This is a genomic window from Burkholderia sp. AU45251 (assembly GCF_030482905.1).
Classification (GTDB): Bacteria; Pseudomonadota; Gammaproteobacteria; order Burkholderiales; family Burkholderiaceae; genus Burkholderia; species Burkholderia aenigmatica.
Genome location: NZ_JAUJQH010000013.1, coordinates 114,116 through 202,315, shown reverse-complemented (window position 1 = coordinate 202,315; position 88,200 = coordinate 114,116). Strand labels below are relative to the sequence as shown.

Genomic DNA, 88,200 nt, shown 5'->3' with positions numbered 1-88,200 from the left:
CCGAGGATCAGCTCGCTTCCATCAAGCGCCCACACTTATCGGCTGTTAATTTTTAAAGAGCGTTTCTGCGAGGAACTTCGTGTTTCTCAGCAGCGCTGCGTTTTCAGCAGCAGAGAAGCGAGATTATCAACCGTTTTTTCAAACTCGTCAACAACTTTTTTAACTACTTCGTTGCGACGACTGCGGTTTAATTTCGTGTGCACTGGAGTCGCTAAATCCGACTTCAACAGCACCGCTTCCCTTCTTTCCCCCGCGCTGCGTTTCGGTTAGCGCGAAAGAGGCGTGATTCTAAGCACCAGCTTCCATCTCCGCAACCCCTTTTGTGAAATTATTTTGACATGCAGTCCCGGGGGTCGCTGAACCTCTCCAATGGTCATATATAAGCGACACGGCAGGAACCGTCTCGGTCGCCCGGAAACAGCCCCGCCGCATCGGACGCGCAACCCTCCGTCGCTCACCGCCCCACCATCGCCCTCACCACGCCGTCGCGCCGAATCAGCCCGTGATACAGCGCAGCGGCAAAGTGCGCGAGGAACGTCGCGAAGAACAGATACGCCAGCACCCGATGCGCGACCCGGAGCCAGGCGAACGTCACCGGATCCGCCGCCACGATCGCCGGCAGCTGCACACCACCGCCCAGCGTCACCGGATACCCGCCCGCCGACAGCATCGCCCAACCGATCAGCGGCATCGCGAGCATCAGCGCATACAGCACGAGATGCGACCCGTGCGCGGCAACCTTCTGCCACCACGGCAGATCCTCCGGCAATGCCGGCGGCTTCGACAGAACCCGCACCACGATCCGCACGCACACCAGCACCAGCACGGCCACGCCCAGCGGCTTGTGAATCGCCACCAGGATCTCGTGCCGCCCGGAAACGGACGCCACCATCCCCACCCCGATGAACAGCATCGCGACAATCATCGCGGCCATCACCCAGTGCAGCACCCGCGCCGGCCAACCAAACGTCGTCGAAGCCTTCCTCATCGTCCCTCCCCACTCACTCGCGCCACACCTGCTACCCCGGCCTCTTCACTCGTGCGTCGCAGATACGAATCCGCATAGGCCGCCGACCGCGCCGCCAGCAACGGATCCCCCGACACCTGAATCCCCTGCGGCAGCACCGTCGGGTCGTAATTCACATCGCGGCACGGCCCGCTGTCCTGCGCCTCCACGCGGTCGAGCACGAGCGTGCCCGCATCGATCGTCGTGCGCTGCGCGGGCCAGACCTTCGTCGCGTCGTCCACCGGATCGCCAGGCTCCGCCAGCGAGACCAGCAGCTTCCACTTCTGCGCACCGGCCGCGATGCGCTGCGTCACGTCCTGCTGCAGCACGTTCGGGTCCGCGGCCGTCGCGACGTCGCCGGCGCCGGCCGTCTGCTGCGGCACGACGCGCCACCGCACCGCCTGGCGCTTGCCGGCCGCATCGACGAAGTAGAACGCGTTCAATCCGTAATAGCTTTCGGTGACGTAGCTCGCGCTCGGCTTCGCACCCTTCACCCATTCGCGGAACGCCCCCGTCTCCGGGTGCGCGCCGAAAAACGCCTTCACCTTCGCCGGATCGGGCTTGCCCGTCTTCGGATCGGGCCGGGTCGCCAGCAATTGCGCGTAGAACGCCTGCGGCGTCGCGACCGGAAACACGGGCATCGCGTTCATCCCGGTGCGCCATTGCTCGCCGTCCGGCGCGGTGAGCTTCAGCGCGAGGCTGCGGATCGGCACGCTGCTGTCCGGCGCATACGGATTCCCGCCCGGCAAAGCGAAGCGCCCGACCACCGGCGTGCGCACCGCCTTGAAGAACGGCGCGACCGAATACGCGCTCGCGGCGCCGTTGCCTTCGAAGTAGCCGGTCACGCATACGCCCTTCGCGTGATTGCGCCGGAAACCCGGATGAGCACCGCCGCCGGCCGTCTGCAACGCATCGACGATCCGGTGCGGGGTCAGACGCGCCGGCGCGAACCACCCGCCGACGTACCCGAACGCCACGGCCACGCCGGCCACCGCGCCGCCGATCGCGGCCCAGCGCCACCCGCCGCGCCCGGGCTCGCGCTGCGGCGAAGAAGAGGAAGAAGATCGCTCCATTGAATGTGCTCCCGACCGTCAGGTCATTGTCGAACCCGCGTAGGACGCCGCCCCCACCGCTTTATTCCACGAAAAATTTTTTCCTATGCTGGTGGAATAAGCGGCGCCGACCGGCGTCCTACGCAGCATCTCGACCCATTCGGCAACCGGCCCGGCCATGCCCTCCACCGCCCTCGACGACGACGCGCTGCGCGAACTCATCCCCAGGCTGCGACGCTTCGCGCTCTGGCTCGCGCGCGACGTCCACGCGGCCGACGATCTCGTCCAGTCGACGCTCGAGCGCGCGCTGTCGCGCTGGACAAGCCGCCGCGACGACGCGTCATTGCGCAGTTGGCTCTTCACGATCCTGTATCGGCAGTTTCTCGACGGCAAACGCAGCGCGAAGCGCTACGCGTGGCTGCTCGGTCGCATCCGCGACGACGACGAAGCGCACTGGCCGTCCGCCGAACGAGAATTCGCGGCGCGCGCGACGCTCGAAGCATTCGGCCAGCTCTCGGACGAGCAGCGCAGCCTGCTGCTGCTCGTCGCGGTCGAGGGCTTCACCTATCAGGAAGTCGCCGACCTGCTCGACGTGCCGATCGGCACCGTGATGTCGCGGCTCTCCCGCGCGCGCCAGGCGCTGCGCCAGCTCAGCGACGGCGAGCTTCCCGCTCCTTCTCTCCGGTTGATGAAGAAATGAACACGCCTCCGAACGAACACGACCTTCAGGCCTACGTCGACGACCAGCTCGACGACGATGCACGCGCCGCGGTCGAGCGCTATCTCGCGCTGCATCCGGAGCGCGCGGAACAGGTGAAGCAATGGCAGCAGGATGCGCAGCGGCTGCGGGCCGCGCTCGAGAGCGTGCGGATGCCGGCGGATAACCCTGCACTGGATCCGGCGGCGATTCGTGGTCGGCGCATGGAACGCACGCGGATGCGGTTCGCGATGGCGGCTTCGTTCGTGTTCTGCGTCGGGCTGGGGACGTTGGGCGGGTGGCAAGCGCGCGAGTGGAACGCGCCGCCGCCCATCGCGCCGATGAGCGATGCGGTCGAGGCCTACCGGATGATGGTGGTCGATCAGACGGCGAAGGTCGATTACCGGCCGACAGGTGCGGGAGATTTGCAGGGGTGGCTCACCCGGCGCGTAGGCGCATCGGCGAAGCTGCCGGATTTGAGCGCGGCGGGGTTCAGGCCGGTCGGCGGACGGTTGTTCGCGACGGACAGCGGGGCCACGGCTGCAATGGTGCTCTATGAGGATGCAGCTGGGCGAACGCTGAGTTTTTATCTGCGGCCGGCGGAATCGGTACATCGGCTGCTACCTGCCGGGCAACGCGTGGACGGCACGCTGCTGGCACGGTATGGGTCGGTGAACGGGCTCAACTATGCAGTGGTCGGGCCAGCCGGGAGCCTCGCGGAGAAAGCGGTCGTGCAGGCGCTCGATCAGCAGACTTGAGCGGTACAATGCGCGCCCTGCTGGCGGCCCTCAGTGGCCGCCAATGCGTCAAACGAGGCGGCTTCGCTGGCTTGAGCGTGCTCACGCTCACTGCTCGCCTGCACAGCGTTTCGACTGACTTTCCCGGCCGGTTGTCCACACCGGCACGCCTTCGGTGCCCTCACCCTTTGAGGTCACAGGGTTTCGAGTCGCCGTGGAACGGGATATCCACATCGATCGTGGCGGCACCGCGCGCGGTCATTGGTCAGCTTGCCCACCTTCGGTCTGCACAGCGTTTCGGGTTGCTTTGGCGTGCGATATCCACAACCCGTGAGATAGCGCGAACACCTGCTCCGAATTCGATTACCCTCACTCGCCGAATGCACAGGCCTTCGAGTGCTTTGACTTCTCGATATCCACAAGGCATTCCATCACGACGCATCACGCAAAAGCTCTCCGCATCATCGGTTCCATTCCGGAAAGACCTTGCCAGACAAGGCGTTCGGGCCGATTCATGTCGTCGAATGCACGGGGCTCACCCGTTCGGTGCACAGCGATTCGACTGATTGGGTGTGCGGGTTGTCCACACGTAGCCGCCGGCAGGCGCATGAAACGCGACGCACATTCCGCATGTGCCCACGTCGTAGAACCGGTAGCCCGCCGTCCAGTCGTGCACTTGCGCACTCGGATCGGCGTGTCACGGTCAGAATTCGCCCGGATCCGCGCCCGGCTTGCGATCCGGATGCATGCTCACCGCTTGCTTGCACAGCGTTCCTCGTCGTTTGGTATCGCGGTTATCCACATACGAAGGCGGCCCCCTTCACCGCCTCCGAAGTCACTTGGTCAGATAAACCCTGAGGATCTCGCCGGTTTCCGGAGAAACGACATATTTGATCGACGTCCCGAGCGGACTCGCGTTACCGAGCCCGCGCATGCCGGGCGGCATCTTCGCCGAGAACGTCACGCTGATGATGGCGTCCTCGGGCTTCGGATCGACTCTGGCGGCACTTTCATCCTCGATGCAGATCTCGAAGTTGCGCAGGTCCTGCCCGGTCTTCGCAAAATCCTCATAGGCGGCCTTCAGGCCGAGCAGCGTCGCGGTATTGAGTCGGACGGAACATCGATCGACCGTGCCGAAATTCAGCTTACTCATGGTGTTCTCCGAATATCACGGGCACGCGCTCGTCTGCGGCACCTGTTGCGGCTCCAGGAAATACTGCGATTCGTCGGGGACGACGCCGTCCACGTAGCGCCGGTCTTCCCATAACAATCGCCAGCGCGCCCGGATGAACAATCCCCTGAGATCATCCCTGACGTGCGGCGCTCGAACGCCTCGAATGAAATAATTGAAGCAACCGTCGTTGCGCGCACTGCGCTTGATGATCGGCAGGATACCCGGTCGCTTCGACCACTCGAAGACGACTGGCTCCCAGATGCCATCGCACGGCACTTTCTGGCCGGTCTTGATCACCGGGCCCACGGCTTGCGGAACCTCGGGCAGATCCGCCGGAAACACCGGATACGGAAGCGTGTAGAAGCCGTGCCCATAGGCATCCGGGGACAGCAGGAGATTGGCCGAACGCAGCTTTGCCATATCGCCGAATCGATTGCCCGGGTCGAACGGCGCATGGTCCATCTGGTATTCCGATGCGTGCAGCAGTTGGGCCAGCGCGTCGATCTTCGCCGGGTATGGGGCAATCTGCCCACCGCGATCCCAGTAATCGGGATTAGGGTAGAAATACGCGTTCAGATGGTGATATTTCCAGAACACGTCCTCGAAAGGCCCATTGCTCTTCCAGACACGCCGGTTCCCTCGGGCCAACTCGGTCAGCCCTCGATCGTAAACCGCGAGAATGTCGGCGATGGCCGGAAAGTGGGTGTCCTGAATCGCCTCCGGATCGCCATCGGGCCACGTGTTCACGGCATGCTCGTACGCGTTCGCGAATCGCGCAAACGCGTCGCGCTTGCGCGTCCAGAGCGACAGGCTGCTCACGCGTTGAAGCAGCCAGAAAATCTTGCGCCGCGCCGCGTCGTCCGTCAGGCGGTCAGTCGGGTCGTCCTGCCAGATCGTGTCCGTCATCCTTGATCCTCGCGCAACGGTGCCGGTTGTCTGTCCATCATGATTGCGCCGTTGCGTTCACGTCGGTTTGGTCGTTGCCCAGGCCGCTGCGTTTCAACACATCCCGCAGACACACCGGACACACGTACTCACCGGCGTCCCACAGCGTTGTGAACGTGGCCTGATCGTCGATCCGGAACGTCGATTCAACGATGTCGATATCCGGCCCGAGCACCTTGCGCAAAAACGCTTCGTCAAACCAATACGGGGATTCATGCTTCCCCCTGGCATCGATCACCCGCACGACGTGACAATCGCGGATCACGTCGATCGTCAGAATCGCGGTTTCGATATCCGGTGAGGCCCGCGTCGGACGGATCAAGCCGTGAAGCTCGCATCGCGCGTATTGGCGAGGCCATTTCGCATTCGCCGCGACGATGGATGTATCGAACGCCTGCTCCTTCGTCGTCGGTTTATGCGGTGTCTCGCCGGAGCGCACCAGCAGTTCGTCCAGGCACGCCAGACACACATACGCGCGCAAGCGTTCCAGCGCCGCGATCTTCGGAAATGCCTTCACGTGTGCGACCCGATCGACAAAGGTCGCATCGACCTCGTGCGCGTCGAGCTCGGCGCGCAGCATCCACATCTCCCAGCTGTATCTCGGCCGGTCGAGCGAGACCTTCACGAGTTCGCCGGGCAGACCCTGTCCGCGCACCCTGATGCGTTCGGCAACATCCGTCGACGTTGTCGCCATCGAATCGTAGCCGTGCCGATGGCAGACCCTCGGTCCCATTACCTGCTCCCATTGCGAGCGCCGCTCGCGTCGCCCTGCTCTTTCTTCGGTTTCATCGCGTCGCGGAAAACGTCGATCGATCACACGCCACATTCGTGGCGTTCGATGATGGTCTGCCCCGGCCCGCGCCATGCGATCGAACGGTACGCGCTGCGAACGACGCCGATCTCCCGGTAATACTCGACGAGCGCCTGCGGGCTCCAGTCGCGGCCCGCGGAGAACAGCGCATCGAGCTCGACGAGCGCGGCCACGAGCGCCCGGCGGACGTCATCGTCTGCGATCGCGCGTTCCCAGCGATCGGTTTGCCGGGCGAAGCCCAACCGGACCAGCGCATGGGCGGAAGACTCCACGTCGGTCACGACCACCGCAACGTGGCCGGCAATATCCGTCACCACCATCTCATTGACAGGCGCCTTCATCGATCGCTTCGCCCTTCGTCATTCGTCGCGCTCCCGTCGATCCACTCGACCGCGAGCGCCAGCAACTCGGGTAACTTGCCCGGGCCGCCATAGCCGGCGAATTCGGCATGGGTCGCGCGAATGGATATCCAGTCCGACTCGTCGCGCTCGATCTGGCGATCGAGCGCCTTGCCGGACGACGCGCCGCTAAGCTTCACCATCCAACCCGGATTGTCGAGCGTGGCGATCTCGATGCCGTGCGCGTGTTCCCACACGCCATCGCAGCGCGATGCGTACCAGCGCTGCAGCGCAGTCAGTGAATCAATCATGTGCCTGTGCCCCTCGTCATCCGACTCACATCGTGGTGAGCCATCTGACGATCTCTTCGATGTCCCGGCGAGACAGCCTCCCGACGCGATCGATGGACACCCCGTAGTCGAGATCGAACTTCACGTTGAATCGCTCGCCTTTGTAGCGGCAACACAGGACATCGGCTTCCGGCATCGACACGCGTTGCTCGAACACGATGTCGCCCGGGTGTTGCTGCAACCGGTGTACGACGGCATCGATCTCGAGTGCGTCGAGCCGGGTCAACGAAGAATCGCTCATGTCGTGAGCCTGTGCGCCAGACCCTCGCATCCTGAATGCCGGCGATTCTACAGACACAGCGGCTCGCGCATCGTCCGATGCCCTCACAGCTTGCCGTTTCGTTTATCCGATCGCTGCACGCAGTGCATATCCTGCGCGGATCACAGTCGACGGACTGTGCTTATCCAAAGGTGTTAACAGAGTTCGTATACATACGTAGTGATAGTTAACAAACCCTGTGCCTCACAGTGGATAACGTCCCTAACCCCATGAATTCTCGACAGGAAGCTGGATGCATAACCTTGGGTGTGGCACGTGAACAGCTTCGTGGAGCACAGAACAACTTTTCGTCGATTCACAGCTGCGGCGACATATCCTCAATCGTTCCACTGTGAATCCAGAGGCTTATCGGACGGTTATCCAGAGGCCAATGTGGATAACCCCACAGCGCATCGACGCGTTTTGCTGTGATGCGAACAGCTGAAGCCAGCGATCCCGGCATCGCGAGTCAGCATCGATCGTTGGCCCCCGCGCACCCCGATTCAAAAAATTTTCACGAAAGGGCTTGCGCTCCTTAAAAACGCTCTCTATAATTCGCGGCTTCTTAGGCTCGTAGCTCAGTTGGTTAGAGCACCACCTTGACATGGTGGGGGTCGTTGGTTCGAATCCAATCGAGCCTACCAACGAACAAAATGAAGGGGTCTGGCAGCACAACTTGCCTACAGGCAATGCGGCTCGCCAACATACAAACGCCACGCGGCAACATCGCGTGGCGTTTTTCTTTTTCCGTCCGAAACAACGCCTGTCGCCCCGATGCGTTGCGCGATCCCCGGCATCGCATCCTGCCTCACCGACACCTCGACTTGCCATACGACGGACGCTGCACGGCAGGTAGAATCGTGTGCGACCGAAGCGGCTGCTTCGTACGCCGTTCGATCTTCACCGCTTCCGAACCGCATCAAAACAACGACGCGCGAGCCGCGCGACTGAGAGCACACGACCATGTCCGATGTTACGACTGCCACATCGTCCGCGAGCAACGACGAAATCGCCGCTTACGTCGGCAAGAGAGCTGCCTGGTTCGAGCGGAAATGGGAGATCGCCGCGTCGCGGAAGAACCGGCTGTCGTGGAACTGGGCAGCCTGTTTCCTGGGCCCGGTCTGGATGGCGTATCGATCCATGTACTGGCAGGCGGCAGCCGTCCTTGGCGCGTCGCTCTCGATCACGCTGGTCGAGCTGCTGTTCTTCCCGAAATACTTCGAATCGAGCACGCTCGACCCGGTCACGATCGGGATCGCGGTGTCGCTCGGCTGGTACGGGAACAGCCTCTACAAGACGCACGTCGAACGTCAGATCGAGAAGCTGCGCCCGAACGCGACGTCGCGCGAGTCGTTTCTCGCGCTGCTCGAAGCGCAGGGCGGCACGAACTGGCTCGCGGCGGCCGGTTTCGCGGTGGCAACGCCGTTACTCGGCATCCTGATCTACATGGTGGCCGGGACGTATTGATCGCAGGAACCGGCGGCTGGTCAAGCAGGGCGGCAGGACGGGGAAAGGGTGCATCGCGGCCGCGCGTGCGCACGGCACACCCGACGCACGATCCGCCGCACTCAGTGTAGATGCTTCAACTTGTCAGGATTCCGCACGACATAGATCGCGACGATCTTGCCGTCCTCGATCTCGAGCGCCGTGGTCTGCAGCTCGCCGTCGGACTCCAGCGTGACGATGCCCGGCAGCCCGTTGATGAAGCCCGCGCGCACGAGCTTCGATGCATGCGTGGCGAACAGCTCGGCCAGATGCTCGTGCACCTTCATCACGCGCTCGAAGCCGAACACCGGCTTGCCCGCGGCCGTGCGCTTGCCGCCGCCGTCCGAATGCAGGCTCACGTCCTCGGCGAGCATCGCGCCGAGCGCGCGCATGTCGCCGCTGCGTGACGCCGCGAAAAACGCTTCCGCCAATTCGATCCCGCGCTGCTTCTCGACATGGAAACGTGGCCGCGCCTCGCGCACATGCGTGCGGGCCCGCGCGGCGAGCTGCCGGCATGCGGCCGGGTCGCGCCGGATCGTCGTGGCCACTTCGTCGAACTCGACACCGAACACATCGTGCAGCAGGAACGCCGCGCGTTCGAGCGGCGAGAGCCGTTCGAGCGCGAGCAGCAGCGGCAGCGTGACGTCTTCCTGTTCATCTTCCTCGACGACCGGCTCGGGCAGCCACGGGCCGACATAGGTCTCGCGCTGGTGCCGCGCGGACTTCAGCTGGTCGAGGCACATGCGCATCACCATGCGGCGCAGGAACGCTTCCGGTACGCGCACCTCGGTGCGGTCGACGTCCATCCAGCGGATGAACGCCTCCTGCACCATGTCCTCGGCATCCGCGACGGAACCGAGCATCCGGTACGCGACGCGGATCAGCGTGCGGCGCAGCGGGTCGAAGCTCGCGGCCGCATCGGCCCGTTCTTCGACGCTGCCCTTGGCCGGGTCGAGGTTCGGCATCAGGCCACCATCTTCGCGGCGGCGGCCTTCGCGTCGGCCGGATCGATCCACAGCCCGAAGCCGACCGCGAGACGGTTCCAGCCGTTGATCACGTTGATCATCAGCGTGAGTTTCACCTGTTCCTCCTGGCTGAAGTGGTCGTTCAGCGCCGCGTAGGCTGCTTCGTGCGCTGTGTGGCCCTCCGACAGCCGCGTGAGTGCGTCGGTCCAGTCGAGCGCCGCACGCTCGCGGTCGGTGTAGCAGGGCGCTTCGCGCCACGCGGACAGCAGGTAGATGCGCTGCTCGGTCTCGCCTTGCTCGCGTGCCTCGGCCGTGTGCATGTTAATGCAGTTCGCGCACGCGTTGATCTGCGACGCGCGGATCTTGACCAGCTCGATGAGCGTCGGCTCGAGGCTCTGCGCGGCGGCGACCGAAACGGTCATCCAGTTCTTCATCAGGGCGGGCGCGGCGGCAAACGGATTGAGTTTCGCAGTCATGGTCCTTCTCCTTTCGTGTGGGTTCCGGTGATATGACGAGCGAGCCCCCCGCGGGTGTGACATCGGCGCAAAAAATTTTTCGAAGCCGGCGAGCGGACCGATGCGAAAGGCCGCCGGGCAAGGGCGGGCAGGGTGCGCGTCGAACGCGAAAAACGCGGCGAGCATGCTTCGTGCGCCCGTGCAGGTCAGACGATTCCGCGTTCACGTCATGGTGACGATCGCCGCCGCGTGAACGGCCCGCGGCCCGCGGCGTGCGTCGATCGCAACGGGCGACGCCGCACCTCGATATGCGCTGATGTCAGCAATTGACAGGTGATCGGTTACTTACATTTACATTTCGCAGCCGTTTCGTCCGCATCTCGATCAGCAGCATTCACATTTCTAGCCCATACTGTTCTGCACGGGCAGATGAAGTGACGCCGCATGTGCGGCCCGGCGCGCGCGCCGGCTGCCCGACGACGCAGCAGCAGGTCGCACGTCAGCCGCGCGCATCACGCGCAAGGCTTTCCTTTTTCCGGCAACGCAACGCAGCGAATCGCGACGTGGACGGTAAACCGATGAGCCTCCTTGCATCACAGCTTCAGCGCCGTTACCAGGACGTGCGCGCGCATAGCGTCGCGTTGACCGCGACGCTCTCCGCCGAAGACCAGGCCGTGCAGTCGATGCCCGACGCCAGTCCGACGAAATGGCACCTCGCGCATACGACCTGGTTCTTCGAAACCGTCGTGCTGATGCGTCGCGTGCCCGGCTACGCGCCGTTCGACGCGGCCTTCCAGTTCCTCTTCAATTCCTATTACGAAGCGCTCGGCCCGCGGCATCCGCGGCCGCAACGCGGGCTGCTCACACGTCCGTCGCTCGACGAAGTGCATGCGTACCGGCAGTACGTCGACGATGCGATGCTGCGCGCACTGGCCGGTGCCGATCCGGCGCTGCTCGAGACGATCGCGCCCGAGGTCGTGCTCGGCCTGCATCACGAGCAGCAGCACCAGGAGCTGATCGTCACCGACATGCTGCACGCGTTCTCGTGCAACCCGCTGAAGCCGGCGTTCCGGCCGCGCAACGGGACGGACGCGGGTGCAATGGCCGCGGGCGACGCCGGCGCGCAGCACTGGCTGCACCAGCCGGGCGGGCTCGTCGAGATCGGCCACGACGGCGATGCGTTCTCGTTCGACAACGAACGGCCGCGCCATACGGCGCTCGTGCGGCCGTACGAGATCGCGAACCGCCTGGTGACGAATGCGGAATTCGCGGCGTTCGTCGCCGACGGCGGCTACACGCGCCCCGAGTTCTGGTTGTCGGACGGCTGGGCCACGGTGCAGCGGGAAGGGTGGCAAGGGCCCGCGTACTGGATGCCCGACGACGACGATGCGGCCGCCACGCGCGTGCGGCGCACGTTCGGCCTGCACGGCGTCGAGCCGCTCGCACCCGACGCGCCGGTGTGTCACGTGAGCTTCTACGAAGCGGCCGCGTATGCGGAATGGGCCGGCGCGCGCCTGCCGACCGAATTCGAATGGGAAGCGGCGTTCCCCGCCGAAGGCATCCGGCAGATGCTCGGGCACGTGTGGCAATGGACGCGCTCGTCCTACGAGCCGTATCCGGGCTTTCGGCCGCTCGCGGGTGTCGCGGCCGAATACAACGGCAAGTTCATGGTCGGCCAGCAAGTCCTGCGCGGCAGCAGCATCGCGACGCCGCCCGGGCACGAACGGCCGACGTACCGCAATTTCTTTCCGCCGGCCGCGCGCTGGCAATTCACGGGAGTGCGACTTGCGCGAGACGTCTGACCAGACGGCCACGAGCGGTGGCCAGCAACCCGCCCGCGATTCGCGGCCGAGCGCGTTCGAGCGCGACCTGATCGACGGACTGTCGCGTACGCCGCGCAGCATTCCGCCGAAATACTTCTACGATGCGGCCGGCTCCACGTTGTTCGACCGCATCTGCGAGTTGCCCGAGTATTACCCGACGCGCACCGAGCTCGGCATCCTGCGCGATCGCGCGGCCGAGATCGTGCGGCGTGTCGGCCCGCATGCGGAACTCGTCGAGTTCGGCGCGGGCTCGCTCGAGAAGATCCGCGTGCTGCTCGACGCATTCGCGGGCAACTATGCGAACGCGCCGGCGCGCTACGTGCCGGTCGATATCTCGGCCGACTACCTGCACGATGCCGCCGCGCGGCTGCGTGCCGCGTATCCGTGGCTCGACGTCGCGCCGATCGCGGCCGACTACACGAAGGCCGAGCAACTGGCCGAGCTGACCGCGACACCGGCGCGGCGCATCGGTTTCTTCCCCGGTTCGACGATCGGCAACTTCTCGCCGGAAGAAGCCGATGCGTTCCTGCGCGATGCCGCGCGGTTGCTGCGTGGCGGCGGCTTGCTGGTCGGCGCCGATCTGGTGAAGGATGCGCGCACGCTGCACGACGCGTACAACGATGCGCAGGGCGTGACCGCGCAGTTCAACCTGAACCTGCTGGTGCGCGCGAACGCCGAGCTCGGCGCGGATTTCGACGTCGACGCGTTCTCGCACTGCGCGTTCTACGACAGCACGCGGCAGCGCATCGAGATGCATCTCGTCAGCGACATCGCGCAGACCGTGCACGTGCGCGGCCACGCATTCCGCTTCGACGCAGGCGAACGCATCCACACGGAGAATTCGCACAAGTTCACGATCGACGGCTTCCATGCGATCGCGCGCCGCGCAGGATTCGAGCCCGATACCGTGTGGACCGACGCGGATAACCTGTTCAGCGTGCACTGGCTGCGCAGCGTCGACGATATCCGCGCGTGACGCGTGCGCTTGCGGACCGCTCGCGTACGATGCGGGCGGTTCGCTTTCGGCGCATTCGAGCACACGCCGGCGCGTACAGATCGTGCGGCTTCGTGCCGAAAATCCCCTTTTTACCGGCCCGATGCACCGCTGCAACGGTGCGTAGAATGCCGCCTCTTCCTTGTCGCACAAGGCTTTGCGGGCACCCGTAAACGTCCGTTACCTGTCTCGCATACCCGTTTCACCTGTGTCAGTGTCCGGTGCCTAGACTCCGAACCGTATTCACATGACGCACGACACGTGCAGGGAGTCGCGAGATGAACAAGAAACTCATTCTCGGTGCAGTTCTCGGTGTAGCGGCGCTGGCAGCCTCGGGCGTCGCATCGGCTCACGTCGACCTGTCGGTCGGCATCGGCGTACCGGCCTATGCGGCGCCGGCGCCCGTCTACGTGGCACCGCCGCCGCCGGTCATGTACGCACCGGTCGGCTATCGCGATGACGGCTGGCGCGGCGATGGCTGGCGTCAGCGCGAATGGCGCGAACACGAGTGGCGCCGCCGTGAATGGCGCGAGCACGAATGGCACGATCGCGGCGGTTGGCGCGGCGGCCGCTGGGATTAAGCGGTTCGACTGATCACAACAAGAGGAGAGTGAACACATGATGCCCATTCGACACATCAGGCTGTGCGCCACCGCTGCCATCGTTGCGCTTGCCACCATCGGCAGCGCGCACGCGGCGGGCTGCATGAAGGGCGCGGTGGTCGGCGGTGTGGCCGGCCACTATGCGGGGCACCACGCGGTCGTCGGCGCGGTTGGCGGCTGTATCGTCGGTCACCACATGGCGAAGAAGCACGCGCAAGAAGAGGCCGCGCAGCACAAGGCCGCCGCGCAGGGCATGCAACCGGCGCAGTAAGCGGCAGGGCGGCGGCCGCTGTCCCGAGCGCTTTCGGCCTCAGCATTGGTCTGATTAATGCAAAAACTGCGCATCGTTACGATTATTTACAACGTCGCGCGTCGGCAGGCCGGCACCTTTCTACAATCCGGATCATCCACACGACTCGGAGTTCAAGATGAAACAACGACGTTATCTGTCCGTCCTCGTGACGGCACTCCTCGCGTTCGGCGCGGCTTCGGCCTACGCGGCAGCTGGCGGTAACGGCGGCGGCGGTGGCGGTGGCGGCCACGGTGCGGGCGGCATGTCCGGCGGCATGTCCGGTGGCCACATGAGCGGCGAGGCGATGTCCAGTTCGAACGGCTTCAAGTCGGGCGATCGCGACAAGGGTCTCGCGCGCGCGGCCGACCGCTCCGACACGATCGCCGATCGCGCCGGCGTGCAGCCCGGCCACATGCATGCGCACACCGCGCATCGCAGCACGCACACGCATCACGCGATGCTCACGCGCAAGCAGTAACGCGCGCGTCGCTCGTCGATGAAAAAGGGCTGGGCCCCGTGCGATACGGGAGCCCAGCCCTTCGTCCATCCGACGGCGCGATCGCGCTCAGCAGTTGCCTTTCTTCGCCTGCCCGGGCGGACAGAAACCGTTGCCGGGGCCGCCTTGCGGCGCGACCATGACCGGTTCGCCCGGCAAGTAGACCGCACATCCACCCAGCATCCCCAATACGCTCGCCGCCGTCAGCAGCGTCATCATCCTTTTTTTCACTTCGTTCTCCAGATAAGGGAAAGGGCCGTGCGGCCCTTTCCGGTCAGACCGACAACATGCGCGCGATGCGCGTCAGAAGCTGAAATTGACGTTGGCCGGGTTCGTCGTCGCGTTGACGTTCGTCGACTGCGTCGCGCCCGATGCGGCGTCCGCCTCGATCGCATACTGCCCCGCGGCCGTCGGCACGGCTGCCATCGCGACCGGCAGTGAGCCCGACCAGGTGCCGACGACCGGCGCGGCGGCCGGCAGCGACAACGCATACGCGCCCGTATCGAGGTTCGCGTTGACCGAGGAGATCTCGTACGGGTTCGCGTCGATCATCTGCAGCGCGCGTACCGTTGCGTTCGCGCTTGCCGTGACCGTCCCGCCGACCGTATTCATCGTCGATGCGGGCAGTGCGATCGGCGTACCCGACGTCGACACGGCCGTGTCGCTGTTCACGACCACCGGCACCGAGCGCACGATCCCCGACGCGACGTTGTTCTGCACGATCACGACGTCGTAGTTGCCCTGCGTCGTGCTCTGGATCAGCGGCGACAGCACGAACTTGCCGGAGCCGTCGGCGATCGTGCCGCGCACGACGTGGCCGCCCTGTTCGGCGTAGACGGTTGCGCCGGCCTGCGTCGGCGCGACATAGCCGGAGATCTCGCCGCTGACGACGGTCGGCGTGGCCGTGACGACGGGCTTCAGCGCATAGGTGCCGTTGCCGCGCTGCACGATCGACTTGCACGCGTTGAAGTCGAGCACGAGATCGACGAGCGTGTTCGGCTGGACCGTGAACGGCGTGATGATCTTGTAGCCGCTTTGCGTCGCGCTCGGCGTCGCGAGCGCCTGCTCGGCGCCGCCGGTCGGCACGATCGAGTTCGCGAGCGTGTTGCCCTGGTTCTGCGCGAGCACGAGGCGGACCTGCTGGTACTGGCCGGCCGGCAGCGCGGTCTGGCCGAGATCGGCGAGCGCGCCGTTGGTCAGCGACAGCAGGTCGATCTTCTGCGGCGTCGCGAGCGTGATCGTCGACCAGCCCGCGTCGTTGTCGCCGGCGTTCGAACTGGCGTTCACGCGAACCTGCGACACGGTGACGAAGACATGGTCGAAGCCGCACGACGGCGCGTCGGTCATCGCGACGTGCAGCGTGCCGGTTTGCGGGCTGGAACCACCGTCGCCACCGCCGCAACCGGCGAGGACGAACGAGGCGACGGACACACAGGCGAATGCCTTGAACAGCGTATTCATGGAGACCCCTCCTTCGAATTTCTTATGTGGGTGCCCGGAGCATAGTGTCGGCCGCTCGGCCCAGTATGTGGAATTTGCAACGAACCGTAACGGGCCGCGCCCGGCGCGAGGCGGGCATCGATCCGATGTACGGGAAATTAAAGCAGTGCGCGGCGCACACGAGGGACGTTGTGCGCCGCGAAAATGGCCGGGCGGAACGGCGCATGGCCGTCCGCCGGTCAGCGGATCAGCGAGTCGCGTCCACGCGCTCGAACAGCGCGTCGACCTGGCGCGTACGCATGAACTGCGCACCGTCGCCGTCCACCAGCGCCCGGAAATGCGCCTCGCCGCACGCGAGCTTCGCCCGCTCGTGCTCGCTCGGCACGTTGCCGTCCGCATTCGGCGTATCGACGACGAAGTACAGCCGTTCGCCACCGTCCTGTTCCGCGAGCACGGCCCAATCCGGGTGATAGCTGCCGAGCGGCGTCGACACGCGGAACCACGCGGGCAGCTTCGCGTACAGCCTCACGCCGTCGTGCGCCTCGAGCGCATCGGCGAACGCACGCTCCGCGTCCGTCTCGCACACGACCGCTTCGTAGATCGACTTCTGCGCATCGGGCCGCAGGTTGCGCAGATAGCCGGTCAACGCCTCGCTCTCGAACGATTCGAGCGCATGCACGTGGCGCTCGCCGAGCTTGCGGTACGCGATGCCCGCGACGAGCGCGAGCCGCTTGCAGCGGTTGATCGCATCGGCCGCGACCGCGATGAACTGCTGCGGATTCACGCGGAAATCCTCGAGCCGGCCGCTGTCGGCCAGGATCGTCGCCAGCGAACGGCGCGTGAGCTGCGTGCGGTCCTGCAGCTCGGTGAGCAGGTCGGGCAGCGGCAGTTCGCCTTCGTCGAGCAGCACCGTGCCGGCGCCGGCCACTTCGATCGCCTCGATGCCGGCCTTGCCGATGTCGATCTCGGCCTTGCGCCACTGCAGCCGGGCGCGCGCGATGTCCGGCGCGTCGTGCAGCGCGGCCGCGCAGTCGCGCACGAGCTTCGCGTTGTCGAACTCGACGCGGTACACGGTGCGATGACGGATGCGGTCCCACAGCGCGCGGAACGCCTCGCCGAACACGACGGCCTTGCCCGACGCGTCGCGCCGCAGCGCGATCGCACGGCGCTCGTCCGCATTGCGCACCGCGAAGCGGCCCGACAGCTTGCGCAGCGTCGCGACGATCGGCGCGCGCAGCATTTCGAACGCATCGGGCAGCACCAGCGCGCTCTGGCGCAGCGCGTCCTTCAGCCGGTCGAGCACCTTGCCCTGCGCGTCGACGTAGCCTTGTTCGTGCAGATGATTCCACAGCACGCGCGACAGCTCGACGCCGAGCGCATGCGCGGGCCCATCGCCTTCCTGCACGGGCAGCGCCGCGAACTGGTGTTCCTCGACGATGCCGAAACGGATGCCCGTATCGGCCTCGATTTCCTTCTGCAGGTTCTCCGCGAACGACTCGTAGCGCTCGGTCGCGATCACCGTGAGCGTGTTCACACCCGCATCGCGCACGCGTTCGCCGTCCTGGTCGACGGCGAGACGCAGCCCGCGGCCGAGCGTCTGGCGGCGCTCGCGTTCGGTCTGGATGTCGCGCAGCGTGCAGATCTGGAACACGTTGGGATTGTCCCAGCCTTCCTTCAGCGCCGAGTGCGAGAAGATGAATTTCAGCGGCGTGTCGAACGACAGCAGCGCTTCCTTCTCGCGCATGATGAGGCCGTATGCGCGCTCCGCGTTCTCGCGGGCCGCCGCGCTGCTTTCGCTCGTGTCGGTCCAGCCGCCCTTGCGGTCGATCGAGAAGTAGCCGTTGTGCGCGCGCCCGACTTCGAGCGCGACGTCGACGCCGTCGAACAGCGCACGGTAGGCCGGCACGCGCGCCGCCCGCGCATATTCCTCTTCGAAGATCAGCGCGTAGTCGCCCTTCACGGGCATTCCGTTCTCGTCGTAGCGGCGATAACGCTCGACCGAATCGACGAAGAACAGCGACAGCACCTTCACGCCGCGTTCGGCCAGGCGCAGCTCCTTGTCGAGATGCTCGCGGATCGTGCGGCGGATCATCTCGCGCTGCACGGCGAGCGTGTCGATGTCGCCGAACGCCTCGCCGAGCGACAGGAACGCCTCGCCTTCCGGATGGCGCAGCTCGACGTATTCGGCACCCTTCACCGCATGGACTTCGCCGATCCTCAGCCCCGCGTACAGCGCGCGCTTGGTCAGGCGTTCGAGATCGTCGCCGTCGGTGGCCGTCACGATCTGGCGCTTCACGCCGGCCGTCGTCGCGACGTCGAGCTCGACGCGCGCGCTGATCGCGCCGCGCCGGTTCGACACGCCCACGAGCCGCACGTACGGCTTGTTGTGCGCATCCTCGACGATCGCCGACGCGATCTCGATCTGCTTGACCAGCTTGCGCTCGTACGCGTCGACCGCGTCGAGCCGGTACACCATGTGGTGACGGTCGACGTGCGTGGCCGAATAGCGCAGCGTGCAGAGCGGTGCCATCGCCGCGAGCGCTTCGCGGCCGCGGCCTTCGAGCCCGCCGTCGACGCTTTGCGGCTCGTCGACGATCACGATCGGCCGCGTCGCGCGAATCAGGTCGATCGGCTTCTCGCCGCCGGTCTTCTCGCTGTCCTTGTAGAGGTTGTTGATTTCCTTCTTGTTGATCGCGGCCACCGTCATCACCATGACCTGGATCGCCGCGCTCGCCGCGAAGTGGCGCACCTGGCCGAGCTTCGCGGAGTCGTACAGGAAGTAGTCGTACGGCACGCCCGCGTACAGCGCGCGGAAGTGATCCTCGGTGATCGCGAGCGTCTTGTGCACGCCTTCCTTGATCGCGATCGACGGCACGACGATCACGAACTTCGTGAAGCCGTAGCGGCGGTTCAGCTCGAAGATCGTGCGCAGGTACACGTAGGTCTTGCCGGTGCCGGTCTCCATCTCGACGGTGAAGTCGCGCGAACCGGGCAGGCCGGACGGCGGCAGCCCGCCGCGCAGCTGCACGTCGGCGAGATTGCGCGCGAGCGCGTCGTCGGTCAGCGACAGCCGGTTGCCGACGCCCTGTTCCGACACCGCGAAGCCGAGCGAGCCTTGCGCGGCGGCGGTCGTGCCGGGCGCGGCGTTCGCGAGCACGCTGAAATCGCCGCGATACGATTCCTGGCCGCGAAACAGGTCGCAGACGGCGTCGATCGCCTCGCGCTGGTAGTCGAGATCCGCTTCGAAATGCAGCCGCATCACAGGCTCCGCACGCGCTTCACGCCGTGCTGTTCGAGCAGCGCGGCGAGATTGAGCTTCGCGACGTCGTCGACGAAGCCGCTGTCGCGGAACAGGCACGTGACGTCGTGCGTCGTGCCGGTCGCGTCGAGCAGGTCGACGATGCCGTCGGCCAGCGGGCCCGCGTCGTCGCGCGCGATGCGCGCATCGAAGCACGCGACGATCGAGCGGCCGATCAGGTGCACGGTCTTGCCGGCCACCTGGTGATGCTCGACCGGCGTGCACAGGTCGAGGCCGAGCTTCAGCGTCAGCTCGGCGAGCAGGTCGTCCTCGGTGCGGCCGGTCTTCACGTGCTCGACGGACGCGAAGAGGGCGTGGTCGAAGTCGTCGCGGCGCGGGTCCCACTCGATCACGTTGGTCGTGTCGAGCCGGTACACGCGGAAACCGAGGTCGCCATAGCTTTCCGGATAGTCGCGCGCGACCTGCTGCGCGGCACGGCGCAGGCGCTCCTTCGTGACTTCGGCGAGCGTCAGCGGCTTCTTCAGCTTCGCGCAGAAATCGGCGGCGGCCAGTTGCGTCTTGTCGCGGCGGTCGAGCGCTTCGGGCAATTGCACGAGCACGTAGCGGCGTGCGCCGCCGTCGGTCGCGTTCACCTGCATCACCGCGTGGCCGGTCGAGCCGGAGCCGGCGAAGCAGTCGAGCACGATGTCGTCGCCGCGCGTGCACCAGCCGATCACGGCCGCCGCGAAATCGACCGGCTTCGGCAGGTCGAACGGGATCCCGAGCGTCTTCAGCAGCGCGTCGTCGGAGCCGGCGAACGGCAGCACCGACGGCACGTTTTCGTACATGTTCTCGTCGAGGTAGTAGATCCGCTGCGGCTGCGTTGATTCATCCGCGCCGAATTCGATCTGGCCGCGCTCGATCAGCGCCTGCATCGTCGCGGGCGGGTTGCGCCAGCCGCGCGCCGGCATCGCGCATGGCTTGCCGGTGACCGGGTGGATCAGCGGCGTGAAATACTCTTCCGGCGCCTTCTTCTTGTTCGGCCAGGCCATCGACACGAGGCGGTACACGCGGCCTTCTTCCGACAGCCGGTCGTACATCACCTCGCCGCCGGACAGGTTGGTCTGCGCTTTCATCCACGCGCGGTACGCCTTCTGCGCGTCCTTCGCGTTGCCGCTGCGGTACACGGCGTCGTGCGCGGCGTCGAGCATGCGCTGCGCGTTGCGCTTCGGGCGCTTGAGCGGCGCCTGTTCGAGCAGCGTCTCCGCGTTGCGCGCGAACAGCACCAGCGATTCGTGCTGGTACGCGACGCCGCGCGCGTCGCCCTTCGGGTTGCGCTTGTCCCACACGGCCACGCCGAGCTCGTTCTCCTCGCCGAAGATCTCGCGCAGCATCAGCACCAGCGCGTGCACTTCATGCTCGTCGATGTGCACGGCGATCAGCCCTTCATCGGACAGCAGCGCGTGCGCGAGCTTCAGGCGCGGATACATCATGTTCAGCCAGTCGGTGTGGAACCGGCCGTTCGCCTCGGTGTTGGTGCTGCGCTTCACGCCGCCCTGGGTCTGCCCGGTCATCGCCAGGTAGTGGCGGATGCTGTCGCTGAAGTCGTCCGGATAGACGAAATCGCTGCCGGTGTTGTACGGCGGGTCGATGTAGACGAGCTTCACCTTGCCTGCGTAACTCTTGTGCAGCAGCTTCATCACGTCGAGGTTGTCGCCCTCGATCACGAGATGGCGCGTGTCGTCCCACGCGACGCTGTCGTCGGGGCAGGGCCGCAGCGTGCCCGTCGACGGCGTGAGCGCGGCCTGGCGCGCGCTGCGCTTGCCGTGCCAGTGGAAGCCGTAGCGCTCGTCGGCGTCGCCGACCGTGCGTTCGCCGATCAGCGCCTTCAGCACGTCGACGTCGACCGACGCGCCGCCGGGGCCTTCGGTCACGAGTTCGGGGAACAGCGCCTTCAGGCGCGCGACGTTGTCGGCGGTGAAATCGGTCGACATCGCCTGCGGGCTCGCCGCATCGAGTTTCTGCATCGTCTTTTCCATCGGAGCCCGGCCGCGCGCGCCAGGACGTCGGGCGCGCTCGCGGCACCGGCGGCAACGGCCGCCCGGGCAAACCCGAAACGCTATCGAGTCGATCGTCCGAGGTCAAGCGCCGATGTGGGGCGATCGTGCGGACATCGGCCGCGATCGCCCGCCGGACGGGCCGCAAGCGGCTTCGGGCCGGTTGTCGCATGGGCAGCCGACGGGCGCCTGGCGGGCGTCCCCGGCGTCACGCCGGACAGGACGAAAAAAAGGGCACGGTCGGCGCCAAGCGCCGGCGTGCCCGCATGGAGAATCCCGGACGGAGGGTGCGGCGGGGCCCGGCGGGCCCCGCTTGGGGTCAGAAACGCGTGCGGATGCCCGACGTCAGTTCGAGCTGGTTCTTCGCGCCGAACGTCGACGACACCGTGTAGCCGCCGTGCAGCTTCATGTAGTCGCCGGCGAGGTAGACCTCGGTGCGCTTGCTCAGGTGATAGAACACCGACCCGTAGATCGTTTCCTTGAAGCCGTTGCCGACGCCGTTCGTCAGGCTGAACGCGCCGAGGTTCGCGTTCGGGACGAAACCGTCCGTGTTGTACGCGGCGTTCTTCACGCGCATCTGCTGGTAGCCGAGCTCGTAGTCGAGCGCGCCCTTCGGCGCGATCTTCATCGACACCGTCCAAGAATCGTCGTGGCGCTGGCCGAGCGAGCCCTGGTCGCCGTTGTAGCGGAAGTAGCCGGCGTTCAGGCGCACGATGCTGAACGCGTAGTTGCCGCCGACCGAAAACGTCTGGTTCGTGAAGCCGCCATTGTTCACGTGGTTGTAGAAGCCCGACACGTTGAACGGCCCGCCGTTGTAGCCGAGCGCGACCTGGTACGCGGAGCCGGTCGCGAACGCGGTCGAGTTGCTGAACTGGTAGCCGGCGCTCGCGAAGATACCGTTGCTGAACAGCTTCTTCCACGCGATGCCGTTGTTGTAGCGCGTGCCGGTCGGGCCGGCCGCGTAGAAGATCATCTGCTTGAAGTTGTTCGAATTGGTCCAGCCGCCTTCCTCGGTCGACAGCTTCGCGGAGCCGTACGGGTCGCCGTAGATCGCGGCCGCATCGCGCGCAATCGTGTTCTGGAAGCCGGCCGTCAGCTTGCCGAAGCGCTCGTCCTCGACGCCGACCCACGCATCGCGGTCGAAGATCTGGCCGCTGTCTTCCATCTGGCCGTTCGCGACCACGAATTCGCTTTCGAGGCGGAAGATGATCTTCGTGCCGCCGCCGATGTCTTCGGCGCCGCGCAGACCCCAGCGGCTGCCGCTGAACCACGGCTCGCCTTCGTTGCCCATCCCGATCACGTGATTGCCGTTCGCGTCGGCGTGGGTCCGGTAGGTCGGAAAGCTCAGGTCCATCAGGCCGTAGAGCTGCACGCTCGACTGCGCATGCGCCTGGGTGCCGGCGCACAGGCCAGCCGCCGCGATGGAAAGGGCAAGGGTTTTTCGTTTCAAGATCGTCTCCTCCGAGCTGCCGCATTGAAATCTGGTCGTTGGCAGTACGTAATGTATGCCGACTCTTGCCGGCCACAGCGAGAGGGCCGACGCATAGCATCGTAGAGGGTGCAATCCTTCACGACGCTTTCCCGGACGCAAGAATCGGATCGGTGAAAACACCGAACGCGCAATAATCACGGATCGGGCAGGTGTGCGGAAGCCGGCAAGCCGGGGGCGCCGGCATGCGTCGATGACGTTTCGTGCTACGAATCGATATTCAGGGCTCGCAAGAGAGCTTGTCAGTCCTGCGTGCTCTTCATGCGCAGGATGTAACCGAGCCCGCGCAGCGTGATGATCTCGGCCGTGCTGCCCGCGAGATGCTTGCGCAGCCGGTGGATGTAGATGTCGATCGCGTCGGCGCTCGGTTCGTCGTCGAGCGCGAACACGCTGTCCATCAGCCGCGCCTTCGACACCGTCTTGTTCTGCTGCAGCATCAGCGTTTCGAGGATCGCGTGCTCGCGGCGGCGCAGCGCGAGCACGGTTTCGCCGCTGCGGAATTCGCGCGTGCCGAACGCATAGACGAGATCGCCGCACACGAGCTGCGTCGTGCCGACGCCGGCCTGCCGGCGGATCAGCGCGCGAATCCGGGCGACCAGCTCGCGCGATTCGAACGGCTTCACGACGTAATCGTCGGCGCCCGCGCCGAAGCAGTCGACCTTGTCGTCGACCGAGCCGTGCGCGGTCAGCATCAGCACCGGCACGTTGTCGTTGCGGCGCCGCAGCCGCGCGAGCACCTCCTTGCCGCTGATGCCGGGCAGGCGCATGTCGAGCAGCACCGCGTCGTAGCGTTCGGTCTTCAGCACCGTATCGGCGCGTTCGCCGTCGCCGACGGAATCGACCGCGAAATCCTCGCCGCGCAGCAGGTTCACGATCCAGTGCGCGAGTTCGGCGTTGTCTTCGACCAGCAGGAGTTTCATGGCGACTTCTCTTCAATCGTAGGCGGGCAGCCGCACGGTCACGACGATACCGCGATTGCCGGCCCCCGGCGCGAGCGACACGCTGCCGCCGTGCGCCTGCGCGATCTCGCGGACGATCGCGAGCCCGAGGCCCGAGCCCTCGGTATCGGCCGACACGCGGTAGAACCGCTTGAACACGTGCGGCCGCGCTTCGGCCGGGATACCGGGGCCGTTGTCGACCACGTCGAGGACGATCGCGTCGCCGTCGCGGCGGGCGGCCACCGTCACGCAGCCGCCCGGCTGCGTGTAGCGCACCGCGTTGTCGACGAGGTTCATCACGAGCGCGGTCAGCAGGCTGTCGCTGCCCGCGACGTCGAGCCGCTCGCCGAGATCGGCGCCGAGGTCGATGTCGCGCCGCTGCGCGAGCACGATCGTTTCCTCGAGCACGCTCGACACCACGGCCGCGAGATCGACGCGATGGGTCAGCAGTGTCGACGGCGTCGCCTCCGCATGCGCGAGCAGCAGCAGCTTGTCGGTCACGTCGGCCATCTTGCGGCTGCTGCGCTGCATGCTGTCGAGCACCGATGCGAGCTCGGGATCGTCGTGCCCGCGCCGCTGCGCGTACTGGATCTGCGTGTCGAGCACCGCGATCGGCGTGCGCAGCTGGTGCGCGGCATCCGCGATGAAGCGGCGCTGCGTGGCCGTGTGCGTATTGAGCCTCGCGATGCACTGGTTGATCGCGTCGACGATCGGCCGCAGTTCGTGCTGCAGCCGCTCGGGGCGGATCGGCTCCAGCTCCATCGGCCCGCGGTCGGCCACGTCGTCCTTCAGCTGCATCAGCGGCCGCATCTCGAAGGTGAGGCCGAGGTACACGAGCCCCATCGCGAGCATCAGCATCAGCGACAGGCGCACGAGCTGCGGCCGCCAGATCGTCGCGACCATCGCGCGGTGCGAGCGGGTCGTCTTCGCGACGACCACCGTGACCGTCTCGACGTGCCCCTCGTCGTACAACTGGCGATCGTAGGCCACCGCGCGCAACGGCACGCCGTCGAGCGACGTGTCGTACAGCGTCGGCTCGATGCCGTGCCGCGCGGGCACGTCGAGCGCCGGCGTGCCGGCGAGCAGGCGGTCGTGGCCGTCGATCACCTTGTAGAACACCGAATCGCGCGACGGCGATTCGAAAATCTCCAGCGCGGCCGGCGGCACATCGGCGACCGGCAGCCCGTTGCGCCATTCGATGTCCTCGCCGATCGTGCGCGCGGACGCGACGAGCGCGCTGTCCTGCACGAGCGCGGCCGTGGTCCGCGCGGTGTCGTACGACATCGCGCCCGCGATCAGCATGAACACCGCGAGCGGCAGCAGCAGCCACCACAGCAGCCGTCCGCGCAGGCTGTGCGCCATCCTGTTGCGCTCCTTCTCCGAAATGCCGAACCGCGCCGGGAGCGCCGGCGCGGTCGGGAGTGTCATGTCAGGCGTCCGTCTGCGGCGTTCAGAACGCCGCGGGGCGCCACTTCAGCAGCCGCTTCTCGAGCCAGGTCAGCAGGTAGTCGGCGGCCAGCGCGACCACGGCCAGCACGATCATCGCCGCGAACACGCCGCTCGCGTTGAACGCGCCCTGGGCGGTGGAGATTAGCAAACCGATGCCCTGCTTGGAACCCAGGAATTCGCCGACGACCGCACCGACCAGCGCGAAGCCGAAGCTCACGTGCAGGCTGGCGAGAATCCAGCTCAGCGCGGACGGGATCACGACCGCCGTGGTGATCTGCCGGCGCGACGCACCGAGGATCTGCGCATTCGCGATCAGGTAGCGGTCGGCTTCGCGCACGCCCTGAAACGCGTTGCCGAACACGACGAAGAACACCATCACGACGGCCAGCGCGATCTTCGACGCCATCCCGAGGCCCAGCGCGATCACGAAAATCGAGCCGAGCACGACGCGCGGAATCGAGTTCGCGATCTGGATGTACAGGCCGAACACGTCGGCCATCAGCTTGTTGCGGCCGAGCACGATCCCGCAGATCACGCCGGCAACCGAGCCGATCACGAAGCCGATGCCGGTTTCCTCGAGCGTGACCCACACCTGCGTGAGCAGCGGGCCCTGCGACGTGCCGTTCACGAACCAGTCCTGGATCTGGTCGAAGATCAGCGACGGCATCGAGAAGAAGAACGGATCGATCCACTTGAGGCGTGCGGCGAGTTCCCACCCGCCGAGCACGATCACCAGCACGGCGATCCGCAGCGTGACGATCAGGTTGCGCCGGCGGCGCAGCCGGCGTTGCGCGGCGCGCTCGTCGTCCTCGAGCGTCGTCGCCGGAATGGCGGTGGGGGGAAGCGTCATGTCGGTCATGCTCCTGTCCTTGCTGTTCTTGCCTTGAGCGTATGCGTCAGCCGATCTGCACTTCTTCGCGCAGGTCGTGCCAGATGTCCTTGGAAATTTCGATGAAGCGCGTGTCGTAGCGGATCTCCGACGTGACGCGCGGGCGCGGCAGGTCGATCTCGTACACGCGCTTGAGCGTGGCAGGCCGCGCGGTCAGCACGAACACGCGGTCGGCGAGGGCGATCGCCTCTTCCAGATCGTGCGTGACGAACACGACCGAGCCCTTGTTCGCGGACCAGAGCTGCAGCAGCTCGTCCTGCATCAGCGTGCGCGTCTGCATGTCGAGCGCGGAGAACGGCTCGTCCATCAGCAGGATTTCCGGCTGGTTGATGAAGGTCTGCGCGAGCGCGACGCGCTTTCTCATCCCGCCGGAAAGCTGGTGCGGGTAGTGCTTCGTGAACTTGTCGAGGCCGACCTTGCGGATCCATTCCTCGGCCTGCGCGTACGCGACGTCCTTCGAGCGGCCGCGAAACAGCGGGCCCGCCGCGACGTTGTCGATCACGTTGCGCCACGGGAACACGGCGTCGGCCTGGAACACGAAGCCGATGCGCGGATCGATCCCGTCGACCGGGCGCCCCATCACGCGCACCTCGCCCGACACGGGCTTGAGCAGCCCGGTGATCATATTCAGCGTGGTCGACTTGCCGCAGCCGGTCGGCCCGACGATCGCGATGAACTCGCCGCGCGCGACGCTCATGCTGAAATCGCGCAGCGCGACGGTGGCCTTGCCTTCAGGCGAAATGAAGCGGCACGACACGTTGCGAAACTCGATCGCCGGTGTGCTCGGGGAGACTGCCTGGTTCATCGCATTCGTCCTGCGGGTGAGGAGGGCGTCGCATCGTGACGACGCCGGGCCGGTCAACCGGGCCGGAACGGGGGAACGCTCGGCGGCGGGATCGCCGCCGCCGGCGCCGCGACCGGGATCGCTTACTTCGCGTTCACGAAATCGTTCGTGAAGGTGCGCGCCAGGTCGATATGCTTGCCCTTCACCGACGGGTTGAACGCCGACAGCACCTTCAGCACGGTGGCCGGGCCGTCGGCCGGCATCTTGCCGTCGGCGGTGTACATCGGCAGCGACGCCTTCAGCGCGCTCACGTACAGCGCCTTGTCCTTCTGGTAGTCGGCCGGCATCTTCGCGGCGATTTCGTCGGCGCTGTGCGTGTGGATGAACTGCATCGTCTTCGCGAACGCGTGCGCGAGCTTGGTGGCCTGCGCCTTGTGCGACTCGGCCCAGGCCGACTGCACGTACAGGCTCGCGGCCGGGTAGGTGCCGCCGAGCGCCGCACGCGTGCCGTCGACGGTGCGCATGTCGACCAGCACCTTCGCGTCGCCCATCTTCTCGAGCGCGGACACCGTCGGCTCGGTCGTCATCCCGGCGTCGATACGGCCCTGCTTGATCGCGGCGATGAAGCTCGCGTCGGCGCCGACCGGCAGCATCGTGTACTGCGTCGACGGCACGCCGTGCTGCAGCGCCAGGTATTGGGTGAGGAAGCTGGTCGACGAGCCGAGGCCCGTCACGCCGAGCGTCTTGCCCTTCGAGTCGGCCATCGACTTGAAGGTCGGCGCGGCCTTGGTCGACACCATCTCGACTTCGCCCGGCACCTGGCCGAACACGGCGATCGCCTTCACGTCCTTGCCCTTGCTCTGCAGGTCGATCGTGTGGTCGTAGAAGCCGACCACGCCCTGCACGGCGCCCGCGAGCAGCTCGTTCTCCGCGTCGACGCCGGCCGGCTGCGACAGCAGCTCGACGTCGAGCCCTTCGGCCTTGAAGTAGCCGAGTTCCTGCGTGAGCCGAGCGGGCAGGTAGATCAGCTTCGCGATCCCGCCGACCATGATCGTGATCTTGCCGCCGTCGTCGGCGAAAGCGGGGTGAGCGGCAAGCGCGCAGCTCAGGCTGGCTGCAACGGCGAGGGTGCGCAGGATGGGTCGCATCGGGTCGTCTCCGTTCGTTGTATTCGTATGGCGCGATGCTTGCTGCATCGTCACGACGAGTATAGGGAGGCGAAACCTTCCGCTACCTTTCGCGGGCGGGCGATTCCTTTAGGGGTTTTCCAGCAACGCAGGGCCGGAACAGGCGGGAAACGGGGAACAGGGGGGCGGGAGGCGCTCAGCGCCAGCCGGTCAGCACGCGGCCCATCGCGTCGAGCCCCATGTCGAACAGGTGCGACACGAACGGCACGAGGTTCGGGATCATCAGTTGCACGAGCAACAGCCCGACGAGCATCGTGACGGGAAAGCCGACCTGGAACACGCCGATCTGCGGCGCCGCGCGGTTCAGGATGCCGAGCGCGAGGTTCGCGATCAAGAGCGCCGCGACCACCGGCAGCGCGAGCAGCAGCCCCATCTCGAACACGGTCGTGCCGAACGCGGCGAGCGTTCGCCAGCCGGGCGCGTGCAGCAGATCGGCCGACACCGGCAGCGACTGGAACGACGCGGTGAGCGCGGCGAACACCTGCAGGTGGCCGTCCACCGCGAGGAACGCGAGCATCGCGACCGCGTTCAGGAAGCGGCCCATCACGGGCGTCGCGCCGCTCGTGTGCGGATCGAAGAAGGTGGCGAAGCCGAGCCCCATCGACAGCCCGATGAAGTCGCCGGCCGCCTCGACGGCCGCGAACACGATCTGCATCGTGAAGCCCATCGCGACGCCGATCAGGAACTGCGTGACGACGATCCAGATGCCCTGCGCGGAGAACACGGTGACGTCCGGCATCGCGCCGAGCGTGGGCGCGACGACCAGCGCCATGAACGCGGCGAGGCCGATCTTCACGCGCATGGGCACCGCCGCGTGGCCGACGACCGGCGCGGTCGCGACGAGCGCGAGCATCCGCACGAACGGCCACAGGAACGCCGTGAGCCAGCCGTTGAGCTGCGCGTAGGTAACCGAGAACATCGCCGCCGGGTGGTGCGCGCGGCTCAGCCGACGCCGAGCGTCGCGACGTGCAGCAGCGTCTGCCGCAGGTAGTCGAGCATCGTCGTCAACATCCACGGGCCGGCGATCACGAGCGTCGCGGCGACCGCGAGCAGCTTCGGGATGAACGACAGCGTCGCCTCGTTGATCTGCGTCGCGGCCTGGAACAGGCTCACGACGAGGCCGACCGCGAGCGCGACCAGCAGCAGCGGGGCGGCCAGCAGCAGGCCGACCATCATCGCCTGGTGCGCCAGGGTCATCACTTGTTCGGGCGTCATCGCGCGTTTCCTCCGCCGCTTACGTAAAGCTCTGCGCGAGCGAGCCGATCAGCAGTTGCCAGCCGTCGACCAGCACGAACAGCATCAGCTTGAACGGCAGCGACACGGTGGACGGCGACACCATCATCATCCCCATCGACATCAGCACGCTCGCGACGACCATGTCGATGATCAGGAACGGGATGAACACCGTGAAGCCGATCTGGAAGCCGGTCTTCAGCTCGCTCGTGACGAACGCGGGCACCAGCAGCGACAGCGGCACGTCTTCGGGCCCCTGCATCGGCGCGGCCTTCGAGATCTTCGCGAACAGCGCGAGATCGGTCTCGCGGGTCTGCTTCAGCATGAAGGTCTTGAACGGTGCGACGCCGCGCTGCACCGCCTGCTCCATCGGCATCGAGCCATCGGAGAACGGCTTGTAGCCGTCGTTGTACGCACGGTCGAGCACCGGCGACATCACGAAGAAGGTGAGGAACATCGCGAGGCCGACGAGCACCTGGTTCGGCGGCGTCGTCGCGGTGCCGAGCGCCTGGCGCAGCAGCGACAGCACGATGATGATGCGCGTGAAGCTCGTCATCATCAGCATCATCGCCGGCAGGAACGACAGCATCGTGAGCAGCAGCATCGTCTGCACGCTCAGCGAATACGTGGTGCCGCCGTGCGGGCCCGGGCTCGCGTTGAACGCGGGCAGGCCGTTCGCCTGCGCATACGCGAGCGCGGGGGCGAGGCAGAGGATCAGCACGGGCGCGAAGCGCGCCGCGCGATGCAGGAATGCGTGTTTCATCGGAATGCGGGGTCGGAAAAAGGGCGCGGCGCCATGTCAGCGGTCCTTGCCGCGACCGAGGCGCTTCGCGGCTTCGCCCGCGAGCGCGTCGCGAAACCGCGAGCCGAACGTGCCGGGCAGGCCGCCTTCGGACGGGGCGGCGCCGGCGGGCGCGTCGGCCGAAGCCGTCGTCGCGTGAGCCGCTGCCGAACCGGCCGGCAGCGTGTGCAGCAGTCGCACGTTGCCCGGCGCGACGCCGAGCACGAGCCAGGTGTCGCCGATCTCGACGATCGTCGCGCTTTCCTTCGCCCCGACCGCGACGCTCGACACGACCTTCAGCGGGCCGCCGCGGCGGGCGTGCTGGAAGCCGAAGCGGCGCGCGAGCCATGCGCACGCGAATACGAGACCGATCACGACCGCGAGCCCGACCAGCGTCTGCAGCACCGCGCCGAAGCCGAGCGACGGTGCGGCGGAGCCGACCATCACGCTCGATGCGATCGCCCCGGCGTTGTTTACCGCGTTCATGTCGGCGGCGCCGGCCGGCGCGCAGGCAAGCGACGCCGCAATGGCCGCGGCAGCCGCCGCCACGCTTGCGACGCGCACGCGGCGACCGGGCGCTACTACGTTCATCGATTCAGCTTCCGGATGCGTTCGGCCGGCGTGATGATGTCGGTCAGGCGGATGCCGAACTTGTCGTTGACGACCACGACCTCGCCCTGCGCGATCAGGCAGCCGTTCACGAGCACGTCCATCGGCTCGCCGGCGAGGCCGTCGAGTTCGACGACCGAGCCCTGCGCGAGCTGCAGCAGGTTGCGGATCGCGATCTTCGTGCGGCCGAGCTCCACGGTCATCTTGACCGGGATGTCGAGGATCATCTCGATGTCGTTGTGCGTCGAGGTCGCCGCGGCCTTCGACAGCGGCTGGAACACGCCGGCGCCCGTCGCGCCCGCCTGCACTGGCTGCTGGTTCTGCTCGGCCAGCGCGGCCGCCCAGTCGTCCATGCCCGGATCTTCTTCCGCCGCGGCCGGTGCCGCCTGCGCGGCGGCCGATGCCGCGAGGGCCGCGTCGGCCATCGCTTGTGCGTCGTCCTCGGGCGTCTGGTTCAGCTCACTCATATCCACCTTCCTTCATCGAATCGCCCGCGCTGATCATCTTCTGCACGCGCAACGCATATTGACCATTGAAAATTCCGTAGCCGCATTCCATCACCGGCACGCCGTCGACCTTGGCAATGATCGTGTCCTCGATTTCCAGCGGCAGCACGTCGCCCGCGCGCAGGTTCAGGATCTTCTCGAAGGTCGACGAGATCTCGGCGAGGTTCGCGGTCAGCTCGACTTCGGCGGCCTGCACCTGCTGCGACAGCACGCGCACCCAGCGGCGGTCGACTTCGAGCGCCTCGCCCTGGATCGGCGAGCTGAGCACGTCGCGGATCGGCTCGATCATCGAGTACGGCATGCAGATGTGCAGCGTGCCGCCCGTCGGCCCGAACTCGATCGAGAACTGCGTGACGATGACGATCTCGTTCGGCGTCGCGACGTTCGCGAACTGCGTGTGCATCTCCGAGCGCACGAATTCGAACTGCAGCGGCCGCACGCTCTTCCAGGCGGTCGTGTAGTGCTCGAACACGAGGTTCAGCAGCTTGCCGATGATCCGCTGCTCGGTGGCCGTGAAATCGCGGCCCTCGACGCGCGTGTGAAAGCGCCCGTCGCCGCCGAACAGGTTGTCGACGACGAAGAACACGAGGTTCGGGTCGAACACGAACAGCGACGTGCCGCGCAGCGGCTTCACGTGCACGAGGTTCAGGTTCGTCGGGATCGGCAGGTTGCGGGTGAACTCGCTGTACTTCAGCACCTTCACCTGGCTGACGGAGATTTCCGCCGTGCGCCGCATGAAGTTGAAGATGCCGATCCGCAGCAGGCGCGCAAAGCGGTCGTTGATGATCTCGAGGCCGGGCATCCGGCCGCGGACGATCCGCTCCTGCGTCGCGATGTTGTAGGGACGGACGCCCGATGTGTCGCGCTGTTCGTCGACTGCATCGGTTTCGCCCGTGACGCCCTTGAGGAGGGCATCGACCTCCTCCTGGGACATGAACTCCTGGTGACCCATACGCGCTCCTTTCGCGGCCGCGTTACTGGACGACGAACTCGGTGAACAGCACGTCGTCGACCTTCGCGCGCTGGTTGCCCGGCTGCGTCGGCTGCTCGATCAGGTCCCGCAGTTCCTTCGCAAGCGAACGTTTGCCGTCCGGCGTCGCGAGTTCCTCGGGATGCTTGTTCGACAGCGCGAGCAGGATCCGGCTGCGGATCTCCGGCATCCGCGCGGTCAGTTGCTCCTGCGCCTTCGGGTCGGTGAGCTTCAGCGACAGGCCGACGCGCAGGTAGTGCTGCGCGCCGTCGTCGGACTGCAGGTTCACGGTCAGCGGGTCGAGCGGGAAGAACACCGGCGCGGCCAGCGGTGCCGGCTCGGCGGGCGTGCTCGCATGGCCGACGCCTTCCTTGCTCAGGAACACGTACATGCCGCCGGCTGCGGCGGCCGCCGCGCCCAGCGCGATGACGGCGATGAGCGCGATGCGCTTGAACTTGCCGGATGAAGCCGGCTTGTCGGCGGTCGGGTTTGCGGTCGTGGAGGCCATGTGAATGCGTGCGTGATGTCTCGTAGCATGCATTGTTCGGCATCCGGGCCGAGCCCGATGGGTGGAAAAGAGGGGGGATTTGCGGCTATCTCAGCCGATTGTCGGCCGGGTGTCGGCCCGATGCAGGGTAGGGCGGGCGGGAGAAGGCGGCCATGCCGGGTGCGGAAAGGCCGCCGGGCCGGCGAACGGAGGCGCGGGCAGGGCCGGGAGGTGGCGCCGTTTCCGCCGCATGGGGTCTGCCGCGCCGAAGGCGGCAGGCACGATCGGGCTGGACTGGCGCCTGGCGGGCGTCGGCCGCCGGATCAGATCGGCAGCAGCGTCAGGAGCGGCGCGATCAGCACCATCGCGACGCCCGCGATCATCATCGTCAGGCTCGACACGACACCTTCCTCGCTGCCGATCTCGCGAGCCTTCGCGGTGCCCACGCCGTGGGCGGCCGCGCCGAACAGCGCGCCGCGCGCCAGCCGCGTGCGCATCGGCACCAGCGCGAGCACCAGCTCGCCGAGCAGCATCCCGCAGATGCCGGTCGCGATCACGAACAGCGCAGTGAGATCCTTCGGCGCGTGGATCTTGTCCGACACGGCAAGTGCGAACGGCGTCGACACCGAGCGCGTCATCAGCGAGCGCTGCAGGTCGGGCGACAGGTGCAGCAGCTTCGCGAGCAGCAGCGACCCGCACACGCCCGCGCCGATCCCGACCGCGACGCCGACCGACAGCGACAGCCAGTGGCGGCGGATCAGGTCACGATAGTCGTAGATCGGCACCGCGAACGCGATCGTCGCCGGGCCGAGCAGCCACATCAGCCAGCGCGTGTCGCGGAAGTAGACCGAATACGGGATGCCGGTCAGCAGGACAAGCAGCACCAGCACACCCGGCACGAACACGAGCGGCGAGAACAGCAGCGTCTTCTTGTATGCGTAGAGCCGCTTCGACGCGAAGTACAGCACGACCGTCAGCACGAAGCAGCCGAACGAGATCGCGGTGTTCGCCTGGTCGGCGGACAGATTCGACAATGCGGCGAGCATGGCAGGCTCCGGCTCAGTGGGCGGACACGGCGCTCAGGCGCGCGCGGCGGCGTTCGGCGAACACGCGCTGGGCGGCGAGCCGGCGCTCGAGCTTTGCGGCGAGGTCGACCGCGACGGCCACCGCGACCATCACGAACGCGGTGCCGGCGAGCATCACCAGCGCGATGCGCCAGCCGTCCTCGCGGAACAGCCCGCCGTACTGCACGGCCGCGACGGCGGCCGGTACGAAGAACAGCAGCATGTCGGACAGCAGCCAGTTCGCGCCGTCCTTCACCCACGCGGGCGCGACGCGCCCCGAGAACAGCAGCACCAGGAGCACCGCGAGGCCGATCACGCCGGACGGAATCGGCAGCCCGATCTTGCGCACAGCCCAGTCGACCGCCATCCACAGCACGCCGAGCGCGGCGGCCTGCAGCGCGATCCGGCCCGTGTGCGCCATGCTGCCCGAAGCAGCGGGGCGGGCGGCGAGTGCGGCGGTCGGCTTGGTCATGGCAGGCTCCCTACAGATATTCCGTTGATGGTGGGAGTATAGGGTTTCCCCTAACCATAAATAAAATGACTTGTCTCTATCCTTGTCATTCCAATTCGGAATTCGTTTAGATCGCCGCACCAATTTGGGGAGTCATCGATGGAATTGCGCGCGTTGCGGTACTTCGTCGAGGTGGTTCGCCAGCAGAGTTTCACGGCGGCCGCCGACAAGCTGTTCGTGACCCAGCCGACCATCAGCAAGATGGTGAAGGCGCTCGAGGACGAGATCGGCTCGCCGCTGCTGCTGCGCGACGGCCGGCAGATGGTGCTGACCGACGCGGGGCGGATCGTGTTCCAGCGCGGCCAGGACGTGCTCGCCGCGCAGGCGCAGCTGCAGTCGGAGCTGAACGATCTCGGCACGCTCGGGCGCGGCGAGCTGACGATCGGGATTCCGCCGCTCGGCGGCTCGCTGTTCACGCCGATCATCGCCGCGTACAAGCAGCGCTATCCGAACATCGAGCTGAAGCTGTTCGAGCAGGGCGCGCGGATGATCGAGGCCGCGCTGACGTCGGGCGAGCTGGAGCTGGGCGGGCTGCTGGAGCCGGTCGATCCCGGCACCTTCGAGCGGCTGCCGATGGTGCGCGCGCCGCTGTGGCTCGTCGCGCCACGCGAGTCGCGCTGGGAGGATCACGCAGCCGTGCCGCTCGGGGATCTCGCGCGCGAGTCGTTCGTGTTCTACGCGGAAAGCCTCGCGCTGCACGACGCGGTGCTGGACGCGTGCCGGCAGGTCGGTTTCACGCCGTCGATCGTGAGCCGCAGCGGCCACTGGGATTTCATGGCCGCGCTCGTGCATGCGGGGGTCGGCATCGCGCTGCTGCCCGAGCCGTATTGCCGGCGGCTCGACGCGGGCCAGTTCACGTGCCGGCCGATCGTCGAGCCGGAGATCACGTGGGCGATCGCGCTCGGCTGGCTGAAGAAGGGGTATCTGTCGCACGCGGCGCGCGCGTGGCTTGAAGTGGCGCGGGCGACGCTGCCGATCGCGCCCGGTGACGATCTGGCGTTTGGCGGGTTGCGGGCGAGGGAGTGAGGCCCGCCGAGGCGGGCGGTAAAACGAACGAGGCGGGCGCAACGGCTGCCCGCCGCGCGGTCAATGCCCCATCGCCGGCCCCGCACCCTTCCTCGGCTTCGTGACCCACACGAGCAACGCGAGTGCGCCGAACATGAACGCCGACAGCAGGAAGAAGTCGTTGGTCGCCATCATGAAGCCCTGCTGCGTGACGAGCTGGTTGAGCTGCGCATTGGCCGTCTGGCCGACGATGCCGAGCTGCGACAGCGCGCCCTGGTAGTCGGTCGTGCTCTGCGCATACACGCTCACCGATTCCGACAGCCGCGCGTGGTGGTAGATCGCGTCGTTCTCCCAGAACGTCGAGCTGGCCGCGGTGCCGATCGCACCGGACAGCGTGCGCAGGAAGTTCGACAGCCCCGATGCACTTGCGAGCCGCTCGTCGGGGATGCTCGACAGCGTGATCGTCGTCATCGGCACGAAGAAGCACGCGACGCCGATCCCCTGCACGAGACGCGGCAGGATCACATGGTTGAACGGCACGTCGAGCGTAAACGTCGAGTTCCAGATCGACACGCCGGCGAACACGATGAACGCGAAGCTCGCGACCATCCGCAGGTCGAGCCGGTGCATGTTGCGGCCGATCAGCGGCGACAGCACGAGCGCGAGCAGCCCGACCGGCGCGGTCGCGAGGCCGGCCTTGCCGGCCGTGTAGCCCATCACCGTCTGCAGCCACAGCGGGAAGATCACGACCGAGCCGAAGAACGCCATGAAGCCGAACGAGATGATCATCGCGCCGAGCGCGAAGTTGCGGTCCTTGAAGAGCGACAGGTCGACCACCGGCTCCTTCTCGGTCGCCTCCCACACGAGCATGAACGCGAGCGACACGACCGCGATCAGCGCCAGCGCGACGATGAACGTCGAGTTGAACCAGTCGCGGTCCTTGCCGAGGTCGAGCATCATCTGCAGGCACGACACGCCGATCACGAGCAGCGCGAGGCCGATCGCGTCGATCCGCTGCTTCGACGTCTTCGTCTCGCGGCCGCGCAGCAGGAAATACGCGCAGGTCGCCGAGAAGAGGCCGATCGGCAGGTTGATGTAGAAGATCCACGGCCACGTGTAGTTGTCGCTGATCCAGCCGCCCAGCAGCGGGCCGAAGATCGGCGCGACGATCACCGTCATCGCCCATAGCCCGAGCGCGAGCCCGCGCTTCGCGGGCGGGTAGCTGCGCATCAGGATGGTCTGCGACAGCGGCACCATCGGCCCCGACACGAGGCCCTGCAGCAGCCGAAACGCGATCAGCGTCTCGAAGTTGGTCGCGAGGCCGCACAGCGCCGATGCGACCGTGAACGCGAGCACCGACAGCGTGAACAGGCGCACCTCGCCGACCCGCCGCGCGAGCCAGCCGGTGAGCGGCACCGCGATCGCGGAAGCCACCGAGTACGACGAGATCACCCACGTGCCTTCGCTCGTCGCGACGCCGAGGCTGCCCGAAATGGTCGGCACCGCGACGTTCGCGATCGACGTGTCGAGCACTTCCATGAAGGTGCCGAGCGCGAGCCCGACGGTGAGCAGCGCGAGTGCACCGCCTGACAGCGGTGCGGGCGAAGCGGCCGGCGAGGCGGCAGATGCCGTGGTGGCGGACATCGAAATCTCCTAGACGCGGCGCGCGCGATGCGCCGGCACAACGCACGGGTGTGCGCCGCAGCGCAGCCCGGCCGGGTGGAACGGATCAACGGAAAAGGGGAGCGCGTGCCCTGTCATCTTCTGCCCAGACAGATAAATAAGCGAACGCTTAACCTAGACATGGGGCCTCCGCGCACATCAGCCGTCCGCCTCTTCGTCGGGTTTCGGGCAACCGGTCGAGCCGGGCCCGTTGGCGATGAAGCGTTGCAGCAGGCCGGTGAGCGTCGCGAGCTCGTCGGCCGAGAAACCGTCGAGCTGCGCGTTGAGCGCGGTCGCGATCAGCGACGGCAGCGCCCGGGCGGCGTCGGCGCCGCGTTCGGTCAGCGTCAGCTCGATCATCCGGCGATCCTGCTCGCTGCGCGAGCGTGCGACCAGCCCCTTGCGTTCGAGCCGGTCGAGCATCCGCGTCATCGACCCGCTGTCGTACGACATCTTGCGGGACAGCTCGAACGGCGTGCGCGCATAGCCGCGCGACAACAGCAGGATCACGCCGATCTGCTGCGCGGTGAGGTCGAGCGGTTCGAGCGCACGGTCCATCCGCTCGACGAGCGCCTGCTTCGCCTTCGACAGGTAATAGCCGAGGCTGGTTTCCAGCGCGATGTTCTCGGGATCGTAGAGGCCGCCGGTCATGCGATTGCGCGCGCAGCAATAGTGCGTTTCAGATTTAAACGCGCCCAGTATCTTGAAAATTGATTGCTTAGTCAATATTATTTGAGGCAACCAGTTACGACGTGCATGTTGCACTGCCGGAGACTATGTTCTGACCGATGCGCCCGCGCTGCGGGCACCCCGAGGATGTTCGCGATGCTGTTCCTGAAAAATGCCGCCGGCGCGCTGCGCCGCAACCTGACCGATACCGCTCATCATGCGTTTTCCGGGCCGCACCGCGGCTGGAAGATCGCGCTGTACGTGACGATGCTGGTGGTCCCGGGCGGCTCGCTCGCGGCGCTCGGGTTCGCATGGTTCGATCATCGCCGGCAGCGCAACGCGAAAGACGGCGCTCGCCGCACGGGCCAGCCGGCCGCGACGGAGCCGTCGACATGGCGGTCCGCCGCCGAACCGCTCCCGCTGCCCGCGCGCTGCCACTGACATCGCGCGTCTCCCGCCTTCCTGACTGCTCCGACTGAGCGCCGGCCGCACCCCGCACGGCCGGCGTCGCACACCCGTCTTCCCGCCCGCTGGCCGTAATGGCCGGTAAACCGGCCGCTCGTGCCGGTAACACATTCCTGTCGCCGCGCACCGTACCCTTGGGGCTGCGCAGCTTTCCCGCCGTCAGTTACCATTTGTCCGCCAGCGGCACGACGACCGCATCGCGCGACGCCGCTCGCCGGACGTCGCGCCCAGACAGGAAAATCACCATGCCGTACGCCACCCTCCCGCGCGCCCTTCGCCCGCTGAGCGCCGCTGTCGCCGTTGCGACGGCCGTGCTGCTCGCCGGCTGCGCCGTCGGGCCCGACTATCACCGGCCCGACACGTCGATCCCCGCCGCGTACAAGGAGGCGCCGGCCGGCTGGAAGGTCGCGCAGCCCGCCGACCGCACCGACCGCGGCGCGTGGTGGTCGGTCTACAACGATCCGCAGCTCGATGCGCTGATCGACAAGCTCAACGCATCGAACCAGACCATCGCGCAATCGGCCGCCGCGTACCGGCAGGCGCGCGCGCTCGTCACCGAGGCGCGGGCCGCGTATTTCCCGACCGTCGGGCTGACCGCATCGGGCTCGCGCGCCCGCACGCCGCGCGCGTCGGTGTCGTCGGGTTCATCGTCGAGTTTCGGCAGCGGTTCGACCGGCTCGATCAACAACAGCTACAGCATCGGCCTCGACGCGAGCTGGGAGCCCGACCTGTGGGGCAAGGTGAGCCGTACGGTCAGCGCACAGCGCGCCGGCGAAGCGGCCGCCGCGGCCGATCTCGCGAATGCGCGGCTGTCGCAGCAGGCGCTGCTCGCGCAGACCTATTTCCAGCTGCGCACGTCCGACGCGCTGCAGAAGCTGCTCGACGACACCGTGAAGTCGTACGAACAGTCGCTGAAACTCACGCAGAACCAGTACGCGCAGGGCGTCGCCGCACGCGCGGACGTGATCCAGGCGCAGACGCAACTGCAGAGCGCGCAGGCCGCGTCGATCGACAACGGCGTCGCGCGCGCGCAGTTCGAGCATGCGATCGCGACGCTGATCGGCGAGCCGGCATCGACCTTCTCGCTGCCACCGAATCCGCTCACGGCCGAGCCGCCGATCACGCCGGTCGACGTGCCGTCCGCGATCCTCGAACGCCGGCCCGACATCGCCGCGGCCGAGCGCCGTGCAGCGGCCGCGAACGAGCAGATCGGCGTCGCGATCGCCGCGTTCTTCCCGACGCTCACGCTGTCGGCCACCGGCGGCTTCCAGAGCTCGGTGTGGTCGCAGCTGTTCACGCTGCCGGCGCGCTTCTGGACGGTCGGCCCGCAGCTCGCGGCCACGCTGTTCGACGCCGGGCTGCGCGCCGCGCAGACCGACGCCGCGCGTGCGACCTACGACCAGGACGTCGCCGCGTACCGCCTCGCGGTGCTCACCGCGTTCCAGGACGTCGAGGACAACCTCGCGTCGCAGCGCATCCTTGCGCAGGAAATCGACGTGCAGCGGCAGGCGGTCGACAGCGCCGAGCATTCGCTCGCGATCGTCACGAACCAGTACAAGGCCGGCACGGTCGCCTACCTGAACGTGCTGACCGCGCAAACCACCGCGTTCACCGCGCAGCAGAAGCTCGCGACGATCTCCGGGCAGCGGATGACGTCGTCGGTCGGGCTCGTGAAGGCGCTCGGCGGCGGCTGGAACGTAGCGGAGATGGCGCGCGAGAACGGCGACATGGCGGCACCGGCACCCGTGCCGGCGTCCGGTGCGGCCGCGCCCGCGGCCACCGCACCGTCGGTCGCCGCGCCGCTCGCGCAGAAGTAGGAAGGGAAGGGCGACGCGCGCGTCAGCGCTGCGCGTCGCCGAAGATCAGCGACACCTCGTTGTTCCCGATCGGGTGGCCGAGCAGGTTCAGCAGCCCCGCGAGGTTCGCCTGCTGCTCGGGCGCCGAATGCGCGGTGCCGCGGAACGATCCCTGGCCCGGGCCGAAGTTGCCGTGACCGTCGAGGAACAGCGGGCCGTGCGTCGTCGACAGGTCGAGGTCGGCGCCGGCCCCCTTCGCCTGCAGCACCGCGCGGTACGAACCGAGCGGCTTCACGCGCGATACGCGCGAACTCATCGAGTCGATCGTCACCGTCAGCTGGCCGAACGCGTTGTTGCCGATCAGGCGCCAGTCGCTCCAGCCGAGCCGCACGTCGCCCTGCAGGTCGAGCGTGTTGAACGGCGTGCCGAGCCCCGCGAGCAGCGACGCGGGCACGGCCATCGTGCCCGCCGACAGCACCGCGCCGCGCCACGTCGCATCGAGCGTGACCGCATCGGGCATCGCCTCGGTCTGCCGCATGCGCATCTGCACGCGCCCGGTCAGCAGCGGCCAGAAACCCGTGGTCCATTCGACCCGGCCCGGCAGCAGCGTCGCCGCGCTCTGATCGGCCCCCGGCGCGAGCATCAGCGTGCCCGAGCCGTGCCACAGCGACCCGTCGGGATCGACGAGATTCACGTGCCCGCCGGTCGCGCGCGCGAACTGCGGTGCGATCCACGCGGCCGGCGCGAGCGCGACGAGCGTCACCGCCGTCGCCAAGCCTCCTGCCAGTACCCACGGCAATGCGGTGGCGAGCCGCTTGATCCCCGGCCTCATCGGCCGACCGCCACTTGCGTCATCCACTGCGTCATTTCTGCGTAGACGGTTGCATCACGGCCGTCAGGTCGACCTGGCCGTCGTCCTTCAGCGCGGTCGCATGTGCCTCGCCAACCTGCACCTTGAACTGCCGGCGCGCATCGTCGAGCCACTGCGTCCACGCCGGGAACGACACGTTCTTCATCTGGACCTGCACGCCGTTGCCGACGATCTGCACCTGCGCGCCCTGCAGCCCGTGATCGGACAGCGATGCGGTCAGTGCATCCTTCAGCGCGAGACCGGTCGGTGCCACACCCTGCGCGGCGGCCGTCAGCGACTTCGCCTCGTTCGCCTGCGCGGTCATCTGCGCGAGCTCGCGGCGCATCGTCGGCAGCTCACGCTGGATCCGCGCGCGGCCTTCTTGCGCGGGCGACCACAGCACCGAATACGCGATCGCGACCGCCAGCACGGCGCCGCCCCAGCCGAGCAGCATCTTTTCGCGCTGGGAGCGCTCGCCCCAGAACTGGGCCAGCGTCTGGTTCAGTTGTTCCGTTTTCATGAGCGGCTCCGGATCGTCCATTTGCCCGTGTTGCTGTCGACTTCGCCGGACAGTCCGTTACGCGCGAGGCGCTGCGTGAAATCGGGATCGACCTTGACCTCCGGCTTGAAGCCGACGTCGAGCTTCCGGTCGTGGTAGTCGAGCGACGCGATGCCGTTCAGCGGCAGCGCGCCCATCGAACGCGACAGCCCGCTCGACAGCGCGAGGAAATCGTTCGGCGACAGCTCGCCGGCCGCGAGGCGCAACTGGTCGAGCTGGCGCTGCATCTGCGCGGGCGGATCGAGCACCGTCGTCGTCTTCGGGAACGCGGACAGCAGCGTCTCGGTGATCTGCGCGGACAGCGCATCGCGTTCGCGCGACAGCTTCCACCAGTGCAGGTTCATCCCGATCACCGCCACGCCGAGGGTCGCCGCGACGAGCGCGAGCGGCACGCGCAGGCGCTTCACCGTCGCGCGGTCGAAGCGCCACGGCTGCGATTCGAATTCGAACTGGCACAGGTCGAACTTCTCGGTCAGCGCGCGCCGCGCGAACGCATCGAACGACAGCGGCGCGGCGCCCGGCAGCAGCGGGCCGTCGGCGCGGCCGACCGACGCGAGCCGCGGCTCCGCGCCCGGTTCGCCGAGTTCGTACAGTTCGACGTCGCCGCCGCCCGCCAGTGCGGCCAGCGTGCCGGCCGCGCGCGACGCGGGCGCCGCGAAGCCTTCGCCGAGCGCCCCGCGCGCGACCGCGAGTTCGAGGCGCGGCGCACCGGCCGCAGCCGGCTGCGCGCCAGCCTCGACCAGCACCGGTTCGACCGATGCCGCGAGGCCGAGCACCGCGGCCACCGTCGCCGGGCGGGCCGGCGGCGCGTCGACGGCGTCGGCGGCAACCGCGGCGGCATCGACTTCGCTGTCGGCTGGTGCGGCGGACGCGTGCGGTGCCGGCAGGCAGCGGGTCGCGGGCACGGCGCTCAGGTGCCGGTGGCCGGCCGCCGTGAACGCTTCGCAGATCGTGCGGAACCACGCGCGATCGACGACGGCCAGCACGCGGCGCCCGTCGGGCAGCGCGTCCGGATCGAGCGCGATATGGCAGCCGAGCGGATCCTGGATCAGCTGATCCTCGACGATGTTGGGCAGCGCCTGGCGCAGCTTCGGTCCCTTCAGCGGCGGCACGGTCGCGGCCAGCAGCAGCACGTCGCGCGCGGCGACGATCAGCACCGTCGCATTCGCTCGCGGCAGCAGCGCGAGCGCGGCACGGCCGGCGCGCTGCACATGGCCGGCCTTGTCGACGAGCGTGAACGGCAGCTCGGGCCACTGCCATTCCTGCAACGGCACGGCAGGCTCGCGCGGCGGCAAAGAAACAATCAACGTGCTCACAAGAGCTCCTCTCCCGATTGGCGTCGTTATAGCTGGTCGCGGATGCGCACGACCCGTGTCGAATGCGTGGTCGGATCACGATACACGAGCGAGGTGCGATCGACCTCCGCGCGATCGTGCTGGATCCGGCCATGCACGATGAAATAGCTCGAATTGACGTCGACGACGCTCGCGTCGAGCGTCACGTTCGGTGCACCGGCGCCGCGCAGCGCGAGCTGCACGTCGGCGACGTTGCGGAAAAACACGGTCTCGCGGCGCGACACGAGCGCCTGCGCGGACGACACGCTCATCCCCGGCATCAGCGCCGCGATCACCTCGGCCGGCGCGGTATTCATGTTCACGGGCGTCGTGGTCGGCAGCACGGTGACGAACGGGCGCAGCCGCGCGACCATCTCGGGCGTCACACCGTCGACGTCGAGCAGGCTGTCGACGCCCGTCATCATCAGCGGCGCGGGCCCGCGATCGCCACCCGTCATGCCCGGATCGTCGGAGAAGCCGCCGCCGCCTTGCTGATCGGTCGTCACCGGTGCGGTGATCGGCGGCGCCGTGCCGCCCCCCGGCAGTGTCGGCATCTGGAAACGCGTCGCCGAATTCAGCAGGCTCGCGCGCACCTGCAGCGCGATGCGCTTCGCGAACGCGCCGTCGTAGCCGAGCGTCGTCAGCAGGCGCTGGAACGCCTGGACTTGTGTGACGTTCAACTGCAGCACGCCGGGCGCCGGCGACGCCACCAGGTTGCGCAGGTTGAACTTCGCCTGCGCGTCCTCGATCGAGCCGGAGATATAGGTGTCTTCGCCGCCGGTGTCGTTGGGCGCGCCGATCCGGCCGAGGAAATCCGACAGCTTGGTCTTCGCGATCGGTACGCCCCAGATACCGCCGAGATACGTGATGCCGGGCGCCGTGTCGCCTTCGGAGCGCAGGATCATCCGCGTCCAGTCGAGCGCGCCGCGTGCGACCCACTGCGCCTGCGCGAGCATGCGCTGATTTTCGATGCGGCGGATCTGCACCTGCTGGCGCCACAGCATCCCCGAGACCAGGATCGCCGACAGCGCGACGACGAGCAGCGCGGTAATGATCGCCGCGCCGCGCTGGCGGCCGCGTGCCGGTGCGCGACCGGCCGCGCGGGCGGCACGCAATGAGCGGTGAGGACGCGTGCGCATCGTCATTCCCCGACGAGGAAGATGCGCGTGACCGGCACGCGCAGCGACGTCGCGCCGATGCTGACCTGCAGCCCCGTCACCGCGCGCGTCGGCGGCGCGTTGCCGATCTGCGGCACCTTGAGCGCATCGTTGTTCTGCGCGAGCGCATCGTTGGCCGTCTGCAGGTTGGTGGTCCAGCCCACGCGCGGCACGTACAGCTTCGCGTCGATCGCGCCGACGCCGCCCATCAGCGCGACCCAGCTCCAGCCTTCGACGCTGCTGTCCTTCAGCACGCTGCGCAGCCGGTTCGCGTCGTCGATCGGCGGCGACGCATAGCGCACGACGCGCCCGCCGGCGATCCGGTAGCGGATCACCTGCAGCCGTGGTGCGGCGCCCGGCACGTCGAGTTCGCGGACGATCTGCAGCGTATTGCCGGCGACGCCGATCGCCGGCTGGCCGGCCTCGTCGTCGGTCGCGGCGAGCCGCGCGTCGATGCGCATCTGGTCGAACATCTGCGCGAACACGCGCTCGTCTTCCATCGCGGCCGCGACCTTGTCGCGCCCGCGCATGATCTGGTCGAGCCCGCGCCACGCGAGGATCGCGACCACCGCGAGGATCGCGATCGCGATCATCAGCTCGATCAGCGTGAAGCCGCGGGCAGGGCGGGCGAGCGGGCGGCGCATCGGCGCGTCAGAGCGGACGGCTGGTTTCATTCGCGACCACCGTCACCATCTGCGCGAGCACGCCGGTGCGCCCCGGCATGCTCACCGAAATCCGGACGCGCCGGAACACCGGATTGGGCGTAGTGCTCACGCGCTGCGTGCAGACGAGCTGCACGTTGCCTTGCGAGCAGTCGAAACTCTGTTCGCCGATCTCCGGCCACGCATGCGTGAGGCGCATCTGCGCGAGCGCGTTGTCGGCGCTCCAGCCCGCAAGCAGCCGGCGATGCAGATCGGAGGCATTGGTCGCCATCGTGCCGACCGCGCGGATCGACGCGGCGAGCGCGACGGCGATGATCGCGAGCGCGACCAGCACTTCGATCATCGTGAAACCGCGGCTCGAAGGAATCCCCCTTGAGGCATGCCGGCGTGATGAAGCAACGGGGAAGGGCAGGCGACGACGCATCGTCATTGCACCTCGTAGCGGCCGTTGCCGGTGCCGACGATCGTCGCGCTGCCGGCGGCCGAATGCAGCGTCACGCGCACCGGCGTGTCGATGCTCTCGGTGCCGAACACGACACGATTCGCATGCGTGTCGGACCCCGGATAGTCGATGTCGGCGCCCGTGACGCCACCGTCCCAGTCACGCGGGCGCAGCAGGTCGTCACGCAGCGTGCGCCAGCCGTCGGGCGAGCTCACGTCGAACCGGAAGCCGTGCGCGGTCGGCTGCCACGCGATCGGCCGGGCACGCACCTGCGCTTCGTCGCCGGCGGTCTCGAACAGCAGCGCGATGCGCTGCGCTTCCTCGCGCAGATCGGTGCGCGGATTGCGCGTGAGCGACAGCGACGCGAGCGACACGAGCAGCCCCGCGATCACGAGCACGACCAGCATTTCGAGCAGCGTGAAGCCGCGTGCGCGATGACGCCGCGCACCGTGCCACGCCTGCCCGCCGTCGGCATGCGCCGGTACGGACGCAGCCGCGCCGTGACGCACACGGCAATCGCGGCCGCAGCGGGAGGTCGTGCGAATGGCGAGCATGAAGAACGGGAACGAAGCGTCGGGCTGGTCAGTGAAGGCTTATTGCCACGAACCGATGTCGGAATCGTTGCCTTCGCCGCCTTCCTTGCCGTCGGCGCCGTAGCTGAACACGTCGATCTCGCCGTGCACGCCCGGGTTCAGGTACTTGTAGCCGTTGCCCCACGGATCGTTCGGCAGGCGCTCGAGATAGCCGCCGTCCTTCCAGTTGTTCGGGATCGGATCGGTGGACGGCTTCTGGATCAGCGCGTTCAGGCCCTGCTCCTGGGTCGGGTAGCGGCCGTTGTCGAGACGGTACAGCTTGAGCCCCTGCATGATCGTGCCGATGTCCTGCTTAGCGGCGATGCGGCGCGCTTCGTCCGGGCGGCTCATGATCTTCGGCACGATCAGTGCCGCCAGGATCCCGAGGATCGCGACCACCACCATGATCTCGATCAGCGTGAAACCGCGCTGACGACGCACGGCCGCGTTGCGGCGAGTGATCCACGTTTGCATGACTGACTACCTCTTTCCAAAAAATGTCGTTGGTTGAGTGACGCACCCGGCGCACCGGACGATTGCCTGACGGCAAGCTTCCGAACCCGCGGGCGCGGAGCACGCATTGTAAGGCGCGCATTGCCGAGGGCTTTCACCCAACGCAAATTTCATATACATCCGTACAATAGCGCGCATGAACGCGCTCTCGATCCGGATCCTTTCCCTCGCCCTCTTCGCGGGTTTGTGCGCGACGGCCACCTACTGGGTCGTCACGCTGTCGGCTCGCGAAGCGCCGCTGCCCGCCGCCGCCGCGCGGCTGCCGATCCGCACCGAGGACGCCGCGGCGCTCTTCGGCGGTCAGCTCGACAAGAATCCCGTGCAGGACATCCACCTGTTCGGCATCCTCGCGCTCGACCACGGTGGCGCCGCGATCGTCGGTGTCGGCGGCGAACCGCCGCGTGCGGTGTCGCTCGGCGCGGACGTCACGTCCGGCGCGAAGCTCGCCGAAGTCCGCCCCCGCTCGATCATCGTCGAGCGCAACGGCGCCCGCACCGAAGTCCAGCTTCCCGCCAACACGCCGTCCCCGGCGATCTACATGCGCTGAAGCCGAAGGTGACGGCCTGACCCACGGTCAGCCCGTCACTGCACCATGTTGTTCAGCTCGATGATCGGCAGCATCACGGCCAGCACGATCACGAGCACGATGCCGCCCATCGCCAGGATCAGCAGCGGCTCCAGCAGGCTCGTCAGGAACATCGTGCGACGCTCGAGCTCGCGCGCTTCGCCTTCGGCCGCGCGATCCAGCATCGTCGTCACGTCGCCCGTCGCTTCACCGGAACGGATCAGGTGCACGAGCACCGGCGGAAACGTCTTCACGTTGTTCAGCGCGCGCGACAGCGCGGAGCCTTCGCGCACGCGCACGATCGCGTCGTCGATGTTCGCGCGCATCGCGCGGTTCGACAACGTCTCGCCGGCCGCCTGCAGCGCACGCAGGATCGGCACGCCCGCCGCGGTGAGGATGCCGAGCGTGCTCGCGAAGCGCACCGTGTTGTAGCCGCGCACGAGCTTGCCCGCGAGCGGGGCGGTCAGCACCCAGCGGTCGAAGCGCAGCCGGGGCCCGTCGCGCGACAGCGTCGCCTTCACGAACCACGCGACGAGCGCGACCGCGATCAGGATCGCCCACCACCAGTGCCGCACGAAATCCGACAGCGCCATCATCACGATCGTCAGCATGGGCAGCTGCTGTTTCGTGCTCGCGAACACGTTGACGACCTGCGGCACGACGTAGCTCAGCAGGAACGTGACGATGCCGAATGCGATCAGCGTGACGATTCCCGGATACGTGAACGCCAGCAGGATCTTCTGCTTCAGCGCGTTGCTCTGCTCGATGTAGTCGGCGAGGCGCGACAGCACGATGCCGAGCTTGCCGGTGTGTTCGCCCGCCGCGACGAGCGCGCGGTAGATTTCCGGAAAATCACGCGGATGCTGGCCCAGCGCATTCGCAAGCGAATGGCCGCCGAGCACCTCGGCGCGGATCGCGGCCATCAGTTCGCGGATGTAGTCGCGCTCGGCCTGCTCGGTCAGCACGCCGAGCGCCTCGTCGAGCGGCAACCCCGCGATCAAGAGGCTCGCGAGCTGGCGCGTAAGGATCGCCTGTTCGCGCTGCGACAGCTTGCGGCCGAACGCGAGCCGCTGCGACCGCGCCCCGCGCGTCGCGCTGGCGGCCGGTTCGACGACGAGCGGCGTGAGCCCCTGCGTGCGCAGCTGGCCGCGCGCGGCACGCGCGCTGTCGGCATCGATGACGCCTTTCTGCGCGCGTCCCGCCGAATCGATTGCTTCGAAACGGAATGCCGGCATCGCGCTATGCGCCTCCCGTCACGCGCAGCACTTCCTCGAGCGACGTCGCGCCCGACGCGAGCCAGCGCTCGGCGTCGTCGCGCAGCGTGCGCATCCCTTCCGCACGGCCGGCGGCGAGAATCTCGGCATCGGCCGCATTGCGGTGGATCAGCGAGCGGATCGACTCGTCGACCAGCAGCAGTTCGTATACGCCGCGCCGGCCCGAATAACCCGAATGCCCGCACTTGTCGCAGCCGACCGGATGCCACACGGTGCGGCCTTCTTCGTGGCGTTCTTCCTTGCAGACGGGGCAGAGCTGCCGCACGAGCCGCTGCGCGAGCACGCCGAGCAGCGACGAGGCGAGCAGGTAGGGCTCGACGCCCATGTCGGTCAGACGCGTGACGGCCGATGCCGCATCGTTCGTGTGCAGCGTCGCGAGCACGAGGTGGCCCGTCAGCGATGCCTGCACCGCGATCTGCGCGGTTTCGAGGTCGCGGATTTCGCCGATCATGATCACGTCCGGATCCTGGCGCAGGATCGAGCGCAATGCGCGGGCAAAAGTCATCCCGATCCGCTCGTTTACCTGCGTCTGGCCGATGCCGCCGAGGTCGTATTCGATCGGATCCTCGACGGTCATGATGTTGGTCGTCGCCGTTTCGAGCCGCGACATCGACGCATACAGCGTGGTCGTCTTGCCCGAACCCGTCGGGCCCGTGACGAGCACGATGCCGTGCGGGCGCGCGATCAGCTTGTCGAATTGCACGAGCGTGTCGCGGCCCATCCCGAGCGCTTCGAGGTTCAGCCGCTGCGCATCCTTTTCCAGCAGACGCAGCACCGCACGCTCGCCGTGCCCGGTCGGCAGCGTCGACACGCGCACGTCGACCGGCCGGCCGCCGACGCGCAGCGTGATGCGGCCGTCCTGCGGCAAGCGCTTCTCCGCGATGTCGAGCTGCGCCATGATCTTGATCCGCGAGATCAGCGCACCGTGCAGCGCCTTCTTCGGCCGCACGACGTCGCGCAACGTGCCGTCGACGCGAAAGCGCACGACCGATGCGTTCTCGAACGGCTCGATGTGGATGTCCGATGCCTGTTCGCGCGCCGCTTGCGTGAGCAGCGCGTTGATCATCCGGATGATCGGCGCATCGTCTTCCGATTCGAGCAGATCCTCGACTTCGGGGATGTCCTGCATCAGCCGCGACAGGTCGACTTCGCCTTCGACCTCGCCGACCACCTGCGCGGCACTGCCGTCCTGACGTGCGTACGCGTGGTTGATCGCCTGCGCGAGCTCGTCGGCCGGCACGCGATGCACGGAGATCGAGCCGAAGTTGCGCGCGATTTCCGCGAGCGCGGCATCGCTCGTGCGTTCGCTGATCCACACCTCGAGCGTGTCGTCGAGCTGGTGCGCGATCAGCACCTGGCCGTTCTTCGCGAAACCGTACGGCAACAGCCGCGCGGCGAGCGGCGACGGCGGCTGCCGTTCGCCCGGCGTGCCGTCATGGGCGGAGGACGCGAGCACGTCGCTCACTGCGATGCTCCCGGCGTGGCCGTCAGCGGCTGTTGCGGCACCGCCTGCTGCGGCACGCTCTGCGGCTGCGCGGGCGTCGCCTCCGGCAACGGCTGCGCCGGCACCGCCTGGCGCTGCAGCTGCTGGCGACGCATCTTGTCGAGATCGAACAGGTTGCCGGCCGGCGTGCCGCCCTGGCTCGGGCCCAACGGCATCGGCGGGACGACCGGATCGTCCTTGTCGCGGATCACGTTGTTGTCCGACTTGTATGCGCCCGTCACGCCCTGGATGTAGTCATAGCGGTTCGCCGTGACTTCCTGCGCGGTACTGCGGTCGGAGATGATCACCGGGCGCAGGAACACCATCAGGTTGGTCTTCTGGCGGATCTTCGATTCCGAACGGAACAGCTGGCCGATCCACGGAATGTCGCCAAGCAGCGGAACCTTGCTGTTCGATACCTGGTAGTTGTCCTGCATCAAACCGCCCAGCACGATGATCTCGCCGTTGTCAGCCAGGATCGTCGACTGGATCGAGCGCTTCGTGAAGGTCGGGCCGGTCTGCGTGTTGGTGGTACCGTTGACGACCGCCGAATCCTCGGTATAGAGCTGGAGTTTCAGGATCCCGCCGTCGGTGATCTGCGGCTTCACGTGCAGCGTCAGGCCGACGTCGCGGCGATCGTAGGTATTGAACGCACTGTTCGCATTGCCGCTCGTCAGGTTCGAGTACGAACCGGTCGCGATCGGGACGTTCTGGCCGACGACGATCTTCGCTTCCTCGTTGTCGAGCGTGATCAGGTTCGGTGTCGACAGCACGTTCGCGTCGCTCACGCCCGCGAAATATTGCAGCAGCGCACCGAGCCCCTGTACACCGAACATGTTGTGCAGCCAGCCGACGTTCAGCCCCTGGCTCAACTGCCCGAGATTGGCGGCCAGCCCACCTCCGGTGATCCCGCCAGCGGCGTTGGTCAAACCGCCGGCCGTCAGGTTGACAATGCTGTTTCCCAAAGCATTGGCGGCCGTGGGTGCCAGGTTCGTGCCGCCTAGAAACTGGCCGCTCGCCACCTGCCACTGGATGCCGAGGTTGCCCTGCGTGTTCGAGTTCAGCTCGACGATCAGCGCTTCGATATAGACCTGCGCACGCCGCGCGTCGAGCTGGTCGATCACCGAGCGCAGGTTCCGGTAAACCGGATCCGACGCGGTGATGATCAGCGAGTTGGTCGCCGCATCGGCCTGGATCATCCCGCCGGGCTGGTTGTCGTCGCCCTTGTCCTTGTCGCCGCCCAGCAGGCCCGCGGTGCCGAGGCCGCCGCTGCTGCCGGACGAGCCGCCGTACCCCGACGACGACGAAGACGAGCCGCCGAGGCCGCCCGACGGCAGCGGCGGGGTGCCGGACGAGCCGGTCGAGAAGTTGCCGCTCGACGACGAGCCGCCGTTCTGGTTGAAGCTGTTCGCATCGTTGGACGACGCCGACGAGCCGCTGTCGTTGCCGCCGCCCTTGCCGAGCATCCCGCGCAGCGTCTTCGCGAGCTTCACCGCATCGGCGTTGCGCAGCGGCACGACGTGCATGTTGCCCGGCACACCGCTCGGCGCGTCGAGCTGCTGCACGAGCCGCTTGGCAGCCGCGAGGCGCGACGCGCTCGATGCGCGCAGCATCAGCGAGTTGGTGCGCGGGTCGGCCGTGACCGACACCTTCAGCGTGGCGTCGCTGTTGCCGATCGCGCCCGGGTCGAGCATTTTCTGCAGCTGCGCGGCGAGGTCGATCGCGTTCGCGTTGCGCAGCGGAATGACCTGCACCTGCGCGCCCGCGGCGCTATCCACGCCCGCGATGATCTGCGCGATGCGCCGCACATTGTCCGCGTAGTCGGTCACGACGATCGTGTTGTTCGCCGGGTAGGCCGTCACCGTGTTGTTCGGCGAGATCAGCGGCCGCAGCACGGGCAGCAGGTTGTTCGCCGATTCATTGTGCAGCTCGAACACCTGCGTGATCACCTGGTCGCCGCGTGCCTGCGGCGCATTGCCGACGTAGGTCGGCACGCCCTGCAGCTTCGCGTCGGCCTCGGGCACGACCTTCAGCACGCCGTGATCCTGCACGAGCGCGAAGCCCTGCATGCGCAGCGCCGACTGCAGCGTCTTCAGCGCCTGGTCTTCCGGCACCGGACGTTCGGCCACGAGGTTGAGCTGCCCCTTCACACGAGGGTCGACGATGATGGTCTTGCCAGTTGCGGCGCCGATCGCCTTGGCGACCTGGTCGATATCCGCATTCACGAAGTTGAGCGTGACCTGAGCGTAGGCGGCCTGCGAGACGATGATGCCGGCGACGATCAAGGTCGTGGCGACACGCCGCATAACGAAGCGATTTCTTGTCATGGATGAATGGGTCGATGCCGGCTCAGGCCACTTCCGGCGGTAGTGCTGGGATCCAAGTCCGAAAGAGGCGACATTAGCAGTTTTTCATGTCCGAAATATCACATTGATCCGAGGACTGTCTCACATACGACATGTATCCGGCGATCCGTATGCAATATGTAAGATTCGACGCTGTTCTCGGCATGCCGGCCATCGTCCCCGTTTCACGATGAACCGACACGCAAATGCGGTATAACCGGGCTGCCGTATTCCTGTATGTCGCAAGCTGACGGACTGTCGGTATGATACGGGCGGCACGTTTCTCGTCGCACGAATAACAGGCACGGGTTTTCCCGACCCGCACGCAATTTCTTGTCGATTCCGCACCATGAACAGACGGTTCGTTTCGATCGCGTTGATCGCCGCCGGCGCGTGTTTCGCCAGCGCGAACGCTCGCGCGGACTGTTTCGACGAAGCGGCCAGATATCAGCAGGTCAATCCGCTGATCCTGCGCGCGATCGCGTGGCAGGAGTCGCGCAACCGGCCCAATGCGCTAAACAAGAACACGAACGGCTCGGTCGACTACGGCCTGATGCAGATCAATTCGATCCACCTGCCGACGCTGTCGCGCTACGGAATCGGCCGCGACACGCTGATGGAGCCGTGCAAGAACGTCTACATCGCCGCGTGGCATCTCAAGCAGAAGATGAACCGCTACGGCAACACGTGGCAGGCCGTCGGCGCCTATCATTCTGAAACACCGTCGCTGCGCGACAAATATGCGCGGCAGATCGCCGGCATCCTCGCGCAATGGAAGCTGCTGCCGCCCGTGCAGTGACACCGCGCCGCACCGTGGTCCGACGCCGTACCGGCCGGCCGGCGCGCGTTTGATGCACAATGCGGGCTCACGCCGCCATTTCGCCCGTTCGCGGGCCGATCGTGCCCCGGAAGGGCGCCGCGGCCGCTTTTTCAATTTTTCCGTTGGTGCATATCGCTATGAATCCGGCAATGAACCAGCCGTTGCCCGTCACCGTGCTGTCCGGCTTCCTCGGCGCCGGCAAGACCACGCTGCTCAACCACGTCCTGTCGAACCGCGCGGGCCTGAAAGTCGCCGTGATCGTCAACGATCTCGCGGCGGTCAACATCGACGCATCGCTCGTGCGCGACGCGCAGGCGCTGTCGCACGTCGAGGAACGCCTCGTCGAGATGTCGAACGGCTGCATCTGCTGCACGCTGCGCGACGACCTGCTCGTCGAGATCCGCACGCTCGCGTCCGAAGGCCGCTTCGACGCGATCATGATCGAATCGACCGGTATCGCGGAGCCGATGCCGATCGCCGAAACCTTCACGTTCGTCGACGACGACGGCACGTCGCTGTCGGCCGTCGCGCGGCTCGACACGCTCGTCACCGTGGTCGACGCGTACAACTTCCTGCGCGACTACGGCTCGGATGACGCGCTCGCGACGCGCGGCATCGCCGCGTCGGAAGAGGACGATCGCACGCTCGTCGAGCTGCTGATCGAACAGATCGAGTTCTGCGACGTGCTGGTGATCAACAAGGCCGACCTCGTCGACGCCGACGCACTCGCACACCTGCAGCACATCTTCGCGCGACTCAATCCGCGCGCGCACCAGGTCGTGTCGACGTTCGGCAACGTGCCGCTCGACGAAGTGCTGAACACGGGCCGCTTCGATTTCGACGAGGCCGCGAATGCGCCGGGCTGGCTTGCGTCGCTCGATGACGATCGCACGCATTGCGACGACCCGGACTGCCATGACGAACATCATGCGCACGTGCACGGCGAAGCCGACGAATTCGGGATCGGCAATTTTGTTTACCGTGCGCGCCGGCCGTTTCATCCGGCACGACTCTGGGCGCTGCTGCACCAGGAGTGGCCGGGCGTGCTGCGCAGCAAGGGCTTCTTCTGGCTCGCGACGCGCAACGACATCGCGGGTTCGCTGTCGCAGGCGGGCGGCGTATGCCGGCATGGCCCGGCGGGTCTCTGGTGGGCTGCGCAGGATCGCGCGGAATGGCCGGACGACGACGAGCTGCTCGCTGAAATCCGCACCGAATGGCACGGCGATCTCGACGATCGCACGGTGGGTGATCGCCGGCAGGAACTCGTGATGATCGGCATCGCGCTCGACGCGGATGCATGGCGCGCGAAGCTCGACGCGTGCCTGCTCACCGACGCGGAATTCGCGCTCGGCGCGGCGGGATGGCACGCGTTCGACGATCCGTTCCCGGTGTGGGATATCGATTCGCACGACGACGACGATCACGGCAACACGCAGATCGTGCACGCGTAACGCGTCGTAAAAACAACCGTTAAATCTTGCAAGAGGGTCGCGGACTGTGGCAAAAATGCCGCGCGCACCCAACAAAAAACCCGCCGAAAGGCGGGTTTTTCTTGGAACAGGCGCTGGATTAACGCTTGTTGACGGCGTCCTTGAACGCCTTGCCAGCCGTGAACTTGACCGTCTTGGCTGCCGGGATCTTGATGGTTTCGCCGGTCTTCGGGTTGCGGCCCGTACGTGCTGCGCGCTTGCCCGAACCGAAGCTGCCGAAGCCGATCAGCTGAACCGCATCACCCTTCGACACGGCCTTCTTGATAACTTCGAGCAGCGTGTCCAGCGTTTCGCCGGTTTGAGCCTTGCTGGCGCCCGTTTGGGCGGCGACGGCGTCGATCAGTTCCTGTTTGTTCATTAAGGTTCCTTTATCAGGTTAGGTTGACACGAACAGCGCGAACGCGCCGATTATACGTGCGCGAACCGTGCCGTCGAGAGTCAGACTCCGACGACACAGCGCCGAATCCTGGCCCGCGCGACGCGCCCTCCGGTTAGCCGGTGGCCACCCCGCGGTACGGCGTTGCTATGATAGCGCAGCGCAAACCCAATAACGACAAGGGTTTCAAAGATTTTCATCGGTATTTCGCCGAATGAATCATCGACTGCCCGTTTTTTGACCAGCGCCAACCGGACAGGATACGCAGCGCGATCCGCCCGTGCGCCGCCCCGTTGGCATTTTCCAACGACCGGTCGGACGGCTCCGCGCAATCCCTTGCCAGGCTTGGCTGCCACGTTTTTTGTTTCGCATGACCGACCGACTTGTTCCCGCCACGCTCGCGCTTCGCGACGACGGCACGCTCGTCTCGCCCGAGTTCGGCGATCTCCATCGCGGCGCGTCAGCCGCGCTTGCGCATCGCGTGTTCGTCGCGGGCAACGCGCTGCCGGCGCGCTGGCAGGGCCGCCGCACATTCACGATCGTCGCGACGGGATTCGGCGCGGGCGGCAGCTTCCTCGCGGCCTGGGCCGCGTGGCGCGACGATCCCGCGCGCTGCGAGCGGCTGCATTTTGTCGCAGTCGAACCGCATCCGTTCTCGCGCGATGACCTGCGCCGCGCCACTTCGCATATAGTTGCGAACACAACCATCTCGGCAGATGTCGATGCACTCACCGACGCGTGGCCGATGCTCGTACCAGGCCTGCATCGGCTCGAATTCGACGAAGGGCGCGTGGTGCTCACGCTCGCGTTCGGCGACGCGATCGACATGCTGGGAAAGATCGTCGCGCGCGCCGACGCGTTCTGTCTCGACGGCTTCGCGTCGTCGAGCGACGCGGATCTCCACTCGACCGACGTGGTCCGCGCACTCTCGAAAATCGCCGGCGAACACGCCACGTTTGCAACGCATGCGCGTTCCGACGTGTTGAAACACGCACTCGGCAAAGCGGGTTTCACGTATCGCGAGGTCGACGATGTGCTCGTCGGCGAATATGCGCCGCGTTGGCGCGCGCGCCGGCACGAACCGCCGCTCGCACTGCCCGTCGCGACGCGCCGCGCGATCGTGATCGGTGCGGGCCTGGCCGGCTGCGCGGTCGTCGAACGCCTGGCCGCGCGCGGCTGGGATGTCACGCTGATCGAGCGGCACGACCGGATCGCGGGCGAAGCGTCGGGCAATCCGGCCGGCGTTTTCCATCCGCTGATGACACGCGACGACAACGTCGCGAGCCGCCTCACGCGCGGCGGCTTCCTGCATGCGATTGCACGCTGGCGCGCACTCGAACGCTCGGGCCACACGTTTGCGCGCAGCACGCACGGGATGATCCATCTCGCCGAATCGGCCGACGACTTCGAACGGATGCGCGATGCATTCGATGCGTTCGGCGCACCGTCCGACTATGTCTCGCTGCTTGACGTCGATGCCGCGCGCGCGCATCTGAACCTGCCGGTCGCGCAGGGCGGCCTGCTGTTTCCGCACGGCGGCGCCGTCTGGCCGGCCGGCCTTTGCGCGGCTCAATACGCGGCAGCCGGCGAGCGCGTGCGCTTGCTCGCGTCCACCAGCGTTGCAAAACTCGAACGGCGGGGCGACGCATGGCATGCACTGGACGAGGCAGGCGGCACGCTGGCCGAAGCGCCCGTCGTCGTGCTCGCGAACGCCGGCGACGCCGCGCGTCTCGCCGGGCTGCAGCATGTCGCGCTGCAACCGGTGCGTGGCCAGCTCACGTTGCTGCCCCCCGGCAGCACGGCACCGCTGCCGTGCCCGACGATCGGCGACGGTTACGCGGTGCCGCTCGACGACGGCACGCTGCTGATCGGCGCGACGTTCGAACCCGACGACGTCGATCCTGCGATGCGCGCGGCGGGCCACCTCGAAAACCTCGAGCGCGTCCGGCATCTGCTGCCGGGCCTGATCGGCGACCTGCCGGATCCCGCCACGCTGCGCGGCCGCGTGGCGTTCCGCTGGGTCGTCGGCGACCGTCTGCCGCTGCTCGGCCCGCTCGCCGACGAAGCGGGCGCCATCGCCAACGCGCGCGCACTGGGCGGTGCGCAGGCACGCGACCTGCCGCGCCTGCCCGGACTCTACGGCGCATTCGGCTTCGGCTCGCGCGGCCTCGTCTGGGCCGCGCTCGGCGCCGAGCTGATCGCCTCGCAACTCGAAGGCGAACCGTGGCCGCTCGAACGTGAACTCGCCGATGCCGTCGATCCCGCACGCTTCCTGATCCGCGCGTTGCGCGCGCGCCGCGTCGGCCAGGCCGGCTGACTGCTCACCCGAGCCGCTCACAGTTTCCCGACTTTTTCGCGCAAGGTTATCCACTCGACACTGTGGATAACCGCGCGGAATCCGCGCGCACTTCGTGTGCAATCACAGTGGACGTAAACTGGGCAACTCGGCACAGCTGTGAAACGGCCCGAAAGTTGCTCAACTCAAACCTCTGTGCACAAACAGTCTGTGCAACGGGTTATGGGCTCCCCAACGCGTTGATCTGTCGACGTAAACCGAAGTTATCCACAGAACTGTGCGTCCTTTGTTAACTTCTACTACGTATATATACAAGTAAACCTTTGAAACCAAAGACCTGCGGTGCCGCACAGCGCCGCGAGTCGAATCAATGGGTTCCAGACCGAAAAAGCTGTGGCACAATCGGTTTCCTTCGCGTTCATCCGGCCAGGCGCCGGACATGCTTCAATGGAACGGTCGGCACGATTTCGAATCTGAATCTTCGAGACTGCGCAGTCCGTTCACACACCAGGCCGACAATCCAGATCGGCAACCTGAACGACTTTCCGCCCTGTGGCGGAAAAGGCGGATCCCATGTCCCGCCGTCGTCGACACAGCAATCACATTCGGGGCGATACCCAGCCGGCGCGCATCCATTTCTGACGCTTGACCCCGCGTCGCTGGCGGTTGCTTCCAAAGGAGAAGTCACCACGATGAAGTCGGCGTTCTCATTCCTGCCCAACTGGCCGCTCACGCCGGATGCCGTGTTCTGGGCGGGGCTCGCGCTGTTCGCGGCCGGCCTGTGTGGCGAGCTTTGCTATCGCGCATGGCGTCTGCCTCGCATCACCGGTTATGCGGTGATCGGTCTCATCGCCGGTTCGTTCGGATTCGGCGTGATCGATGCAAGCACCGACGAAACCTCGCGGCTCTTGATCGACGTCGCGCTCGGCCTGCTGCTGTTCGAGCTCGGCAGCCGCCTCGACCTGCGCTGGATCCGGCGCAATCCGTGGCTCGTCGCGTCGAGCCTCGCCGAAGCCACGCTGACGTTCGTGCTGGTGCTGTTCGCGATGCTCGCACTCGGGGTATCGGGAATGGTCGCGCTCGTGCTGTCGGCGATCGCGATCGCGACGTCGCCGTCGATGGTGATCCAGCTGAAGACCGAACTGCGCGCGGAAGGGCAGGTGTCGCAACGCCTCATCACGCTCACCGCGCTCAACAGCGTCTATGCGATCGTGCTGACCAAGCTCGTGACGAGCTGGCTCCATCAGGAAGCGTACGGCAACGTTTTCGCGACGATCCTGCAGCCGCTCTACCTGATCGCCGGTTCGTTCATCGTCGCGTATCTCGTCGCGCGTTCGTGCAACTACCTGTTCCGCCACATGACCGCGACGATGCGCGACGAGCATTCGTTCGTCGCCTTGTTCGGGCTCGTGATGCTCGCGATCGCCGTCGCCCAGGCGCTGAAGCTGTCGACGCTGCTCACGCTGCTGCTCGCCGGCATCATCGTGAAGAACCTCGAGGCGCGCCCGCAACTGTGGCCCGAGCATTTCGGCACGGCCGGCTGGCTGCTGACGGTGATCCTGTTCGTGCTCACGCTCACGTCGTTCACGTGGGGCGACATCGCGCTCGGCGGGTTGCTCGCGATCGTGCTGATCGTCACGCGGCTCGTCGCGAAGCTGGCCGGCGTCGTCGCGTTCGCGAAGCCGAGCGGCATCGGGATGAAGCAGGGCATCGCGCTCGGCATCGCGCTCACGCCGATGTCCGCGCTGTCGTACCTGCTCGTCGACGACACCTACCAGCTCTATCCGAATTTCGACCCGCACCTGCGCGCGATCGTGATGTGCACGATCGTGATCCTGCAGCTCGTCAGCCCGTTCATCGTCTACCGCTGCCTGTCGGCGGTCGGTGAGCGCAGCGACAGCAACTGATTCCGGAACCTGCCATGGCACTCGAAACCTTCGTCAATTCCGAGCCGTTCACGTTCGGCGTCGAACTGGAGATCCAGGTCGTCAACACGCACAACTACGACCTGACCAAAGCGGCCTCCGACCTGATGCGCCTGATCCAGGGCGAGACCTTTCCGGGCAACATCACGCCGGAAATCACCGAGAGCATGATCGAGCTGTCGACCGGCATCTGCCATTCGCACGAGCAGGCCGTCACCGAACTGCACGCGATCCGCGACGTGCTCGTGAAGGCGGCCGACCAGCTCAACGTCGGGCTGGCCGGCGGCGGCACGCATGCGTTCCAGCAATGGAGCGACCGGCAGATCTACGATGCGCCGCGCTTCCAGTACATCTCCGAGCTGTACGGCTATCTCGCCAAGCAGTTCACCGTGTTCGGCCAGCACGTGCACATCGGCTGCCCCGATCCCGACAGCGCGCTGTTCCTGCTGCACTCGATGTCGCGCTTCATTCCGCACTTCATTGCGCTGTCGGCATCGTCGCCGTTCGTGCAGAACGTCGACACCGGCTTCCATTCGGCACGCCTGAATTCGGTGTTCGCGTTCCCGCTGTCGGGCCGCGCGCCGTTCGTGCTGACCTGGGACAGCTTCGAGGAGTACTTCACGAAGATGGTGAACACCGGCGTCGTCAACTCGATGAAGGACTTCTACTGGGATATCCGCCCGAAGCCCGGCTACGGGACGATCGAGGTGCGCGTGATGGACACGCCGCTGTCGGTCGACCGTGCGGCGGCGATCGCCTGCTACATCCAAACGCTCGCGCGCTACCTGCTGACTGACCGGCCGCTGAAGCTGTCGGAAGACGACTACCTCGTCTACACGTTCAACCGTTTCGAGGCGTGCCGCTTCGGGCTCGAGGGCACCTGCGTGAATCCTCAGACGGGTGAGCGCCGCACGATCGCGGAAGACATCCTCGACACGCTCGACCGGATCGCGCCGCATGCGGCCGCGCTCGGTTCCCGCGCGGCGCTCGACGAGATCGGCGCGCAGGCCAAGGCGCGCGTGAACGACGCATCGTGGTTGAGAACCGTTTTCAAACAGGAAAAATCGCTCAATGAGACGGTCCGCCAGCAGTGCTTACGTTGGCGCGAGTGAAAAAATGTTTTGCAGATTACGGGCTCGACCGAGTGGCGATTCACTGAACGACGGGCGGCCTCGATTGAGGCCGAAATCGTTGCCGGTTGTCCTGAAAATCTGTGGATAACTTGATATTCCGCTGCAAAGTCAACGATCTGTGCGCGGGATAACCCGGTGGATCATTGCGGTCGGCCCGATGGCCGATCCGAACAGGAAAATGTCCGTTCGCACCGTTCCGCGGGCGTTCGGCATTGCAGGCACAACGAAAAATTTCGGTTATCCAGCGATTTTCCACAGAATGAAGGGGATAACTTAGCTGTGCGATTTTCCGCTCTCGCTTAGAATGTCGGCTTTGCGGACACCGGAACGACGCGTGTCTTACCGGTCGCCGCGAACGCGACCGCCGCGTGTGCCCTCGCGACGGCCGTGCTGACGCACTCGCAAGAGCGTGTCTGTTTTGAGATAGACATTCGATCTCCACACTACGGCCGCTCGGCAAACCGGGCGGCGGCAAAGCGAAAAGACTATGAGCGAAGGCGTTTACGGGAATCAGGCTTCGGGACGTGTGACCCACAGCCTGCTGCGGTTGAGTACGGCCATGCGGAGCCAGGCATGGGATTGGGCGGAAGGCGCTGGCCTGACGCCGACGCAGGGCGAGATTCTCGTGCTGCTGCTGCAGCGCAAGGGCCCGATGCGGCTCGGCGAGATCGCGCGCGAGACGCAGCTGACCGCTGCGACCACGAGCGATGCCGTCAGCACGCTCGAGACCAAGGGTCTCGTCGAGAAGCGCCGTGCGCTGGACGACGGCCGCGCGCTGGCCGTGCGCCTGTCGGCCCGTGGCCGGACGGCCGCGAAGAAGGCGCTGCAATGGCCTGAATTCCTGACGAAAGCCGTCGGCAAGCTCGGCGCGGACGAGCAGGGCGCACTGTACCGCGCGCTGCTGAAGACGCTGCGCGAACTGCAGGTGGCCGGTGCGACGCCGCCGCAGCGCATGTGCGTGACGTGCGCCCACTTTCAGCCGGGCAAGCTGTCGAAGAAGACCGTGCATCACTGCGCGGCGCTCGACATCTCGATGTCCGACAGCGACCTGCGTCTCGACTGCTCGGTGCAGGAAGAAGCCGACGCGGCGACGCAGAAGAAGACCTGGAAGATTTTCGCAGGCTGACGTCCGTCGATCGACCGGGAGGCCGATGATGAACGCTGAAGTCGTGGCGATCCGCCACGTGCATTTCGAGGATCTCGGGAGCTTCGAGCAGGTGCTCGGCGAACGGGGCCGGCGGGTGCGGTACGTTGACGTCGGGTCGTCGCGGGTCGAAGTGCTCGACGTGCTCGAGCCATCGCTTCTCGTCGTGCTCGGCGGGCCGCTCAGCGTGTACGACGATGCGCAGTATCCGACGATCGCGCCGCTCACGGCGCTCGTGCGCAATCGCATCGACGCGGGCCTGCCGATCCTCGGCATCTGCCTCGGCGCGCAGTTCATCGCCCGGGCGCTCGGTGCGCGCGTCTGTCCGGCCGCGCAGCACGAACTCGGCTGGGCGCCGCTGACGCTCACCGACGCCGGCCGCGCATCGCCGTTGCGCCATCTCGACGCTGCGGCGACGTCGATGCTGCACTGGCATGGCGACACGTTCGACCTGCCGGGCGGTGCGATGCATCTCGCGTCGACACCGGCCTGCCGTCACCAGGCATTCGCATGGGGCCAGCATGTGCTGGCGCTGCAATGCCATCCGGAAATCCGCACCGACCGCTTCGAACCGTGGCTGATCGCGAACGCCGGCGAAATCGCGGCGACGCCCGGCATCGACGCGCGCCAGTTGCGGGCCGATACCGCACAGCACGGCCCCGCGCTCGAGGCGGCCGCACGACGCATGTTCGCGGAGTGGCTCGACAGCGTCGGACTCTGACGCTGCCAGTCGCGGCGCCGTTCGCCGCGGAGGGGTTGCCCGGCCCGCATCCGTTGCAGGCCGGCGCATCGTCGTTTGCGTCGCGTTTGCCGCGTCGCCGGCCACCCGCCGCGGCCCGTTCCTGACCGTCCGCTTACTGCCGGGTGCGCCGTCAGCACGCTTCCGGCCTGCGTGCTACGCTCGTTCGCTCTTTCCTTTCCTGGCGAGCGGCCTCCATGACTGCGCTGTTTTCCCCGTTCACGCTGCGCGGCGTGACCCTTCCGAACCGGATCGTGATCTCCCCGATGTGCCAGTATTCGGCCGAGCGCGGAGAAGCGACCGATTGGCACATGATTCACCTCGGCCATCTCGCGCTGTCGGGCGCGGGGCTGCTCTGCATCGAGGCGACCGCGGTGGAACCCGACGGGCGCATCACGCATGGCGACCTCGGCCTCTGGGACGACGTGACCGAAGCCGCGCTGAAGCCCGTGCTGGCCGCGATCCGCAAGCATTCGCCGGTCCGCGTCGCGATGCAGTTGTCGCATGCGGGGCGCAAGGCGTCGAGCAACGTGCCGTGGCAGGGCGGTCAGCTCGTGTCCGTCGCCGACGGCGGCTGGTTGCCGCATGCGCCGTCGGCCGTGCCGCACAAGGATGGCGAGACGCCGCCGCTCGCACTCGATGCCGCCGGCCTGAACCGGATCCGCGAAGCGTTCGCGGCGTCGGCGAAGCGGGCCGCGCGGCTCGGCATCGACGCAATCGAGGTGCACGCGGCGCACGGCTACCTGCTGCACCAGTTCCTGTCGCCGCTCGCGAACCAGCGCACCGACGAATACGGCGGCTCGCTCGAAAACCGGATGCGCTTTCCGCTCGAGATCTTCGAGATCGTGCGCGCGGCGTTTCCGGAGGACCGGCCGGTCGGCGTGCGCGTGTCCGCGACCGACTGGGTCGAAGGCGGCTGGGAGCTCGACGATACGATTGCATTCGCGCACGAACTGAAGCGTCGCGGCTGCGACTGGATCGACGTGTCGTCCGGCGGCGTGTCGCCGCTGCAGAAGATTCCGCTGTCACCCGGCTACCAGGTGCCGTTCGCGCAGGCGGTGAAGCGCGCGGTCGGCATGCCGACGTTTGCCGTCGGCCTGATCAACGAGCCCGCGCATGCGAACCGGCTCATCGAGGCCGGCGATGCCGATTTCATCGCGATGGCGCGCGCGATGCTGTACGACCCGCGCTGGCCGTGGCACGCGGCGGCCGAGCTCGGCGCGCAGGTGACGGCGCCGCCGCAATACTGGCGTTCGCAGCCGCGCGAGCACAAGGCGTTGTTCGGCGACATCGCATTCGGCCAGCGTTGAGCGCCGAGCGCGCAATATTGCGCGTGATGTTGAACGAAGCAATCGCGAACGTGTAGGATGCGGGTGATTCGCCGCATGCCCGACGCGGCACCGACCGGTGCCGCGTTTTCGTTTTGCGCGACGCCAGGCTGCGACCGCGGCCGCCTTCCATTCAAGTCGTCTTCACAAGGATTCGTTCGATGAGTTCACGCAGGATCGCGGTGCGCCGCTCGGGAGTACACGGCAAGGGCGTGTTCGCCGTGGCGCCGATCAAGGCCGGCGAGCGCGTAGTGGAATACAAGGGCGAGCGAATTTCGTGGAAGGAAGCGCTGCGCCGTCACCCGCACGACCCGAGTGAACCGAACCATACGTTCTACTTCGCACTCGACGAGGGCGGGGTGATCGACGGCAAGATCGACGGCAACAGCGCGCGCTGGATCAACCATTCGTGCGCGCCGAACTGCGAAGCCGAGGAAGTCAAAGGCCGCGTATACATCCACGCGCTGCGCGACATCGGGGCGGAAGAGGAGCTGTTCTACGACTACGGCCTCGTGATCGATGCGAAGCTGACGAAGACGCTCAAGCGCGAATACGCGTGCCATTGCGGCGCGGCGTCGTGCCGCGGCACGCTGCTCGCGACGTCCGACGATGGCGGGAAGAAGAAAAAGAAGAAGGACAAGAAGGACGGCAAGTCCGAGTCCCGGTCGAAGGACAAGAAAAGCAAGAAGTGACGCAGGCGGCAGCGCATCGTGCGCTGCCGTTTCAGCGGCCGGCTGCCGCGTCGCGCAGCCGTGCTCGCCGCGTTCCTCATCCGGCACGCGGCCCGACCAGCGGCCGGCGCGCCGCGAATCGCTCAGTGCGTCGGCGCGGCGGCCGGTGTTTCGCTGGCCGGCTTCTCGGTGCGCGCGGTCAGCGGCACCCTCACCACGAAGCGCGAGCCGCCTTCCGATGCATCCTCGTACGATACGGTGCCGCCGTGCATCGCGATGATGTCGTGCACGATCGCGAGGCCGAGCCCGGCGCCCGTCTCGACACCGTTGCCGTTTTGCGCGTCGCCGCGGAAGAAACGCTTGAACAGGTCGGCCTGCTGGTTGGCGGGCACGCCGGGGCCGTTGTCCTCGACGACGATCTCGGCGGCCGACTGGCCGTCCTCGAGCGCGCCACGTGCGACGTTCACCGTGATCCGCGCGCCATCCGGCCGCGCGAGCGGCACGTACTTCAGCGCATTGTCGAGCAGGTTCGCGATGACCTCGCGCAACAGCACGGGATTGCCGCGCACGATCAGTTTTTCGTCGTCACCCGGATCGTCGGTGCGCTGGAAGCCGAGGTCGACGTGCGACGCGAGTGCGCGCGGCACCCATTCGGCACCCGTCTCGAACGCCATCCCCGCGAGGTCGACGTCGACGAACCGTGCGGCCTGTTCGCCCGGTTCCGCACGGGCGAGCGACAGCAACTGGTTGGACAGCCGTACCGCGCGGTCGGCGGCGGCGCGGAGTTCGCGCACCGCGGCGAGGGTCTGGTGCGGGTCACGCGCCACGGCTGCCTGCTCGGCGTGCAGCTTCACGGCCGTCAGCGGCGTGCGCAACTGGTGCGCAGCGTCGGCGATGAACTTGCGCTGCGCGTCGAGCGCGGTCTTCAGGCGGCCGAGCAGCGCGTTCATCGCGCTCGTCAGTGGCCGGATCTCCAGCGGCACCTCGGTTTCGTCGACCGGTTCCAGCGACGTGTGGGTCTGCCGGTTCAGCGAATCGGCCAGGTGCGTGAGCGGGCCGAGCTGCTGGTTCACGACGCGCCACACGATGCCCCAGCCCGCGAGCAGCAGCAGCAGCAGCGGCATCATGATCGCGACGAGGAATTCGGCCGCGATCCGGTAGCGGTGCCGCACCGGTTGCGCGACCTCGACGACCATCGGCTTGCCGCCGTCGACGTCGTCGACGCGCACCTGCGCAACCCGTACCGCGCGGTTGTCGTATTCGGCCTCGAATACGTATGCGTGATGCATGCGGCGCACGTTGATGCCCTGCAGCGGCAGCTTCGGATCGCCGGCGAGTTCCTGTTCGCCGTCGCTGATCCGGTAGATCAGCGCTTCGGCGGGATCGGAGAACATCGCCTGCGCGAGCGGCGGCACCGTGAACGGTGCATCGGGGCCGGCGATCTGGATCTGTTTGGAGATGGCGGTGGCGAGATCGGCGAGCGAGCGGTCGATCACGTGCTGCGTGTATTGCCACGCGAGCCAGTAGGCAATCAGGCCGCTCATCAGCGCGAGCATCGACAGCGGGGCGGCGAGGCGCCGAAGCAGCGAGCGGCGCAGGCTGGTGGTCACAGCCGGATCAGGAGACATTTCGACGGGCAAATGGATAAGCGCCGCTCACGGGGAGCGGCGCGGTCTTGCGCCGGACGGCGACGCGGGCAGGGCGGCACGCCGGCGCACAAGGCCGGCCGGCGCGCGGGCACTGCCGCTCAGACGCTCGCGGTCTGGCGGATTTCCTGCAGCAGGTAGCCGAAGCCGCGCACCGTGACGATCTCGACACGGCACTGCTCGAGTTTCTTGCGGACGCGGTGCACGTAGACTTCGATCGCGGTGTCGCCGAGATCGCCGCCGAAGTGCGTGAGGTGATCCTGCAGCTGGGCCTTGCTAACGACGCGGCCGTGACGCAGCAGCAGCATCTCGAGCACCGCGAATTCGCGCGGCGACAGTTCGAGCGGCTTGTCGTCGTTGAAGATGCGGCGGTCGACGCCCGACAGGCGGACGCCGCCGAGCGACACTTCCGGACGCGGCATGTCGCTGTGCGGGCCGCTGCGGCGCATCACCGCGCGGATGCGCGCTTCGAGCTCGGCCGGCTCGAACGGCTTGAGCATGTAGTCGTCGGCGCCCGAGTTCAGGCCCTGGATCCGGTCGTTCAGCTCGTCGCGTGCGGTCAGCACGATGACGGGCGTGTGGCGGTTGGTCTGGCGGAAACGCGTGAGCAGCGTCATCCCGTCGATGCCCGGCAGACCGAGGTCGAGGATCACGAGTTCGTGGCGGTTCTGAGCCAGCGCCTGTTCGGCAAAGATGCCGTCATGCACCATGTCGACGGTGAAGCCAGCCTGCTCGAGGCTGCTCTGGATACCGCGTGCGATGGGGCGGTCGTCTTCAATCAGAAGGAGTCGCATGAAGTTCGCTCAAGTACAATGGGTTGGCGGTTCAGGCACGCGGACAGCACGACGCCGTTTCCACAGGGGCGCCGCAACACCTGACATCAAGCATGGCGGCCAGCGAACGATTAAATCCAAACATGTCCGATATTTCGATCAACGACCTAGAAGCCGCGATCAATTTCTGGCGCGCCCGCTCGCCGTCGAGCGGCGACGAACTCAAACTCTGCGAAGAGGCCAGCGCGCTTTCCAAGCCGTATGCGCTGCTGATTGTACAGCGCGAAAGCGCGCTGCAACTGGAAGGTTTGGACCCCAAGGCACGGAAAGCCTACGAGACTTACGTGCGCCTTAAGGATGGCTTGGAAAGCTGAAGGCTTCCGCTGACTACATCCTAGAAAACGTTCATCGAAATGAAAAGTTGACGCGCCGCGCATCGAAAGACGCGCGGCGGTAGAGGAAGGCCTCAGGCGGCCGGTTGCGCGTGCGCGCCGGCACGGTCGATGAACAGCGCCAGTTCGATGTCGCGTTCGGTCAGGCCGTCGGCATCGTGGGTCGACAGCGTGACGTCGACACGGTTGTACACGTTGAACCATTCCGGATGGTGGTTCATTTCCTGCGCCTTGATCGCGACGCGCGTCATGAAGCCGAATGCTTCGTTGAAATCGGCGAAGCGCAGGCTGCGCTGGATTGCGTCGCGGCCCGGTACGGCCGTCCAGAGCGGCAGGCCTTCGAGCCGGGTCTTGCGTTCTTCTGATGTGAGCTTGTGGATCATCTTGCACCTCTCGGTCGGTAACGGCGCCCGCGCGCGGCTGCGCCGCGCGGCGAAGCCGGCACCGGTCATTGTTTCATAGTTGTGGGAAGGCAATCGGGAGACCGGCAGCGGCGCGCTGCGGCGCCCGCGCGCGTCACGCGTCGGCGTCGTCGGGCCAGCCTTCGCCCGTGCCGCGATGCAGCACGCGATCGCTATCGAGCACTGCGCCGGCCGCGAACTCGGGCAGCGTCGCCAGCCGGTCGGCCAGCGCACGGCCGTCGACGTCGGCCAGCGCGAACAGCTGCGAGAAATCGTCGATCACGAAGTAGGTCTTCTGGAACGTGTCGATCCGGTACTGCGTGCGCATCACGCGCTCGAGGTCGAAGCCGAGCCGGTTCGGCGCCGCGCTTTCGAGGCTGTACAGGCTTTCGCCCTTGCTCGACACGATCCCCGCGCCGTAGATCGACAGCCCGTTCGTGCCGCGCGGGTCGCGGATCAGCCCGAATTCCACCGTATACCAGTAGAGCCGCGCGAGGCGCGCCAGCGCCGCTTCGTCGTCGGCGACCGCGAGTGCGGTGCGGCCGTACGCCTGCATGTAGTCGGCGAACACCGGATCGATCAGCAGCGGCACGTGGCCGAACAGGTCGTGGAAGCAGTCGGGTTCCTGCAGGTAGTCGAGCTGGTCGGGGCGGCGCATCCACCAGGTGACCGGGAAGCGCCGGTTCGCCAGGTGCTCGAAGAACACGCGGTCGGGCACGAGGCCCGGCACGGCGACGATCTCCCAGCCGGTGGCCGGCTTCAACTGGCGGTTCACGTCGGCGAACGACGGCACGCGATCGGCCGGCAGGTCGATCTTCCCGAGCCCCGCGACGAACGCGTCGCACGCGCGACCGCGCAGCAGCGCCGACTGGCGTGCATAGAGCTGTTTCCACACCGCGTGGTCGACCTGGCCGTAGCGCGCGAGCGGCTGGTCGATGGTGAAATCGGCGCGGGTTTCGAGGCCCGCATCGAACTGCTCCTGCAGTTTCGCGGTGACGACGGTGGACATGATCTGGCTCTGCACGTGGCGGTTGGGAACCATGCAAGTGTAGAGCGGGCTGCGCGCGGAATGGGCGCAATGTTGGCGCTGATTCGCTCGATGATGCGATAATCGCGCATCAAATCACGAATAAATGCGGAGAATACTCATGCTGGAACTCGATCACTTCGATCTCGCGCTGCTGGACGTGCTGCAGCGCTTCGGCCGCGCGACGCATCAGCAGCTCGGTGAGGAGGTGCCGCTGTCGCCGTCGCAGATCGGCCGGCGGCTGCAGCGGCTCGAGGCGGCCGGCGTGATCGAAGGCTACCGCGTGATGCTGCGCCCCGAAAAGCTCGGGCTCGGCGTCACCGCGTTCACGAGCCTCAAGCTCAAGCACCATGGCGATTCGATCATCGAGCAGTTCCAGCAGCAGATTGACGTGCTGCCCGAAGTGCTCGAATGCCATGCGGTGGTGGGCGACGCCGACTACCTGCTGCGGATCGTCGCGCCGGACCTGAACGCGCTGTCGCAGTTCGTGATGAAGAAGCTGATGCGCGTGCCGGGCGTCGACAGCGTGCGCTCGAACATCGTGCTGACGACGTTCAAGCGCAACGGCGCGTTGCCGCTCGCGCACCTGGCGCCCGGCGCCGCCTGACGCGGCGGCAGGGTTGGAGGCGGCGCGGGTTGCGCCGCCGTAGGGCAGGGCCGGATCAGGCCGTTTCGTGCGGCGTGTCGGCGTTCAGCAGGTCGACGTAGGCGACCGCGACGAGATCGTCCTGCGACACGCCGAGCTTCGCGAACACGTCGTGCGCTTCGGCTTCGCCGCCGGCCTCGTCGTCATCGGGGCCGAGCACGACTTCCAGTTCGATGAAATCGCCGAGGCCGTCGACGCGGTCGAGGTGGATGCGCGTGCGGCCCACGAGATACACGTGCCGTTCCTTCGTCACGATCCCACGCGTGGTCAGCGCGGTGGCGAGCAGCGCGTGCATCGCGTCGGGGTTCGTCACCGGGCTGCGCGTGTAGTACGACGCCTTCGGGCCGTCGCGGTCGTCGCGCTGGTAGAAGATCAGTTCGGCCGGCGTGCCGTCCTCGAAGCGGCGCAGCTTCAGCCGGCCGCGCGGCACGTCATAGAAGAAATCCTGCTGGCGATAGAACAGCGGCGCTTCGGTCGCGAGCTTGGCCGCCTGCTCGCGCAGGTGGTCGAATTCGCGGGCGCGGGCTTTGATCTCGATGTTGCGGGCCATGCGGGTCTCCTTCAATCGGGGTCTCGCGGTGTGCGAACGCACAATCTAGCAAAAACGCGGAGACGGTGGCGTGACGACGCGCGGGGGGCATGGCGAGATGACGCGTGCAGGCCGCGCCGCGCCGTCTTCAGCACCGCTCATACCGCCCACTGGGCTTCGATGAGCCGCAGCGCCGCCGCGATCGCCGGTTCGTCGCGCCGCTCGGCGAGCGCCACGAACGTCAGTTCGGTCGGCACCGTCACGCGTTCGACGATCGTCAGCGCATGCGCGTGCGCTTCGGCCAGCGCGGTCGAGTCGCGCGCGAGCGTCAAGCCGATGCCCGATTTGACGAGATCGAGCATCGACTGCTCCTGGTCGACCTCGGCAACCTTGACCGGCTGCGCGCCGGCATCCGCGAAGCGCCGCGACAGCAGCCGGTGGTGCGCGGATGCCGGCGGCGTCCAGATCCACGGCAGCGCGGCGAGCGCGCGCCAGTCGTGCGCTCGCTGCACGCGCTCCCTCCAGCCGGCCGGCGCGAGCACGCGGTACTGGAAATGCGTGAGCGTGACGGTGTGGAACAGCGCACCGTCGAGTGGATCGTCCTCGCCCGGCCGGCCGATGTAGTAGCCGACGTCGAGCGCCTGCGTGCGCACCTGTTCGATCACCCAGCCCGACATCCCGTGCCGCAGTGCGGTTTCGATCTGCGGATGGGTTTCGACGAGCGCGCGCAGGAAGCCGCCGAGCCGCAGGAAGCCCGGATCGAGGATCGTGCCGATCCGCAGCCGGCCGCGCACCTCGTGCCGCAGCGCAGCAGCGGCGCGCTGCACGTCGGCGGCCGCGGCGAGCGCCCGTTCCGCATGCGGCAGCAGCGTCTGCCCGTCGCGCGTGAGCGCGAGCCCGCGCGACGTGCGGGTAAACAGCGTGACGCCGAGCGTTTCCTGCAGATGCTTGATCTGCAGGCTGACGGCTGGCTGTGTCAGGTGCAGGTGTATGGCGGCGCGCGTCAGGTTGCCTTCGCGCGCGACCGTCGCGAACGCGCGGAGCAGGGTGAGATCCATCGTCGTGATATGAGCGCAGCTTATAACGCAGTTCAGCATAACTCATTGGATCGGCGGGCGGCTGCCGGAGTACGCTTCATCGGTCGTGGCGCGGGGCCGCAAGCGCGGCGGGCGACGCACTATGCTGGAAATGACGCGCGCGGTATCGCGCCGCGTGACAGGAGACAACATGACTACCCAACGCACGCTAGAAGGCGAATTCGATTACGTGATCGTCGGTGCGGGCACCGCGGGCTGCGTGCTCGCGAACCGCCTGACCGAAGATCCCGACATCCACGTGCTGCTGCTCGAAGCGGGCGGCAAGGACGACTATCACTGGATCCACATCCCGGTCGGCTATCTGTATTGCATCGGCAACCCGCGCACCGACTGGCTGTACAAGACGCAACCGGAAGCCGCGCTCAACGGCCGTGCGCTGTCGTATCCGCGCGGCCGCGTGCTCGGCGGCTGCTCGTCGATCAACGGGATGATCTACATGCGCGGCCAGCGCGAGGATTACGACAGCTGGGCGCAGGAAACCGGCGACGCCGGCTGGTCGTGGGACAGCGTGCTGCCGATCTTCAAGCGCAGCGAGGATCACCATGCAGGCGCGAGCGACGCGCACGGCGCGGGCGGTTACTGGCGCGTCGAGAAGCAGCGGCTGCGCTGGGAGATCCTCGAATCGTTCGCGCAGGCCGCGCAGCAGACGGGCATCCCGGCAACCGACGATTTCAACCGCGGCGACAATACCGGGGTCGGCTATTTCGAGGTGAACCAGAAGCGCGGCGTGCGCTGGAATACGTCGAAGGCGTTCCTGCGGCCCGCGATGGCGCGCCCGAACCTGACCGTGATCACCGGCGCGCAGGCGCAGCGCGTGATTTTCGACGGGCGGCGCGCGGTGGGCGTCGAGTATCGCGGCGGCGGCACCGATTACGTCGCGCGAGCGCGCTCGGAGGTGCTGCTGACGTCCGGCGCGGTGAATTCGCCGCAGCTCCTCGAACTGTCGGGCGTCGGCGATGGCCGGCGGCTCCAGGCGCTCGGCATCGACGTCGTGCAGGATCTGCCGGGCGTCGGCGAAAACCTGCAGGATCACCTGCAATTGCGGATGGCGTTTCGCGTCGAAGGCGTGCGCACGCTCAACACGCTGTCCGCGCACTGGTGGGGCAAGCTGATGATCGGCGCCGAATATGCGTTGCTGCAGCGCGGGCCGATGTCGATGGCGCCGTCGCAGCTCGGCGCGTTCGCGAAATCCGATCCCGACGATCCCGCCCTCACGCGCCCCGATCTCGAATACCACGTGCAGCCGCTGTCGCTCGAACGCTTCGGCGAGCCGCTGCACAGCTTCAACGCGTTTACGGCGTCCGTGTGCCATCTGCGGCCGACGTCGCGCGGCAGCGTGCATATCGCGAGCGCCGATCCGGGCGCGGCACCCGCGATCGCGCCGAACTATCTGTCGACCGACCACGATCGCCACGTCGCCGCGAACGCGCTGCGCCTCACGCGCCGGATCGCGTCCGCGCCGGCGCTCGCGCGCTATCGCCCCGAGGAAATCCTGCCGGGCCTGCAGTACCGGAGCGAAGCCGAGCTGATCGAGGCGGCCGGCGCGGTCGGCACGACGATCTTCCATCCGGTCGGCACCTGCCGGATGGGGCGTGCCGACGATGAACGCGCGGTGGTCGACAGCCGGTTGCGCGTGCGCGGCATCGCCGGGCTGCGGATCGTCGACGCGTCGGTGATGCCGTTCATTACGTCGGGCAATACCAATTCGCCGACGCTGATGATCGCCGAACGCGCGAGCGACATGATCCGTGCCGATCGACGCGCGGCGCGTGAAGCGACGCCGGTGCGCACGGAGGCCGCGGTGACAGCCGCGTGACGAAACGCTGACACGCACGACAGCGGGCCGTTACGATGCCGCCCGCTGATTCGCTATGCGAAACAAGCTGTCGTTGCAGCGCCGGTGCCGATGGCGCCGATTGTGCCGGTTCGCCGGCAAGATCCATGCAAGCCGTGCAGTCGCACGGCTTTTTTGTTGCGTGCGTGCCGGGCCGTGCGGAAGGGCGACGGACGATGATGCACGTGTCAAAAAAGCAGGGTGAAAAACCGTGCACAGCCGCGCGCGACATGGCGGCCAGCCCTATAAGTGCAAATCCCGATGATTGCACTGCACCAACGGCGAGACAATGTGGCGCAGTGTGCATACGCGTCGGCGCGGGAGACCACCCTCGAGGCGTAACACGGCGCCCGGGGCAGCCCGCTCATCCGCTGACCTGTTTCGCGGACGCTTCTCGCGAATCTTCCCGGTGCTTCGCCTGACTTCGTACGGAAGGGAACATGATTCTCGGCGACACGATTCTGGAAACACGCGGACTGACCAAGGAATTCAGGGGTTTCACGGCCGTCAACGGCGTGAACCTGCGTGTGCGTCGCGGTGCGATCCATGCGTTGATCGGACCGAACGGCGCGGGCAAGACGACCTGCTTCAACCTCCTCACCAAGTTCCTGACGCCGACGGCCGGCCAGATCGTCTTCAACGGGATCGACATCACCGACGAGCGGCCCGCGCAGGTGGCGCGGCGCGGCATCATCCGCTCGTTCCAGATCTCGGCCGTGTTCCCGCACCTGACCGCGCTGCAGAACGTGCGCATCGGCCTGCAGCGCGCGCTTGGCACCGAATTCCATTTCTGGCGCAGCGAACGCACGCTGAAGCGGCTCGATGACCGCGCGATGGACCTGCTCACGCAGGTCGGCCTCACCGATTTCGCGCAGGTGCCGACCGTCGAGCTCGCGTACGGCCGTAAGCGCGCGCTGGAGATCGCGACCACGCTCGCGATGGAGCCCGAACTGATGCTGCTCGACGAGCCCACGCAGGGGATGGGCCACGAGGACGTCGACCGCGTGACCGCGCTGATCAAGAAGGTGGCGAGCGGCCGCACGATCCTGATGGTCGAGCACAACATGAACGTGATCGCGGGCATCTCCGACACGATCACCGTCCTGCAACGCGGCGAGGTGCTCGCCGAAGGCTCGTATGCGGAAGTGTCGAAGAATCCGCTCGTGATCGAGGCCTACATGGGCAGCGCCGACGCGGCGCTCGCGGGGGCGCACGCATGAAGCACAGCGCACGGGAGGAACGCGAATTGAGCGGCGTCGAAAGCGGCACGCCCGCGCTGGAGATCACGGGCCTGGAGGCCTGGTACGGGGAATCCCACATATTGCACGGTGTCGACCTGACAGTGCATCGCGGCGAGGTCGTCACGCTGCTCGGCCGTAACGGCGCGGGCCGCACAACGACGCTGCGCGCGATCATGGGCCTCACGGGCCGCCGCAGCGGGTCGATCAAGGTCGCGGGCAACGAAACGATCGGCCTTGCGACGCACCGCATCGCGCATTTCGGCGTCGGCTACTGCCCGGAGGAGCGCGGGATCTTCTCGAGCCTGTCGTGCGAGGAGAACCTGATGCTGCCGCCGCCGATCGGGCCGCGCGACCACGCGATGTCGATCGACGAGATCTACACGATGTTCCCGAACCTCGCGTCGCGCCGGCAGAGCCAGGGCACGCGCCTGTCCGGCGGCGAGCAGCAGATGCTCGCGGTCGCGCGGATCCTGCGCACCGGCGCGAACCTGCTGCTGCTCGACGAGATTTCCGAAGGCCTCGCACCGGTGATCGTGCAGGCGCTTGCGCGGATGATCGTCGCGCTGAAGGCACGCGGCTACACGATCGTGATGGTCGAACAGAATTTCCGCTTCGCCGCGCCGCTCGCCGACCGGTTCTACGTGATGGAGCACGGCAACATCGTCGAACATTTCCAGGCGGCCGAACTGGAAAGCAAGATGCCGACCCTGCACGACCTGCTCGGGGTGTGACGCCGCCCCGTCTCTCTTGCCGCTAGCCGTGGCGGCTTCGAACAACCACAACGCATCAGAACAACAGGAGACGTCAATGAAAATGAAGACCCTCGCACACGCCTGTCTCGCACTCGCGACCGCCGCATTCACCGCCGGCGCCGCGCAGGCCGCGGATACCGTGAAGATCGGCTTCATCACCGACATGTCGGGGCTTTACGCGGATATCGACGGGCAGGGCGGTCTCGAAGCGATCCGCATGGCAGTGGCCGATTTCGGCGGCAAGGTGCTCGGCAAGCCGATCGAGGTCGTCTATGCCGATCACCAGAACAAGGCCGACATCGCCGCGTCGAAGGCGCGCGAATGGATGGACCGCGGCGGGCTCGACCTGCTGGTCGGCGGCACGAACTCGGCCACCGCGCTGTCGATGAACCAGGTCGCCGCCGAGAAGAAGAAGGTCTACATCAACATCGGCGCGGGCGCCGACACGCTGACGAACGAGCAGTGCACGCCGTACACGGTCCACTACGCGTACGACACGATGGCGCTCGCGAAGGGCACCGGCTCGGCGGTGGTGAAGCAGGGCGGCAAGACGTGGTTCTTCCTGACCGCCGACTATGCGTTCGGCAAGGCGCTCGAGAAGAACACGTCGGATGTCGTGAAGGCGAACGGCGGCCAGGTGCTCGGCGCGGTGCGTCACCCGCTGTCCGCGTCGGATTTCTCGTCGTTCCTGCTGCAGGCGCAAGCGTCGAAGGCGCAGATCCTCGGCCTCGCGAACGCCGGCGGCGACACGATCAACGCGATCAAGGCCGCGAAGGAATTCGGCATCACGAAGACGATGAAGCTAGCCGCGCTGCTGATGTTCATCGACGACGTGCACAGCCTCGGCCTCGAGACGACGCAGGGCCTCGTGCTGACCGACAGCTGGTACTGGAACCGCGATGCGGCGTCGCGCCAGTGGGCGCAGCGCTACTTCGGCAAGATGAAGAAGATGCCGTCGAGCCTGCAGGCGGCCGACTATTCATCGGTGACGACCTACCTGAAGGCCGTCCAGGCTGCCGGCACGACCGACTCCGACAAGGTGATGGCCGAGCTGAAGAAGATCAAGATCAACGACTTCTACGCGAAGGGCTACATCCGCACGGACGGCAGCATGATCCACGACATGTACCTGATGGAAGTGAAGAAGCCGTCGGAATCGAAGGAGCCGTGGGATTACTACAAGGTGCTCGCGACGATTCCGGGCGAACAGGCGTTCGCGACCAAGCAGGAATCGCGCTGCGCGTTGTGGAAGTAAGCAGGGCGTAGCGGCGCGCGCGGGCGTGCCGCTCGGTGGCGGCTGCCGCGATGTGCCCGCTGCGCCGCCCGCGTGCGCAACGCATGAAGGTTGCGCGCGCAACGACACTCATTCTGACGGCTAAGTCGATGGAAATCTTTGGCATTCCGTTGCCGGCGATGCTGAGCCAGTTGCTGCTCGGGCTCGTCAACGGCTCGTTCTACGCGATCCTGAGCCTCGGGCTCGCGGTGATCTTCGGGTTGCTCAACGTGATCAACTTCGCGCACGGCGCGCTGTTCATGCTGGGCGCGATGCTCGCGTGGATGGGCCTGTCGTATTTCGGGCTGCCGTACTGGGCGATGCTCGTGATCGCGCCGCTGGTCGTCGGCGCGTTCGGGATCGTGATCGAGCGCTCGATGCTGCGCTGGCTGTACAAGCTCGATCACCTGTACGGGCTGCTGCTCACGTTCGGGCTCACGCTGGTCGTCGAAGGCGTGTTCCGGTCGATCTACGGCTCGTCCGGCCAGCCGTACGACGTACCGTCGCAGCTGTCCGGCGCCACCAACCTCGGCTTCATGTTCCTGCCGAACTACCGCGCGTGGGTGGTGGTCGCGTCGCTCGCGGTGTGTCTCGTGACGTGGTTCGTGATCGAGAAGACGCGCCTCGGCGCCTACCTGCGTGCGGGCACCGAGAACCCGAAGCTCGTCGAGGCGTTCGGCGTGAACGTGCCGATGATGATCACGCTCACCTACGGCTTCGGCGTCGCGCTCGCCGCGTTCGCGGGCGTGCTGGCCGCGCCGGTGATCCAGGTGTCGCCGCTGATGGGCCAGCCGATGATCATCACCGTGTTCGCGGTGGTCGTGATCGGCGGGATGGGCTCGATCCTCGGCTCGATCGTCACGGGCCTGCTGCTCGGCGTGATCGAGGGTTTCACGCGGGTGTTCTACCCCGAAGCGTCGGCCACCGTCGTGTTCGTGATCATGGCGATCGTGCTGCTGTTCCGCCCGGCGGGCCTCTTCGGCAAGGAAAAATGATGCAGAGAAAAGTGCTCTACGGCGTGCTGCTCGCCGCACTGCTCGCCGCGCCGTTCATCGGCGCGTACCCGGTGTTCGTGATGAAGGTGCTCACGTTCGCGCTGTTCGCGGCCGCATTCAACCTGCTGATCGGCTATACGGGGCTGCTGTCGTTCGGCCATGCGATGTTTCTCGCGACCGCCGGCTATGCGACCGGTTATTCGATGCAGACGCTCGGTTTCACGCCGGAGCTCGGCGTGCTCGTCGGCACGGTTGCCGCGACGCTGCTCGGGCTCGTCGTCGGGCTGTTCGCGATCCGGCGGCAGGGCATCTACTTCGCGATGATCACGCTCGCGTTCGCGCAGATGGTCTACTTCATCTACCTGCAGGCACCGTTCACGCACGGTGAGGACGGTCTGCAGGGCGTGCCGCGCGGGCACCTGTTCGGGCTGCTCGACCTGTCGAACGACGTCGCGCTGTACTACGTCGTGCTGGCCGTGGTGGTGGCCGCGTGCGCATTCATCGTGCGGGTCGTGCATTCGCCGTTCGGCCAGGTGCTCGTCGCGATCAAGGAGAACGAAGCGCGTGCGATCTCGCTCGGCTACGACACCGACCGCTTCAAGCTGCTCGCGTTCATCCTGTCGGCGGGCCTCGCGGGGCTGGCCGGCTCGCTGAAGGTGCTCGTGCTTGGCTTCGAGACGCTGTCGGACGCGTACTGGACGATGTCGGGCCTCGTCGTACTGATGACGCTCGTCGGCGGGATGGGCACGCTGTTCGGGCCGCTGCTGGGCGCGGCGCTGATCGTTGCGCTGGAAGACCGGCTCGGCGACATCGGCGAATGGCTCGCATCGGCGACCGGCATCGGCTGGTTCCATTCGCTCGGCGAATCGGCGACGATCGTCACGGGGCTGATCTTCATCGCATGCGTGCTTGCGTTCCGGCGCGGGATCGTCGGCGAGATGGTCGCGCGGATCAAGCCGCTCAGGGCGTCCTGAATGCGTGCGGCGCGCGTCACCGGGCGTTGATGCGAAGCACCATCCGGCATGCTCCGGAAGGGCGTCGCAGCGGGCTCGGGCCGGCGCCGCGCGGTTGGCTGGTGCCCCATTTTCGTGCGGCGATGCACCATAGGGGTAAATGCTAAGTTGTCGCAGTGTGAAAGGTAATTTAATCTTCGTCTCAGTTCTGATGCACCGCGAAACGAATTTGCAGGTGGAGAACGAGGAGACAATCGAGGCACAAAGTGCCCGGACCCCAAAGCGCTGTTGGACGGAATCCAACAGCGCTTTTTCATTTGCGTGCACGGATTTCCGCCGATGGTGCATCGGCCAGCGCAGTGGCCGTTTTCCGCGCTTGCGTTCGCACCGCGCTTCTTCCGCGCTTCGCCGCGTCCCCCCGTTTTCCCATTTCCCGCTATCCGCTCGCAGACGATGCGCAACCGCGCACCAGCCGTTCGGGCTAACCCGGTTGGCGTGCGCAAAACGCGTCCGTTACACTCAGCTTTCGCCGACCGCGCGGTCGGGAAAATCGGTCGGCAGTTCTCCTACAAGCAGAATGCAGAAGAGGGAGTACGGTTGGATGAGCAGCGCAGGACGATGGATCGGGGCAGGAAGGGCGGCTGGTGCCGTTCGTTCGTCGTGGGGTGGGCCGGTTGTCGCCGTGGCCTTCTCGAGCCGTTCTGCGGGCTGTAGGCGCGTCCCGGCGCCATCGCCGGTCGTTGCGCGCGCATCCGTATCGGACTTCACATCTGCACGCGCATGAGCGGCCGGCTTCCCGATCGTGCGCCGCTCGCGGGCCTGGCCGCATCAGGCCGGATCGACGCGCGTTGCCTTGATCGTTGCGCATGCATCGAGCGCCCGCACGATTCCGCATTTCTCCGCTTCCTTCATCCAGACGACACCGCTGCTGCGCATCGTGACGGTCGAACGACCGTTTCGACCGGCAGCTGGCGCATGCATGCGCGGTGCCGTCCGGGCGCTGTCGCGGATGCGGCGTTTCACGGGAAAACGAGCGTAGGCGTGGCCAGGCGAGATAGTTAAATTATTAACTTGTTTTTGGGGACCGGGAGCCGCCCGAGCGACCCGTGGCTTTTTCGAGCAGCGTTTGGAGACAACGTAAATGAAGATGAATCGATGGATGGAGGCCGTGCTCGCCGCGGGCCTCGTGTGTGCGGCGGCAACGGCGTCGGCACAGGTGAAGATCGGCGTGACGCTGTCGGCCACCGGGCCGGCCGCGTCGCTCGGGATTCCGGAAAAGAACACGATCGCGCTGCTGCCGAAGGAGATCGCGGGCAAGAGCGTGCAATACATCGTGCTCGACGACGCTTCCGACACGAGCCGCGCGGTGCAGAACGTGCGCAAGCTGATCGATGAAGATCACGTCGACGCGATCATCGGCTCGTCCGTCACGCCGAATTCGCTCGCGATGCTCGACCCCGTATCGCAGGGCAAGACGCCGACGATCTCGCTCGCGGCGAGCGCCCAGATCATCGCGCCGATGGACGCGAAACGCGCGTGGATGTTCAAGGTGCCGCAGAACGACCAGTTGATGGCCGACGCGATCGCCGGCTACATGGCGAAGCACGGTGTGAAGACGGTCGGCTTCATCGGCTTCGCGGACGCGTACGGCGACAGCTGGTACAAAACGTTCGACGCGGCGGCCGCGAAGAACGGCCTGAAGGTGGTGTCGAACGAGCGCTACAACCGCACCGACGCGTCGGTGATGGGGCAGGTGCTGAAGCTGATGGGCTCGAATCCCGATGCGGTGCTGATCGCCGGCTCGGGTACGCCGGCGGCGCTGCCGGCGAAGACGCTGAAGGAGCGCGGCTACAAGGGCAAGGTGTACCAGACGCACGGCGTCGCGAACAACGACTTCCTGCGCGTGTGCGGCAAGGACTGCGAAGGCGAGATCCTGCCGGCCGGCCCCGTGCTCGTGACCGACCAGCTGCCCGATTCGAATCCGGTGAAGAAGCCGACGCTCGGCTACAAGGCCGCGTACGAGAAGGCATACGGCGCGGGTTCGCTCGCGACGTTCGGCGGCCATGCGTGGGATGCCGGGCTGCTGCTGCAGCGTGCGATTCCGGAAGCGCTGAAGAAGGGCCAGCCGGGCACCGAGGCGTTCCGCGAGGCGCTGCGCGCGTCGATCGAGAGCGTGAAGGACCTGCCCGTGTCGCACGGCGTGATCAACATGACGCCGACCGATCACAACGGCTTCGACACGCGTGCGCGCGTGATGGTGCAGATCGTCGACGGCAAGTGGAAACTGCAGGCCGAGTAAGCATCACGTGAAACCGGCGTGCGCGGCGCAAATGGCGCCGTGCATGCCGTCGGCAGGGCCGGGCCTGACGGGCCGCGCCCATGCCGCCTGGAACCACCGGGGCCGCCTGCAGGGCGCCCGACGCGTCGACCTTGCCGCCCGCGCCCCGGCCGTTCCCGTCTTCCGTTTCTCCGCAGCATTCTCGATACACGAAACGTATGGATCTCTCGATTGCAGCGATCCTCGCGCAAGACGGCATCACGACCGGCGCCATTTACGCATTGCTGTCGCTGGCGCTCGTGCTGGTGTTTTCCGTCACGCGGGTGATCTTCATTCCCCAGGGCGAATTCGTCGCCTACGGTGCGCTGACGCTTGCCGCGTTGCAGGCGCAGAAATTTCCCGCCACCTGCTGGCTGCTGTTCGTGATGGGCATCGCGTGCTTCCTGCTCGAAGTCGGCGGCCTGATCCGGCATCGCGAACGGCGTCATCAGCTCGGCCGCACGCTGGCGACACTCGGCAGCCGCTACGTCCTGCTGCCGCTCGCGGTGTTCGCGATCACGCGCAGCTTTGCCGCGCAGCCGCTGCCGATGCTCGCGCAGATCGCACTGACGCTCGCGATCGTCGTGCCGATGGGGCCGTTCGTCTACCGGCTCGTGTACCAGCCGATCGCCGAAGGCACGACGCTGCTGTTGCTGATCGTGTCGGTCGCCGTCCACTTCGCGATGGTCGGCCTCGGGCTCGTGATGTTCGGCGCGGAGGGCTCGCGCACCAACGGCTTCTCGGATGCGTCGCTGTCGATCGGCAGCATGACCGTGTCGGTGCAGAGCATCCTGGTGGTCGTGACGGCGCTCGTACTGATCGGCGCGCTCTACGTGTACTTCGGCCGCACGATCGCCGGCAAGGCGCTGCGCGCGACGTCGGTGAACCGGCTCGGCGCGCGGCTCGTCGGCATCGGCACGACCGAGGCAGGGCGGCTCGCGTTCACGTTTGCGGCGGGGCTCGGCGTGCTGTCCGGGATCCTCGTTGGCCCGTTGACGACGATCTACTACGACTCGGGCTTCCTGATCGGCCTGAAGGGTTTCGTCGGCGCGATCATCGGCGGGCTCGTCAGCTATCCGCTCGCGGCTGCCGGCTCGCTGCTCGTCGGCGTGCTCGAATCGTATTCGTCGTTCTGGGCGAGCGCCTACAAGGAGGTGATCGTGTTCACGCTGATCATTCCGGTGCTGCTGTGGCGGAGCTTCGCGACGCCGCACGCGGAAGAGGAAGAGGAGTGACACGATGAAGACGATGGTACGAAACAAGACCTTCTGGGTGTTTCTCGTGGTGCTGTTCGCGCTGCCGGTGCTGCCCGGCGCGCTGCAGGTGCCGGAATACTGGATCACGCTGCTGAACTACATCGGCCTCTACGCGATCGTCGCGATCGGGCTCGTGCTGCTCACGGGTGTCGGCGGGATGACGAGCTTCGGGCAGGCCGCGTTCGTCGGCATCGGCGCGTATGCAACCGCGCTCCTGACGACGCGCTACGGCGTGTCGCCGTGGCTCGCGCTGATCGCCGGTGTCGTGCTGACGGCGCTCGTTGCGCTCGTGCTCGGCGCGGTCACGATGCGGCTGTCCGGCCACTTCCTGCCGCTCGGCACGATCGCGTGGGGCCTCGCGCTGTTCTACCTGTTCGGCAACCTCGAACTGCTCGGCAAGTACGACGGGATCAACGGGATTCCGGCACTGAACCTGTTCGGCATTGAGCTCGAAAGCGGCCGCAGCCTGTATTTCCTGATCTGGGCGGTCGTGCTGGCCGCGATCGTGTCGGTGCAGAACCTGCTGAACAGCCGTCCGGGCCGCGCGATCCGCGCGTTGCGCGGCGGCGGCGTGATGGCCGAGGCGATGGGCGTGAACACCGCGTGGATGCGCGTCGTGATCTTCGTCTACGCGGCGGTGCTCGCGGCCGTCTCGGGCTTCCTGTACGCACACCTGCAGCGCGCGGTAAACCCGACCCCGTTCGGGCTGAACCACGGGATCGAGTTCCTGTTCATGGCCGTGGTCGGTGGCGTGTCGCACGTGTGGGGCGCGGTGCTCGGCGCGGCGATCCTGACCGTGCTGCAGGACTACCTGCAGACGCTGCTGCCGAAGCTGCTTGGGTCGGAAGGCAACTTCGAGATCATCGTGTTCGGCGTGCTGATGGTGCTGCTGCTGCAGTACGCGCGCCAGGGCGTGTGGCCGTTCGTCGCCAGGCTGTTCCCGCGCGGACCGCGTGCGCATGTGCCCGAGCACGCCGATCCGCTGCCGCAACGCGCGAAGCCGGCGGCCGGCGAGCCGCTGCTCGTCGTCGACAACGCGCGCAAGCAGTTTGGCGGGCTGGTGGCCGTCAACGATGTCAGCTTCGACGTGAAAGCGGGGCAGATCATTGGGTTGATCGGCCCGAACGGTGCCGGCAAGTCGACCACGTTCAACCTCGTGACGGGCGTGCTGAAGCCGACGGGCGGCACGATCACGTTCCGCGGTGAGCGCATCGACGGGCTGACATCGCGCCAGATCGTCCGCCGCGGCATCGGCCGGACGTTCCAGCACGTGAAGCTGTTGCCGGCGATGACGGTGCTCGAGAACGTCGCGATCGGTGCGCACCTGCGTGGCCATACCGGCGTGTGGCGCAGCGTCGCGCGGCTCAATGGCCATGAGGAAGCGCAGTTGCTGGCCGAGGCCGCACGTCAGATCCGCCGTGTCGGGCTCGAAAAGCACATGTACGACGAAGCGGGCAGCCTCGCGCTGGGCCAGCAGCGGATTCTCGAAATCGCGCGCGCGCTGTGCTGCGACCCGACGCTGCTGCTGCTCGACGAGCCGGCCGCCGGGCTGCGCTACCAGGAGAAACAGCAACTCGCCGACCTGCTGCGCCGGCTGAAGACGGAAGGCATGAGCGTGTTGCTCGTGGAACACGATATGGATTTCGTGATGAATCTCACCGACCGGCTGGTGGTGATGGAGTTCGGCACGCGGATCGCGGAAGGGCTGCCGCAGGACGTGCAGCAGGATCCGGCGGTGCTCGAAGCGTATCTGGGCGGGGTGGAGTGATGACGGACACGACGATGCCGATTCTCGAAGTGCGTGGGCTGGCAGTCCGGTACGGGAAGGTGGAGGCGCTGCACGGCGCGGCAATCAAGGTTGGCGCGGGGCAGATCGTCAGCGTGATCGGCCCGAATGGCGCCGGCAAATCGACGCTGCTGAACGCAATCATGGGCGCGCTGCCGGTGAACGGCCATGCGTCGGGCGCGGTCGTGTATCGCGGTCACGACGTCGGCGCCTTGCCGGTCGAGCAGCGTGTCGCACGCGGGATGTGCCTTGTACCGGAAAAGCGTGAGCTGTTCAGCACGATGACGGTCGAAGACAACCTCGTGCTGGGCGCGTATCGGCGCAAGCAGGCCGGCGAAGCGAACTTCCTCGACCAGCTCGATCACGTGTTCGCGCTGTTTCCGCGGCTGAAGGAGCGGCGCAAGCAGGCGGCCGGCACGCTGTCCGGCGGCGAGCGGCAGATGCTCGCGGTCGGCCGCGCGCTGATGGGCAAGCCCGACCTGCTGATGCTGGACGAGCCGAGCCTCGGGCTGGCGCCGCTGATCGTGAAGGAGATCTTTCATATCATCGGCGCGTTGCGCGGCACGGGCGTGGCGACGCTGCTGATCGAGCAGAATGCGCGGGCTGCGCTGCAGATCTCCGACTACGGCTATGTGCTTGAGACGGGCGAGTTTGCGCTGGAAGGGCCGGCGGCCGAGCTCGCGCAGAATCCGCGCGTGATCGAAACGTACCTTGGGTTGGCGAAGAAAACGGCTTGATCGGTGGAGCGGTTGGCTGGAATCGGGCGGCGTGTTTCACGTGAAACACGCCGTTTTTGTTTTAGGGTTGAGATCTGACTCCGATACATCGACGGTTAACAACCAGGGGATAAGTACCGGAGGAACAGTCAAAAGCTCTGTGCAGTGGCGATGAGTGGAGGTATCCACAGTGCAGATGGCGATCCGGTTTGTCGTTCGGAGTCGGTCCCTCGCTCCACAGGCCGACGATGTGCCGCGCCACAGGGGATAACTGACCAGGGAACCGACGGAAATTCTGTGAGGAGGAGGGTGGATGTGGTTGCACAGGGTATTTCGTCCGGAGTGTTGGGTGGGGCACAGGCCTCGAACGGGTTGTATGTTTCACGTGAAATCTCCGGGCAACTGGATCTCTGCACAGGCGCAACGATGTGCGGCGGGCGGGCTCGAAGCATTGCCTGAGTGGGCTCTGAGCCACAGATTCATCGGTCCAATGTCGAAAAATCGCGGAATTGCACAGACCCTACCAATCGGACGGCATTCGGGTGAAAAGCGAACCCGCTATAATTCGGCCCATACATTTCTCAGATAGGTTCGTGCGCAGTCCTGCGGACGGAATCCACCATGCTTTTTCCCACAGAATTTGACGTCATCGTTGTCGGTGGCGGTCATGCCGGCACGGAAGCCGCGCTGGCGTCCGCCCGTATGGGCGCAAAGACACTGCTGCTGACCCATAACATCGAAACGCTTGGGCAGATGAGCTGCAATCCGTCGATCGGCGGCATTGGCAAAGGCCATCTGGTCAAGGAAGTCGATGCGCTGGGCGGCGCAATGGCAGCCGCGACTGACGAGAGCGGTATTCAGTTTCGGATCCTCAATTCGTCGAAGGGTCCGGCTGTGCGCGCGACGCGCGCGCAGGCCGATCGCATCCTGTACAAGGCCGCGATCCGCCACCGGCTCGAGAACCAGCCGAACCTCTGGCTGTTCCAGCAGGCCGTCGACGACCTGATGGTCGAAGGCGACCGCGTGGTGGGCGCCGTCACGCAGATCGGCATCCGCTTCCGCGCCCGCGCGGTCGTGCTGACCGCCGGTACGTTCCTCGACGGCAAGATCCACGTCGGCCTGAACAACTACACGGGCGGCCGTGCGGGCGATCCGGCGGCCGTGTCGCTGTCGTCGCGCCTGAAGGAGCTGAAGCTGCCGCAGGGCCGCCTGAAGACCGGTACGCCGCCGCGTATCGATGGCCGTTCGATCGATTTCTCGAAGCTGGACGAACAACCGGGCGATCTCGATCCGATCCCCGTCTTCTCGTTCCTGGGCCGCGCGGAACAGCATCCGCAGCAACTGCCGTGCTGGGTCACGCACACGAACGAGCGCACGCACGACATCATTCGCGGCGGCCTCGATCGTTCGCCTATGTATACAGGCGTGATCGAAGGCGTCGGGCCGCGCTATTGCCCGTCGATCGAGGACAAGATTCACCGGTTCGCATCGAAGGAATCGCACCAGATCTTCCTGGAGCCGGAAGGGCTGACGACCAACGAGTTCTACCCGAACGGGATCTCGACGAGCCTGCCGTTCGACGTCCAGCTCGAGCTCGTGCACTCGATGCGCGGCCTCGAGAACGCGCATATCCTGCGCCCTGGCTACGCGATCGAGTACGACTACTTCGACCCGCGCGCGCTGAAGGCATCGCTCGAGACGAAGGCGATCAACGGGCTGTTCTTTGCGGGCCAGATCAACGGCACGACCGGCTATGAAGAAGCGGCCGCGCAGGGTCTGCTGGCCGGCCTCAATGCGGGTCGCTACGTGCAGGAGAAGGACGCATGGTGCCCGCGCCGTGACCAGGCCTACCTTGGCGTGCTGGTCGACGATCTCGTGACGCGCGGTGTGGCCGAGCCGTACCGGATGTTCACGAGCCGCGCCGAATATCGCCTGAGCCTGCGCGAAGACAATGCGGACATGCGCCTGACCGAGATCGGCCGCGAACTGGGGCTCGTCGACGACGCGCGCTGGGACGCATTTAGCCGGAAGCGCGACGCTGTTTCACGTGAAACCGAACGCATGAAGTCGACGTGGGTCACGCCGAAAACGTTGCCGGCGGAAGAGGCGACCGCGCTGCTCGGCAAGGCAATCGATCACGAATACAGCCTCGCCGAGCTGCTGCGCCGTCCGGGCATCAGCTACGACGGCGTGTGCGGCCTGAAGGGTGGCGAATGCGGCCCCGCGGAGCCGCTGGCTGACGATCCGGTGCTGCTCGAGCAGATCAAGGAGCAGGTCGAGATCGGCATCAAGTATCAGGGCTATATCGAGCGTCAGGCATCGGAGATCGAACGCAACGATGCGAACGAGAACACGCGCCTGCCGGACGGTATCGATTACCGCGAAGTCCGCGGCCTGTCGTTCGAGGTGAGCCAGAAGCTCAACGAGTTCCGGCCGGAAACGATCGGGCAGGCGTCGCGCATCTCGGGTGTCACGCCGGCGGCGATCTCGCTGCTGATGGTGCACTTGAAGCGCCGCGGCCTGGGCCGTCGTAATGGCACTGCCGAAGCGGCAACGGAGCAGGGGGACGGCACCGTCCCGACGCAACAATGACGGCGCGTCGCGCGCCGGCGGTTAATCGGGACGTACTGGAAGAGATGCTCGTCGAAGGCACGACGGCGCTCGACCTTGCTCTGACGGATGCACAACGCAATCAGCTGCTCGACTACGTCGCGCTGCTCGGCAAGTGGAATGCGGTCTACAACCTGACCGCGATCCGCGACCCGAAGCAGATGCTGATCCAGCACATCCTCGATTCGCTCTCCATCGTCTCGCATCTGCGTGGCCGTGCATCGGCCCGCGTGCTCGACGTTGGCTCGGGCGGCGGGTTGCCGGGTATCGTGCTGGCGATCGTCGAGCCGGACTGGCAGATCACGCTGAACGATATCGTGCAGAAGAAGTCTGCATTCCAGACTCAGATGCGCGCGGAGCTGAAGCTTGCGAACCTGTCGGTGGTCACGGGGCGGGTCGAATCGCTGCAGCCGGGTGTCGAAGTGCCGGAAAAATTCGACATGATCGTATCCCGCGCTTTCGCGGATCTGTCCGACTTCGTTAAACTTGCTCGACATCTGGTCGCGCCGGGCGGATCGATCTGGGCAATGAAGGGTGTCCATCCGGACGACGAGATTGCGCGGTTGCCGGAAGGCAGCCGCGTCAAGCAGACGATACGGTTGGCGGTACCGATGCTCGATGCCGAACGGCATCTGATCGAAGTAGCCGTCGACGAGGCGAATTGAAGGGAAGGCGCGCAGTAGCGCGCCGTTTGTTTGAAGGTAAAGGGAATACACCAACGATGGCAAAGATCTTCTGCGTTGCGAACCAGAAGGGGGGCGTCGGCAAGACGACGACATCGGTCAATCTCGCCGCAAGCCTTGCAGCGCAGGAGCAACGAGTCCTGCTGATCGACCTCGACCCGCAGGGTAACGCGACGATGGGCAGCGGGATCGACAAGGCTGCCTGCGAAGCGACCGTGTACGAAGTGCTGGTCGACGGCGTATCGGTGACCGACGCGCGCATCCGCCCGGAAGGCGTCACCTACGACGTACTGCCCGCGAACCGCGAGCTGTCTGGTGCCGAGATCGAACTGATCAACATCGACAACCGCGAGCGCCGGCTGAAGGCCGCACTCGAGCGCGTAGCCGAGGATTACGACTTCGTGCTGATCGACTGCCCGCCGACGCTGTCGCTGCTGACGCTGAACGGGCTGTGTGCGGCGCATGGCGTCGTGATCCCGATGCAGTGCGAGTACTTCGCACTGGAGGGGTTGTCGGATCTCGTCAACACGATCAAGCAGGTTCACGCGAACATGAATCGCGACCTGAAGATCATCGGCTTGCTGCGCGTGATGTTCGATCCGCGCATCACGCTGCAGCAGCAAGTCTCCGATCAACTGAAAGCGCACTTCGGCGACAAGGTGTTCGACGCGGTGATTCCGCGCAACGTGCGCCTGGCGGAAGCGCCGAGTTACGGGCTGCCGGGCGTCGTGTTCGACCGCAGCTCGCGCGGTGCGCAAGCGTATCTCCAGTTCGGTGCCGAAATGATCGAGCGCGTTCGCGCGTTCGAGGTGTCGTGATCCGGACATGAGCGAAGCGAGGAAGAAAGACATGAACGCGGTACCAAAGAAGAAGGGCTTGGGACGTGGCCTCGAAGCGCTGCTCGGCGGCAGTGCCGATATCACCGAAGCGGTGAAGATCGAAGGGGCGCCGAACACGCTCGCGCTCGGCAAGCTGCAGGCCGGCAAGTACCAGCCGCGGACGCGGATGGACGAAGGCAGCCTGCAGGAGCTCGCGGCGAGCATTCGCGCGCAGGGCGTGATGCAGCCGATCCTGGTACGGCCCATTTCGTCAGATAAATACGAGATCATTGCGGGCGAGCGCCGTTTCCGCGCGGCGCGCCTGGCGGGCCTCGATGAAGTGCCGGTGCTCGTGAAGGACGTGTCGGATCAGGCCGCCGCGGCGATGGCGCTGATCGAGAACATCCAGCGCGAGGACCTGAACCCGCTTGAAGAAGCGCACGGTATCCAGCGCTTGCTCGACGAGTTCGGTTTCACGCACGAACAGGCGGCCGAATCGGTCGGCCGTTCGCGCAGCGCGGTGTCGAACCTGCTGCGCTTGCTGAACCTGGCTTCGCCGGTGCAGACGATGCTGCTGGCCGGTGATCTCGACATGGGGCATGCACGCGCGCTGCTCGCCGTCGATGCGGCCACGCAGATCACGCTTGCCCATCAGGTCGTCAACAAACGCATGTCGGTGCGCGAGACCGAGAAGCTCGTTACGCACACGACGAAGGAAGTGCCGGCGGTGAAGGCGCGCGCGAAGGATGACGGCGGCCGCGATACGCGCCGTCTCGAGGAGGAGTTGTCCGACCTGCTCGCGTCGACGGTGAAGATCAAGCTCGGCCGCCGCGGGCGAGGGCAGGTGACGATCGACTTCGGCAACCTCGACGCGCTCGAGGGCATTCTCGTGCGGCTGCGCGGCAACGTCGCAACCGAAGAGTAACGGGCGGCTAATGGAGGAGACGGGCGCACCGGCGCCGCGCCGGTGGCTCGGATGGCTTGCGCAGGAGCCCGTTCTATCGGTGCTCGCGCTGGGCCTGATTCTGCTGCAATGGGTGCGTCCGCAACCATTGTCCGTGTTGGCC

88 protein-coding genes and 1 tRNA gene (1 of these 89 running past the window's edge) are annotated in these 88,200 nt (G+C 66.6%); 40 read left to right on the top strand and 49 right to left on the bottom strand.

Translation table 11 applies throughout. The features are described from left to right. On the top strand, positions 1-270 hold a 270-nt coding region (locus tag QZM67_RS24415), incomplete at its 5' end, for a hypothetical protein (RefSeq protein WP_301807210.1). A gap of 184 nt (positions 271-454) precedes the next feature. On the opposite strand, the gene QZM67_RS24410 is transcribed toward QZM67_RS24415, so the two are convergent. After that, a complete protein-coding gene (locus QZM67_RS24410) occupies positions 455-988 on the bottom strand; it encodes a cytochrome b (RefSeq protein ID WP_301807208.1) in 534 nt (177 codons plus the stop codon). Continuing rightward, positions 985-2,079 (bottom strand): catalase family peroxidase, encoded by a 1,095-nt coding sequence (locus QZM67_RS24405; protein ID WP_301807206.1) that lies wholly within the window; start codon positions 2,077-2,079, stop codon positions 985-987. Before QZM67_RS24405 ends, QZM67_RS24410 begins: the two co-directional genes overlap by 4 nt. Positions 2,080-2,236: 157 nt before the next feature. On the opposite strand from QZM67_RS24405, the gene QZM67_RS24400 reads away from it, so the two are divergent. Further along, positions 2,237-2,758, top strand: a complete 522-nt coding sequence (locus QZM67_RS24400) for a sigma-70 family RNA polymerase sigma factor (RefSeq protein ID WP_059790421.1) — start codon at positions 2,237-2,239, stop codon at positions 2,756-2,758. Beyond that, positions 2,755-3,513 (top strand): anti-sigma factor, encoded by a 759-nt coding sequence (locus QZM67_RS24395; protein ID WP_301807199.1) that lies wholly within the window; start codon positions 2,755-2,757, stop codon positions 3,511-3,513. The genes QZM67_RS24400 and QZM67_RS24395 overlap by 4 nt, the downstream gene beginning before the upstream one ends. 814 nt (positions 3,514-4,327) lie before the next feature. Here QZM67_RS24395 and QZM67_RS24390 read toward each other — a convergent pair. The 6 genes from QZM67_RS24390 to QZM67_RS24365 are packed head-to-tail and all read right to left on the bottom strand — an operon-like array spanning position 4,328 to position 7,351. Next, positions 4,328-4,645, bottom strand: coding sequence for a hypothetical protein (locus QZM67_RS24390; protein WP_301807196.1), 318 nt, complete (start codon positions 4,643-4,645; stop codon positions 4,328-4,330). Between the two features lie 15 nt (positions 4,646-4,660). After that, positions 4,661-5,572 carry an Imm72 family immunity protein gene (locus tag QZM67_RS24385; protein WP_301807193.1) on the bottom strand — a complete coding sequence of 304 codons (912 nt, stop codon included), beginning with the start codon at positions 5,570-5,572 and terminating at the stop codon, positions 4,661-4,663. Positions 5,573-5,609: 37 nt separating this feature from the next. Beyond that, positions 5,610-6,428, bottom strand: a complete 819-nt coding sequence (locus QZM67_RS24380) for a hypothetical protein (protein ID WP_301807189.1) — start codon at positions 6,426-6,428, stop codon at positions 5,610-5,612. Then, entirely contained in the window at positions 6,425-6,763 is a 339-nt protein-coding gene (locus tag QZM67_RS24375) for a hypothetical protein (protein WP_175026064.1), read from the bottom strand. The genes QZM67_RS24380 and QZM67_RS24375 overlap by 4 nt, the downstream gene beginning before the upstream one ends. Next, positions 6,760-7,071: an immunity 53 family protein gene (locus QZM67_RS24370; RefSeq protein ID WP_301807185.1), complete on the bottom strand. Its 312-nt coding sequence runs from the start codon at positions 7,069-7,071 to the stop codon at positions 6,760-6,762. The genes QZM67_RS24375 and QZM67_RS24370 overlap by 4 nt, the downstream gene beginning before the upstream one ends. A gap of 25 nt (positions 7,072-7,096) precedes the next feature. Next, a complete protein-coding gene (locus tag QZM67_RS24365) occupies positions 7,097-7,351 on the bottom strand; it encodes a hypothetical protein (protein WP_301807183.1) in 255 nt (84 codons plus the stop codon). Positions 7,352-7,936: 585 nt separating this feature from the next. Between QZM67_RS24365 and QZM67_RS24360 the strand changes: the two genes are divergently transcribed. Together QZM67_RS24360 and QZM67_RS24355 are read left to right on the top strand one after the other, a co-directional pair. Continuing rightward, positions 7,937-8,013: transfer RNA gene (locus tag QZM67_RS24360), tRNA-Val, on the top strand. Between the two features lie 319 nt (positions 8,014-8,332). After that, the gene (locus QZM67_RS24355; protein WP_301807181.1) at positions 8,333-8,836 is read left to right on the top strand and encodes a DUF2628 domain-containing protein; all 504 of its coding nucleotides are present in this window, start codon (positions 8,333-8,335) and stop codon (positions 8,834-8,836) included. A 101-nt stretch (positions 8,837-8,937) separates the two neighbouring features. Here the strand turns inward: QZM67_RS24355 and QZM67_RS24350 are convergent, their stop codons facing one another. Both QZM67_RS24350 and QZM67_RS24345 read right to left on the bottom strand, forming a co-directional pair. Next, the gene (locus tag QZM67_RS24350) at positions 8,938-9,819 is read right to left on the bottom strand and encodes a sigma-70 family RNA polymerase sigma factor (protein ID WP_301807180.1); all 882 of its coding nucleotides are present in this window, start codon (positions 9,817-9,819) and stop codon (positions 8,938-8,940) included. After that, positions 9,819-10,295: a carboxymuconolactone decarboxylase family protein gene (locus QZM67_RS24345; protein ID WP_301807178.1), complete on the bottom strand. Its 477-nt coding sequence runs from the start codon at positions 10,293-10,295 to the stop codon at positions 9,819-9,821. Before QZM67_RS24345 ends, QZM67_RS24350 begins: the two co-directional genes overlap by 1 nt. A gap of 557 nt (positions 10,296-10,852) precedes the next feature. Between QZM67_RS24345 and egtB the strand changes: the two genes are divergently transcribed. From egtB to QZM67_RS24320, 5 genes are all read left to right on the top strand, one after another. Further along, positions 10,853-12,076 (top strand): ergothioneine biosynthesis protein EgtB, encoded by a 1,224-nt coding sequence (egtB, locus tag QZM67_RS24340; RefSeq protein ID WP_301807175.1) that lies wholly within the window; start codon positions 10,853-10,855, stop codon positions 12,074-12,076. Next, positions 12,060-13,073 (top strand): L-histidine N(alpha)-methyltransferase, encoded by a 1,014-nt coding sequence (egtD, locus tag QZM67_RS24335; protein WP_301807173.1) that lies wholly within the window; start codon positions 12,060-12,062, stop codon positions 13,071-13,073. The genes egtB and egtD overlap by 17 nt, the downstream gene beginning before the upstream one ends. Positions 13,074-13,369: 296 nt before the next feature. Continuing rightward, positions 13,370-13,672 (top strand): hypothetical protein, encoded by a 303-nt coding sequence (locus tag QZM67_RS24330; RefSeq protein ID WP_089449610.1) that lies wholly within the window; start codon positions 13,370-13,372, stop codon positions 13,670-13,672. A gap of 37 nt (positions 13,673-13,709) precedes the next feature. Beyond that, positions 13,710-13,964: a hypothetical protein gene (locus QZM67_RS24325; RefSeq protein ID WP_011350453.1), complete on the top strand. Its 255-nt coding sequence runs from the start codon at positions 13,710-13,712 to the stop codon at positions 13,962-13,964. A 157-nt stretch (positions 13,965-14,121) separates the two neighbouring features. Beyond that, on the top strand, positions 14,122-14,463 hold the full coding sequence (locus tag QZM67_RS24320) for a hypothetical protein (protein ID WP_301770741.1): 342 nt from the start codon (positions 14,122-14,124) through the stop codon (positions 14,461-14,463). Between the two features lie 87 nt (positions 14,464-14,550). On the opposite strand, the gene QZM67_RS24315 is transcribed toward QZM67_RS24320, so the two are convergent. The 19 genes from QZM67_RS24315 to QZM67_RS24225 all read right to left on the bottom strand — a co-directional run bounded on the left by QZM67_RS24315 (position 14,551) and on the right by QZM67_RS24225 (position 34,074). After that, positions 14,551-14,712, bottom strand: a complete 162-nt coding sequence (locus QZM67_RS24315; protein ID WP_301807167.1) for a hypothetical protein — start codon at positions 14,710-14,712, stop codon at positions 14,551-14,553. A 72-nt stretch (positions 14,713-14,784) separates the two neighbouring features. Then, positions 14,785-15,942 (bottom strand): DUF4382 domain-containing protein, encoded by a 1,158-nt coding sequence (locus QZM67_RS24310; protein ID WP_301807165.1) that lies wholly within the window; start codon positions 15,940-15,942, stop codon positions 14,785-14,787. Positions 15,943-16,168: 226 nt separating this feature from the next. Beyond that, complete coding sequence (locus QZM67_RS24305; protein WP_301807163.1) at positions 16,169-19,180, bottom strand: type III restriction-modification system endonuclease; 3,012 nt, start codon at positions 19,178-19,180, stop codon at positions 16,169-16,171. Continuing rightward, positions 19,180-21,198: a site-specific DNA-methyltransferase gene (locus QZM67_RS24300; RefSeq protein ID WP_226218228.1), complete on the bottom strand. Its 2,019-nt coding sequence runs from the start codon at positions 21,196-21,198 to the stop codon at positions 19,180-19,182. The genes QZM67_RS24305 and QZM67_RS24300 overlap by 1 nt, the downstream gene beginning before the upstream one ends. Positions 21,199-21,535: 337 nt before the next feature. Then, entirely contained in the window at positions 21,536-22,666 is a 1,131-nt protein-coding gene (locus QZM67_RS24295; RefSeq protein ID WP_043184808.1) for a porin, read from the bottom strand. A 281-nt stretch (positions 22,667-22,947) separates the two neighbouring features. Then, positions 22,948-23,625: a response regulator gene (locus tag QZM67_RS24290; RefSeq protein WP_301807156.1), complete on the bottom strand. Its 678-nt coding sequence runs from the start codon at positions 23,623-23,625 to the stop codon at positions 22,948-22,950. Positions 23,626-23,637: 12 nt separating this feature from the next. Then, positions 23,638-25,005, bottom strand: coding sequence for a sensor histidine kinase (locus QZM67_RS24285; RefSeq protein ID WP_301807224.1), 1,368 nt, complete (start codon positions 25,003-25,005; stop codon positions 23,638-23,640). An 88-nt stretch (positions 25,006-25,093) separates the two neighbouring features. Continuing rightward, a complete protein-coding gene (locus QZM67_RS24280; protein ID WP_011350459.1) occupies positions 25,094-25,951 on the bottom strand; it encodes an ABC transporter permease in 858 nt (285 codons plus the stop codon). A 37-nt stretch (positions 25,952-25,988) separates the two neighbouring features. Beyond that, positions 25,989-26,786, bottom strand: coding sequence for an ABC transporter ATP-binding protein (locus tag QZM67_RS24275; protein ID WP_043184810.1), 798 nt, complete (start codon positions 26,784-26,786; stop codon positions 25,989-25,991). Between the two features lie 122 nt (positions 26,787-26,908). Further along, positions 26,909-27,913, bottom strand: a complete 1,005-nt coding sequence (locus QZM67_RS24270; RefSeq protein ID WP_043184811.1) for an ABC transporter substrate-binding protein — start codon at positions 27,911-27,913, stop codon at positions 26,909-26,911. 175 nt (positions 27,914-28,088) lie between these two features. Continuing rightward, positions 28,089-28,871, bottom strand: a complete 783-nt coding sequence (fliR, locus tag QZM67_RS24265) for a flagellar biosynthetic protein FliR (RefSeq protein ID WP_301807150.1) — start codon at positions 28,869-28,871, stop codon at positions 28,089-28,091. Positions 28,872-28,894: 23 nt separating this feature from the next. Continuing rightward, positions 28,895-29,167 carry a flagellar biosynthesis protein FliQ gene (gene fliQ, locus QZM67_RS24260; protein ID WP_006491272.1) on the bottom strand — a complete coding sequence of 91 codons (273 nt, stop codon included), beginning with the start codon at positions 29,165-29,167 and terminating at the stop codon, positions 28,895-28,897. A 19-nt stretch (positions 29,168-29,186) separates the two neighbouring features. Beyond that, a complete protein-coding gene (fliP, locus tag QZM67_RS24255; protein ID WP_043184813.1) occupies positions 29,187-29,948 on the bottom strand; it encodes a flagellar type III secretion system pore protein FliP in 762 nt (253 codons plus the stop codon). Between the two features lie 36 nt (positions 29,949-29,984). Next, positions 29,985-30,557 (bottom strand): flagellar biosynthetic protein FliO, encoded by a 573-nt coding sequence (gene fliO, locus QZM67_RS24250; protein WP_301807147.1) that lies wholly within the window; start codon positions 30,555-30,557, stop codon positions 29,985-29,987. Continuing rightward, positions 30,554-31,042 carry a flagellar motor switch protein FliN gene (gene fliN / locus QZM67_RS24245; RefSeq protein WP_043184816.1) on the bottom strand — a complete coding sequence of 163 codons (489 nt, stop codon included), beginning with the start codon at positions 31,040-31,042 and terminating at the stop codon, positions 30,554-30,556. Before fliN ends, fliO begins: the two co-directional genes overlap by 4 nt. After that, complete coding sequence (gene fliM / locus QZM67_RS24240) at positions 31,035-32,033, bottom strand: flagellar motor switch protein FliM (RefSeq protein WP_301807143.1); 999 nt, start codon at positions 32,031-32,033, stop codon at positions 31,035-31,037. Before fliM ends, fliN begins: the two co-directional genes overlap by 8 nt. A 22-nt stretch (positions 32,034-32,055) precedes the next feature. Then, positions 32,056-32,592 carry a flagellar basal body-associated protein FliL gene (fliL, locus tag QZM67_RS24235; protein ID WP_143330941.1) on the bottom strand — a complete coding sequence of 179 codons (537 nt, stop codon included), beginning with the start codon at positions 32,590-32,592 and terminating at the stop codon, positions 32,056-32,058. A gap of 269 nt (positions 32,593-32,861) precedes the next feature. Beyond that, complete coding sequence (locus tag QZM67_RS24230; protein WP_043184819.1) at positions 32,862-33,584, bottom strand: LrgB family protein; 723 nt, start codon at positions 33,582-33,584, stop codon at positions 32,862-32,864. Between the two features lie 13 nt (positions 33,585-33,597). Next, the gene (locus tag QZM67_RS24225; RefSeq protein ID WP_175026078.1) at positions 33,598-34,074 is read right to left on the bottom strand and encodes a CidA/LrgA family protein; all 477 of its coding nucleotides are present in this window, start codon (positions 34,072-34,074) and stop codon (positions 33,598-33,600) included. Positions 34,075-34,212: 138 nt separating this feature from the next. Between QZM67_RS24225 and QZM67_RS24220 the strand changes: the two genes are divergently transcribed. Beyond that, a complete protein-coding gene (locus tag QZM67_RS24220) occupies positions 34,213-35,139 on the top strand; it encodes a LysR family transcriptional regulator (RefSeq protein ID WP_043184822.1) in 927 nt (308 codons plus the stop codon). Positions 35,140-35,199: 60 nt separating this feature from the next. On the opposite strand, the gene QZM67_RS24215 is transcribed toward QZM67_RS24220, so the two are convergent. Together QZM67_RS24215 and QZM67_RS24210 are read right to left on the bottom strand one after the other, a co-directional pair. Continuing rightward, positions 35,200-36,762: a DHA2 family efflux MFS transporter permease subunit gene (locus QZM67_RS24215; protein ID WP_175026079.1), complete on the bottom strand. Its 1,563-nt coding sequence runs from the start codon at positions 36,760-36,762 to the stop codon at positions 35,200-35,202. Positions 36,763-36,939: 177 nt separating this feature from the next. Further along, positions 36,940-37,431, bottom strand: a complete 492-nt coding sequence (locus tag QZM67_RS24210; protein ID WP_089449623.1) for a MarR family winged helix-turn-helix transcriptional regulator — start codon at positions 37,429-37,431, stop codon at positions 36,940-36,942. Positions 37,432-37,605: 174 nt separating this feature from the next. On the opposite strand from QZM67_RS24210, the gene QZM67_RS24205 reads away from it, so the two are divergent. Both QZM67_RS24205 and QZM67_RS24200 read left to right on the top strand, forming a co-directional pair. Further along, the gene (locus QZM67_RS24205) at positions 37,606-37,890 is read left to right on the top strand and encodes a multidrug ABC transporter ATPase (protein WP_011350474.1); all 285 of its coding nucleotides are present in this window, start codon (positions 37,606-37,608) and stop codon (positions 37,888-37,890) included. A 269-nt stretch (positions 37,891-38,159) separates the two neighbouring features. After that, positions 38,160-39,731, top strand: coding sequence for an efflux transporter outer membrane subunit (locus QZM67_RS24200; RefSeq protein WP_301807133.1), 1,572 nt, complete (start codon positions 38,160-38,162; stop codon positions 39,729-39,731). Between the two features lie 22 nt (positions 39,732-39,753). Here QZM67_RS24200 and QZM67_RS24195 read toward each other — a convergent pair whose 3' ends face one another. Genes QZM67_RS24195 through gspG form a run of 8 tightly spaced genes read right to left on the bottom strand, consistent with a single transcriptional unit; the run spans position 39,754 to position 45,760 of the window. Beyond that, positions 39,754-40,542, bottom strand: a complete 789-nt coding sequence (locus QZM67_RS24195; RefSeq protein WP_301807130.1) for a type II secretion system protein N — start codon at positions 40,540-40,542, stop codon at positions 39,754-39,756. Positions 40,543-40,573: 31 nt separating this feature from the next. Further along, positions 40,574-41,080, bottom strand: a complete 507-nt coding sequence (gene gspM, locus QZM67_RS24190) for a type II secretion system protein GspM (RefSeq protein WP_174985709.1) — start codon at positions 41,078-41,080, stop codon at positions 40,574-40,576. Beyond that, entirely contained in the window at positions 41,077-42,435 is a 1,359-nt protein-coding gene (gspL, locus tag QZM67_RS24185; RefSeq protein ID WP_301807127.1) for a type II secretion system protein GspL, read from the bottom strand. The genes gspM and gspL overlap by 4 nt, the downstream gene beginning before the upstream one ends. 26 nt (positions 42,436-42,461) lie before the next feature. Beyond that, positions 42,462-43,592, bottom strand: a complete 1,131-nt coding sequence (gene gspK, locus QZM67_RS24180; protein ID WP_175023486.1) for a type II secretion system minor pseudopilin GspK — start codon at positions 43,590-43,592, stop codon at positions 42,462-42,464. A gap of 2 nt (positions 43,593-43,594) precedes the next feature. Then, positions 43,595-44,284 carry a type II secretion system protein J gene (locus QZM67_RS24175; RefSeq protein WP_301807123.1) on the bottom strand — a complete coding sequence of 230 codons (690 nt, stop codon included), beginning with the start codon at positions 44,282-44,284 and terminating at the stop codon, positions 43,595-43,597. Then, positions 44,262-44,702: a type II secretion system minor pseudopilin GspI gene (gspI, locus tag QZM67_RS24170; protein ID WP_301807120.1), complete on the bottom strand. Its 441-nt coding sequence runs from the start codon at positions 44,700-44,702 to the stop codon at positions 44,262-44,264. The genes QZM67_RS24175 and gspI overlap by 23 nt, the downstream gene beginning before the upstream one ends. Next, entirely contained in the window at positions 44,699-45,268 is a 570-nt protein-coding gene (locus QZM67_RS24165) for a GspH/FimT family pseudopilin (RefSeq protein ID WP_301807116.1), read from the bottom strand. Before QZM67_RS24165 ends, gspI begins: the two co-directional genes overlap by 4 nt. Positions 45,269-45,307: 39 nt before the next feature. Continuing rightward, positions 45,308-45,760 carry a type II secretion system major pseudopilin GspG gene (gene gspG, locus QZM67_RS24160; RefSeq protein WP_122944042.1) on the bottom strand — a complete coding sequence of 151 codons (453 nt, stop codon included), beginning with the start codon at positions 45,758-45,760 and terminating at the stop codon, positions 45,308-45,310. Positions 45,761-45,935: 175 nt separating this feature from the next. On the opposite strand from gspG, the gene QZM67_RS24155 reads away from it, so the two are divergent. Then, a complete protein-coding gene (locus tag QZM67_RS24155; protein WP_043184833.1) occupies positions 45,936-46,346 on the top strand; it encodes a hypothetical protein in 411 nt (136 codons plus the stop codon). A gap of 35 nt (positions 46,347-46,381) precedes the next feature. On the opposite strand, the gene gspF is transcribed toward QZM67_RS24155, so the two are convergent. Genes gspF through gspD form a run of 3 tightly spaced genes read right to left on the bottom strand, consistent with a single transcriptional unit; the run spans position 46,382 to position 51,448 of the window. Beyond that, the gene (gene gspF, locus QZM67_RS24150) at positions 46,382-47,599 is read right to left on the bottom strand and encodes a type II secretion system inner membrane protein GspF (protein ID WP_043184834.1); all 1,218 of its coding nucleotides are present in this window, start codon (positions 47,597-47,599) and stop codon (positions 46,382-46,384) included. 4 nt (positions 47,600-47,603) lie between these two features. After that, positions 47,604-49,103 carry a type II secretion system ATPase GspE gene (gspE, locus tag QZM67_RS24145; RefSeq protein ID WP_301807111.1) on the bottom strand — a complete coding sequence of 500 codons (1,500 nt, stop codon included), beginning with the start codon at positions 49,101-49,103 and terminating at the stop codon, positions 47,604-47,606. Beyond that, positions 49,100-51,448: a type II secretion system secretin GspD gene (gspD, locus tag QZM67_RS24140; RefSeq protein ID WP_301807108.1), complete on the bottom strand. Its 2,349-nt coding sequence runs from the start codon at positions 51,446-51,448 to the stop codon at positions 49,100-49,102. The genes gspE and gspD overlap by 4 nt, the downstream gene beginning before the upstream one ends. Before the next feature lie 367 nt (positions 51,449-51,815). On the opposite strand from gspD, the gene QZM67_RS24135 reads away from it, so the two are divergent. Beyond that, a complete protein-coding gene (locus QZM67_RS24135) occupies positions 51,816-52,265 on the top strand; it encodes a lytic transglycosylase domain-containing protein (RefSeq protein WP_043184837.1) in 450 nt (149 codons plus the stop codon). 158 nt (positions 52,266-52,423) lie between these two features. Next, positions 52,424-53,737, top strand: coding sequence for a GTP-binding protein (locus tag QZM67_RS24130; protein ID WP_043184838.1), 1,314 nt, complete (start codon positions 52,424-52,426; stop codon positions 53,735-53,737). A 118-nt stretch (positions 53,738-53,855) separates the two neighbouring features. On the opposite strand, the gene QZM67_RS24125 is transcribed toward QZM67_RS24130, so the two are convergent. Further along, positions 53,856-54,134: an HU family DNA-binding protein gene (locus QZM67_RS24125; RefSeq protein ID WP_006401505.1), complete on the bottom strand. Its 279-nt coding sequence runs from the start codon at positions 54,132-54,134 to the stop codon at positions 53,856-53,858. Positions 54,135-54,522: 388 nt separating this feature from the next. Here QZM67_RS24125 and mnmC point away from each other — a divergent pair, with 388 nt between their 5' ends. The 7 genes from mnmC to QZM67_RS24090 all read left to right on the top strand — a co-directional run bounded on the left by mnmC (position 54,523) and on the right by QZM67_RS24090 (position 63,409). Next, positions 54,523-56,469: a bifunctional tRNA (5-methylaminomethyl-2-thiouridine)(34)-methyltransferase MnmD/FAD-dependent 5-carboxymethylaminomethyl-2-thiouridine(34) oxidoreductase MnmC gene (gene mnmC / locus QZM67_RS24120; protein WP_301807106.1), complete on the top strand. Its 1,947-nt coding sequence runs from the start codon at positions 54,523-54,525 to the stop codon at positions 56,467-56,469. Between the two features lie 671 nt (positions 56,470-57,140). After that, positions 57,141-58,355 (top strand): cation:proton antiporter, encoded by a 1,215-nt coding sequence (locus QZM67_RS24115; protein WP_175023477.1) that lies wholly within the window; start codon positions 57,141-57,143, stop codon positions 58,353-58,355. A gap of 14 nt (positions 58,356-58,369) precedes the next feature. Further along, the gene (locus tag QZM67_RS24110) at positions 58,370-59,485 is read left to right on the top strand and encodes a YbdK family carboxylate-amine ligase (protein ID WP_043184841.1); all 1,116 of its coding nucleotides are present in this window, start codon (positions 58,370-58,372) and stop codon (positions 59,483-59,485) included. 508 nt (positions 59,486-59,993) lie between these two features. Then, positions 59,994-60,632: a MarR family winged helix-turn-helix transcriptional regulator gene (locus QZM67_RS24105; RefSeq protein ID WP_043184842.1), complete on the top strand. Its 639-nt coding sequence runs from the start codon at positions 59,994-59,996 to the stop codon at positions 60,630-60,632. Positions 60,633-60,660: 28 nt separating this feature from the next. Further along, on the top strand, positions 60,661-61,371 hold the full coding sequence (locus QZM67_RS24100) for a glutamine amidotransferase (protein WP_301807102.1): 711 nt from the start codon (positions 60,661-60,663) through the stop codon (positions 61,369-61,371). A gap of 215 nt (positions 61,372-61,586) precedes the next feature. After that, positions 61,587-62,699: an NADH:flavin oxidoreductase/NADH oxidase gene (locus QZM67_RS24095; protein ID WP_043184843.1), complete on the top strand. Its 1,113-nt coding sequence runs from the start codon at positions 61,587-61,589 to the stop codon at positions 62,697-62,699. Between the two features lie 179 nt (positions 62,700-62,878). Then, entirely contained in the window at positions 62,879-63,409 is a 531-nt protein-coding gene (locus QZM67_RS24090; RefSeq protein WP_175023475.1) for an SET domain-containing protein, read from the top strand. Between the two features lie 122 nt (positions 63,410-63,531). Here QZM67_RS24090 and QZM67_RS24085 read toward each other — a convergent pair whose 3' ends face one another. Beyond that, entirely contained in the window at positions 63,532-65,016 is a 1,485-nt protein-coding gene (locus tag QZM67_RS24085) for a sensor histidine kinase (protein ID WP_301807099.1), read from the bottom strand. A 119-nt stretch (positions 65,017-65,135) separates the two neighbouring features. Beyond that, positions 65,136-65,828, bottom strand: a complete 693-nt coding sequence (locus QZM67_RS24080; protein ID WP_006401494.1) for a response regulator transcription factor — start codon at positions 65,826-65,828, stop codon at positions 65,136-65,138. A 122-nt stretch (positions 65,829-65,950) separates the two neighbouring features. Between QZM67_RS24080 and QZM67_RS24075 the strand changes: the two genes are divergently transcribed. Next, on the top strand, positions 65,951-66,181 hold the full coding sequence (locus tag QZM67_RS24075) for a DUF3717 domain-containing protein (RefSeq protein WP_034183818.1): 231 nt from the start codon (positions 65,951-65,953) through the stop codon (positions 66,179-66,181). Positions 66,182-66,273: 92 nt separating this feature from the next. Here the strand turns inward: QZM67_RS24075 and QZM67_RS24070 are convergent, their stop codons facing one another. Together QZM67_RS24070 and phhA are read right to left on the bottom strand one after the other, a co-directional pair. Continuing rightward, a complete protein-coding gene (locus QZM67_RS24070; protein WP_039352208.1) occupies positions 66,274-66,582 on the bottom strand; it encodes a 4a-hydroxytetrahydrobiopterin dehydratase in 309 nt (102 codons plus the stop codon). A 133-nt stretch (positions 66,583-66,715) separates the two neighbouring features. Beyond that, a complete protein-coding gene (phhA, locus tag QZM67_RS24065; RefSeq protein ID WP_222106646.1) occupies positions 66,716-67,609 on the bottom strand; it encodes a phenylalanine 4-monooxygenase in 894 nt (297 codons plus the stop codon). A gap of 139 nt (positions 67,610-67,748) precedes the next feature. On the opposite strand from phhA, the gene QZM67_RS24060 reads away from it, so the two are divergent. Beyond that, on the top strand, positions 67,749-68,234 hold the full coding sequence (locus QZM67_RS24060; protein WP_006408082.1) for an Lrp/AsnC family transcriptional regulator: 486 nt from the start codon (positions 67,749-67,751) through the stop codon (positions 68,232-68,234). 55 nt (positions 68,235-68,289) lie between these two features. Here the strand turns inward: QZM67_RS24060 and QZM67_RS24055 are convergent, their stop codons facing one another. Together QZM67_RS24055 and QZM67_RS24050 are read right to left on the bottom strand one after the other, a co-directional pair. Continuing rightward, complete coding sequence (locus QZM67_RS24055) at positions 68,290-68,823, bottom strand: class IV adenylate cyclase (RefSeq protein WP_301807096.1); 534 nt, start codon at positions 68,821-68,823, stop codon at positions 68,290-68,292. 137 nt (positions 68,824-68,960) lie between these two features. Further along, the gene (locus tag QZM67_RS24050; protein ID WP_301807094.1) at positions 68,961-69,860 is read right to left on the bottom strand and encodes a LysR family transcriptional regulator; all 900 of its coding nucleotides are present in this window, start codon (positions 69,858-69,860) and stop codon (positions 68,961-68,963) included. A 169-nt stretch (positions 69,861-70,029) separates the two neighbouring features. On the opposite strand from QZM67_RS24050, the gene QZM67_RS24045 reads away from it, so the two are divergent. From QZM67_RS24045 to QZM67_RS23975, 15 genes are all read left to right on the top strand, one after another. Further along, entirely contained in the window at positions 70,030-71,715 is a 1,686-nt protein-coding gene (locus tag QZM67_RS24045; RefSeq protein WP_301807092.1) for a GMC family oxidoreductase, read from the top strand. Positions 71,716-72,173: 458 nt separating this feature from the next. Beyond that, a complete protein-coding gene (locus QZM67_RS24040) occupies positions 72,174-72,953 on the top strand; it encodes an ABC transporter ATP-binding protein (protein WP_021160426.1) in 780 nt (259 codons plus the stop codon). After that, a complete protein-coding gene (locus tag QZM67_RS24035; protein WP_175023470.1) occupies positions 72,950-73,705 on the top strand; it encodes an ABC transporter ATP-binding protein in 756 nt (251 codons plus the stop codon). The genes QZM67_RS24040 and QZM67_RS24035 overlap by 4 nt, the downstream gene beginning before the upstream one ends. A gap of 76 nt (positions 73,706-73,781) precedes the next feature. Next, positions 73,782-74,981: an ABC transporter substrate-binding protein gene (locus QZM67_RS24030; RefSeq protein ID WP_043184862.1), complete on the top strand. Its 1,200-nt coding sequence runs from the start codon at positions 73,782-73,784 to the stop codon at positions 74,979-74,981. Positions 74,982-75,109: 128 nt separating this feature from the next. Further along, positions 75,110-75,994 carry a branched-chain amino acid ABC transporter permease gene (locus QZM67_RS24025; protein WP_043184865.1) on the top strand — a complete coding sequence of 295 codons (885 nt, stop codon included), beginning with the start codon at positions 75,110-75,112 and terminating at the stop codon, positions 75,992-75,994. Next, on the top strand, positions 75,994-76,968 hold the full coding sequence (locus QZM67_RS24020) for a branched-chain amino acid ABC transporter permease (protein ID WP_043184866.1): 975 nt from the start codon (positions 75,994-75,996) through the stop codon (positions 76,966-76,968). The genes QZM67_RS24025 and QZM67_RS24020 overlap by 1 nt, the downstream gene beginning before the upstream one ends. Before the next feature lie 1,120 nt (positions 76,969-78,088). Next, positions 78,089-79,246 (top strand): ABC transporter substrate-binding protein, encoded by a 1,158-nt coding sequence (locus QZM67_RS24015; RefSeq protein ID WP_301807085.1) that lies wholly within the window; start codon positions 78,089-78,091, stop codon positions 79,244-79,246. Positions 79,247-79,443: 197 nt separating this feature from the next. Continuing rightward, positions 79,444-80,499 (top strand): branched-chain amino acid ABC transporter permease, encoded by a 1,056-nt coding sequence (locus QZM67_RS24010; RefSeq protein WP_043184875.1) that lies wholly within the window; start codon positions 79,444-79,446, stop codon positions 80,497-80,499. Between the two features lie 4 nt (positions 80,500-80,503). Beyond that, positions 80,504-82,288, top strand: a complete 1,785-nt coding sequence (locus QZM67_RS24005; RefSeq protein ID WP_301807082.1) for an ATP-binding cassette domain-containing protein — start codon at positions 80,504-80,506, stop codon at positions 82,286-82,288. Then, entirely contained in the window at positions 82,288-83,043 is a 756-nt protein-coding gene (locus QZM67_RS24000; protein ID WP_301807080.1) for an ABC transporter ATP-binding protein, read from the top strand. Before QZM67_RS24005 ends, QZM67_RS24000 begins: the two co-directional genes overlap by 1 nt. A gap of 600 nt (positions 83,044-83,643) precedes the next feature. Next, positions 83,644-85,614: a tRNA uridine-5-carboxymethylaminomethyl(34) synthesis enzyme MnmG gene (mnmG, locus tag QZM67_RS23995; RefSeq protein ID WP_175023466.1), complete on the top strand. Its 1,971-nt coding sequence runs from the start codon at positions 83,644-83,646 to the stop codon at positions 85,612-85,614. Beyond that, positions 85,611-86,297 (top strand): 16S rRNA (guanine(527)-N(7))-methyltransferase RsmG, encoded by a 687-nt coding sequence (gene rsmG, locus QZM67_RS23990; protein WP_043184880.1) that lies wholly within the window; start codon positions 85,611-85,613, stop codon positions 86,295-86,297. Before mnmG ends, rsmG begins: the two co-directional genes overlap by 4 nt. A gap of 56 nt (positions 86,298-86,353) precedes the next feature. Beyond that, entirely contained in the window at positions 86,354-87,133 is a 780-nt protein-coding gene (locus QZM67_RS23985; protein ID WP_089449645.1) for a ParA family protein, read from the top strand. A gap of 31 nt (positions 87,134-87,164) precedes the next feature. Continuing rightward, complete coding sequence (locus QZM67_RS23980) at positions 87,165-88,058, top strand: ParB/RepB/Spo0J family partition protein (protein WP_041492996.1); 894 nt, start codon at positions 87,165-87,167, stop codon at positions 88,056-88,058. Between the two features lie 10 nt (positions 88,059-88,068). Beyond that, positions 88,069-88,200, top strand: partial view of an SLC13 family permease gene (locus QZM67_RS23975; protein WP_301807075.1) — the start only. It continues 999 nt past the right edge of the window; only the first 132 of its 1,131 coding nucleotides appear in the window; its start codon is at positions 88,069-88,071; its stop codon lies off the right edge, out of view.

Bases quoted from the DNA above. Each gene is read 5' to 3' on its own strand.
- gspG (WP_122944042.1), bottom strand. From the start codon at position 45,760: ATGCAAACGTGGATCACTCGCCGCAACGCGGCCGTGCGTCGTCAGCGC.
- QZM67_RS24225 (WP_175026078.1), bottom strand. From the start codon at position 34,074: ATGACCAAGCCGACCGCCGCACTCGCCGCCCGCCCCGCTGCTTCGGGC.
- QZM67_RS24125 (WP_006401505.1), bottom strand. From the start codon at position 54,134: ATGAACAAACAGGAACTGATCGACGCCGTCGCCGCCCAAACGGGCGCC.
- QZM67_RS24155 (WP_043184833.1), top strand. From the start codon at position 45,936: ATGAACGCGCTCTCGATCCGGATCCTTTCCCTCGCCCTCTTCGCGGGT.
- QZM67_RS24220 (WP_043184822.1), top strand. From the start codon at position 34,213: ATGGAATTGCGCGCGTTGCGGTACTTCGTCGAGGTGGTTCGCCAGCAG.
- QZM67_RS24080 (WP_006401494.1), bottom strand. From the start codon at position 65,828: ATGCGACTCCTTCTGATTGAAGACGACCGCCCCATCGCACGCGGTATC.
- QZM67_RS24310 (WP_301807165.1), bottom strand. From the start codon at position 15,942: ATGAATACGCTGTTCAAGGCATTCGCCTGTGTGTCCGTCGCCTCGTTC.
- QZM67_RS24105 (WP_043184842.1), top strand. From the start codon at position 59,994: ATGAGCGAAGGCGTTTACGGGAATCAGGCTTCGGGACGTGTGACCCAC.
- QZM67_RS24165 (WP_301807116.1), bottom strand. From the start codon at position 45,268: ATGCTCGCCATTCGCACGACCTCCCGCTGCGGCCGCGATTGCCGTGTG.
- gspK (WP_175023486.1), bottom strand. From the start codon at position 43,592: ATGCGCACGCGTCCTCACCGCTCATTGCGTGCCGCCCGCGCGGCCGGT.
- QZM67_RS24215 (WP_175026079.1), bottom strand. From the start codon at position 36,762: ATGTCCGCCACCACGGCATCTGCCGCCTCGCCGGCCGCTTCGCCCGCA.
- gspF (WP_043184834.1), bottom strand. From the start codon at position 47,599: ATGCCGGCATTCCGTTTCGAAGCAATCGATTCGGCGGGACGCGCGCAG.
- QZM67_RS24135 (WP_043184837.1), top strand. From the start codon at position 51,816: ATGAACAGACGGTTCGTTTCGATCGCGTTGATCGCCGCCGGCGCGTGT.
- QZM67_RS24365 (WP_301807183.1), bottom strand. From the start codon at position 7,351: ATGAGCGATTCTTCGTTGACCCGGCTCGACGCACTCGAGATCGATGCC.
- QZM67_RS24030 (WP_043184862.1), top strand. From the start codon at position 73,782: ATGAAAATGAAGACCCTCGCACACGCCTGTCTCGCACTCGCGACCGCC.
- QZM67_RS24115 (WP_175023477.1), top strand. From the start codon at position 57,141: ATGAAGTCGGCGTTCTCATTCCTGCCCAACTGGCCGCTCACGCCGGAT.
- QZM67_RS24040 (WP_021160426.1), top strand. From the start codon at position 72,174: ATGATTCTCGGCGACACGATTCTGGAAACACGCGGACTGACCAAGGAA.
- QZM67_RS23980 (WP_041492996.1), top strand. From the start codon at position 87,165: ATGAACGCGGTACCAAAGAAGAAGGGCTTGGGACGTGGCCTCGAAGCG.
- fliN (WP_043184816.1), bottom strand. From the start codon at position 31,042: ATGAGTGAGCTGAACCAGACGCCCGAGGACGACGCACAAGCGATGGCC.
- QZM67_RS24095 (WP_043184843.1), top strand. From the start codon at position 61,587: ATGACTGCGCTGTTTTCCCCGTTCACGCTGCGCGGCGTGACCCTTCCG.
- fliM (WP_301807143.1), bottom strand. From the start codon at position 32,033: ATGGGTCACCAGGAGTTCATGTCCCAGGAGGAGGTCGATGCCCTCCTC.
- QZM67_RS24110 (WP_043184841.1), top strand. From the start codon at position 58,370: ATGGCACTCGAAACCTTCGTCAATTCCGAGCCGTTCACGTTCGGCGTC.
- QZM67_RS24000 (WP_301807080.1), top strand. From the start codon at position 82,288: ATGACGGACACGACGATGCCGATTCTCGAAGTGCGTGGGCTGGCAGTC.
- fliP (WP_043184813.1), bottom strand. From the start codon at position 29,948: ATGAAACACGCATTCCTGCATCGCGCGGCGCGCTTCGCGCCCGTGCTG.
- fliQ (WP_006491272.1), bottom strand. From the start codon at position 29,167: ATGACGCCCGAACAAGTGATGACCCTGGCGCACCAGGCGATGATGGTC.
- QZM67_RS24090 (WP_175023475.1), top strand. From the start codon at position 62,879: ATGAGTTCACGCAGGATCGCGGTGCGCCGCTCGGGAGTACACGGCAAG.
- QZM67_RS24370 (WP_301807185.1), bottom strand. From the start codon at position 7,071: ATGATTGATTCACTGACTGCGCTGCAGCGCTGGTACGCATCGCGCTGC.
- gspD (WP_301807108.1), bottom strand. From the start codon at position 51,448: ATGACAAGAAATCGCTTCGTTATGCGGCGTGTCGCCACGACCTTGATC.
- QZM67_RS24070 (WP_039352208.1), bottom strand. From the start codon at position 66,582: ATGATCCACAAGCTCACATCAGAAGAACGCAAGACCCGGCTCGAAGGC.
- gspI (WP_301807120.1), bottom strand. From the start codon at position 44,702: ATGACGATGCGTCGTCGCCTGCCCTTCCCCGTTGCTTCATCACGCCGG.
- mnmG (WP_175023466.1), top strand. From the start codon at position 83,644: ATGCTTTTTCCCACAGAATTTGACGTCATCGTTGTCGGTGGCGGTCAT.
- QZM67_RS24060 (WP_006408082.1), top strand. From the start codon at position 67,749: ATGCTGGAACTCGATCACTTCGATCTCGCGCTGCTGGACGTGCTGCAG.
- QZM67_RS24015 (WP_301807085.1), top strand. From the start codon at position 78,089: ATGAAGATGAATCGATGGATGGAGGCCGTGCTCGCCGCGGGCCTCGTG.
- mnmC (WP_301807106.1), top strand. From the start codon at position 54,523: ATGACCGACCGACTTGTTCCCGCCACGCTCGCGCTTCGCGACGACGGC.
- QZM67_RS24035 (WP_175023470.1), top strand. From the start codon at position 72,950: ATGAAGCACAGCGCACGGGAGGAACGCGAATTGAGCGGCGTCGAAAGC.
- QZM67_RS24400 (WP_059790421.1), top strand. From the start codon at position 2,237: ATGCCCTCCACCGCCCTCGACGACGACGCGCTGCGCGAACTCATCCCC.
- fliO (WP_301807147.1), bottom strand. From the start codon at position 30,557: ATGAACGTAGTAGCGCCCGGTCGCCGCGTGCGCGTCGCAAGCGTGGCG.
- QZM67_RS24350 (WP_301807180.1), bottom strand. From the start codon at position 9,819: ATGCCGAACCTCGACCCGGCCAAGGGCAGCGTCGAAGAACGGGCCGAT.
- QZM67_RS24355 (WP_301807181.1), top strand. From the start codon at position 8,333: ATGTCCGATGTTACGACTGCCACATCGTCCGCGAGCAACGACGAAATC.
- QZM67_RS24320 (WP_301770741.1), top strand. From the start codon at position 14,122: ATGAAACAACGACGTTATCTGTCCGTCCTCGTGACGGCACTCCTCGCG.
- rsmG (WP_043184880.1), top strand. From the start codon at position 85,611: ATGACGGCGCGTCGCGCGCCGGCGGTTAATCGGGACGTACTGGAAGAG.
- QZM67_RS24385 (WP_301807193.1), bottom strand. From the start codon at position 5,572: ATGACGGACACGATCTGGCAGGACGACCCGACTGACCGCCTGACGGAC.
- QZM67_RS24330 (WP_089449610.1), top strand. From the start codon at position 13,370: ATGAACAAGAAACTCATTCTCGGTGCAGTTCTCGGTGTAGCGGCGCTG.
- QZM67_RS24005 (WP_301807082.1), top strand. From the start codon at position 80,504: ATGAAGACGATGGTACGAAACAAGACCTTCTGGGTGTTTCTCGTGGTG.
- QZM67_RS24075 (WP_034183818.1), top strand. From the start codon at position 65,951: ATGTCCGATATTTCGATCAACGACCTAGAAGCCGCGATCAATTTCTGG.
- QZM67_RS24025 (WP_043184865.1), top strand. From the start codon at position 75,110: ATGGAAATCTTTGGCATTCCGTTGCCGGCGATGCTGAGCCAGTTGCTG.
- gspM (WP_174985709.1), bottom strand. From the start codon at position 41,080: ATGAAAACGGAACAACTGAACCAGACGCTGGCCCAGTTCTGGGGCGAG.
- QZM67_RS24210 (WP_089449623.1), bottom strand. From the start codon at position 37,431: ATGACCGGCGGCCTCTACGATCCCGAGAACATCGCGCTGGAAACCAGC.
- QZM67_RS24345 (WP_301807178.1), bottom strand. From the start codon at position 10,295: ATGACTGCGAAACTCAATCCGTTTGCCGCCGCGCCCGCCCTGATGAAG.
- QZM67_RS24405 (WP_301807206.1), bottom strand. From the start codon at position 2,079: ATGGAGCGATCTTCTTCCTCTTCTTCGCCGCAGCGCGAGCCCGGGCGC.
- QZM67_RS24175 (WP_301807123.1), bottom strand. From the start codon at position 44,284: ATGAAACCAGCCGTCCGCTCTGACGCGCCGATGCGCCGCCCGCTCGCC.
- QZM67_RS24100 (WP_301807102.1), top strand. From the start codon at position 60,661: ATGAACGCTGAAGTCGTGGCGATCCGCCACGTGCATTTCGAGGATCTC.
- QZM67_RS24280 (WP_011350459.1), bottom strand. From the start codon at position 25,951: ATGACCGACATGACGCTTCCCCCCACCGCCATTCCGGCGACGACGCTC.
- QZM67_RS24410 (WP_301807208.1), bottom strand. From the start codon at position 988: ATGAGGAAGGCTTCGACGACGTTTGGTTGGCCGGCGCGGGTGCTGCAC.
- QZM67_RS24390 (WP_301807196.1), bottom strand. From the start codon at position 4,645: ATGAGTAAGCTGAATTTCGGCACGGTCGATCGATGTTCCGTCCGACTC.
- QZM67_RS24305 (WP_301807163.1), bottom strand. From the start codon at position 19,180: ATGCGGCTGCATTTCGAAGCGGATCTCGACTACCAGCGCGAGGCGATC.
- phhA (WP_222106646.1), bottom strand. From the start codon at position 67,609: ATGTCCACCGTCGTCACCGCGAAACTGCAGGAGCAGTTCGATGCGGGC.
- QZM67_RS24020 (WP_043184866.1), top strand. From the start codon at position 75,994: ATGCAGAGAAAAGTGCTCTACGGCGTGCTGCTCGCCGCACTGCTCGCC.
- QZM67_RS24130 (WP_043184838.1), top strand. From the start codon at position 52,424: ATGAATCCGGCAATGAACCAGCCGTTGCCCGTCACCGTGCTGTCCGGC.
- QZM67_RS24045 (WP_301807092.1), top strand. From the start codon at position 70,030: ATGACTACCCAACGCACGCTAGAAGGCGAATTCGATTACGTGATCGTC.
- QZM67_RS24200 (WP_301807133.1), top strand. From the start codon at position 38,160: ATGCCGTACGCCACCCTCCCGCGCGCCCTTCGCCCGCTGAGCGCCGCT.
- QZM67_RS23985 (WP_089449645.1), top strand. From the start codon at position 86,354: ATGGCAAAGATCTTCTGCGTTGCGAACCAGAAGGGGGGCGTCGGCAAG.
- QZM67_RS24395 (WP_301807199.1), top strand. From the start codon at position 2,755: ATGAACACGCCTCCGAACGAACACGACCTTCAGGCCTACGTCGACGAC.
- QZM67_RS24300 (WP_226218228.1), bottom strand. From the start codon at position 21,198: ATGGAAAAGACGATGCAGAAACTCGATGCGGCGAGCCCGCAGGCGATG.
- QZM67_RS24050 (WP_301807094.1), bottom strand. From the start codon at position 69,860: ATGGATCTCACCCTGCTCCGCGCGTTCGCGACGGTCGCGCGCGAAGGC.
- QZM67_RS24205 (WP_011350474.1), top strand. From the start codon at position 37,606: ATGCTGTTCCTGAAAAATGCCGCCGGCGCGCTGCGCCGCAACCTGACC.
- QZM67_RS24325 (WP_011350453.1), top strand. From the start codon at position 13,710: ATGATGCCCATTCGACACATCAGGCTGTGCGCCACCGCTGCCATCGTT.
- QZM67_RS24285 (WP_301807224.1), bottom strand. From the start codon at position 25,005: ATGGCGCACAGCCTGCGCGGACGGCTGCTGTGGTGGCTGCTGCTGCCG.
- QZM67_RS24230 (WP_043184819.1), bottom strand. From the start codon at position 33,584: ATGCTCGCCGCATTGTCGAATCTGTCCGCCGACCAGGCGAACACCGCG.
- QZM67_RS24270 (WP_043184811.1), bottom strand. From the start codon at position 27,913: ATGCGACCCATCCTGCGCACCCTCGCCGTTGCAGCCAGCCTGAGCTGC.
- QZM67_RS24375 (WP_175026064.1), bottom strand. From the start codon at position 6,763: ATGAAGGCGCCTGTCAATGAGATGGTGGTGACGGATATTGCCGGCCAC.
- fliL (WP_143330941.1), bottom strand. From the start codon at position 32,592: ATGCATGCTACGAGACATCACGCACGCATTCACATGGCCTCCACGACC.
- QZM67_RS24055 (WP_301807096.1), bottom strand. From the start codon at position 68,823: ATGGCCCGCAACATCGAGATCAAAGCCCGCGCCCGCGAATTCGACCAC.
- egtB (WP_301807175.1), top strand. From the start codon at position 10,853: ATGAGCCTCCTTGCATCACAGCTTCAGCGCCGTTACCAGGACGTGCGC.
- QZM67_RS24195 (WP_301807130.1), bottom strand. From the start codon at position 40,542: ATGAGGCCGGGGATCAAGCGGCTCGCCACCGCATTGCCGTGGGTACTG.
- fliR (WP_301807150.1), bottom strand. From the start codon at position 28,871: ATGTTCTCGGTTACCTACGCGCAGCTCAACGGCTGGCTCACGGCGTTC.
- QZM67_RS24275 (WP_043184810.1), bottom strand. From the start codon at position 26,786: ATGAACCAGGCAGTCTCCCCGAGCACACCGGCGATCGAGTTTCGCAAC.
- QZM67_RS24010 (WP_043184875.1), top strand. From the start codon at position 79,444: ATGGATCTCTCGATTGCAGCGATCCTCGCGCAAGACGGCATCACGACC.
- QZM67_RS24085 (WP_301807099.1), bottom strand. From the start codon at position 65,016: ATGTCTCCTGATCCGGCTGTGACCACCAGCCTGCGCCGCTCGCTGCTT.
- QZM67_RS24290 (WP_301807156.1), bottom strand. From the start codon at position 23,625: ATGAAACTCCTGCTGGTCGAAGACAACGCCGAACTCGCGCACTGGATC.